Here is a 105,591-nt window from a genome sequence, read left to right on the forward strand (position 1 = left end):
CAATCTGAAATAAAAAATGGTAAAACGCCCTGATTTATAGTATTATAAGAATTGGTTTGATTGTTCATGGTAATATTTTACCATGAAAAAAGAGAAGTAATTGGCTGTTTCCAGCTATTACTTCTCTTTTTTTCATGGGCTTATTATTTCACAGCCCCTTTTTACTCGTTATTAACTGCTTTCTCAATTATATTAAGAATAGTTTTGGTGGCACCCTGCTGATTGGATGCGCTCATGTTCTGAATATATTTTTCTCTGTTTACATAGACATCAAAGATGCTCTCAACAAGTATATCCTCATCAAGCTCCTCGTTATCAATCACAAGAGAAAAGCCTTGCTGTTCAAAGGATTTAGCATTTATGATCTGGTCTCCTCTGCTGCTCTTTGCAGAAAGAGGAATGAGGACATTGGGTTTTCTAAGAGCTGCCAGCTCGCAGATGGCATTGGCACCTGCTCTTGATACCACAACGTCAGCCATTGCGAAGATATCCTTCATCTCATTTTTTACATATTCAAACTGCTTGTAGCCCTCTACGTTGAGCTTAAGATTATCCATCTTATCCTTGCCGCAAAGGTGTACCACATTGAAATGAGGAAGGAGTCTTGGAAGTGCAAATCTGATGGTTTCATTGATGCTCTGTGCACCAAGGCTTCCGCCTGTGACCATGATGACAGGCTTGTCATCCGTAAATCCGCAAAACTTCTTGCCTGCTTCTTTTGATCCTGTAAGAAGCTCTTTCCTTATAGGTGTGCCTGTAAGTACCGCTTTATCCGCAGGAAGGAGTTCTAATGTCTCAGGGAAATTGCAGCAAATGGTTTTCGCTGATGAGAAGCTGAGCCTGTTGGCAAGTCCCGGTGTCATATCAGATTCGTGAAGTATGCAGGGAATCTTAAGGGAAGCAGCTGCTCTGATAACAGGAACGGAAACAAAGCCGCCCTTTGAGAAAACTACATCTGGCTGCAGTCTCTTAAGAAGAGTTCTTGCTTCTACAAAGCCCTTCATTACACGGAAAGGATCTGAGAAGTTCTTGGGATCAAAATATCTTCTGAGCTTACCTGTAGATATGGAGTAATAAGGAATTCCAAAATCCTCTATAAGCTTTTTCTCAATTCCTGTATGGGATCCGATATAGCAGATCTCATAACCCAGCTCCTTAAGCTCCGGAATTAGAGCCATATTAGGAGTAACATGACCGGCAGTTCCGCCGCCTGTTAAAACAATTTTTTTGGACAAATCATCAACCTCCGATAGCTGCAAGTGCTTCTTCTAATGCATAAGAGAGCTGATCAGGACAAGATGTGCTCTTAAATCCGCATTTGATACCGCGAAGCTTTGCGATGGCATCGTGAGCATCCATACCCTCTACAAGTCTTGCAACGCCCTGGGTATTGCCGCTGCATCCGTTTACGAAAGAAACGGATTTTACAATAGAGCCATCAAGCTCCACATTTATAGCTGTGGCACAAGTGCCATGTGTTTTGTAAGTCATTGTGTGTTACCTCTGTTAAAATGATGTTTTTTCCATTAAGCTTTCTACTTTTTTCCAGTATTTATCAGGATCTATTCTGGCACCCTGTACATGGTCTGAGCCAAGTATCAGGCAGTACTGCTTGGGAGCAGCACATTTTTCATACAGATGAGCGCACATCTGAGGATCGATCACTGTATCCTCATCGCCGTGTATGAAAAGAGTGGGTGTCTTGGAACGTGCGACTGCATCAAGCACGTTTACTTTGTCGATATCATAACCGCAACGCAGCTTTACAAGAATCCTTATGATGAAAAGTGCAAGGCCTGTAGGCATCCAGCCGCCGATATTTTTCTTATAAACATCTGCAAATTCCTTGGGAAGAGTGGTGTAGCTGCTGTCAGAAACTGCCATTATAACCTGATTTGGCAGATGCTCTCCTGTGGTCATAAGAGTTGTGGCTGCTCCCATGCTTGATCCATGAAGAAGGATATGAGCATCGGGATCCTTTTTGATGATCCAGTAAATCCATTCGATAATATCAAGACGGTCAAAATAGCCATATCCGATGTAATTGCCATCGCTTTTTCCAAAACCTCTAAGATCAGGTAAAAGAACATTAATACCCATATCGTGGTAGTGTTTGCCAAAATAACTCATAAACTCGCCACTACTTCTTACACCATGTATGCAGATGGCATATTTATGAGACTCCTCTTCTGCTTTTATATAAGTTGCATGGAGATTAAGATCGTCGATTGAACGGGCGTAAACATCTTCTTTACCTTCTATCTTACTAAACCATTCTCTGGACACGCTGTCCATGGGATCTTTATCAATTTCTTCAGGAGTCTTCTGACTTGGAACTACTGAAAGGTCATATAAACGTGATGCAGCTATGACGCTTCCACCTAAAACTGCAGATGCCAGGCCGAATAATACGAAATTTCGCTTTTTACTCATGACTGTCTCCTATCTGTTTTAATGTATAGAAAATTTTAGCAAATACTAATTAATTATGCAATCAAAGGCTTATTATCGTGGCACAAATTAACGAAATATGGTATTGTAATTAATAATAATTATAATAATTATAATAATAATTAAAATATGCTTGCCGATTTTTCTAAAATTATGAGGGGCGCACAATGATAGAAAGAAAACTGGCAGAGAAATTCAGGAAGCTCTATACCGAGAATTCCCTGAAACTTAAAAACTACGAGGATCAGCTTTTTACGCTTCAGGATCCCTTTGATTGGATTCAGCTTCTCTCTGAGAGGTCTTACGTTATGCGTGAGGTTTATGCAGAGAACGAGGAGCTGATGGCTGAACTGTGGGAAAAATGCTCTGAAGAGATAACTCCCGAAGAAGCTGAGCTTTTATATGATCTTGCCATCGGATTTTTCCTTGATGGTCATCATGACTTTGTCGTCTTAACAGAATTCTGCGAACGAATTCTTCCGGTATTCATAGATATGGATGAACCGGAGTTTCTTGTCGCCATTTATCATGTTTTAGGAAGTGAATACGCGAAGTTTTATCGCTCTGTCGGTGATAAGACCGGTATGCAGACATCCCTTGATTATTTCCGTAAGTCAGTAGCTCATGCAAATCGCTACTCTCAGATATCTTCTCCGGAAGTAAGAGAGTTTATTTTTAATGATTACATGCTGCTTATAACCTATCTCTCCGGTTTCCATACAGAAAAATCCGAGAGTATAAGGCTTTATGATGAGGTATGGGCTCTTTGGAACAATGAAAATGTTCAGAGCATGGATGCGGACAATGAGACAATAAAGTCCTATTTGTCTATTGTTGATGATGCATTTATGGCAAAGAGCAAAAACATAGATATTTTATCTGAGGAAGACAGAGACAGATATCTTCAGCTCCTGTTCCAGACCTTTAAGAGAGCTGACGAAAGAAACGGAAGTGTCGAAGGATCTCCTGATTACAGGACCTGCCTTACATATAAATGGTTAAACGGAGATATTCCTTCCGAGGAAGCATTAAACGGACTTATTAAAAGTATTAATGAGCTGATTGACGTTCCTGATTTTGAGAAGGATGATCCCATTAACTTTGAGCTTGTTCTCAGACATTTTAAGTATGCCTGCACAGTGATAATGATTCTTGAAAAAATGAATCTTTCAGGTGATGAGCTCGAGGAGTGGACAGATAAGTTCCTTCCAAAATCAATGTCCATACTTGCAAATATTCCTTACAGGTTCTTTACGGGCGATATGCAGCCTATATGTGAGCAGTGGTATCATGCGGCAGAGCCTATCATTTCAAGTGAGCTTAACAAGGTTCAGTTCATTATGCAGATGATAGTAAGACGCCAGCCCTTCACATACATCCATTCCAAGATGGTGGCTAAGATAGCTACACTTATCGGACAGGAAATGCTTGAAAAGATTCCTGAGAAATTTGTGGGTGTAAGAGGCATTGAAACTGAGCAGGATGTTCAGAAGAACAAGGCTTATCTCCTATCATTTATTACCATAAGCGGACTTGTTCATGATATCGGAAAATGCTACATCCCCGATACCATCAACCGCCAGAACAGAAGCCTTAATACCAAGGAATATGCCACCATAAGAAAACATTCGGAGGTGGGCTATAAAGAAGCGCAGGGTAACGCGGCACTTAGACCCTACTCAGATATTATTTTAGGTCATCACAAGCATTATGACGGATTGCACGGATATCCTCTTGGTTTTGATAATACAGAATCACCCATACAGATCATAATAGATATCATTTCTATTGCTGATTCTGTGGAAGCCGGTACTGATACTCTTACAAGAAGTTATACCCAGGGTAAGGATTTTAAGAGACTCTTAAAAGAGCTTCAGAATGAGGCAGGAACCAGATATAATCCGGATATCGTCAAGGTTATAGAAAAAGCACCTGCACTGATAGAAGAGCTTGAAAATGTAACAGGTCAGGGCAGATACGATATTTACTACAAGGCTATGCAGGAAATCCTGGGCAGTGCAGCTGAGGAAATTCCGGTTATATAAATATGATATACTTAAGGAGCATACATGCGTTTTAGAACCAGGCTGATTATTACTTCGGCAACCATCGTTATTTTGCCCTTTATCCTGGTCGTAGCATCGTATATTTTCATACAGAAGACTTTCGTCAGTACGCCGCGAATAGCAACTTACACAATAGTTGCATTCCTGCTTATATTATTGGCGACCAGTATGATACTTACGACTTGGTTAAAAAAGGGATTTTTCGAACCGGTAAAAGAACTGAATGTAGCCATGCAGCATATTAAAGATGGAAATTTTGATTATATGCTGCCGACAGACATTGGTGACAAAGGCGAGATAGGTGAGCTTTACAGGAACTATGAAGACATGCGACTAAGGCTCAAGGAATCCGCCGATGAGAAGGTTATAAGAGAAGGTCAGAACAAGGAGCTTATAAGCAACATATCCCACGACCTAAAGACTCCCATAACTGCCATCAAGGGTTATTCCCAGGGACTTTTAGAGGGCGTAGCTGATACACCCGAGAGGCAGATGAAGTACATTCGCACCATATACAATAAGGCGAATGACATGAATAACCTCATCAATGAGCTGACACTTTATTCAAGTATCGACAACAACAGAATTCCATATAATTTTGCAAGAATTATTGTTGGAGACTATTTCGGAGATTGCATCGAAGAGATAGGAATGGAGCTTGACAGTAAGGACATAAAGCTCAATTATGCGAACCTGACCACACCGGATACACAGATAGTTGCAGATCCTGAGCAGCTAAAACGAGTGGTCAACAACATCGTAAGTAACAGTGTTAAATATCTTGGCCGTGAAGACGGATCGGGATGCATTGATATCAGAATACTAGATGAAGTAGACTCTGTCAGAGTTGAAATAGAGGATAACGGTAAAGGAATAGGTGCAGATGAGATACCGAATATCTTCGACAGATTCTACAGAACAGATGCCTCACGTAACTCAAAACAGGGAGGCAGCGGAATAGGTCTATCAATTGTTAAAAAGATTATAGAGGACCATGGGGGATATATATGGGCCACCAGTCATGAAGGCGAGGGAACCTGCATGCACTTCGTACTTAGAAAGTATCAGGAGCATCATGAAAAAGCCGAGACTGAGACCGTGGTTGAGCACGATGGATTTGAAACTATGTAAACTGCATCAAAAAAAATACTAACCAGGAGGACGCGGTATGAGCAGAATTTTGATTGTCGAAGACGAAGAAGCCATTGCTGATCTTGAAAAGGATTATTTGGAGTTATCTGATTTTGAAGTAAAGATCGAGAATTCAGGTGATGTGGGTCTGCAGACAGCACTTAGTGAGGAGTTTGATCTTGTAATCCTTGATCTCATGCTTCCCGGCATGGATGGATTCGAGGTGTGCAAACGCATCAGAGAAAAGAAGGACGTTCCTGTACTTATGGTATCAGCTAAAAAGGATGATATCGATAAGATCAGGGGACTTGGTCTTGGAGCAGATGATTATATCACCAAGCCCTTCAGCCCTTCAGAGCTGGTTGCAAGAGTAAAAGCTCACATGGCTCGCTATTCAAGACTTGTAGGAAGCGGACATGAGTCCAATGACGTTGTGGAGATCAGAGGTCTTCGCATCGACAAGACTGCAAGAAGAGTTTATGTGGACGGAGCTGAGAAGAGTTTCACCACCAAGGAATTTGATCTTCTCACATTCCTTGCAGAGAATCCCAACCACGTATTTACCAAGGAAGAGCTCTTCCGTAAGATCTGGAATATGGATTCCATCGGTGATATTGCTACAGTAACTGTGCATATCAAGAAGATCAGAGAGAAAATTGAATTTGATACCAGCAATCCTCAGTACATAGAGACTATCTGGGGCGTTGGCTATAGATTTAAGGTATGAGTCCTATAGAAATATTATATGAAGATGACGATATTCTTGTGTGCGTAAAGCCTGCAGGAGTAGCTGTTCAGAGCAGAAATGTCACTATTCCGGACATGGAGACTGCCCTTAGATCACAGATAATCAGAAGCGGTAAGTTTAAGAATAAGTCCACTACCCTTCATGTGATTCACAGACTGGATCAGCCTGTAGAGGGAATCCTTGTATTTGGAAGAACCAAGAAGGCAGCAGCTTCTCTAAGTACTCAGGTTCATGACGGCGGAGCTATGGATAAGCATTATCTTGCGGTTATATGCGGATCATTTCCTGAGGATCAGCGGCAGGGTGAACTCTGCGACTATATGTACAGGGATGCAGCGAGTAAGAGCGCTGTTATTGTGGATTCATCGGATGTCGATGCGGGGAAGATACCCGAGGATGCCAAAAAGAGTACCCTTACCTACAGGGTAGTATCTCAGAAGGACATCAGTGATATATCCGTAAATAATGTGGTGGATTTTGCAACGGATAAGGATTCTTCTGCTGAAGAAATCTCTCTTGTGGATATCCATCTCCATACAGGAAGATTCCATCAGATAAGAGCCCAGTTCTCTCATGCAGGCCATCCCCTTCTTGGAGACAGAAGATACTGCACAGCAGACAGCGACGAGCTCTCCGCAAGACTACGTGTAAAAAACGTAGCCCTTTGCGCATACAGATTATCCTTTGACCATCCGTCAACTGGTAAGAGGATGGAATTTACGATAGAACCTAAGGGCGAGATTTTTGGTGAATTTACAAACGAATAAAAATATTTAAGGCAGCGTGCTAGGAATTGCACGCTGCCTTATTCGTCATCTACTATATCATCTGCTATACAGCCGAGAGCTTTTGCGATACTTCGTACTATATGGTACTGGGCTCTTGAGATATCTCTTTTACGCTGCTCGTAGGCACATATAGTTTCTACAGAAATTCCTGCCTTTTTTGCGAGTTCTTCCTGTGAGAGTCCGGAAAGTTTTCTTATTCTGGCAAGCCTTGTATCCGGCTGCAGTTTATGTATTGTTAGCTGTTCATTTTTCATCTTGTAATTTTATCCTATAACTGATTACATGTTATGAAGATTAATCGCTTCGATAGTATTGTTAATGGCATTATGTATGAGTTTTTGTTCATCCTTCGACATGGAGGAGACTTTTCTTATGCTGTCTTTGACATCGTCTGACTCAGAAATTCCAAAAAGAATATAATCGCTGGATATATGAAGAATTTCGCAAAGGCGCATAAGCGTAGGAACGGAGATACCGCTGGCTCCTCTTTCTACATCAGAAATATACTGGGTCGAAAGATCCAGTTTTTCGGCCAAAACTTCCTGAGTCAAACCTATTCTCTCACGAGCAATATGTATTCTTTTTCCTATTTCAACGTTTTCTTTTTTCTTAACCACAACGCCACCTATTAGCTACTCTTATATAGATTTTATGTAAATGTAGTTTACAATTTAATCCGCTTTAACCCTTATTAATAAGGGTAATACACTTAGTATTAAAAATATTTTTAATTTTGTTCTATTTATGCTATGAGCGGAGGATAAATATAGAGGCAGAGGATATTTATAACATAGGTCAGGGTATATGTGAGACTGAAGTCTTACTAAAGCCCAATTGGTAGTGTCAAATGATTTATGGAAGGTCGGTCAATCATTAGCTGCTTTTTAGTTTTTTACAGTTGCTGTTTTGAATTACGTGGGTATCGTGAAAAACAATATTTATCCACGTAAGAAAATCAGGAAATGGTGAAGTGGATTACGGGGATGAATGGGAAAATGTGATTTATCCACGTAAGAATGGCGGAAAAAAGGCTCAGGATTACGGGGGTGCTTAGAGAAATGAGATTCATCCACGTAAGAATGGCGATAAAATGGCTAAAAATTACGGGGATGAAAAAAGAAAAACAATATTTTACCCGTAATAAAACAGGGAGATATAGGAAATATAAATATGTAATTTCAAATATAAACTTGAAATAAAAAAACAATTAAGACTTTTTAGGCCGCATAAATACTAGGACTGTAGTACCATCACAAATTTGACACACAAAGACAGATAAATTTAAAATTGATAGTATCAGACAGATATAGAAGCTGTCACAAAGTATAAGTATCCTGTCGCGAGGTGATAGTATGCGTTTAAAGTGGTACTACGGTACTGCACTAAGCGCAGGACATTTTTTTTATGAAGGGAGAATGATTATCTATGAGGAAACGATTAGGAAGAAAACTGTCGATGCTCCTGGCAACAGCACTGACAGTAGCAAACGTTGGCGCACTTACGCCAATGACAGCTTTAGCAAGAGAGTTAGAAGTTGGATGGTCTATAGAAGATCAGACTGCAGATGATCCTGCAACATATGTTGGTGAAGAGTATGATGTATTGTATTATCTTGGAGATGAAGCAGATGATGTTCATATGGCTCTTGTGGAAGTAGGAGGGACAACTGCAAATCCTACTTACGATATATTAAATGAAGTTACTGATACTTTAGTTTCTGAAGGTGATATACCGGCTACTGAAGTAGGAAAAGTAAAATATGCAGTATATAGTAAGGAAGAAGCATCACAATTTACTGAAGCAGATTTAACTGCTGCTAATCTTGTGTCAACAAAAGAAGTTACTATTTCTTCTGCTGTAACAGGATTTACAGCGGTACCTGGCCACTCTGTTTTGTATAAGAATGGTGCTACAACAAGCATAAAAGCAACAGTAACAGTCACTGCTCCATATTATAATTGGAATGCAGCAGTGTATGATGCTAATGATACCGAATATGAGACTCCTGTCACAGGATTCACAATAGGCCAGGCTACCCCTGTAGCAGCTGAATCCACAGAGACGAAAAAAGTATTTACTGTTTCGGTTGGTACAAATAGTGCTGTTATAGGTGATTATGTAGTCAGAGCTACAGTAGCAGATAAGGCTGTTAATATACCAATTACTGTAGTTGATGCAGTAAAAATTACAGATGGAGAGTACTCAGGACATACTGTACAGTCGGAAGATTTGTATCCTGGTGATATATTAGATCTTAATGCATATTTTGATAGAACCAAAGACAGTGATGCTGTTAAGTGGGCAACCAGCAATTCAGATATTGCAACGGTTGATGAGTCAGGTACGGTCACAGCAGTAGCAGCAGGTGATGCCAAAATCTATGTAGATCTTGGACTTGGAGATAATGTAGAAAGTCTTAATGATAATTATAAGTTTATCATCAATGTATTAGCACCAGATTTTGAAGTGATGATGGATGAAGAAGATCCTATACCAGTAGGAGAGACAGCTAAGATTAAAGCTATGTATGGTAGTACAGATATTTCAAAACTGGTTGAATGGTCTAGTAATAATAATGCAGTAGCTACTGTTGATGATAATGGAATTATCACCGCAGTATCAGCAGGAACAGCAGTTATTCAGGCTGAGTACGATAGCGAAAGACGCACAAAGACAGTAACAGTTGTGGAATCTGCAGCTACAACTCCAATCACATATGCAGTTCAACCGGGTACAGCAAGATTGCATACAGGTGAAACACTCCAGATGAAGCTCATGGCAGGTGGTGAAGAGTACTCAGGAAATGTTCAGTGGGAAGTAATCCAGGGTCTTAACTTTGACGATGACGATAATGATCCGGGAGATATTGCAACAGATGCTACTATTTCAAGATCTGGTCTTTTCAAAGCTGGAACAAAGACTACATTAGAATTACATCCTGTAACAGTAGAAGCAACATATGTTAATGAAAACGGTGATGTTACTACTGCAAGTGCTGTAGTAACAGTAGTAGATAACCGTGATTACTACTGGGAAGCAGAAGTTGATGAAGAGCATGCAGAAGATTTCACACGGGTTTCTGATGCAACATATAAAGCAAATCTTATACTCAAGGATCATATTACAGTAACTCCTATATATGATGGCAGAGAAATTACAAACGGAGCATGGAGTGTTGATAACGGAACATCCGTAAGAGTTAATAACGGTGTAATCACAGCTATCGCAGTAGGTGATTCTATTGTGCAATATGGTTATGACCTTGATCACAGCGGTGATATCGAAGCAGCTGAAATTCTTACGATAAACGTTACCGTTGCAGCAGAAGAGCTTGTTATTACATCAGAAGATGGCATAATCTTAGAGGAAGGCGCAAACCTTCAGCTTGGAGCTATGTTTGGTAGAGATGATGTTACAGCAAGCTCAAGAATTAAGTGGGATAGTGATAACAAGGCTGTTGCTACTGTTGATGCAAAGGGTAAAGTAACAGGTAAAAAACGCGGAGCAGCAGAAATCACTGCCACATATTATGCTGTAAATGGAGAAACTGTTCTTGATACAGATACAATTGAAATCGAAGTAATCACAATCGAAGAGGCTACAGAAGCAGCTCTTAAAGCTACAAAGGCAGCAAATGAAGCAGCAGAAGCAGCAAATGAAGCAGCACAGAAGGCTGATGAAGCAGCTAAGGCAGCAGATGAAAACGCTACAGCTGATACAATTGCAGCAGCAAAGGATGCAGCACAGAAGGCTGAAGAAGCAGCTAAGAAGGCTGAGGATGCAGCAAAAGTAGCAGAAGCAGCAGCAGAAACCTGCGTGACAAATACTGAGGCTGCAAAGGATGCAGAGGCAGCAGCAGAGGCAGCTGGTGAAGCAGCTAAGTCAGCAACTACAGCATCAAAGACAGCTACAGCTTCAGCAACAGCAGCTCAGAAGAAGATTGACGATGCAGCAGCTAAGAAGGCTGAGGAAGAAAAGAAGGCTGCTGAAGAAGCAGCTAAGAAGGATGGTTCTGCACCCGGAGCACCTGCACCTGTAGGTAATGCACTTAAGGATGCAGACGGCAATCCTACCGGATTTGAAGTAACAAACTCAGAGGCAGGAAATGCAGAAGTAGCTTATGTAGGTAATGCTGCAGATCTTGCAAAGAGCGGAACACTTACAATTCCTAAGACCACCAAGGATCAGAGCGGAAATACTTATAAAGTAACTTCTGTAAAGAAGCGTGCTTTGAAGGGAGCCAAGGCTAAGAAGGTAGTATTCTCTGAGAATATTAAGGACTTTGGCGAGTACATCGTTAAGGATAGCAGTATTAAGACTGTTGTTATAAATGTTAAGAAGAATGCCAAGATAAAGAGCTATAAGTTCAGAAAGGGCTGCTTCAGGACAGGAAAGAAGCTTACTGTTAAGGTTAAGTCTTCCAGCAAGGAAACAAAAGCGACCTTTACAAAGAAGCTTGATAACAAGAAGTTTGTCATTAAGAGTAAGACAACCTGGAAATAATTTACTCCATCATAAGTGAGTTATCTCGTGTGACATCACTTTCTAAATGGAAGGGCAGGCCGTTGGGCCTGCCCTTTCATGCAAATTGTATTAAGGAAGAAAATATGATAGATGTGCTGGATAAGATTACAAAACTGAAAGATCAGAAGGGGTGGACCAGTTATAAATTGGCAAAAAAAGCAGGCATCCCGCAGTCCACTATTTCTACATGGTACGCTAAAGGCAGAGCTCCCACCATAGTGGATCTAGAGAAAATCTGCGATGCACTAAATATATCCTTAGCTGAATTCTTTAAGGAAGAATCAAAGGGGACAAAATTTAGTAAAAGGCGAAAGAAGATGGGGATATCGCTGAAAAAACTATCTGAAGTAGCAGATATTGATTTTGAACTTTTGCAGGCCTATGAAAGTGGTAAAAAAGATATATCCAGCGAACAGTTCAGGGTAGTTAAGAAACTTGCAGATGTCCTATTGTGTACAACAGAAGATATTGTCGACTAGAAAAAAGCGCTACCTACCAACCTGGCATGTAGCGCTTTATTTTTGTAGTATTTAGCCTTTTTCATGGGACTCGAGAATACCTTTCTCTGATAAATAATTACTGATAATACCGGAAAAGTATTCAGCTCGCTCAATCTTTTAACATAATTCTGGTTAAAATACGATATTATTCCACTGTGCTTGCTACTATCAAATCTTTATTTTGAAAGATCTTTTACGCTACTGTCCATAATATAATTCCTTCTTTGTCGATGTTCTTATAAAAAGGAAGAGTAGTCTTCCATTCAAGATACTGCTCCATTTCAATGGGAACCACCGATAATGTTACTGCAAGATCCAACTCATAATCAACAACAATGTCTATCATTTTGTCATGTAGGTCGTCCGGGTTTTCATTCTTTAGGATAAGGGCAATGTCTACGTCTGATTCGGAAGTTTGTTCTCCTCTTGCATAAGAGCCATAAAGTACAATTCTATATAATGAATCGCCGTATAATTTATGTAACTTCCCGCACATTCGGGTCAGTGCTCGCATAAGTGTAGGATTGGTTTGGCAGATTTGGTTCTTCTTGCGCCAGTTCTTGAAGTTGCCTGACTTTAAGCGTCTGTCATCAGGGTACTCAGTTCCTTTGGGGATAACCCACTGATTACCTAACTTTTCGCCAGAAAGTTTACCATTGATAAGCATCCTGCGGATATTACCGGGATCCTTGCCAGTCAATCTGGAGTATTCAGTTACAGTCATATAGTTCAACATGGTGAATAACTCCTTTCAAAAAATACAATAACACAATAGCGTGTAAATGTCAAAAATGATGTTGCCAAAAAAACAGGATTAACCAGCTTTTGTTACTGATTAATCCTGTTTCTATTACAAAATACTTACGATTCTCGAACAGGATCACACCTCAACCGGTGCGTTTGCCTGATCGGGAATTTCAACCTCTTTAATGGAAGGATCAATGTCATGGAAAAAGGATCTTGTCTTAGTAAGACCAATCTTTGCGTCCTCAAACTCCCAAATGAACTGCGGCGGGATGTTTTCACGGCCATACATCTGGATTCTTCCTGCGTAGGCGTGAATGATGCTTACATATTTTTTATCAAGCTCGTAATTTCTTAAAATCTCTCTGCGAAGACGTGGACGATTAGCCACAAATTTCCTGATATCCATCTTAAGGTCAAGAGGAAGCTCCTGCTCTCTGTCGTGGACTGCCTGCAGATATTTATCATAGGTCTCATCATCAACCTTCTTGAAATGATCTTCATATTCAAAGCAGGCTGCTCCGTCAGGAAGATCAAGTCTTACTCTTCCGTCTCCGTAAACTTCTTCAATTTTTGCCACAACCTGTGGTACTAGCGGCTTTCCATTATAATCTAAAATGATGATCTTATCACCCGGTTTGTATTTACTCATAATAATCTCCTCAAATCAGTACCACCCTCACTTTGCATAAAAAACTATATTCCTAAAATCCGCTGATTTCAAGGCTTTTCCCTCTTTTTTAAGACCTTTTCATTTTTTTTAAGAAATAATAAATCTTTTAGGTTGTTTTTAGGTTGACTTTGTATTATTGCATCAGAACAAAGGAAATGACTCACAGAAAACGAGGGCAAAAATGAGCGGATTTAAAGATACTTTTCAGAGATATGAAACTAAATATCTGTTGGAGGATTTTCAGTACAGAGCATTAAGAGAGCGACTTGAGGGCATGGCTCAAGTCGATGATTACGGGAAAACCTCCATCTTAAACATATATTATGACACACCGGATTTTTCACTTATAAAAAGATCATTGGAAAAGCCTGTATACAAGGAAAAGCTAAGGCTCAGAACCTACGGGATTCCGGAAGATGACACAAGAGCTTTTATAGAGATCAAGAAAAAATATAAAGGCATCGTATATAAGAGAAGAATCGGAATGAAATACCAGGATGCGATCTCCTACTTAAATGAAGGAGAGGCTGCAAAAGAACAGTCCCAGATATCAAACGAAATTGATTATTTTAAGAATTACTACAAGGGACTGGGGCCTGCAATGGCAATATCCTACGATAGGATAGCAATGGCGGGAATCGAAGATAAGGAGCTTCGAATAACCTTTGATGAGAATATCAGATGGCGTGTTGATCATCTTGATCTTAAAAGGGGAAATGTTGGGAATGAGATTTTAAAGCCGGGACAAAGGCTTATGGAACTTAAGATAGCAGGCGCCATGAGCGTAGAGATGGCCCACATTCTTGATGAGATAGGAATCAGGCAGACATCTTTTTCAAAATACGGAAGAGGATATGTGGATTACATGTGTCCGGAAGGCCGGGTAGCAGTTAATTATGAAAACAAAAGTATCGGTAAGATTTTTCTTACAGCTTGATCAGGAAAAGGAGATTTGAAATGTCTACATTATTATTTGAAAGCATTATGGAAGCAGGTACAATTACAGGAGCCTCATTTTTTGCAGCAACCCTTTGCTCTTTGGCAATCGGTGTTTATATAGCATTTATGGCAAATATCAAGGGAAGCACATCTAAGAGCATGACCATAACTTTGGCACTTTTACCCGCAATCGTACAGCTGGTTATCATGCTGGTAAATGGTAATATCGGCGCAGGTATCGCAGTTGCGGGAGCCTTCAGCCTTGTAAGATTCAGATCACAGCCGGGCTCTGGACAGGATATCACAAACATCTTCCTTGCTATGGCAGTAGGCCTTGCAACAGGAATGGGATACATCGGACTTGCACTTGTATTTGCGGTTATTATCACAATAGCTAACCTTGTTCTTAAGATCTTTGATTTTGGCGGAATGGGAGCAGAGGTAAGAACAGTTAAGATTACAGTACCTGAGAGCCTTGATTTCGAGGGAATTTTCGATGATGTTTTTGCAAGATATACAACAAATGCAACACTTAACGAAGTAAAGACCACAGGAATGGGCAGCCTTTATAAGCTCTCCTACGATGTAACTATGAGAAGAGGCGCTTCAACAAAGGCAATGATCGATGAGATGAGACTTAGAAACGGCAACCTTGAGATTTCCTTCTCAAGACCGGTTGCAGCAGTAGCTGAAGGAATTTGATAAAAGAAAGGCAGGCGGGGTGCATATACAAATTATAGAGAGTATGTGCCCCTTTCTGATTTAGGTATAGATTATGAAAAAGAAAACTTTATTTGCAATTTTTGCAACAGGAATGGTTCTGGGTGTTGGCGCCGCTGCCTGCGGAGCTTCATCATCAGCAAAGCAGACAGAAAACGAAGAGACAGTATCTGCAGAAGTGACTGATAGTGCTTTGGACAGCGAAGAAGCAGATAATACTGATGACTTGGAGAACAGCACATCAGATACGGCAGATAATGTTGTTAATGCCAGTACAGACACTACTTCAATCGGAGCTGTTACATCGGTATCTGACCTGGACTTTTCAAGTATGTTCACTGACAGAGACTCTGACTACAGCTATGATGAGAGCTCATCAGCTAAAATTATTTTAAGCGGCAGCAGCGCAGAGTGTGAAGGCAGCGGCGTAAGCATTGATGGAACCACCATAACGATTACTGCTGAGGGTACATATATTGTCAGCGGAACTTTGGATGACGGCCAGATAATTGTGGATGCAGGAGATAACGATAAGGTTCAGATAGTCCTTGATGGCGCATCAATAACTAATGACGACAGCGCCTGCATTTTTGTAAGTAATGCGGATAAGGTATTTTTAACTCTTGCAGATGGCAGTGAAAATAACCTTTCTGATACAGGAGCTGAGTATGTTCAGGAAGACGATTCCGTAAACGTGGACGGTGTTGTTTTCAGCAGGGACGATATCACAGTTAACGGAAGCGGAACTCTTAATATAAATGCATCCTACGCAAACGGCATTGTAGGCAAAGATGATGTGAAGTTTACAGGCGGAACCATCAATATCACAGCTACAGGAAATGCCATAGAGGGCAAGGACTCTGTAAGAATTAAGGATGGCACCTTTAATCTCACAAGCGGATCAGAGAAGGACGGCATTCATACAAGCAATGAAGAGGAAGCCGGCAAAGGATATATCTATATAGAGGGCGGCGATTTTGAAATTGCAGCTAAAGATGACGGTATTCACGCTGCCACAGTTCTCTATATAGCAGGCGGAAATATCAATGTAACAGAGAGCTACGAAGGCTTAGAGGGAGACACCATTGATGTAACAGGTGGAACTATTTCAGTAGTAGCAAGCGATGACGGTCTTAATGCATCAACTAGTACCTCTCAGGATGAATTCGGATTCGGAAATATGGGCGGAGGTATGGAATATGATGAAAATGCTTATATCCACATCTATGGCGGAGAGCTTTATGTAAATGCAGCAGGAGATGGCATAGATTCAAACGGAGATCTGTATGTTGACGGCGGTTATGTAGTCGTAGACGGACCTGAAAATGACGGCAACGGTTCTCTAGATAAGGGCGGAAGCGCTTATATTTCGGGAGGCACAGTCATAGCAGTAGGATCAGGCGGAATGGCTGAGACCTTCAGTTCTGATTCGCAGCAGTACTCGATATTGTATGGCTTTGAAACTACTTTGTCTGCAGGAGATGTGGTCACTATTACTGACAGTACAGGCACAGAGCTTCTTAGCTATACTCTTAATAAAACAGCAGCATCAATAGTATTTAGCAGCTCAGATCTTACAGAGGGCGAATACACGGTTACAGCAGGTGATACAACAGATACCATTACAGTAAGCGACAAAGCTACAACCGCAGGTCAGACAGGCGGCATGATGGGCGGCCCCGGAGGTGGTCACGGTAATGGAGGAGAAAGACCACAGATGCAGGATGGCGAAAGACCTGAGATGCCTGATGGAGAAATGCCCCAGATGCAGGACGGCGAAGCACCTCAGGCTCCTGATGGTGGAAACAGTTCAGAATCCGGTTCAACAGAAGGTTAAATGTGGTTATAACAGTCCTTGTTTTTTATAAAAAACGGGGACTGTTTTTGTTTACAAAGCGGTCGAAATAGTGATAGAAATTAATTATGAAAAAGTTTCTCATCACCGTTTTGACGGCAACCATTTTACTTAATATTCTGGCTATATTTTGGCAGGGCTTTGCAGATGCCTACTCTGCTTATGTTTTCCCGATCTGGGTAGGAACACTTGGCAGGCTCACTTCTCTTGCGCCAATTTCCGTAGGCGAAATAATGATTTTAGTGGGAGTTTTCTGGGTTTTTATTTTTGTTTTAGGTTTATGTGCAATACTTATAAACAGGAACAAGACCTTTAGAAGTGTTTATTTGGGATATTGCAAGGCTACAGCAGGAGTTCTTATTATCATTTCCTGTATCATGACCTTGAACTGCTTTATAAACTATAGAACTACACCCATTGCAGAGGATTCCTTTGAAAAAAGGGAATTTACAGTATCTGAACTGGCAGAGCTGCGGGACTATATTGTAAATAAATGTAATGAGCTGGCACAGGAGATGGACAGGGACGAAGAAGGAAATGTGATCTATTTATCGGAAGATGGAACGGTCCTTACTGAGAGCGATATGAAAAAGGTGGCAGCAGATTCCATGAGAGGAATATCCGATAGCTTTCCTAAGCTTTCAGGATTCTATGTGACTCCAAAGCCTCTGTTTTTCTCAGGCTTTGTATCCCAGCAGTACATGCAGGGGTATTATTTTCCTTTTTCTATGGAAGCAAATTACAATACCATTATGTATATCACAAATAAGCCCTTTACCATGTGCCATGAGCTTTCTCACACAAGAAGCTATATTATGGAGGATGAAGCCAATTTCCTTGCTTATCTTGCCTGCACAAAGTCAGAGGATAAGTTTTTCAGATACAGCGGTTACATGGGCGTTCTTAATTATGTGAACAATGCCTTTTATAAAAATGTTTCCAAGGAAGAGTATAAGAGCCATGTGAAGCCTTCGGAGCTTGTAAGGCATGACAATATTTTCCTTGCAGAGGAGGACTGGAAAAAGGTTGAAAACGAAGCAGTCCTTTCAACGGAAACGGTAAAAAAGGCAGCAGACACCTTTGTGGATACAACCCTTAAGGCAAATGGAATAAATGACGGAAAGGCCAGCTACAACAGAGTTGTTGAACTGATGCTGCTTGACTATTACGAATAGAAATATGATTTTTGGAGGTTTCTGATGAAGTTACTTTTAGCTGAAGATGAGATAGAACTGTCAAACGCGCTGGTTGCCATTTTAAAGCATTCAAGCTATACGGTTGATGCGGTTTACGACGGACAGGATGCTCTTGATTACATACTTAGCAGTGAATATGACGGAATCATTTTGGATATCATGATGCCCGGAATGATGGGCACAGAGGTCCTTAAGAAAATAAGGGAAAAGGGCATATCCACTCCTGTTCTTTTCCTTACAGCAAAATCAGAGATAGAGGACAGAATAACCGGTCTTGATCTTGGGGCTGATGATTACCTCACAAAGCCCTTTGATATGGGAGAGCTCCTTGCAAGAATAAGAGCCATGACCAGAAGGAAAGCAGACTATGCTCCAAATAATCTGTCCTGCGGAAACCTTGAGCTTAACAGATCAACCTACGAACTTAAAACAGAGGGACATGATGCAATAAGGCTTGTTGGAAGGGAGTTCCAGATGCTTGAGATGCTTATGGAGAATCCCGGAAGAGTCATATCTGTTGATGCTTTTATGGACAGAATCTGGTCCGATGGCGAAGCAGATGTAAATGTAGTATGGGTATATATTTCAAACCTCAGGAAAAAGCTTACGCAGCTTGAAGCAACCTGTGAGATTAAGGCTTCAAGAGGCGTTGGATATTCAATGGTAGTAAAGGGTTAAGATATATGGTAAAAAAGCTCCGTCGCAAATTTGTACTAACGGCAATGCTGTCGCTGTTTTTGATATTGGTAGCAATTATCGGCGTAATAAATTTCCTAAATTACAGAGAGGTTCAGTCAGGCGCTGATGATGCCCTTAATATCCTTGCGGAAAATGAAGGCTTTTTCCCTGAGATGAAAATGGAATTTGGGAAAAAGGACAAGGACAATGGCGCACCGCCTATGAAGCCTGAAGATATGGATGGGCTCTTTTTTGGCGGAAAAGCAGCCTATAACAGAACTATAGAGATGCCATTCCAGACAAGATATTTCTGGGTAAAGCTTGATAGTGACGGCTTGGTTTTAAATACAGATGTAGGGCATATAGCCGCTGTATCAAAGTCAGAAGCCGAGGAAATAGCGACGCAGGTTTTTAACAGTGGTAACAAGGAACGAGGTTATTACGACTGGCATTACAGATATATTTTGAAGGAGAACGAGGACGGATCAACACTTATAATTTTCCTCGATTGCAGCAGTGGTTTTTACGGTGCAAACAGACTTCTTTTAATGACTCTTGGGATTGCAGGTGTCAGCCTTATAGGCATGTTTATTCTGGTTTATCTCTTTTCCGGAAAAGCGGTGGCTCCTGTTGTTGAGTCCCTTGAAAAACAAAAGCGCTTTATTACCGATGCCGGTCATGAGTTAAAAACTCCTCTTGCAGTTGTGTCCGCCAATGTGGATGTAATCGAGCTTGAATCAGGGAAAACCGAATGGACCCAAAGCATCCGCGGCCAGATTAAGAGAATGAATGGTCTTGTAAAAAATATGCTGACTCTTTCCAGAATGGAAGAAGAGAATATCCATGTGGTATTTTCAGATTTGGATATGAGCTATGCGGTAAAGGATGCAGCCCAGTCTTTTATGCCTGTTGCTGAATCGAGAAATCTTAAGTACAACATGGATATCGCAGAGAATATTCATATCTCGGGCGATAAAAATGCTATAAACCAGCTCTCATCCCTGCTTATCGACAATGCCATGAAGTATGCTTCAGAAAAGGGCGTTGTGAACATTTGCTTAGAGCTTGACAGTAAAGGCAAAAAAGCCATTTTTGAAGTGTCCAATACCTGTGACAGTATTCCTGAAGGTAATCTGGACAGACTCTTTGACAGATTTTACCGGGCTGATTCCTCAAGAAGCAGAAACACAGGCGGCTACGGCATAGGCCTTTCTGTTGCGAGGGCTATAGCCAATTCCCATGGCGGCTCCATAGAGGCCAAAAGGGACGGGGATCACATGATCAGATTCATTGTCGTTATTCCAGTGGCAAAGCAGCAGGCAAACTGATAGAATAGTTTTGAATTCCTGAATTTCCAAGGAGATTCAGGAATTTATAATTTGCAGATATATGAAAAGGAATAACATGAAAAAAAGATTATTTATTGTCATTACGATTTTAACGTTAGCTATGCTGTCAGCCTGCGGAATGTCCAAGGATAATCAGGCTCTTGCCGAGGCTAAGAGAGAAGAACTGCGAAGCGCAAGAAAGGCTGCTGAGGAGCTTTATTCACAGCTTACGGTTGATACCTTCAGTGATGCGCTTTATAACTTTGAGCAAAAGGAAGAGGAATACGAAGCCCTTGAATTTAAAAAGGTGAAGAACAAGGACACAGAAGGTGTTCTTATGGGAATGGATAGTCTTATCTACGACTATCAGTACCTTTGTGGGGAGATGGAAAAAGAGCTTAAGGTTGAGCAGGACTTAAGCGAGGATCTTGCAAAGTATCATGACGTGCTTTGCTATATCGAGAATAAGTCAGGGTCAGAGCTTAGCAGCATGATAGTTAAGGATTCTGCAGGCGGTGACTCAGGGAATCTTCTTTTTGACGGAATGACACTTCCCTCCGGAAGGATAATCGCCGGTATCACCATCACATTATATGAAGGAAACACATATACACTTGTGACTACAGATACTCTTGGCAACGAGAATACCTACGAGCTTTCTTTTGAAAAAGAAATGGCTGATATGGAAGAAAACGGTATTTCCATAATAATAAATGCCCCGGAGAACGGGGCACTTGTAAGTGATTATATTTACAGTGAATGATTTAAATACTGAAGCGAAGAAGGTCAAGGATGAGACCTGTAAAGGTTCCAATAAGATAAAGGATACCTGTTATCTGCAGGTTTCTTACCTTTCCTTCATTTACTCTGTACAGGATCAGCAGACCAACGCCTGCACCTACCAGAAGACCTGACATCATGGTTCCGAAGGTGATCATGCTGTTAAGGTACAAAGTGGTGATAATGATAGATGCTGCGCAGTTGGGAATAAGTCCTATTATTCCTGCAAGGATGTGGCTCACTACGGCATTTCCGTTAAGGAAGGCTGAAATAGTATCTTCGCCTATAAGCTCTATCAGTGTATTCAGTACAAAGGTGAAGATCAGCACATATATAAAGATGTGCAGTGTATGTATAAATGCGGATTTAAGGATATTGCCGTTCCCCTCGTGGGAGTGCTCGTGAGGAGTATGGGTTTCCTTTGCGATTTTAGCTTTACTGATTTTTGACTGATCAGCGGAGCCTTCATCATTACGGCCTCTGTGAGCTGAAATCTTGGGGCTGTCCTCTTCGCAGTGACAATGCTCTCTTTTACATAATTCTTCAATTCTTACAGGGTCGTTCTCGGCTCTTTTTTTATACCTTCTGTAGCTCCTTAAGATAAAGTCCACAAGGAAACCATAGAAAATACCAAGAGCAGCTTTGATGGCGATTATTTTTACCATTCTGTCAGCAGCTATTTCATTTGATGATATGAAAAGCGGAAGCATCTCATCTGAGGTTGACAGATAGATTGCAATCAGGGTTCCCAGGGTGATTACGCGGCCCGCATAAAGGTTTGATGCGGCAGCAGAGAACCCGCACTGTGGAAATGCTCCTATGATTCCGCCAAAGAGCGGTCCGAATTTTCCGGCCTTTTGAACTATCTGCTGAGTTTTATCTCCTGTCCTGTGCTCTAAGTACTCCATGATCAGGTAGGTAATAAATAAAAAAGGAAGCAGTTTAAAGCCGTCTATTAGCGTATCCAAAACTACATCTTTTATGAGTTCCATTTCTTCTCCATTCAAATTATCTTATTTTGCAAAATATTATCATATTCATTTAAGCACACTTAATGATATATATGCAAATTTGTGTTATAATCATTTGGATTATGCGCAGATAATGATATTTATAGAGTTATTAAGGAGTACATATAATATGTCAGAACAGTCTTTATTACAGGTTAGAAATCTTTCTGCATCAGTAGAAGATCTGCCTATTTTGCACGACATAAATCTTGAGATTAAGCCCGGAGAAACCCATGTTTTAATGGGACCTAACGGTGCGGGAAAATCTACACTTGGTTACACACTTATGGGTAACCCTCACTATAAAATTACTGAGGGCTCGATCATTTTTGATGGTCAGGACCTTACAAATGAGGCTGCCGATAAGAGAGCCAAGGCAGGAATGTTTTTATCATTCCAGAATCCTCTTGAGGTTCCCGGTATATCACTTGGAAGCTTCATAAGGAATGCTTATCATGAGCAGACAGGTAAGCCCGTTAAGCTTCTTCAGTACAAGAAGCAGCTTGCAGAGGCTATGGACCTTCTTACCATGGATTCAGAGTACGCTGACCGTGATCTGAACGTTGGTTTTTCAGGCGGTGAGAAGAAAAAGGCTGAGATCCTTCAGCTCCTCATGCTTAAGCCCAAGCTTGCAATCCTCGATGAGACAGATTCAGGTCTTGACGTTGATGCCGTAAGAACAGTATCAAAGGGCATCCAGGAATATCAGAAGCAGAAGGATGGAGCACTTCTTATCATCACTCACTCCACCAAGATATTAGAGTCACTTCACGTAGACTACACACACGTACTTGTTAAGGGTCGCATCATTACTACAGGAGATGGCAGACTTGTTGATGAGATCAATGAGAACGGTTTCGAGAAGTATGTAAGATGTGAAGGCTGCAGTGGCTGCGACACTATTTGATAATTAGTTAAGGATAAAAAGATGGCAGAAAATAATAAGACGGTCGTTGATATTGACCGCAGTGTCTATGACATAAAGGATGTGGAGAACGAGCAGGACTTCTACCGCATGGAGGATGGTTTTACCGAGGATATCGTAAGGAAAATCTCCGAGGAAAAGCATGATCCCGAGTGGATGAGACAGTTCAGACTTGATTCTCTTAAGATATATAACGAGCTTGAGATGCCTGACTGGGGCCCGGAGACAGACGGCCTTGATATGAATCTCATTTCTTCCTATGTTCGCTCAAAATCAGATATGAAGGGCAAGTGGGAGGATGTTCCGGAGGATATCAAGAATACTTTTGAGAGACTGGGTATCCCTGAAGCAGAGCGTGAATCCCTTGCAGGTGTAGGCGCTCAGTATGACTCAGAGCTTGTTTACCACAACGTTAAGGATGAAGTTGCAAATCAGGGCGTTATCTACACAGATATGGAAAGCGCTCTTACAGGCGAATATGCGGATATGGTTCATGAGTATTTTATGAAGCTTGTTCCGCCCACTGACCACAAGTATGCAGCTCTTCACGGAGCAGTATGGTCAGGTGGTTCATTTGTATATGTGCCCAAGGGAGTAAAGGTTGACATTCCTCTGCAGTCATATTTCAGACTTAATGCTGCAGGTGCAGGACAGTTCGAGCACACACTTATCATCGTTGATGAAGGCGCTGACCTTCACTTCATTGAGGGCTGCTCAGCTCCCAAGTACAACGTAGCTAACCTTCATGCAGGCTGCGTTGAGCTTTTTGTTAAAAAGAATGCGAGACTTCGCTATTCAACAATAGAGAACTGGTCAAAGAACATGTATAACCTGAATACTAAACGTGCACTTGTAGAAGAGGGTGCCAGAATGGAATGGGTTTCCGGTTCTTTTGGCTCACATACATCTTATCTGTATCCCATGACTATCCTTAAGGGTGACCACTCCACAATGGAGTACACAGGTATCACTTTTGCAGGAAAAGGTCAGAACCTTGATACAGGAGCCAAGGTAGTTCATCAGGGTAAATACACTTCTTCGGTTATTTCGACAAAGTCTATTTCAAAGTCAGGCGGAATCGGAACCTACAGAAGTTCAGTTATCATTAATAAAGAGGCAAAGCATGCCAAGACTTCTGTTTCCTGCGATTCACTTATGCTGGATTCCATATCCCGTGCGGATACAATCCCCGGAATGGATATCAGAACCGATGATGCTGATGTAGGACACGAAGCAAAGATCGGACGTATCAGTGACGAAGCGGTATTCTATCTGATGTCCAGAGGTCTTTCCGAGGAGGATGCAAGAGCCATGATCGTCAGCGGCTTTGCTAATCCTGTTTCCAAGGAGCTTCCTCTTGAATATGCGGTTGAGATGAATAACCTTATTAAGCTTGAGATGTCAGGAGGCTGATTGTAGCTTCTTGCAAACATTTAGGTTACAAAAGGACAAAAACATGGATTTAAAGATGAAAGTAAATCACTTGCCTGCCCTGACTTACAGATTTCTTAAGTCAAACAGCAGCGAGATTGATGTTAATGATTTATATATTGAGAATACAAAGACGCCTGAGCCGGATATGATTCCGATAGCAGTAACCGTTAAAAGTGATGCTGCAAAGAGCGATGTTCAGGATGCCTTTGCAGAGGTTAATGACAAGATCAAGGCAAAGCAGACTGAGCTCCCGGGACCTAACGGCGATACAGCACCTTTTAATGCAGGTCAGATCGTTCGTACAGGTATGGGCGTGGAAGTCGATAACCTTATGGACGAGATGAACGTACCTGTTATGATCATCACTGCAGATGAAGGTTATAAGGTTGAAGAGCCTGTTCACATTAAGTATTCACTTAAGGACGGCGAATGCGTACTTGGAAGTCAGGTTATCTGTGCAAAGAAGGGTTCAGAAATAACAGTTATCATGGAGTATGAATCCGAAGCAGATGCCAAGGGCTTTCTTGGAATAAGCACCAGACTTCTTGCAGAAGAAGGCGCAAAGATCAACCTTGTTAAGGTACAGATGCTCAGCGAAGGCTTTGTTCATTTTGATGATATAGGCGGCGTATGTGATGACAAGGCAGATATCGAGACCATCACAATGCAGCTTGGCGCAGGTAAGACCTGGGGTGGTACAAGAGTAACACTTCTTGGAAGAAAGAGCATTTTCAATAACCACACAGGTTACCTTTGCAGACATACACAGGAATATGACATGAACTATGTTGCAGATCAGTACGGACAAAAGACTGAGTCCAACATGGTATTTAGAGGAGTACTTCTTGATAATGCGGTTAAGACGTTCAGAGGAACTCTTGATTTTAAGACAGGAAGTGCCGGATCTGTCGGCGATGAGCAGGAGGATACACTGCTTCTTAGCCCTGATGTTGTAAACAGGACTATGCCGGTAATCCTTTGCGGAGAGGAAGATGTGGATGGTCGCCACGGTGCATCTATCGGTCAGCTTGGAGATGACACTCTTTTCTATATGGAGAGCAGAGGAATCGATGAGGATGCTGCCAAAAAGCTTATGATCCGTGCCCGCATGGAATCTATAGCCCGCATGATACCGGATGAAGCGCTGATTGTTCGCATCCAGCAATACATCAGAACGATACTGTAATTTATTTACTATAATTTTGCCTTCATGATTTAGGACGAGGGGTGTCTAAAGAGCGGAAGAAGGCTGGAAAGAGTGACTACATGACACCTGAGGATTTCAGAAAAGATTTCCCCATACTTGGAAAAGGGGACTACATTTATTTTGATAATGCTGCCACATCTCAGAGACCCACTGCGGTTGTGGATGCTATAAAGGATTTTTATGAAAATTCCAATGCAAATCCCTTAAGAGGTCTCTACGACTGGAGCGTTGACGCCACAGAGAGATATGAGCATGCAAGACAGGTGGTTGCTGACTTTATTGGAGCAGCATCTGCTGAGGAGATCATATTTACCAGAAATACCACAGAATCCATGAATCTTGTGGCTTACAGTTATGGCCTTTCTAATGTAAATGAAGGCGATGAAGTGGTTATCACTGTGATGGAACATCATAGCAATATTCTTCCCTGGCAGATGGTTTGCCGTGAGAAAAAGGCAAAGCTCATCTATCTTGAGCCCGATGAAGAGGGTGTGATCACAGAGGCTGAATATAAGAGCAAGATCACCGATAAAGCAAAAATCGTGTCCATCGGACATGTTTCAAATGTATTTGGAATAACCAATCCCGTTAAGGAAATTGCAGCATACGCTCATGAAAAGGGCGCAACCGTTGTTATGGACGGTGCTCAGGCAGCTCCCCATATTCCTGTGAATGTACAGGAGCTTGATGCTGATTTTTATGCATTATCAGGACATAAGCTCATGGCTCCCATGGGAATCGGCGTACTGTATGGCAAAAAGGCCATTCTTGAGAATATGAAGCCATTCCTTACAGGCGGCGAGATGATCGAATATGTTACAAGAGAGGATGCCACTTATGCAGAACTTCCTCATAAGTTCGAGGCAGGAACCGTTAATGCTGCAGGAGCTGTTGGCTTAGAAGCAGCAATTAAGTATCTTCAGAATGTTGGCTTTGATTTTATAAGCGAGCAGGAAGAAAAGCTCACCATCCGCATGATGGAAGGCATGAAAAAGCTTCCTTATATCAAGATCTACGGATCATCAGATCCCAAAAAGCACAGCGGAATCGTTACATTTACAATGGATGGAGTTCATCCTCATGATATTTCTTCAGTTTTAAATGACGATCATGTATGCGTAAGAGCAGGCCATCACTGTGCTCAGCCCCTTATGCAGTTCATAGGTGCAGGATCAACAGCAAGAGCCAGTGTATATTTCTATAATACAGAGGAAGAGGTAGACAGATTCTTAGAGCACCTTTCCAAGGTCCGCGCTGTTATGGGATATGAGGACTGAGCGTTGTTTTAAGAAAGATAATTAAAATACTGCCTTCTCCATAAAAAGGGGGCGTACGATGTCCGGGGGACGTCGGTTCTGCGCGGACCGAAGCGGAACGGAGAAGGTGGCACGAAGTGCCGAATAAGGGTTTTAGAAAGGCAATATAATGGATTTAAAGGGTTTATACAGAGAAATAGTTAACGAGCACAATTTAAGACCTGTGCACAAGGGAGAGATGGAGAATCCCGATCTGGTGCTGAGAGGCGTTAATCCCAGCTGCGGCGATGATATTACATTACAGCTTAAAGTGGTAGACGGCGTAATCGATGATGCCATGTTTAGCGGCTCAGGCTGCGCTATCTCACAGGCTTCAGTAGATATGATGGCAGATCAGATCATTGGCAGATCCAAAGAGGATGCCATTAAGCTTGCAGGAACCTTTATGGGAATGATTAAGGGCGAGATTAAAGACGAGGAGCAGCTTGAAGAGCTCGATGAGGCAGCAGCCCTTCAGGATATTTCACACATGCCTGCAAGAGTAAAGTGCGCGGTACTTGGATGGAAGACTATGCAGGAGATGCTGGAGCATCCTGAAAAAGCAGGAAATGTAAGCACAGAAGGCGAATGAAACCCGGAGCTGTGGCCATTAAGACCTGGGGAACAGATATCGGGAAATGTCAGATAATTATTTATATTATCAGATGTTGCGGAAACTATTGCCGCAACTCGCTAAATTATGTGATTAATAGCGAAGTAATGAGAAGATTAAGTCATTTTTTTACTTTTGCTGTTAATATAAAATTATTTTCGTGAGGGGAGAACACGAAAAAGGAGAAGAAGGGGAAATGAAAAGAGTTTTAGGTTTAGTAATGGCTGCTGTACTTACAGTGTCATCACTTGGAGGGTTCGGAGGCCTTAAGGTTAAGGCAGCCGAGACAAATGTTTCGAGAGAAACAGCACTTGAAATCGGCAATGATGATTTTAAAACAGGTTCACTTACAAAGGAAGAGTCAAAGGTTGGCCGCTGGTATAAGTTCACAAACTATTCTAATCAGTGTTCTTATGCTGAAGTAACAATGTCACACACAGATGGAGACGTCTGGCCTAATTTTGCATTCTATTATAAGAACGGTAAGGCTACAGGTCATTCAGGTTACTTTACAGGCGACGGTGAGACAGTAGTTATCGGCATGGAAGCTCATGAAACAATTTATCTTCACATCCACAGCGATGGTTGGAGAAGTGGTTTTTCAACATACGTAAAGATCACTCCTGAAGAGCCTAATGATCTTAAAACTGCAAAGAAGACTTACAAGTCAGGAAAGAACATTTACGGAACAATCGAGCACGATAAGGATGTAGACGTTTTCAAGATTAAGCCCAAGAAGACAGGCACAATGACCATCAAGATCACAAACAACGACCTTGGAAATGACTTATCACACCTCAAGTACACTGTATTCAACAAGTCCAAGAGAGCTAAGGCAAACGGCAGTATCGACTACGGTAAAACAAAGAAGATAAAGCTTAAGGTCAAGAAGAACCAGCCTATCTACATCAAGCTTGAGGGTTATTTCTTCTGTGCTCGCAGAGAAAACGGAACCTATGTAATAGGAACAAAGATTAAATAATTAGAATGTTTTATGGCTCCCGGAATCATAATGATTCCGGGAGTATTTATTTTTTGAGTGCATTTTTAATTTTACGCGTGTAATTTTTTATTCTGCTGCATATATATTTAAGTAACAAGAAAAATTATATGTACGCTTAAAAAAATATTTCTTATGAGCGTGGCAAGGAGGGGAATAATGCCAAAGCAGGAAGTAGTTGAGATCGAAAATAGAGATTATGAAATCAGACACTTAAACGGTGCGTATAATAAACTGTTTGGATTTCCAAAAGCGAATTATAATCTGGGTCAGCTTTCTGATCTGATGGAAGTGCGACTTGATAATCAGAATCAGAAAAACGCAGTCAGTGCATTTATGAATTCTATATCAAATTCTGAAGCAGGAAGTGTAACTCTGAAAGCAATAATATTGTTTGCTCAATTTATAAAAGGCGATGTTGATACAAGAACCCTTATGAGTGGCCTTTCCGGCTTGAGTCGAGAGAGCATCAAACAGAAGACAAGAAAAAGGATCCCACAAAGAAGCTGGTTAACTCAGATGACAAGAGAAAGCTTAAGCTCACAGCAGTCTTCACCGGAAAGACTGAATATGGTGCATATTTGAAGGAAAATAGTAAGAAGATTGTGTTATAAGGGTTATTAATACAACTACAAAGACGATTACTTATTACCAAAGATATAATTTAATGTAAAAAATGTAGATAGACAGCAGCTATTCATGAAGTGAAGATAGCTGCTGTTTTATTTATCGTATTTTAATAAATGAAAATTTGATATGATAGTATAATTGTAATGGGCACTAATCAGCAGATTAGAGAGGTAATCTAATGCGAAAACAGATATATGAAATAATTGAAGTTGCAGAAGATGATAATAAACTTAGTAAGATTTACGATGTATTCATGCTACTTACAATTATCATCAGTATTATCCCATTAGGTTTTAAGGGCACTAATAGCGCTTTTATAATTATTGATAAAGTTACAGTAACGATATTTATTATTGATTATGCCCTGCGATGGATAACCGCAGATTATAAGCTTGAAAACAAAACGCTACCATTTATAAGATATCCGTTCACAATATGGGCAATTATTGATCTTTTATCTATTCTACCTTCATTAACTGTATTAAAAAGTGGATTCAAACTATTCAGATTATTTAGGATGGTAAGAACCTTCAGAATATTTAAAGTGTTCAAAGCTTTTCGATACTCTAAAAATCTGATTATCATTATAGACGTATTAAAAGGCTCGAGGAATGCATTACTTGCAGTTTGTTCTCTTGCGGTAGGTTATGTTTTGGTTGCTGCACTTGTAATCTTCAATGTGGAACCTGATAGCTTTGATACATTATTTGATGCTATTTATTGGGCAACCGTTTCACTTACTACTGTTGGATATGGAGACATATATCCTGTTACTGTGACAGGACGCGTTGTAACTATGCTGTCTTCTGTATTTGGTATTGCTATAGTTGCTTTGCCTGCAGGAATTATTACTGCCGGATATATGAAAGCAGTAGATAAAGATAACTCGTGATTGTAGGTTTACATGGGTAAAAAGGTTTTTATTTGTGTTTATACATTGTTATGGTAATTAACTTTAAAACAAAAGGTCTATTTCAATAGTTGTTAGGAGTTATAATATGCCATTAATTGCATGTCCAGATTGTGGTAAAAAAATATCCAGTAGAGCAACGCAGTGTCCTTACTGCGGATGTCCAGCAGCGTATTTTGATGAATCATCGTCTAGTGAGAATGATGAGCGTCATGAAGAATGCTTAAAAAACATACAGGATACTTTAATAAAAGACAACAGTCAGGATGATAAGAACGATTTTGGTAAAAAGATTCAGACTCAAAGTATAAAGGAAAAAGAACCTAGTGTTGCTGAATCAACTGAGGGAAATAAGTTGGGGATGGGATGGTACTATATTCTTATAGCTTTTGGTTTCCCCTATTCAATCATTCAGTTGGTTTTAGCGATTATCACAAATAAGGAATGGCTTAATGCTGGAATTATTGCATCAGATGTTCTATTGATTTTATATATGTGTATTGCATGGTATGGTCTTGCGACATTCAAGAAAAATAGTCCATATTTGTTGTATGGCGCCCATGGAATCAATATCATCCTCAGCATAATTCTACTAATTATTATATATGTATATAAAGCAGACAATTTAGTTAATAATACAACTTATCTATCAGGGATAATGTCTTCCGCAGTTATTTTGCTTATAAGCATAGTATACTATGGAAATCGTCGGCACATGTTTATTAATACGACGCAATATATGCTTCCTTTTGCGATTTTTATTGGGGTATCAACGATTGTTTCATTTTTGGCTGGTATTTTTATCATTCCGTTTTTTGAAGGCGTTTCGCGACAAATAGAATATTATGAGTCTACTAATAAAAGTAGTGTCGAGGGTATAAAACCGGATAGTAGTGATGATCTAGGAAAAAATAGTAATGATAGTATTGTGATTGAATACGTTCCTATGACGTATTCTGGAAACACATATATCAGCAACGCTCTTGGAATAAAATATGAAACAACAGATGATATGCCGTTTGAGAGTGTTAAAGAACTTGATTATTTATCGCAAGATGTTTCTGGTGATGAATTCTATGAGAAACTTAAACAAGACATAGAGAGTAGTAAGACAAGAACAGAGATGCATTGTGAATCAATTAATAATCTAGATATGGTCTCGTCTAGTGTCACATATGTTGGATTTCTTGATTTAAACGGAGATGATTCCTTCGATGAATTCTATGAAACTATGAGAAATACGCTTATTGGAGATGAATCACTTTTTGGGGAAGTTTCTGAAGAAATAGAAGAGGTTAATCCTGATATTGATAAGTTAGAAAACTATGAACTAATAAGGGAATATGATGATGTTTTTTGTGGATATAAATCTAAACATATAGAGTTTACGGTGAAGCATATTGATCTAGAACAACCATTGTATTTAGATTTATGTGTATTTTTAGCGAATGATTACATGGGGCAAGTGCTATTCAGAGGATATGGGAGAAGCGTATACAGACAGTATATAACGAGATTTTCAAATTTAGATGATTCTATGACTAATATAGATGAGATTACTTCAAACGAATATAGCAGCTTTGAATATATTATCATCACTACGACAGGAAAATTTCATTCTGTTGATTGTCAAAACGCATTGGATGCAAATGAACAATATAAGGAGTATTCTAGCAAGAGCTATTTTGAATTGATTGATGAGGGTTATACTCCGCATGAGTGTATTTCAATTTTATTTGGAAATAGTAAAGGTATGATATTCCATAAACAAGGGTGTAAAAATGCTGCTGGGTTGGCTGATAAGTACAAAGTATATGGGCTGTCTAGACAACAATTTATAGATGCTGGATATGAACCATGTAAGTATTGTAATCCTTAATAAAAACAGAACTGTTAGGGGTGTTCTATGCTTTTTTTCGTATTTCTTGTGGGTTGCTTCATTTGCATAGCTATTATCGGAGATAATAAATCTGGTAATAAATTATTGCAATCTTATACATGGATTAAATATGTACCAACAGTTACATTAGTTTTAGGAGTGTTATTTCTAGGAGAAAGCATAATATTTTCTGTTCCACAAGGAGAAAACTTTACTAAATTAGTAAAAGTATCGGATTGCTATTCTGGCGAAGAATACTATTGGAATTTAAAAATTGATGTAACTAAAGATGCAATAGAAAGTAATGATTCATACATAGAATATGATGTCTATACTGTTAACGGATACATATCTCCCCAAACAGGGCAATTGGTAAAAGTTGAGTCTTATTCTTATGAATCTTTTGAAGATGATTGCGAGTTTTTTGAATATATTGAATCCGAAGATGGTGAAACTTATGAGCTGAAATATGAAACAGCAGTAAAGAAAACAGATGTAGATGTCACACTTGATAACAAACTAAAAGCAATAAGCCCTTTAAATATTATTATCTATTTATTGCTATTAGTAGGTGCTTTAGTCGCAGAAATAATTGTAATAAAAAAATATCTATTCTCTCAGGAGTCTTCATCATGAAGGCTCCTTTTTATATCGACAAGAATATCATTTATTCAGTATTATGATCTGAATATTTCATTTCATAGTGCGACTCATACTTATCATAATAATGCTCATTACAGCTGACATTGTAGCTTATTTTTTCGTCGATCTTAGATTCTCCAATCGGCAGCAGGTGTCGATATTACGCATATAATTAACTATATATCGAACCGCTGGTCGAACTGTATCTCGCAACAAAAATAGAAAAAAGCGCCTGATGTGGTCTCAGACGCTTTTGAATAGTATAAGGTATACCGCTGAATGTATACATAAGAATTAATAAGTACAAAAAAAGTACCGCCCCATGGGATATACCCACAAAACAGTACTCGGCGTGCGCCTCCAGGGGCTCGAACCCTGGACACCCTGATTAAGAGTCAGGTGCTCTACCAACTGAGCTAGAAGCGCATCTTTATTGGTTTTGTGTCGCTGTCTCAACGACAAGTGCTATCTTACTACGGTTTTTTTTATAATGCAAGCACTTTTTTTAAAATTTTTCAATTTTTTTTCTTTTTTTAGAATTATAAATACGAAAGCGCTAGAATTCAAGCGGGTTTCCGCTGATAAAAATTTTTCAAAAAAGTTTTCTTTTTTCATATAATACGGCATTTTTATGCCTGTGAGAATGGTTGACTTCCAATTTTTTCTATGATAAAAATATATCCGTTGTCGTTCAGACAACAAAATCCCCACTTTATTATTGGAAATTTTGAATTGGCTCGTATATGTGAGCTGCTAGTTTTTTTGCGCCTAGATGCGCGCGATGGAGGAATTTTTGTGTTAAGAAAAAATGATTTTTTGCTTCAGCTAAGATGTCGAAGCTATGATCTGGAAAAGTTGATAGAACAGAAAACAAAACTTTTGAAGAATGCCCCGGAAGGTAAACTTCGAATTATAAACAAAGGCAGTTTTTATCAATACTATTTTAGGCAGAGAGGAGAGAAGGAAGGTGGATATCTGAGAAAAGATAATATGGAAAAGATCTATGCGTATGCTCGAAATGACTATGACAGAGCAGTTATTGCAGCCGCGGTTAAAGAACAGAAGTTGATCGACACCTTTTTAGATAAGTATGAGGAGCCTTTCTTGAAGATTTATGATAAATATCCTGATGAAATCAAGAAGATTCTTAATCCAGCAGACATAACAGATGAGGAGTACGCAAGAAGATGGAAAACAAAACCCTACAAAGGAAAAGAGTTTGATGAAGCTGATCCTGTACATCTGACAGCAAACGGCCTTAGAGTCAGGTCCAAGTCAGAAGTAGTAATCATAGGAGTTCTTGAGAAGCTGGATATTCCATACAGATATGAGTGTCCGTTGAAACTTTCAAGCGGAGAGATTGTTCATCCGGATTTCACTTTGCTAAATAAAAAGACAAGAGAGGTTGTCTACTATGAGCACTTGGGAAAGATGGATGAGATTGGCTATGTTGCTTATAACTTAGGGCGCCTTAAGAAGATGGAGGATTCCGGTATCTATTTAGGAAAGAATTTAATAATTACATATGAGACAAAAGCTGATCCGCTAAATTCAGGAAAAGTGGAGAGGATGTTGATGTCTTTCATTGGGTGAGAATCTGTGGCTGCAGGCTTTAACGGAGGGAGTTATTGGGGAATAGCAGCAGAATAATATAGCTTGCGCAGAGGAAATCTGGAAAGAGGTCGAAATAGAGGCGTGAAACAGGGCGAGACCAGAGAAATGAAGCGATTCAAGCAGAGGAAATTGGGAAAGAGGCCGAAATAGAGGCGTAGAGCAAGGAGATACCAGAGAAATGAAGCAGCTCAAGCAGAGGAAATCGGGAAAAAGTCTGAAATAGAGGCGTGGAACAGGGCGAGACCAGAGAATTGAAGCAGCTCAAGCAGAGAAAATCTAGAAAATGGGCGAAATAGAGGCGTGAGACAAGGAGTGACTAGAGAGATTTGACTGTTCAAGCAGAGGAAATCGGGAAAAAGTCTGAAATAGAGGCGTGGAGCAAGAAGATGCCAGAGAAATGGAGCGATTCAAGCAGAGGAAATCGGGAAAAAGTCTGAAATAGAGGCGTGAAGCAGGGTGAGACCAGAGAATTGAAGCAGCTCAAGCAGAGAAAATCGGGAAAAAGGCTGAAATAGAGGCGTAGAGAGCAGAGAAGCCTCAAAACAAAAGAACCTCACGCAGAGAAAAACCAAAAGCCACCAAAATAGAGGCGTGAAGTCAAAAAAGAAACACCAGAGAGTGGCTTGGGCACTTCTGAGCCAGATAGCTACCATAGTGAACTCGAATAAAACCCAAAGCCCAGCCACAAACAAAAGCCTGCCCACAAACAAAAGCCTGCCCACAAATAAAGCCTGCCCACAAACAAAAGCCCGCCCACAAACAAAGCCTGCCCACCAGTAAAGCCCACTCGCTTACAACAAAATAGTCCCAAGATACCCCCACCCACCCATCACCCCTTCCATGCTTGACAACACAAGGGTTTAAGCCGTAACATTAAACAGACTATCGATAATAAGTGAAAGTATGTCCCGGGGCGAAGCCGGAAAACAGAGAATTAAGGCGCTTCGCAACTACAAAGGGACAATAATAAGCAAGGAGAAAATATCATGGCACAGGATGGAAAGAAGCTTGTATCCGAGATCACATCAATGGATGAGGATTTCACACAGTGGTACACAGACGTTGTCACAAAGGCAGGACTTATCAGCTACTCTAACATTAAGGGATTTATGGTTATTAAGCCCGCGGGATATGCTATATGGGAGCTTATTCAGAAGCACCTTGATGAGCGTTTTAAGAAGACAGGTGTAACAAACGCATATCTGCCAATGCTGATACCTGAGTCTCTTCTTCAGAAGGAGAAGGACCACGTTGAAGGCTTCGCACCTGAAGTTGCATGGGTAACACACGGCGGTACAGAGCCTCTTACAGAGAGATATTGTGTTCGTCCCACTTCAGAGACATTATTCTGTGATTACTATAAGGGAGAGATTCATTCTTATAAGGATCTTCCTCAGGTACTTAACCAGTGGTGTAGCGTTGTTCGTTGGGAGAAGGAGACAAGACCTTTTCTTAGATCAAGAGAATTCCTCTGGCAGGAAGGACACACAGCACACGCTACATTTGAAGAAGCAGAAGAGCGTACACAGCAGATGCTTAATGTATACGCTGATTTCCTTGCTGAGGATATGGCTATTCCCGTTATCAAGGGACAGAAGACTGAGAAGGAGAAGTTCGCAGGTGCAGAGGCTACTTATACAGTAGAGGCTCTTATGCACGATGGAAGAGCTCTTCAGTCTGCAACAAGCCACAACTTCGGTGATGGCTTTGCAAAAGCCTTTGATATTCAGTATGCAGGAAAAGATAATAAGCTTCACCATGTATTCCAGACATCATGGGGCGCAACCACAAGACTTATCGGAGCTATGATCATGGTTCACGGTGACAATTCAGGTCTTGTGCTTCCTCCCAGAATTGCTCCTACTCAGGTTATGATCATTCCTATCCAGCAGAAGAAGGAAGGTGTACTTGAGGCAGCAGGCAAGATGCTTGAGGCACTTAAGGACTTTAGAGCTAAGCTTGATGATTCCGACAGAAGTCCCGGATACAAGTTCTCTGATCAGGAGATGCGTGGTATTCCGCTTCGTATCGAGATCGGACCTAAGGACATCGAAGCCGGCAAGTGCGTAATCGTAAGAAGAGATACAAGAGAAAAGATCGAGTGTGCTATTGATGAAGTAGCAGCTAAGGTTGGCGAGCTTCTCCCTCAGATCCAGAACGATATGTATGAGAGAGCTAAGAACCACCTCGATACACATACATTTGCAGCAACCAATAAAGAAGAGTTTGAGGAAGCCTTCAAGGATACAAAGGGCTTCGTAAAAGCTATGTGGTGCGGCGACAGAGCATGTGAAGACAAGATTAAGGAAGACTATTCCGTAACCAGCAGATGTATTCCTTTCGAGCAGGAGAATCTGTCAGGCACATGTGTATGCTGCGGAAAACCTGCTACAAAGATGGTTTATTGGGGCAGAGCATATTAATACAAATAAAGCCCAAAGTATTATAAAAGTAGATAGAGGCTTCGCTATGGGAGCGAGGCATTAGATTGGAAAAAGCTAAGAGAGATTTGAATAAGGAAAATATAAAAATCAGCATACCGCCGGCGGCAAGAGAGATATTAGACAGACTCCACAGCGCAGGTTTTGAAGCCTACGTTGTGGGAGGCTGTGTAAGAGACAGCATTCTAGGGAGAGTACCCGGGGACTTTGATATTACTACCAGCGCTAAGCCCCAGGAAGTAAAGGACCTTTTTGACAGGACCATCGATACAGGTATTGAGCATGGTACCGTTACCGTCATGATCGGCAAAGAGGGCTTTGAAGTCACCACCTACAGAATAGATGGCGAGTATGAAGATAGCAGACATCCCAAGGAAGTCATTTTCACTGCAAGTCTCATTGAGGACCTTAAAAGGCGTGATTTCACCATAAATGCCATGGCATACAGTGATGAAGACGGCCTTATAGATGAATTTGACGGACTTTCGGATATTGAAAACAAAATAATCCGCTGCGTTGGAAATCCCAGGGAACGCTTTACAGAGGATGCTCTTCGAATGATGAGAGCAGTAAGATTTGCTGCGCAGCTTGGCTATGATATTGAAGATGAGACAAGGGAAGCCATAAAAGAGCTTTCACCCACCCTTTCAAAGATAAGCGCAGAGAGAGTTCAGGTGGAGCTTGTAAAGCTCATTACCTCCGATAACCCTGGCAGGATAAGAGATCTCTATGAAACAGGTATTACAGCGGTGATCATGCCAGAGTTTGACAGGTGCATGGACACTCCGCAGGACAATATCCACCACGCCTATACTGTGGGTGAGCATATCATCAAAACCGTGGAAGCTGTTCGAGCAGACAGATACTTAAGACTTACAATGCTTTTCCACGACATAGAAAAGCCCTCCTGCAGAACCACTGATGAAGAGGGCGTTGATCACTTCTATGGTCATGCTGAGAAAGGCGCTGCCACAGCGGTAGCTATTTTAAGACGCCTTAAGTTCGACAAGGATACCATGAACATGGTTGAAAAACTGATCAAGTATCATGATTACAGATATCCTGCCGAAAAAAAGAATGTAAGAAAAATGGCAAGCAAGGTGGGAAGAGATATATTCCCTCTTCTCTTAGAAGTCAGAGATGCAGATACTGCCGCTCAAAGCGACTATTTAAGGGATGCGAAAAACGAGTGGACAGACGAAGTCAGAAGGCTGTTTGCAGAAATATTAAAAGATGATGAGTGCCTTGCAATATCCGATCTTGCCGTAAACGGTAAGGATCTTATGGATGCAGGCATTAAGCCCGGAAAAGAGATGGGCCTCATATTAAAAGCGATGCTTGCGGATGTTTTGGAAGAGCCTTCTCATAACAACGCAGAGTATCTTATGAAAAAAGACAATCTTGATAAGATATTGAAAAGTATTTCTGAAAATACTTAAAGACACTTATCGGATAACACAGCGGAAAGGGGCGCATAATGTGGCGCCTGTTTTCTGAAAAGCGGGGGAAAACAGATGAAAAGGATAGTGCGTTTGTTATTATCTATAATAATAGCGGCATCGATTTTTTCTGTGCAATCTTACGCGGTATTTGCGCAGTCGCAGACGGGGGATAGCCAGGTAAGGATTTCACTTCTTGGCAAATATGATTCTGCGGATACGGCATCTATAAAGCAGATAAATACTGTTTCCAAGACAATTCAATTCAGAAATCATGACATTGGGAAAAATTACACCCTTAAATACGACAACACCTCGCAGATAACCAACATCCACGGCGAGCCTATTTCTGCGGCTCTTTTGGAAGTGGGACAGGTTGTTGATATAACCTTTCTTAAGGGATCAAAGCATCTTAATTCCCTGACTGTGTCCAAAAAGGCATGGCTTGAGGAAAATGTCACAGACTTTAGCCTTGTAAGCGATGATGAGACAGCCAAGATAAATGGTACGGTTTTCCATATCACCAGAAAGACCCTCATCATATCTGACGGACAGGCGGTTAATCCCGAGGATATCTTAGCAACAGACACTTTAAGAGTAAGCGGAATAGACAAAGAGCTTTACAGCATAGTTGTTACAAGAGGACATGGCTATGTGAGCCTGTCTTCAGATAAGGTAAATAACAGAACCCTTGTGGGCGCATGGATAGAGCTTGATAAAGAGGTCATTAGGAAAATCACACCAAATATGCTTATAAGTGCCCCTGAGGGTAGCTATAACGTAAGCATAGCGGGCAACGGCACCAAGTTTTCATCAGAGATTGTCGTTAACAGAAATGAAGAGACAGTTATTGATACCAGCGTCGTTGAAATAGAGAAAATTCAGGAAGGCAACGTGACCTTCGTAGTTACTCCCAAGCAGGCAAGAGTCTTTGTGGACGGAGATGAGGTGGTTACAGAAGTTCCTCACAGCTTCACCTATGGAAAACACAAGGTCCACGTAATGGCTGATGAATATAAGTCTCAAGATCACTACCTTAAGGTTGGTGAGCCTGATGCCACAATTTTTATCGACCTTGAAAAAGCGGAATCTGAAAAGGACGACAGTAAGAGCACTTCTGAGGAAAGCAGTACCGAGGATGACAGCTCTGACAGCTCATCTGATTTAAGCGAGGACGCAGGAAGTTATTCCGCGTCTGATTACAGCAGCTATAATAGCAACGATAAGAGTACAAGCAGTGCTTCATCGAAGTCTTCTTCCAAGAACAGCTCTTCCAAGAAGTCTTCGACCACTTCTTCAAGCTCATCATCTGCTTCAGCTTCAGTGGACTCAGAGGCAGCTTCCACAGTAATTTCCGTTGAAGAAGATGATGATTCATCTTCAAGTTCCACAAGCTCTGACTCATCAGCTGCTTCAACTACAAGTGACAGCTCATCCACAAGCTCATCAAAGGATGACTCCGGAAGTGGAGATACATCAACTGATGAAGAGGATAAAAATATCGTAAGCGGATACAAGGTAATGTTTGATGTGCCTGTTGGGGCAGAGGCATACCTTGACGGTAATTATCTTGGAATTATGCCTGTGACCTTTGCAAAAACAGCAGGCCAGCACATGGTAACACTTCAGAAGGATGGCTATGAGACCAAGAGCTATACCATTCAGATAGACAAAGAAAAGACCAATGTAACATATTCATTCCCGGATCTTGTGCCTGTTAAGAAGGATGATAGCGGAAGCTCATCTACAGATGACAGCTCAGGTGAAGGCGATACCAGTGATAGCGGCGATTCAGGCTCGGGCAAAACCGATGTTACACCTGAGGATGGCACCAATCCCGGAGGAGAGGGATCTGAGAATCCTCCGGAAGAGCAGGATCCATCACAGACTCCAACAGATCAGGACCCTACAGGAACTGAGGATCCCGGGGAAGGTGGAGTTAAAGATGATGATAAACAGCCCACTGAAGAGACACCGGAGGGCGGACTGTCTCCGGAACCTGCTACCACCACAAAAACAGAAGAAGGAAATGACTGACAATGAGATTAGATAAATATTTAAAGGTTACAAGACTCATCAAGCGCAGAACAGTAGCAAATGAAGCCTGTGATGCGGGAAGAGTAATGATAAACGACAGAGTTGCCAAGGCATCTGCAGACGTAAAAGCAGGAGATATCATCAGCATAAGCTTTGGTAATAAGGATGTTAAGGTAGAAGTCCTCGACGTGAGAGAGACAATTCACAAGGAGGATGTAACAACGCTTTATAAATATATCTAAAAAAGCGTTCAAATGACTTCGTTTAATTGCAAAGTGCCATGCTATGCGATAAAATAAAGTCAGGGGAGTATTTTATGGCAACAAGAGCAAGATATAAAGGAAACAGTATACATAACAGGTTAGGACTTGGGCTTGCCGGAATAGCAGTTATACTTTTGACTGTAGTTGTACTTATCAGAAGTATTACGCTATACCAGAAGCTTAGTCAGTACGAGTCCAGAATTGCAAGCCTCCAGACCCAGATAGAGAGCGAAGAAGCTCGAAGCGAAGAGATAGCTGAGTTTGAAAAATATACCACCACGAGGAAGTATATTGAAGAGGTTGCAAAAGAAAAGTTAGGACTTGTATATCCCGGCGAGATCATTTTTAAGGATGAGAACGCAGGAAAATAATGATAATAATGGGGCTTCGGAAGTTATTCCGAAGCCTTTCTGACTTAATAGAATAAAAATGGACAAAACATTACTTAAGGTAAAAAAATTCATAACTGATGAAGGGCTTATAAAAGGCGACGAGATCGTTCTTGCCGGGGTATCCGGCGGGGCTGATTCCGTATGCCTTTTTAATATGCTTTTAGAACTGTCAAAGGACCTTGGCTTTAAGCTTGCGGTTATTCACATTAACCACATGATAAGGCAGGAAGCGGGAGAAGATGCTGCCTTTGTGGAAAAGCTATGCGAGGATAACAAGGTTTCTTTTTTCAGAAAAGATATAGATATTCCGGCGCTTTCAAAGGCTTCGGATGCCTCGGAGGAAGAGCTTGCAAGGAATGAGAGATACAAAGCCTTTGAAGCGGCAGCAGAGATGCTCTCTGAGAAATTCGGCAAAAAGGTAGTCATAGCAACTGCCCATAATGCCAATGATCAGGCTGAGACAATGCTCCACAATCTTTTCAGGGGAAGCGGAATTAAGGGTCTGTCCGGTATTAAGGTACTTAGCTTTAGAGGTGATTTTGAACTGATTAGACCTCTTCTTGTTCTTGAAAGAAACGAGATTGAGGAGTATCTCACAGAAAAAGGCTTAAAATGGTGCACCGATAAGACCAATGAGACGGACGATTATACAAGGAACAGAATCCGTCATAATATCCTGCCTGTTGCAAAGGAGCAGATTAATAACGGAGCCATCAGGCACGCTGCAAAGGCAGCAGAATATATCTCAGAGGTCGATGATTATATTGACGAGCAGGCGGATGCGGTATTTTTTGATATTGCAGCCATGAGCCAGGGCGGAATAAGCATAAACTGCGAAAGATGCGCCATGGAGCACAAGGTCATAAGAAGCAGAATTCTTATGAAGGCCATAAAATTCATTGTTCCGCACATCAAGGATATTCAGGGCGTTCACATTTTTGAGCTTGATGAAATGCTGCAAAGAACTGAAGGCAGTGAGAGCTTAAGCCTTCCCTATGGCATAAACGCCACAAGAGAGTACGGCGTCCTGATACTGACCCTTGGCGACATCCCTTCAAATGAGCCTGAAGATACCAAAACAGAAAGCTTTTTAATAGGCAAAGATTTTCTGGAAGCAGGAGAAAACCTTACTTTTGATATTCCCGGACTTGGGAGAGTTAATTTTACGCTCTTTTTATATAAAAGTGATATGAAAATCCCTTCGCTGGAATATACGAAATGGTTTGATTATGATAAAATAAGTAATAGTATGCAATTCCGACGTAGAGAGACAGGAGATGTTATCGAAATCGGTGATGGCACTAAAACACTGAAGAAATTTATGATAGACGAGAAGATACCTGCTAAAAGCAGAGATGAGCTGTTTATTCTTTTCGAAGATAAGGATGTAATCTGGATCCCCGGATACAGAATAAGCAGTAAATTCAAAGTGGATAGCGATACAGCAAGAATTTTGGAAGTGAAATTGATATCTGATTGATTTAGGAGGAATTTATGGCAGAATCAGTAAGAGTACTTCTTTCAGAAGAGGAAGTTGACAAGAGAATTCAGGAGATAGGAGACCAGATCAGCAAGGATTACGCAGGCAAAACAGTACACCTTGTATGTGTTCTTAAGGGCGGCACATTTTTCATGTGTGAGCTTGCAAAGAGAATCACAGTTCCGGTAACCATGGACTTCATGTCTGCATCAAGCTATGGCTCATCCACAAAATCAAGCGGCGTAGTTAAGATCGTTAAGGACCTTGATGAACCACTTAAGGATAAGGACGTTCTTATTGTCGAGGATATCGTAGACTCAGGCAGAACCCTCAGCTATCTTATCAAGATGCTTGGCGACAGAGGCCCTGCAAGTATCAAGCTTTGCACACTTCTTGATAAGCCCGAGAGACGTGTAATGGATGTCAAGGTAGATTACACAGGCTTTGAGATTCCTGATGAATTCGTAGTAGGTTATGGTCTTGATTACGACCAGAGATACCGCAACCTGCCATACATCGGAGTCGTTGAATTTGACTAATAAATCCGAAGGGGAGTAACGACGTTGAAGAACAGAGGCTTTAACTTTTACTTTGGGCTGATAGTTGTTTTGTTATTGGCACTTGCTTTTTTGGAGTACGGAAGGGGCAGGATTCAGTCATCAGACACAGCCTACACAAGGGGACAGTTGGTAAAGGATCTTGAAAACAGCAAGGTCTACAGTGCTGTCATCATACCAAATGAAGAGACACCAACAGGTGTAATTGAGATCATTCTTACGGATCATTCAGAGAAAATCCTTTATGCTCCGGATGTTTCTGTAATTGAAGAGATTCTCATAAGCCACGGTATTGATCCGGTTGTACGGGATGTTCCCGGTGAGAATATTCTCATAAGCAGCATAATACCTATACTAGTTGGATTGTTTGTTATTACCTTCATAATCGTTATGATGAACAATTCCCAGGGTCAGTCATCGGGCAATAACCGGATGATGAACTTTGGAAAAAGCAGAGCCAGATTATCCACAGGCGAAGACAATAAGATAAAGCTTACTGATGTAGCAGGTCTTGTTGAGGAAAAAGAACAGCTGGCAGAGATCATTGAGTTCCTTAAGGATGCTGCCAAGTTTACAAGAGTCGGTGCGAGAATTCCAAAGGGTGTACTTTTAGAAGGTGCCCCCGGAACAGGTAAGACTCTTCTTGCAAGAGCTGTAGCAGGAGAAGCGGGAGTTCCCTTCTTTAGCATTTCAGGTTCCGACTTCGTTGAGATGTTCGTCGGTGTCGGTGCTTCCAGAGTAAGAGACCTTTTTGCAGACGCAAAAAAGAATTCACCCTGCATTATTTTCATTGATGAGATAGATGCGGTTGCACGCCGCAGAGGAACAGGTATGGGTGGTGGCCACGACGAGCGTGAGCAGACACTTAACCAGCTCCTTGTTGAGATGGATGGTTTTGGAGTAAACGAGGGTATCATAGTAATGGCGGCTACAAACCGTGTAGATATCCTTGATCCCGCAATCCTCCGTCCAGGACGTTTCGACAGAAAGATCACAGTTGCAAGACCTGATGTAAGAGGAAGAGAAGAGATCCTCAAGGTTCATGCGAGAAATAAGCCTCTTGGCGATGATGTTGATCTTAAGAGCATCGCTCAGACAACAGCAGGCTTTACAGGTGCCGATCTTGAGAACCTCCTGAACGAATCTGCAATCAATGCAGCCATGGATAATCGCAGCTATATCAAGCAGCCCGATATCCAGAAGGCTTTCGTACAGGTTGGAATCGGAACAGAGAAGCACAGCCATATTATTTCAGATAAAGAGAAGAAGATTACAGCTTACCACGAAGCAGGACATGCGATTCTTTTCCATGTTCTTCCTGATGTGGGACCTGTATATACAGTATCCGTAATTCCTACAGGAATGGGTGCTGCAGGTTATACAATGCCGCTTCCTGAAAAGGATGAGATGTTCCATACCAAGGGCAAGATGCTCCAGGAGATCATGGTTTCCCTTGGCGGACGAATCGCAGAAGAGATCATTTTCGGCGATATCACAACAGGCGCATCCAGCGACATCCAGAAGGCTACAAGCGAAGCCAGGAAGATGGTTACCGTATACGGTATGTCAAAAGCCATCGGTATCATCAACTACAATGAGCAGGAAGAGGACGTATTTATCGGATATGATATCCAGCATAATAAGCGTAACTCAGAGCTCATGGCCGGCGAGATCGACAAACAGGTCAAGATTATTATTGATCTTTGCTATGCTAAGGCAAAGGATATCATCAGTTCCTACGAAGATGTTCTTCATAGCAGTGCGAAGCTACTTATGGAAAAAGAAAAAATAGGGCGTGAGGAATTCGAGGCATTATTTGAAGCTCACGCGGCTGTCTCTTTTAGTGAGGATGTGGCAGCACTTGCTGACCAGATATAAGGTTTGTGCAAAATAGACAAAAATGAATTGAGGCATTTAGTAATTTTGTGAAATTGGAGCATTTACCCCTTTGAGGGATGGTGCTATTATAATCACGTAACCCCCAATACATTTAAAGTTTTTTGCTATACCCATAAGAAAGAAATACCTTCTCTAAAACGGACAGCATCCCTAGCTGTCCGTTTTTACGTTATACAGATTTAAAGGATAGGGGAAAGTAGATGATTAGACAAGGCAGACTGTTTCACGACATGACGCTTGATTATTTACGACCGACGGAACCGAAATCCGGGAGCAAGGTCTATCTGTACTTTCGTTGTGGCAAAAAAGAAGCAGATAAGATCTTTATCATCTGGGAAAGTAGTGAAGAGACCAGAGAGATCGTAATGAGAAAACATGAGACTGAGGATCAGTTTGATTACTATCAGACATCTGTAAGGATTCCGAAGTCCGGGGGCTTAATCTATTATTATTTCAGAATAGAATCAGGTGATGAGAGAGTTTATTATGACAGAACGGGTGCGACCTACGACGTGCCTTATGCCAACAGATTCAGACTGATACCTGATTTTTCAACTCCTGAATGGGCCAAGGGTGCAGTGATGTACCAGATTTTTGTGGACAGATTCAGGAATGGTGATCCCTCAAATGATGTTCTTACAAATGAATATTTTTATGTAAACGGAAAAAGTGTGCATGAAGATAACTGGCGAAAGGATCCTGACCCCAATGGCGCGGATATAAGAACCTTCCATGGCGGAGATCTTCAGGGCATTATTGATAAACTCGGCTATCTAAAGGGGCTTGGAGTAGAAGTAATCTACTTAAACCCGATATTTGTATCGCCTTCCAATCATAAATATGACACCCAGGATTATGATCATATCGATCCCCACTATGGGAAGATTGTTTTTGATATAGGCGAGCTTTTAACTGACAGTAATGATAATAAAAACGCCACCCGTTACATCAACCGTGTGACAAATTTAAGGAATTTGGAAGCCTCTGATGCGCTTTTTGCAAAGCTTGTGGAGGAAGCTCATAAGCTTGGAATAAGGGTTATTCTGGATGGCGTATTTAACCACTGCGGTTCATTTAATAAGTGGATGGATAAAGAAGGCATCTATGAAGGCCGCGAGGGGTATGAAGAAGGTGCCTATACCTCAAAAGCAAGTCCCTACAGGGATTACTTTAGATTCAACAGTGACAACTGGCCAAATAACTCGGACTATGAGGGCTGGTGGGGATATAATACTCTTCCAAAGTTAAATTATGAAGGCAGCAAGAACCTGGAGGATTATATCCTGCAAATAGCTAAAAAGTGGGTTTCTGCGCCATATTATGCTGATGGCTGGAGACTTGATGTGGCAGCGGATGTGGGACACTCTGAAGAATATAACCACAGCTTTTGGAAAAAATTCAGAGAGGCCGTTAAAGAAGCTAATCCAAACGCTCTTATACTCGCTGAGCATTATGGCAATGCAATGCCATGGCTCATGGGCGGCGAATGGGACACGGTAATGAATTACGACGGATTCATGGATCCTGTGACCTATTTCTTTACGGGAATGGATAAGCACAGTGATGAGTACCATGAAGAGCTTATAGGTAATGTAGGAGCCTTTTGGCAGAACATGCAAAAGGCAGGAATTGAGGCTTTTTCCGAGAATTCATACTTTACCGCCATGAATGAGCTTTCCAATCACGATCATTCCAGATTTTTGTCAAGAACCAACGGCGTTGTGGGAAGAAGTTCCACTATGGGCTGCAGGGCTGCCGACAATGGAGTAAATAAGGCAGTTATGAGACAGGCGGTTATGCTCCAGATGACATGGCCGGGAGCGCCTACTATCTATTATGGGGATGAAGCCGGTGTATGCGGCTTTACGGATCCCGATAACAGAAGGACATACCCTTGGGGACTTGAGGACGTAGAGCTCATAGATTTTCATAAAAAGATGATAAATATCCGAAGGAGCAGCACTGAGCTAAGGACCGGTTCACTTGTAAAGCTTGATGCCGGGGATAATGTTCTTGCCTTTGGCAGATTCAACCGCACCTGCGCCACCATGGTGGTTATCAACAGAAGCGAATACGAGACAGTGTGCGAGATAGATGTGGAGCCCCTTGGAATCCCAAGTGAAGCAAAGCTCCTTAAGGTTATGGAAAGTACTTCCAGGGGATTTAGAAGCGATCCGCTTAATTATAATGTTAAGAACGGCAAGCTTGTGAGGGTTTATGGCCCTCTTTCAGCAGTAGTACTGCAATATAACAGAATAACTGCGGTTAATGAAGAGGCCTTCTGGTCTACCAACTTCTTCCGCATGTAAGGGTTGTGTGTATGAAGAAAAAAATTGGACTGTTTATAAAAACAGCGATATTTCTGTGCCTTCTTGGTATATGCCTCTTTGGATGCAGCCTGATTGTCCAGAGAAAATCAAGCTATATCAAAAATGAGATGTATATGCAGGAGGCAGAGAAAAACAATATTGATGTTTTCATATTGGGGTCATCCCATGTGATAAACGGAATAAATCCCATACAGCTGTATGAGGATACCGGAATTACGGCATATAATCTTGGCGGATACGGAAGCGTGCTTTTATCAAGCTACTGGCAGTACCGACTGGCCCTTGCCTACAATACGCCAAAGCTTGTGATCGTAGATGCCTATATGCTTGAGAATGATATCAGGTACATTGATGATCCAAATGCCAATGTGAACAGCGAGGAACTTCATCTTAATATAGACAGATTTCCTCTTAGCAGGACTAAGCTGGCAGCCATGGATGACATGTTTGAGCATCAGGAAAAAAAGTACCCCTTCCTCTTTGATTTCATGGTCTATCACGACAGATGGAAAGAACTTGAAGCTGATGACTTTAAGAGAGTAACGGGAACAGCTGAGATTAATCATCTTATGGGAGCTGATCTCAACTATGAGGTGCTTTCATCAGGACTTGCCTATACTGATTTTGGCGCCGGTACACTGGAGAATGAGACAGTTGGTACAATTTATCTTAGGAGAATCATAGAAGACTGCCAAAGCAGAGGCATAGATGTGGTTGTGGTTACGGTTCCTTTCCTTGCAATGTATGAAAACCAGGCAGCAGCCCATACAGCAGCAAATATCGCTGCAGAATACGGCGTTGCAAACATAAATATGCTGGAGATTCCCGGTATTGTGGACTATGATGTGGACTTCATGGATGCGGGACACATGAATATCATGGGTGCCACCAAGGTTACGGATTATCTTGGCAAATGGTTAAGCGAAAACAAAGACCTTCCGGATCACAGAAATGAAGGCGGTTACGAGAACTGGCAGAAGTTTTCTGAGGAATTTGAGGCGGGTATCCTGAATAACAGCGAGGGAAATGAGGACCTTTATTCTCAGCTTGTTTATCTCAATCTGACTACACAGGATAAGACCTTTGCAATAAGTATTAAGGGCGGTTCCAAGATATATGCGGATACAGCCCTGCTTAAGCTTTTAAAAGGAATTGGTGCGACGGAGCAGCTGGATATGGCTGCTGAAGGAAAACAGCCATACTTTATGATCTATGATCATGGAAATGTCAGCGAGGTTTGCGGCATCGGCGAAATGGCTGATTTTGATACTTCCCAGGGGCACATGCAGTATGAGCCTGCAAGCGATCTCTACAGAGTATTGATTATAGGGGATGATACAGAGAATAATGTCCTTTATTCAGATGTTCATCCATATGTAGATATGCAGCTACTATTTTTTGATGATGGCGACATATCATCGCACCAGTACTACACTCTTAACTACCTGGAATATGAGTATGCACAGGAATAATACTTTACAATCCGGAGGATTACAATGCAGTTCGTTTCACTTAAGTTTTTATGTTTTCTGTTTGCTGTAATAGCAGTAAACTTCATACTTCCAAAGAAAATAAGATACATCTGGCTTTTGGCAGCAAGCTTTACCTTCTATTTCATGGCAAGCGATAAGCTTCTTATTCTTCTTGTAGCTGTTACGCTAATTACCTATTTGTCGGGAAGACTTATAGAGAAGTACAAAGGGGAAAAGAAAGCCAAAACGGTACTTGTCTGTTCCATCGTTTTACTTGTGGGCATTCTTGGATATTTTAAGTACACAGGCTTTTTGCTTGATACCGTAAAGAGTATTCAGGAACTTCTAAAACTTCCTGAGTCAGAGCTTGTGTTTGATATTCTTCTTCCTGTTGGAATATCCTTCTATCTCTTCCAGGCTATCGGATATCTTGCGGACGTTTACATGGGCAGGATAGAAGCAGAGAAAAACTACTTTATGCTTGCTCTTTTCATATCATTCTTCCCGCAGATTACATCGGGACCTATTGAGAGAGCAGGAAATATGCTTCCCCAGTATAAAGCGCCTGCATCCTTTTCCTATGATGCCATGAGAGATGGACTTCTTCTCATGATGTGGGGATATTTCCAGAAGATGATCCTTGCTGACAGACTCTCAGTCCTTGTTAATACTGTTTATGCTTCACCCAAGTCCTTTGGCGGCACCACAGTTTTTCTTGCAACGGTGTTCTATACCTTTGAGATCTACTGCGACTTTGCGGGTTATTCCAATATCGCGGTAGGATCTGCAAGGATTATGGGAATTAAGCTTATTAACAACTTTGAGCATCCTTACCTTACAGGCAGTATCGCAGAGTTTTGGAGAAAATGGCACATATCCCTTTCTACATGGCTTAAGGACTATATCTATATTCCTCTTGGCGGAAACAGAAAGGGCTTTACCAGGAAGCTCATTAACATAATGATAGTATTTGCAGTCAGCGGACTGTGGCACGGCGCGGCATGGACCTTTGTTGTATGGGGACTTCTTCATGGCTTTTATCAGGTAATCGGAATCCTTCTTAAGCCCGTAAGAGATAAGGTGGTGGAGATTCTTCACGTAGACAGAGAAGGCTTTTCCCACAGACTCTTTAAGATTGTTGTGACTTTCCTTCTTGTAAACCTTGGATGGGTGTTCTTTAGAGCTGACAGCTTTGCAAAAGCAATGCTGGTAATAAAGAAATCCTTTAGTCCTACTCCCTGGGTTCTTGTGGATGGCACCCTCTTTAACCTTGGCCTGTCAGAGCCCGATGTACGACTCTTGTTTATGGGACTTATACTTCTCATAGTAGTTGATATCTGCAATGCAAAGAACATTGTGGTTCGCGATGTTTTGACAAAGCAGAGCCTGCCCTTAAGATGGCTTGTCTATATCTGCGCTGTGGTTTTCATTGTTACATGCGGAATTTGGGGGCCCGGATATGATGCAGCGTCATTTATTTATTCAAGCTTTTAAAAATGGCCTGTAATTTATTAGTCAAATTCATGAAATGTGGCTGAAATATCAAAAAAGATTGTAATATTTTTATTAATTGAGCTATAATATTTCTAGTTATTTTGTTAACAAATTATACGAAAGGTGGTACAAATTATGCCATTAGTTACAACGACTGATATGTTTAAAAAAGCATACGATGGTGGATATGCTGTTGGTGCATTTAATATCAACAACATGGAGTTTATCCAGGCTATCACAGAGGCTTGTGACGAGCTTAAGAGCCCCGTTATCCTTCAGTGCTCAGCAGGAGCTATCAAGTATGCAAAGTTCCCTTACCTTGTAAACATGGTTAAGGCTGCTGCAGAGTCTACATCTATTCCGATCGCTCTTCACCTTGATCATGGTGCAAACTTTGATATCTGTAAGGAGTGTATCGACAACGGATTCACATCTGTTATGATCGATGCTTCTTCTCTTCCTTACGAAGAGAACATTGAGCTCTCTAAGAAGGTTGCTGAATATGCACACGAGAAGGGCTGCACAGTAGAGGCTGAGCTTGGTACTCTTTCAGGTGTTGAGGATGATGTAAACGTTGCTGATGATGCAGCACAGTACACAAATCCTGATCAGGTTGAGGATTTCATGAAGCGTACAGGCGTTGATTCACTGGCTATCGCTATCGGAACAAGCCACGGTGCTTTCAAGTTTAAGCCCGGCCAGGATCCTAAGCTTCGTCTTGATATTCTTGAGGAAGTTGTTAAGAGACTTCCCGGATTCCCGATCGTTCTTCACGGTTCTTCAGCAGTTCCTCAGAAGTACGTTGGAATCATCAATGCTAACGGCGGCGCTATGAAGGATGCTATCGGTATTCCGGATGAGCAGCTTCGTGCAGCAGCTAAGAGTGCAGTCTGCAAGATCAACATCGACTCCGATCTTCGTCTTGGTATGACAGCAGGTATCCGTCAGCACTTCGCTGAGCATCCTGAGCACTTCGATCCTCGTCAGTATCTTGGCGATGGCCGTGCTTATGTTAAGGAAATCGTTCACGACAAGATCATCAACGTTCTTGGTTCTGACGGCAAGGCTTGATAAGTACATAAAACGATATTCAGGCTGCCACGGAGAAATCCGTGGCAGTTTTTTCGTTTGTTACCAATAGTTTACGATTTCTTTATTTTATTTTTTACGGTATCTCGTGTAAAATTATTATATATGCGTAGAAGGAAGGTTTGTTTTAATGAATAATCAGCTTACTAGAAAAGACATTGAGGACATGGAGGCTGAAATAGAGCATAGAAAGGTCGTTGTCAGAAAAGAGCTTCTTGAAGACGTTAAGGAAGCAAGGGCTCAGGGAGACTTAAGCGAGAATTTCGAGTACTATGCAGCTAAAAAGGCCAAGAACCAGAATGAATCAAGAATCAGATTCCTCGAGAGAATGATAAAGACAGCAGAGATCATAGATGATGAGAGTGCTGAGGATGAGATAGGCCTTAATAAGACAGTAACAGTCAGAATAGAAGAGGATGGCACGGAAGAAGTCTACAAGATCGTTACAACCGTCCGCGGTGATGCATTAAACGGACTTATCAGTGTTGAATCCCCCCTTGGCAAACAGCTCATGGGACATAAGGTCGGAGATAAGATAAATATCGAGGTCAACAAGGATTACAGCTATGACCTTACCATTCTTAAGATTGAAAATACAGAACTTACCGAGGATGACAAGATAAGAGATTTCTAATCGGTAATTCAAATAACGGTTCGGAGGAATGAACTATGGATGAAGATTTACACGTATTTCAACCGGTAGAACTAGATGATATTATGGAAGGCCCTTTTAAATTCAATGATGATAACTGGGCTCTTTTGACTGCGCAAAAGGACGATACGGTTAACACGATGACCATATCATGGGGCGGTGTCACCTATATTTGGGGCAGGACCTGTGCTGTTTTGTATGTCAGAGAGAGCAGCTATACAAGGGAGCTGATTGACAGCAGCAAAAGGCTTTCCCTGTCATTTTTGGATCGGGGCGAATTTGCAGGAGTAAGGGATTACCTTGGTTCTGCTACAGGACGCACTGAGGATAAGATTGCTGGCTCAGGCTTACATGTAAATTATTTCGAGGACATTCCTTTTATTGATGAAGCAGGAAGTGTCATTATCTGCAGAGTTTTGTACAGGCAGAAGATGGTTGAGGACTGCTTCATGAATGGCCGCGTTCTTGCGGACCATTACAGAAATGAAGATTATCACTATACTTATATTGCAGAAATCAAGCGAGTTATGATCAGATGAGCATTGTCAACAAAGCATCTTTTGAAGATATAGGAAAATTTATTTTTTTAAATGAAGAGCCGCAGAAGGCGGATTTAATACTAATTCCGGGAGCTCCCATAAAAGAGCTTGCATATCACGGAGCAGATTTATATAACAGAGGCTTTGCACCTCTCATTCTTTCAACAGGAAAATATTATTTTAAATATAAAGACCTCTTTGAGGAGTTCGAGGTTTTCACAGGGAGCGGAGAGAATGCTCTGGGTCAGGAGACAGAAGCAGAGTTTATTCAGAAGCTTATGATGGAAAACGGCGTTCCGAAGGACAGCATTATTTTGGAGAAAGAATCCATGAGCACCTTTGAAAACGCCAAGAACGCAAAAAAATGCATTGAAGAGGACTTAAAGGATAAGAACATAAAGCACATTATTCTTTGTTGCCAGGCTTTTCATGCCAGAAGAGCGCTTATGACCTTTCAATCGGAACTCAGGGACATAAAGATAACGGTTTGTCCTGTTGTTACAAGGAACATAAGCATAGACACCTGGATGGATACAGAGAAGGGGTACAATCTGGTACTTGGAGAGCTCAGTAAGTGCGGCGAGTACTTTAAAGGCAGCAGGATGTATGAGCTGAAGTGATTTAATATGGCGCTATTTATATGAGGGATATTTATATGCGCATACAACCTAAAAGACGATGGATAGTCGTTACCCTTTTTATCATTCTTTTTATTCTGCTGGCGTTCGTTGTAGATGGAATACAAAGAAGATTCATCTATAATGACAGAATGGTTCAGCTGACCACTTATTATGATCAGCTGGATTCAGTTATTACGCACAGATTTGCCAGATATCAGAAAATTCTAAGCAGCTGGATGTACCACTTGCAGAACAAGAACGAGACAGGTATAGACAGCTTTCATGATTATGTTTCCTCTGAAAAATTAATATGGGAAGTCGAAGAGGTCTATCTTTTTGATGAAGCGGGAAATTACATTAATGATTTAGGAGACAGCGGAGATGCGAAGCTAAGCGAGGATGTTATTGAAAAGCTGACATGCAGAGGACTTCTTCAGGCTGTAAAGTATACCCCCGAAAGAGGAAAGAGACAGGATCTTTTCATTCTGGCAACAGAGCCCGGAGAGTACAACGGGTTTAATTACTGTGCCATAGGTATGGGATATAATCCTGAGCAGATGAAGGAAAGACTTACGATTATTTCAGGAGATCTGTCTGATTCTGAGAACTATCTGACGGACTGGCAGGGAAATCTCATAATGACATCAGTTCCTTCCCACATGGAGCACCCGAATATTCTGGATTATGTCACAGAGAATGCAGTGATAATAGGCAAATCAGCGGAAAAGCTAAGGAAGGAAATATACGATAGAAACACCGGCGTAGTAGAGGTTAAGATCTCAGGTGAAATTTTTTATCTTACATACCTGCCCTGTGATGCTGTAGATTCTATGCTAATTTGCCTTACTCCTGTCAGCAAAGCAGATTCTACCATCAATAGAATGAGGATTCTAAACAACATATTCCTTCTTTTGGCATTTGCTTTTGTTCTTGTGCAGGTGGTGGGAATTCTCAGATATACCAAGATGCAGGATGTTCTTGCCCTTGCCAAGTCCACAAACGATACTAAAAATAAGTTCCTTGCCAATATGTCCCATGACTTCAGAACTCCCATGCACGCAATGGCCGGTTACCTTGAACTTATGAAGGAAAATGCAAATGACCCTGAGAAGGTCATTGAATACGGACAAAAAGCAGAGCTTGCCCACAAGAACATGTTAAATATGATCAACAGCGTTCTTGATCTTAGCAAGATGGAAGAGGGCGGCGATGAAGTACAAAACACTAAGTTTTCTCTGGAAGCTGTCCTTGAAAATGTAAAGAATGATACTGCGGCTCTGATTAGCAGCAAGTCTCAGATTTTCAGAATAGACAGAAGTAACACAAGAGAAGAGTATTTCATCGGAGATGAGGAGAAATTATTACTCATATTAAAGAATCTTATCAGGAATTCCAGTACATATACCGGAGATAATGGCGAGATCGGTCTTGATGTATATGAGGATAAGAGCATAGGCAATAACCAGGTAGAGCTTCGCTTTGAGGTTTCCGACAACGGTATCGGAATGAGTAAGGAATTCTTAGAGCATATCTTCGAGCCCTTTACAAGAGAGCACAGACAAAATGACAGCAGGGAGCTTGGTGCAGGACTTGGTCTAGCGGTAGTAAAGAACCTTGTTGATATCATGGGCGGAACAATAGAAGCAGATAGCATAATAAACGAAGGCACAGTCTTTACATTAAGACTTACCTTTGAGCTGCCTGAAAAAACAGAAGCAGAAGAAATGAAACAGATATCCCGAATAGTTGAAGAGGGCGAAGTTATATACAGCTCGGAAGATTTCGGGAATATTTTCACCGGAATGAGGTTCCTTGCGGCAGAGGATAATGAACTTAATGCAGAGATAATCTGCGAGCTTATAAAGCTAAAGGGCGCTGAGTGTGATGTTGTGTCAGACGGTGAAAAAGCTTTGGAGGCCTTTAAGAATTCAAAGCCAGGTTACTACGACATGATACTTATGGACATCCAGATGCCCAATATGGATGGTTATGAAGCTGCTAGCGCCATCAGAAATCTGATAATTGAGGGCAGGGAGGATGCTGCCACAATTCCGATCCTTGCAATGAGCGCCAATGCATTTAGAGACGATATAGAGAAAACCAGCGCATCCGGCATGGATGCTCATATTCCGAAGCCTATAGACATTAAGCTTTTTGAGAACACTGTTAAAGCACTTAAACTGAGGGGGCATACAGTTGGCTGATAATGGTAATAATAAAGGCAAAGAACCGGAATTTTCCATGGACTGGTTTTTTGACTATGTAACACAAAAGAATAGAAGTATCGCCGCTATTTTTGATGCCGAGACCTTTGAGGTGGATATAATCTCTGATAATACCGAGGAGATAATAGGTATTCCCAAGGAGGAGCTTCTTAAGGATATTTATCCCCTCTTTGAAAATGCCCAGGATGCCAGAACTGAGTTTACCCCTAATAAAGAGGCTTTTCTTAAGCTTGGCGTCGGCGAAGTGATGACCCTTGATGTAATTGATGCGGTAAACAGGATTACCGGTGAGCACATTTACTTTGAGGCATCCCTTGAGAGGCAGATCATTGGCGGAAAAGACAGATTCCTTCTGGTTTGGGTTGATAAAACGGCAGAAGTTATCCGCAATAAGCAGATGGAAAACATGATCGATGTGGCAAATGCCGCAAATGAGGCAAAGACTACCTTCCTTGCCAACATGTCCCATGATTTCAGGACGCCCATGAACGCCATCACCAATTTTAATCTTCTTATTGCCAAAAACTCTGACAATCCTCAGAGAGTAAGGGATTATACACATAAGATAGGACTTGCCTGTCAGAACCTTTTAAGACTCCTTAACGATGTCCTTGATATGAGTAAAATCGAGAGCGGCGCCACAAAGATAAGTCAGCAGGAATTTGCCCTTGGACTCCTTCTTGAAGAGGTAAATTCTGTAATAGCTTTTCAGGCAAAGGGCAAGGAGCAGGACTATCAGGTTCATGCAGGAGGCATGAGGCAGGATCTTTTCATCGGAGATAAGCAAAAGATAAATGAAGTTCTTGTAAATATCCTTGGAAATGCCGTTAAATACACACCTGTTGGCGGCAAGATTGATTTCTCTATCAGTGAGGAAAAGGTCACCACCGGCGACTATTGGGATGTGAAGTTTGAAGTAAAAGATAATGGCATCGGAATGAGTAAGGATTTCCAAAAGAATATTTTTGATGCCTTTACAAGAGAAGAGAAAAAGGAAGTCAGCGGCATACAGGGAACAGGTCTTGGAATGGCCATAACAAAGAGCCTTGTTCAGATGATGGGCGGAACCATTTCCGTTGAATCAGAGGAAGGCGCAGGATCAACCTTTGTAATAACCCTAAGACTTCCAAGCGTGAACCAGGATCAGGGCGATTTCTGGGAGAACCACGGAATCAGACGAATTCTTGTAATAGATGATGATATTCAGGAATGTGAAAAAATAAATACCGCCCTTGAAGACACCACAGTAGAGGTATTTTTCTCCACAAGCGGCTATAAGGCGCTGCACCTGATAGAAGTAAGCGATCAGGATGAAAGCGGCTTTGATGTGATACTTCTTGGAATGCAGATTAGGAGCATCAGCTGCTTTGAACTTGCTAAGAGGATAAGAGAGAAGGACCTGCGTCCGCAGCCCGTTCTTTTACTTTTGACAGAGGACTGGGAGGATGTGGCCCAGGAAGCAAGAGAATCGGGAATCTATGATTTCATTACCAAGCCCTTCTTCATGTCCACCTTCCAGCAGCTCATAGAGGATATTACCAGCAGACCGGGCTCAAATAATGAGAAGAAAAAGAGTAAGCCCTTGGAGGGCATAGAGATACTTGCAGCAGAGGACAACGAGATAAACGCAGACATTCTTGTGGAGCTTATGGAGATGGAGGGTGCATCCATAGTAAGAGTTCCTGACGGATCAAAGGCGGTTCAGGTCTTTGAAAAGTCTGAAAAGAACTTCTACGACGTGATTTTGATGGACGTACAGATGCCTGTCATGAATGGCTATGAGGCAGCAGGTAAAATAAGGGAACTTGACAGGGATGATGCCTCTACAATCCCGATTATAGCCATGACTGCGAATACTTATGCCGAAGATGTACAGAAATCACTGGATGCGGGCATGAATGCACATGTTTCAAAGCCCATAGACATTGAGGTTTTGAAGAATACCATCCTGGAAATTCTAGAAAAGATGCGGTCGACATAAGGATTTTTACATGTTAATATAATGTAGTTATTATCATATGATTATAAAATGGAGCAAACAATTAAAATGAAGAAAGCGTTAGTAATTGGAGCAGGTCCTGCAGGTCTTACTGCGGCCTATGAGTTACTTTCAAGATCAGATGAGATAGAGGTAGTTGTCTTCGAGGAGACAGAGAAATTCGGCGGTATCTCACGTACTGTAGAATATAAAGGAAACCGTATGGACATGGGCGGACACCGCTTTTTCTCCAAGGTTCCCGAAGTAAATGAGTGGTGGGACAACATGCTTCCCAAGCAGGGAAAGGCATCCTATGATGACATCGTGCTTAAGAGAAGCTCTACACTTACACCCGGTGGTCCCGATCCTGAGACAGAAGACAGGGTAATGCTCAGAAGAAATCGTATTTCCAGAATTTTCTTCAACAGCAAGTTTTTTGATTATCCCATCACACTTAAGGTAGAGACCTTCACCAACATGGGTCTTGCTACTACCATAGTTGCAGGATTTTCATATATCAAGGCGATGATCTTTAAGCGTAAAGAGAACTCCCTTGAGGATTTCTATGTAAATCGTTTCGGTAAAAAGCTTTATTCCATGTTCTTTGAGCACTATACAGAGAACCTTTGGGGAAGACATCCTTCACAGATCGATCCCAGCTGGGGCGCTCAGCGCGTTAAGGGTGTATCCATTATGGCGGTTCTTGCCAATGCCTTTAAGAAAAAGAGTGGCAAGAAGGGCGGCAAGGTAGAGACTTCGCTTATCGAGGAGTTCAGCTATCCTAAGCTCGGTCCCGGACAGCTCTGGGATGTAACCGCAGAAGAGATCAAGAAAAAGGGCGGTACCATCATTACAGGTGCCAAGGTCGTTAAGATCAATAAAGACGGCGATCATATCACAGGAGTTACCTATGAGAAGGATGGCCAGATGGTAACTGTAGAGGGCGATTATATTATCAGCTCAATGCCTATCAAGGATCTTGTAGCCGGCATGAATGATGTGCCTGCAGATCCCGCAAGAATTGCAGCAGGTCTTCCTTACAGAGATTACATGACACTGGGTGTTCTTATTCCTCACCTTAATCTTGTGAATAAGACCAATGTTAAGACCATCGGCAATATCGTTCCCGATAACTGGGTTTATGTACATGACAGGAACGTAACCATGGGACGTTTCCAGATTTACAATAACTGGTCACCCTACCTTGTTAATGACATTAACCACACAGTATGGATGGGACTTGAGTACTTCTGCAATGAGGGCGACTCAATGTGGAGTATGACAGACGATGAATTTGCCAAGATGGCAATCGAAGAGATGGTTAAGATCAATCTCATCGGTGATGCTGATGAAGTAATCGATTATCACGTAGAGCGTGTTAAGAAGGCATATCCTGCTTACTTTGATACCTATGATGAGATGGACAAGCTGGTTGATTACCTCAACACCATCGACAATCTGTACTGCGTAGGTAGAAACGGACAGCATAGATACAACAATATCGACCACTCAATGTGCACATCCTTTGAGACAGTTAAAAATATTCTCGGAGGAGTACGTGACAGAAGCAATATCTGGAGTGTAAATACCGAGAAGGAATATCATGAGTCTTCTGAGACCAAGAATCCTGAGGACGAAGAAATCGAGATAGATTAAACAAAAATAGGCGCCAAATTCTTTTGGCGCCTTTTATACAACATTGCGCAGGTTAGCGCATATTTCTAAAATAGAAAATAAAAACAAAATAGGAGGGTAAGATAGTGATTAATTACAAGAAGATTACTGATGATACTTACTGGATCGGCGGAAGCGACAGGAGACTTTCAAGATTTGAGAACATTTTTCCTCTTGAGGACGGTGTTTCCTATAACAGCTATGTCATTTTGGATGAGAAGACTGCGCTTTTTGATACCGCGGATATTTCCATTTCAGATCAGTTCCTGGAGAATTTAAAGGGAATTCTTGCAGACAGGAAGCTGGATTATCTTGTCATAAATCACATGGAACCGGATCACTGCTCTCAGATAGCAACGGTTGTTTACATGTATCCTGATGTAACTCTGGTAGGAAATGCCAAGACCTTTACTTTCCTTTCACAGTTTTTCCCTGAACTTGGTTCAATTAATAAGATCACAGTGGCTGAGGGCGACAGCTTAGAGCTTGGAAAGCATACCCTTAGCTTTGTAATGGCGCCTATGGTTCACTGGCCGGAAGCTATGTTCACATACGATGCTTCAACAGGCGTTCTTTTCTCTGCAGATGCATTCGGAACCTTTGGAGCAATCGATGCAGGCATTTTTGCAGACGAATATGACTTTGAGAAGAGATTCCTTGATGAAGCAAGAAGATACTATGCTAATATTGTAGGAAAATACGGCATGCAGGTGCAGGCTGTTCTTAAAAAGGCAGCAGGTATCGACATCAAGTTTATCTGCCCTCTTCACGGACCTGTCTGGAGAGAGAACATCGCATGGTTTATTGATAAGTACCAGAAGTGGAGCACCTATGCTCCTGAGGATGACGAGATAGTGGTTATCTACGGAAGTCTTTACGGACATACAGAGAGTGCTGCTCAGAAGACTGCATCAATGCTCAGGGAAAAGAGCGGCAAACAGGTAAGAATCTATGATGTTTCTCAGACCCACGCTTCAGTCCTTATTTCTGAAGTATGGCGCTGTGGCAAGATTGTGCTGTTCTGTCCTACTTACAACAACGGTATCTATACACCTATGGAGAATTTCCTGTCTGACTGTGCAGCTCTTACTGTACAGAACAGAACCTTCGCACTTGCTCAGAACGGAACCTGGGCTCCTGCATCAGGAAAACTCATGAGAGAAAAATTAGAGGCTCTTAAGAACATCACTATCGTAGAGCCTGTGCTCACAATCAAGAGCGCACTGTCCGAGACGGACGAGCCTGAACTTAAGGCCTTTGTGGATGCTATAGCAGAGGCTTAAGAATATAAAACTTAATAACGGGAGAGTATTATGAAAGAGTTTTTGAAGAGAAAGAACATTGTCATTTCGGGGAAAAGATATGGCATTGATGCATTGTCAGCTATGGCACAGGGACTTTTTGCATCACTGCTTATCGGAACGATTCTTAACACCATCGGAACACAGGCAGGAATCGCATGGCTTTCTGAGGTAGGAAAATTTGCATCATCCATGAGCGGTGCAGCAATGGCTGTAGCTATCGGATATGCACTTCAGGCTCCGCCTCTTGTTCTTTTTTCACTTGTAACTGTTGGTTATGCAGCAAATGCACTGGGAAGTACAACACTTTCAGGCGGCGCCGGTGCCGGCGGACCGCTGGCAGTTCTTCTTATTGCCATTCTTGCAGCAGAGTGCGGTAAAGCTGTTGCGGGAGAGACAAAAGTAGACATTCTTGTAACACCTATTACTACCATACTTGTGGGCGTAGGACTGGCATATCTTATCGCCCCTGCTATCGGAACAGCAGCTTCATCAGTTGGAAATGTAGTAATGTGGGCAACTGAGCAGCAGCCATTCCTTATGGGAATAATAGTTTCAGTGGTCGTAGGTATAGCACTTACACTTCCTATTTCATCTGCTGCTATCTGCGCAGCCCTTGGTCTTACAGGACTTGCAGGCGGCGCAGCTGTTGCAGGATGCTGTGCTCAGATGGTGGGCTTTGCATTTATGTCCTTTAAGGAAAATAAGTGGGGCGGCCTCATCTCACAGGGTATCGGAACATCTATGCTTCAGATGGGTAATATTGTTAAAAATCCCAAGATCTGGATTGCACCTATTCTTACAAGTGCCATCACAGGACCTATCGCAACCTGCGTTTTCCATCTTCAGATGAACGACCCTGCAAGTGCGGTGGCATCAGGTATGGGTACCTGCGGACTTGTTGGACAGATCGGTGTTTATGCAGGATGGGTAAATGATGTAGCTACCGGAGCAAAGGCTTCTATTACAGCTTTTGACTGGATCGGACTTGTGCTTATCTGCTTCATTCTTCCCGCAGTGCTCACTTGTGCATTTGGAGCAGCTTTCAGAAAGATGGGCTGGATCAAGGAAGGCGATCTGAAATTATCATAAATGAAACAAAGGGAGGTTTCTTATGCGTAATGTAACACTTGGTAAGACCGGAATAGTTGTCCCCCAGAACGGATTTGGCGCGCTTCCAATTCAGAGAGATGATATGGAGATGAGTGTAGAGATTCTTCGCAAGGCCTATGAAGGCGGAATGCGATATTTTGATACTGCAAGAGCCTACAGTGACAGTGAAGAGAAGCTTGGAAATGCCTTTGAAGGAATGAGAGATAAGATCTACATTGCTACAAAGACGACAGCCAAGACACCGGAGCAGTTCTGGAAGGATTTAGAGACTTCTCTTACTAATTTAAAAACAGATTATATTGATGTTTATCAGTTCCACATGGTTACTCAGTGCTACAGACCGGGCGATGGTACGGGCATGTATGAGTGCATGGTGGAAGCCAAAAAGCAGGGAAAGATAAAACATATCGGCGTTACATCCCACAGAATAGCAGTGGCGATGGAGTGCGTTGAATCAGGTCTCTATGAGACCATGCAGTTCCCCTTCAGCTATCTGGCTGATGAGAAGGACATCGCCCTTGTTAAAAAGTGTCAGGAGTTGGAGGTTGGTTTCATTGCAATGAAGGGTCTTGCAGGCGGTCTTATCACCAATTCCAAGGCTGCTATGGGATTTATGCTGGATTATCCAAATGTGGTTCCCATCTGGGGAATTCAGAGAATGAACGAACTGGATGAGTGGCTTTCATTCTTTGAAAAAGAGCCTGTAATGACAGACGAAATAAGAGCTTTCATTGAAAATGAGCGAAAGGAATTATCAGGAGATTTCTGCAGAGGCTGCGGATACTGTCTCCCCTGCGCAGCGGGAATTGAGATAAATAACTGCGCAAGAATGTCTCTTATGATCAGAAGAGCACCTAGTGCAGGATGGCTTTCTCCTGAGTGGCAGGCCAAGATGGAAAAGATCGAGGACTGCATAAACTGCGGTGCATGTATGAGCAGATGTCCCTATGGACTTAAGACGCCTGAGCTTTTGAAGAAAAACCTTGCTGATTACAGAAGGGTTATTGCAGGAGAGATTACGGTTTAAGCATTACACTAAGAGAAAGGAGACGGATATGAAGGAGTTTGCCGGTTTCTCACATGGAATTAACCTGGGTGGATGGCTGTCACAGTGCGACCACACCAAGGAAAGATACGATAATTTTATTGTGGAAAGTGACATCGAGAAGATTAAGAGCTGGGGGCTTGATCATATCAGAGTTCCCGTTGATTACGATCTTGTGGAGGAAAAAGACGGAACCTATAAAGAAGACGGATTTGCTTACATTCAGAAGGCCATAGACTGGGCTGGAAAGTACGGTCTTAATATGGTACTTGATCTCCATAAGACCTTTGGCTACAGCTTTGATGGCGGAGAGCAGGAGTTTGGATTTTTCGAAAGTGAAGAATATCAGGAGCGCTTCTATAAGCTTTGGGAGCAGTTTGCAAAACGTTTTGGAAAATATGAGGACAGACTTGCTTTTGAGCTTTTGAACGAAGTAACCAAGAAGGAATACAAGGATATCTGGAACAGGGTTTCCACAGAGTGCATAAAGCGTGTAAGAGTTTTTGCACCTACCATCAAGATTCTTGTTGGCGGATATTATAACAACAGTATCGTTGCTCTTAAGGATATCTGTGATCCCTATGATGAGAATGTGGTTTATAACTTCCATTGCTATGAGCCTCTTGTTTTCACACATCAGGGCGCTGCATGGATCGACACTATGGATACCTCATTCCGCATGCCATTTGATTCCACATACAAACAGTACGAGGATAATGCCTTTGCACAGCTTGGAAACAGGCCTGAGGAACTTAAGGTTGCTGATCCGGATAAAAAGCTTGGCATAGAGTATTTTGAGCAGTATATGGAAGAGGCTGTTAGAGTAGCTAATGAGAGAAATGTTGCTCTTTACTGCGGGGAGTATGGTGTTATCAACCTTGCTACTCCGAAGGATACCCTTAAATGGTATCAGGCAATAGGCAGCTGCTTTAACAAATACAACATCGGCAGAGCTGCATGGAGCTACAAGGAGATGGATTTCGGACTTGTGGATGCCCATATGGACAGCGTAAGAGATGAGATTCTTAAGCTGATGTAAAAACATAGAATAAAGGTTCATAAGAATAGCCGGTTTTTGCCGGCTATTTTTGTGTGAAATTTACTGTAAATATGATGTATAAATCAGTGAAATCGTATATTTGTGTATTTTTATGGATGTATCATAAAGAAGTAGTAAAAAACTTTTGACTATAATTTGATCTTATTACATAAGGAGGTTATTTCAATGAGTATTTGGAAAGCTACCAAAGTAGCAGAGATGTCAGCCAGAGAAAAGGCTCACATGGAGAAGGTTCGTAAGTTTGCTGCTGAAGGTATGGTTCTTTTAGAAAATGACGGAACTCTTCCGCTTGCTGCTGATACTAAGAAGATCGCACTTTTTGGTAACGGTGCAAGACACATGATCAAGGGTGGTAAAGGATCAGGTGACGTTAACAGCAGAAGCGTAGTTGGAGTTGAGCAGGGAATTCTTGAAGCAGGCTGCGAAGTTGTTTCAGGCAGCTGGCTTGATGAATATGACAAGATCTGCACAGATGCTAAGGGAGCATATGATGCAAGAGTTAAGGATTTAATCGAGAACTCAGGCAATCCCATGGCAGGCTTCATGGAGATCTTCAACAATCCTTATCATGATCCCGATGTACAGGAAATCACAGATGCAGACATGGCAGATGCTGACGCAGCTGTATATGTAATCGCAAGAGATTCCGGTGAAGGTCGTGACAGAAAGCCTGTAGCAGGCGATTATGAGCTTACAGATAATGAGAAAAAGAACATCGAGAAGCTGGCAGCACGCTATGATAAATTCGTAGTTGCACTTAATGTCGGCGGTGTTGTAGATACAAAGGCACTTAGAAGCACAAAGGGCGTTGGCGCTGTTCTTCTTATGAGCCAGGCAGGAAATGTTATCGGTACTGTTTTTGCTGATGCACTTTTTGGAAAATCCATTCCTACAGGTCATCTTGCAATGACATGGGCTGAGAATTACTCAGATTATCCGGCTTTCGACACATTCAGCTCACAGAACGGCAATGTAGATGATGAGTACTACAACGAGGGTATCTTCGTTGGATACAGATATTTTGACAGCTTTGGTAAAAAGCCTGCATATCCCTTCGGATACGGACTTTCCTACACAAGCTTTGACATCTCTGTGAAGGATGTAAGCCTTGCAGGTGAAGAGCTCACAGCTAAGGTAGAAGTTAAGAATACAGGAGATAAGTTTGCAGGAAAGCAGCTTGTTCAGCTCTATGTATCAGCTCCCGACGGAAATGTTGAAAAGCCTGTAAAGGAGCTTAAGGGCTTTGCTAAGACAAAAGAGCTTAAGCCCGGTGAAAGCGATGAGCTTACAATCAAGGTTAAGGTTTCTGATTTTGCTTCTTATGATGAATCAAAGGCATCTTATGTACTTGAGCCCGGTAAGTATTTCATCAGAATCGGTGAAAATGCATGCAGCACACACATCGCTGCAGCTGTAGAAGTAGCAGGTGAGATCGTTACTCAGAAGCTCGCTAACAAGATGAAGGTTGATACAGACCTTAACGAGATCTCAGCCAAGGGTGCTACTCCTCTTACATACGACGGCGAAGAGTCTGAGAAGGCAGCAGCTAAGGTTCTTACACTTGATGCAGGTGCAATCAAGACTGTTGTTGCTGAGTACGAGGGTGCTCCCACAGAATACAACTGCGATAAGGCAGAAAAGATCACTCTCGAGGACGTTAAGTCAGGTAAGGCTACAATGGAGGATCTCCTTGGACAGCTTACAAGAGAAGAGATGGCAGATCTCTGCGTAGGTACAGCAAGAGGCGGCTTTGGAGGAACAAGCGTAATCGGTACTGCATCAGCAGTAGTTCCCGGAGCAGCAGGTGATACAAGCTCCAAGATGGCAACAGACAGAGGTGTTCATAACCTTGTTCTTGCTGACGGACCTGCAGGTCTTCGTCTTACACCTTACTTTGCTGTTGATGAAGAGAATCAGTATATTCCTGAGCAGAGTGCTATGGCATTTGATTTCGCAGGAACATTTGAACAGCCTACAACAGATATACATGGCGAAGTTACAAAGTATTATCAGTACTGCACAGCTATTCCGATTGCAACCATGCTTGCACAGACCTGGAACATGGATGTTATCGAAGAAGCCGGCGACATTGTTGGTACAGAGATGGAAGAGCTTGGTGTTAACCTCTGGCTTGCACCCGGTATGAACATCCAGAAGAATCCTCTTTGCGGAAGAAACTTCGAATACTATTCAGAGGATCCGCTTCTTGCAGGTATGTGCGCAGCAGCTGATACAAAGGGTGTTCAGAAGCATAAGGGATGCGGAACAACCATCAAACACTTTGCATGTAACAACCAGGAAGATAACAGAATGCACACCAACGCTCATGTAAGTGAGAGAGCACTTCGTGAGATTTATCTTAAGGGCTTTGAGGTAGCTGTAAGACAGTCACAGCCTCTGTCAATCATGACAAGCTACAACCTCATAAACGGCATCCACGCAGCAAATAACTACGATCTGCTTACAGCTATATGCAGAAACGAATGGGGATTCGAAGGTGTAGTTATGACTGACTGGGGAACAACAGGCGGCATTGAGATGGAGCAGAGAACATTTAAGTATGGTTGCTCAAATGCTGCTGACTGCGTAAGAAGCGGTAACGATCTTACAATGCCCGGTTCTGATGAAGATGTTAAGAACATCCTTGATAATGGTGTTACAAGAGCTGAGCTGCAGGCTTGCACACGTCGTATCCTTGACTGTGTACTTAAGTGCAGATACTAATTAGGGGTAAGCTTTGGGGAAAGCATAATAGAAGGTTTTAGAGAAGGTTTAAGAAGGAGCTGTCGCACGGGGGGTGTGGCAGCTTTTTCAATCTATAGGATGACAGGGATGAAAAGCACTCCGTGAATACGAGCAGGTAATAGTTATTTTAACGAAATTACATAGAAGTTTTAGAAAGTGGGCGATTTCTCTATGTATAATAGTATTATAACTTTGCGATACTACGCAAAAACAGATGCGCATATATACAGGAGGATAAGGTCATTATGAAAAGGAAACTAATAAGCCTATTAACTGTTGCCGCTCTTATGATAGCTATGCTTACAGGATGTTCGTCCAAAAATGAAGTTGGAGCTGAGCAGCTTGCCGACAAGAAGGTCGGAGTTTGTATCTACCAGTTCAATGACAATTTCATGACACTTTTTAGAAATGAGCTTCAAAACTACCTTGTTTCTAAGGGATTTTCAGAAGAAAATATCACAATTGTAGACGGAGCAAACAATCAGGATACCCAGACAGCTCAGATTCAGGAGTTCATCGATAATAAGGTGGATGTCCTTATTGTGAACCTGGTTAATTCATCCTCTGCAGGAACCATCACGGACCTTGTGGCAGGGGCAGGAATTCCTCTTGTTTATATTAACCGTGAACCGGGCCCCGCAGAAGAGCAGAGATGGGCAGATAAAAACATGAATGTCTGCTATGTAGGCTGCGATGCACGCCAGTCAGGAACATATCAGGGAGAGATTATTTCAGACATTGGTAAAAACAAGGTTGATCTTAATAAGGACGGCAAGGTTCAGTACATAATGATCGAGGGCGACCCTGAAAACATCGATGCCCAGTATCGTACAAAATATTCAATCAAGGCTCTTCAGGATGCGGGAATTAATGTACAGTGTCTTGATGACCAGATTGGAAACTGGGATATGGATGCAGCAAAGCAGCTGGTGGCAGAGTCTCTTGCTGCACATCCTCAGACAGAGGTCGTTTTCTGTAATAATGACGCCATGGCTCTTGGTGCTCTTGAGTCCATTAAGGCAGCAGGCAGAACCGTTGGCACAGACATCTATCTTGTAGGCTGCGATGCTCTTGCAGAGGCAGTTGATGACGTTATCGCAGGAACAATGACAGGTACTGTTTTCAATGATCATATTACACAGTCCCACAGCGCAGGCGATGCTGCAATTAACTATGTTGCAGGAATCGGAAATGACCACTATATCGGCTGTAACTACGTTAAGGTTACAAAAGATAATGCGAAGAAAATCCTTGATTCAGTTAAATAACTGAAGCTACATACAATAAGAAATGCTTTGATGAAAGCCCGGTATATTTGTACCGGGCTTTTGTCTGCCCAGATAAGGTAAAGAATAATTATAATTATTCTCTCCATTTGAATACTACAAGAGCGCTGATATTATAAAAAATGTAAAAGCGCTTTGAACAGACAACATGAATTACATTAAAGAGAGGGTATGAAAATGAACAGAGATATTTTTATAAGAAACCTGACTAAGGAAAAAATAGAGATGAGTCCCAAGGGAAGAAGTGCAAATGAGCTAACGCCTGAGGAATTTGAAAAATGCTACGAGAGCTTTTTTGATATGATCTTTGAGATTGCAGATACAGATGTATCAGAAATTGAGGGCTACGGAGAATTTGATGAGAACAACAAGGCACCCTTTGAAAGTCTTGAAGCTTTTATAAAGGATGATATGCTGGGTGATCCAACAGAAGGCTATTGGAAGAACTGGAAGGAGATGTTTGGAACAACATTCCTTAAGGAAGATTACTACAATGAGATAGCTGCCAAGGCTCTACACTACGCGCCTTTTTGCGAAGATAAGAGATTTCTCGCAAACAACAACACGTTCTTTTGCAACATGATAGTGGGTGAAGATGGAAAGACCTACTGTACTGACTGGGGAAGAGCAGGTATCATGGATTATATGATGGATTTTGCAATCCTTGATCTCAACAAGCCATATCTGCTTGTTCCGGAAAAGCTCTTTGAATATGCAAAAAAGAGAAATATTGAAATTCCTGATTTTAAGGAGCGCTTCCTGTGCATGGCTTATTACAAGGGAATTGTTACTCTTAGATGGCACGCATCAATTGACGATTTAGAGTCCTGCGAGTCCATCGTAAAGTCCATAAACGCTCTTGAAGAGCGCATGAACAGGCTTTGATCAGATTTATTTGGCGGGAGGAATTTACTTAAAATGAAATACGAAAATGCCGGGGACATTCTTCCTGCTAAGCTTTTGGAGGAAGTGCAAAAATATGCTGCGGGAAAGCTTATCTACATCCCAAAGAATGAGAAGTCAAAGGGATGGGGCGAAGCATCAGGCTACAGAGATAAACTGAATAAGCGAAATGCAGCTATCTGCAGCCGCTATTCCTCCGGTTGTTCAATCATGGAGATAGCAGAGGAGTTTTTCCTGTCTCCTGAAACCATAAAGAAGCTGGTTTATGGAAAGAAGGTGAATCTGCCAATGTTTTCCAAAACAATTACATCTGCAAAGCAGTATGCAAATGCAGGTATGGGTGAAGAGTGGGTAAGGATATACTTAAACTCTCTTGGGCAGGAAATGCCTGACAGTGCAGACTTTTTCATGACAGAGCTTGTAAGGATTCCGCTGAGATTGATTGAAAATGATTCCAGTGAGAACTGTGATGATGCTGGTAATGCAGCCTTTGATGTGCCATTGATAGTTCTGTTTGATAATAAGAAATTCGTTACACCTTATCAGCCCGGGTACTTACAGAGCTTAAAGAATGAAAAGCACAACGCCCAATATGCTTTTGTCTTTGCAAGTACTGATGAATATGGATATTTCTGGAATAACTTTGGTAAGAATTTCCAGAGATAGAAAAAAGATTTATAAACGTCATAAAACTTGTTTGTCATCTAATACAAACAAGTTTTATGGCTTTTTTATTTAGCGGTTTTTATCTCATTTTTCTTACATCACAGTCGTTGTCATCACTTGAAGAAAAACTCGATCCTGAGCAGTTCATCAGATGCCACAAGTCCTACATCATAAAAACTGATGCCATCAGAAAACTTGAGGTGTACGGAAGGTGGACCTATACAGTTAAGCTCAAAGATACGGAAGAGACAGCACTTATGACTTCTGAGAAGTATGAAGAGATAAAGAAGAGGTTTTTATAAGAGTCGAGTCCTGTAATCATGGTCAGAGAGTTCCTTACCAGTGCGGATGCGTTTTGAGGGGGTTGTGAATCTTAGAGAATAAGAATTGTTTACCGGCAGTCTGAGGTCTGCCGGTTTATTTTGCGCCAAAAAGAAACCTGAAGTTTCGAAAGAAGAAACCCACTGCTTATGGCATTGGTGGGACTTGTACTGTACAATGATAGTGCATCTATAAAGTCCAGATAGTGCCAACTGATCAATCATCAACTGCTTTTTTGCGGGTGTGCTTTGGCTTTCTTACGGGGATATAATGGTAAAACACTATTTATCACTGTAGGATTAGCAGGTGATAGTCGTCAGATTACGTGGATGAAGCAGAGAAACGTTATTTGGCCCCGTAAGAAAGGCGGGAAATAGTGGCTGGATTACGGGGACGGAGCAGGGAAACGCCATTAGGCCCCGTAAGAAAGGCGGGAAATAGTGGCTGGATTACGGGGACGGAGCAGGGAAACGCCATTGGGCCCCGTAAGAAAGGCGGGAAATAGTGGCTGGATTACGGGGACGGAGTAAGAAAACGCCATTTGGCCCCGTAAGATAGACAGCGAAAGTCTATGTGAGGATATTATTATGGACTTGGAGAAGAGTTAAAGAAGGCCAGAAAAGATAAACACATTTCTCAGGAAGAACTTGCGGAGATAAAGTATGAAACTTGTTGAACTTAATGCATCGGATGTTGAGCGTATCTATACCGAACGCCTCATCTTTGATTTTCCAAGAGACGAACAAAAGCCTCTGGATGTAATATTGAAGGCTATGGATAAAGGGATATACGAATGCCTTGGACTCTGGTATGAGGACGAGGTAATCGGCTATGCTTTTCTTGTAAAAAAGGATAAGGATTATCTCATAGATTATCTTGCTATATCGCCCAAAAAGAGAAATCAAGGTATTGGCGGTAAAGCGCTTCAATTACTATCAGAATACTTTGCAGATGTTGACACCGTGATATTAGAGATAGAAGATCCGGACAGAACGGATGATGCAGCAGAAAAAGAGCTTCAGCTAAGGCGGCGAGCTTTTTATCTAAGAAACAACTGCAAAGATACCGGTGTTAGAGCATTTTGTTTTCAGGTGCCGTTCCAGATATTGGTCCTTGGACAGAACAAAACCGAGGACTTGGAAAAGCTGAAGGAGCTGTATCAATCATTTTACAGAATGGTATTACCTAAAGAAATTTTTGATGAAAATATGGGGGATTTTTATTAAAAATAAAGAATGCAAAATAGTGCAAATTTAAACTAAAATTCGATTGAGCGAGAAGAGAGAAATCATGAATGTTGTTGTAAAGCCGTTGGAATCAGATGATGAGAAAAAAGGCAAAGCCTTTGTCCATTGGAAGTCATGGCACGAAGCCTATGAAAAGCTTGTGAGCGCGGCATATCTTGATAAGCTTACGCTTGAAAAGTGTGAGGAGTGGGCTTTTCAGTGGCCAGAAAATACTTATGTTGCAATAGATGATGGGAAGGTCGCCGGATTTGTGTGCTGCTTTGGGCATGGAGATGATGAGCCTGATGTGGGCGAAGTCAATGCAATCTATGTCCTTTCAGAATATTATGGCAAGGGCGTAGCGCAGCAGCTGATGGACACCGCTTTGGATAAACTAAAAGATTATTCAAGGAAAGAATTGTGGGTATTAAAGGACAATCCTCGGGCGATAGCTTTTTATAAAAAATACGGATTTCATGAAGATGGCACTGAGAAATACTTAAAGAGCCTCGAAGATACTGAGATCCGGATGATCAAAGAATAAAACTACAGGAGAATTACTAGAGAATGTTACTTACAAAAAATATTGAGACACCAAGACTTATAATACAGTCCTGGAGAAAAACTGACACTGATTTTACGCTGGCACTTTGGGGAGATGCAGAGAATGGAAAGTATATGTCTGATCCTTCCTCAGAGAATCAGGATGAAGGCTACCGCAAGGCCGTAGCTGAGATGGAGGATAGTCCTGATGGATATTATCTGATAGCTATTTTGAAAGAGGATGGCAGCCGTGTCGGTACCTGCTGTGCTTTTCCCGAAAATGAGAATTATGACATCGGTTACTGCATATCTAAAGACCACTGGAAAGAAGGGCTTGGAACCGAAATGATAGGTGCGCTGATAGAATGGATCAGGGCAGCAAGTGGCAAGTCTGTTACCGGTGAAGTGGCAGATTTAAATCTTGCCTCTGTCGCACTTCTTCGTAAACTTGGTTTTTCAGAAGATAAGAAAACACGATACAAAAAGTATGGAGAAGAGACATACTTTGATGCTCATTACTATAAGCTGGATTTAGAGTGAGCTTGCGGTTAAGAAATATCCGTGCATAAACTCACTTAATAAGTGAAACGAGTGGTATAGCGTGCTCCAATATGTAATATATAGTCAGGTAAAGGAGGCTATGAAAATGAATAAGTTTATTGCATATTGCGGTTTAGATTGTGAAGCCTGTGAGGCTCGTATTGCTACTGTTAACAATGATGATGATCTGCGAGCAAAAGTCGCAAAGGAGTGGACAGAACTGAATCAGGTTGAGATTACTCCTGAGATGATTAATTGCGTGGGCTGTCGCATTGATGGTGTGAAGACTCCGTTCTGTGATTCGCTTTGCCAGATCAGACAATGCGGTATGAAGAATGGATTCGAAACCTGCAGGGATTGTCAGAACGTGAAGAGCTGCGATAAAGTTGCAGCAATCATCGGAAATAACGAAGAAGCTCGTAGCAATTTGAATGCTTAGCGACTATAATTAATTAAATATTTAAAGGGAGGCATGACTATGAAAGTACTGATCATTAACGGAAGTCCCAGAGTGGGTGGCAACACATCTATTGCAATTAACGAGATGGTGAAGGTATTTGATTCTGAGGGCGTTGAAACAGAAGTTGTACAGGTCGGCAACAAAGATATCAGAGGCTGCATAGCATGTTCTTCATGTAAGACGAGCGGAAAATGTGTCTTTGATGACATTGTTAATGAGCTTGCACCTAAGTTTGAGGCTGCAGACGGTCTTGTTGTGGCATCTCCTGTATATTATGCCGCTGCAAATGGCACGCTTGTATCCTGTCTCGACAGATTGTTTTACAGTACCGGCTTTGACAGAACCATGAAAGTCGGCGCAAGCATAGCTGTTGCCCGCAGGGGTGGATGTTCCGCTACATTTGACCAGCTGAATAAGTATTTTATGAACTGCGGAATGGCTGTTGCAACAAGCCAATACTGGAATAGTGTTCATGGAAGAGATAAGGGCGAAGCAGAGCAGGATCTTGAAGGTCTTCAGACCATGCGTACTCTTGCAAGGAATATGACTTTCCTTATGAAGAGCATTGCTCTTGGAAAAGAGAAGTATGGACTTCCTGAGACAGAAGAACGCCAGTGGACACATTTTATTGGATAAGTGAGCGATTAGGTTATGATCTGATACTTTGTCATGTTTTCCTTCACCGCCTTTAGTACGTTATGTTCAAAGAGAAATCTTTTATACGTTTACGCCGGTTTCTTCGTCAGATACAGCACATATGTATCCCTAAACTCGACTTTATCTCCACCCGAAAGCGCCGCACTCCGAAGTTCTTCGAAAAACTTCGTTTTATATGGCTCCGGGATTAAAATGTGATCGCTGTGCGTCCCACAATACATCACATATTCATCCGCAGAAAAAACGCGTTTTCCATAGAAATCATGGCGAGTCAGATCTACATAGCCATAGTCGGTCGCATGAAGATAGTCAAATGGCTCCTTCATGTTCTTGTATTCCGTCACTGGCTTATAATATAAGTCGTAAACCTTCTGGATATTGCTGTACAGCTCCTCATTTGGTGTCTTATAATCACCGATCAGAAACATCATCGCCAACGTTCCACCTGGCTTTAACAGTTCAAACGTCTTGGAAAAAGCGACTTTCTCCGGAATCCACTGGATCGTCGCAGCAGAATATATCACATCAAACCGCTGTCCCCCGAAATCGTGCGTAATAAAGTCATCGTTTACGATATGGAAATTCGGTCTTGTGCCGTATTTTTCTTTCATCTTCTCATAGAGATGCTCTCCGAGCTCGATAGCATTATAATCGCAGCCTGTACCAAGAATGGGATCCGTCGCCTGGCCGGTTCCCGGGCCGATTTCCAACACCTTCGTTTGAGCTACGATGCCGGCTTCCTTGATGAAATATTCAAAAAGTTCTGGGCTATAACGAGGTCTGAACTTATCAAACTGCTCCGGAATTGTGTCAAACACCTTACGATATTCCATTGGCTTCTTCCTCATCGCGCTATATTTTTCATCCTGTCCCAAAATTGTATATCCTTAACCATTTATCTCGCAAGATATTGCTATGTTTGTATATTAAGTATAGATTGTTGAGACCATGAATGATTTCTCAACCTTCTCCCCATTCTTTTTTCAAGATAGCATACTGATAGGTGTTCTCATAATGCGGCGTTCCATCAGGGTTGTTTACAAAGCAGATAAACTCCTTGAAAAGACCTTCCTGCCTCATACCAAGCTTCTCACAAAGATGCTGGCTTGCTTTGTTGTAGTCCTCAGTATATGTATAAATACGCCGTGCACCTTTATCCTTGAAAAGATAATCAAAAAAAGCGTAAGCTGCTTCATACGCATAACCTGTGCCATGATAAGCTTTATTCAGCATCCAGCATGGGCTGAACGTATCCATCTCTGTACTTGCACCATGCTCATCAGCAGGCTCAGGATAAGCATCTATCTCACCTATAACTTTCCCTGATTCCTTAAGAACTATGGCAAAATAGTACTCTGTCTCAGAAGATCTTTTTATAACCTCTTGTCTAGCTTCTTCAATGGTATTCAGTCTCATATCGGCAAAGCAGTTAACTGCCGGTTCTTTCAGATATTCAAATACATCCTCTGCATCGCTCTCCTGAAAAGGGCGAAGAATCAATCGTTCTGTTTCTATTTTCATTTTATTATCCTTCATAAAATGGACATCTGTCCTTAATACACTGCTGATTCTGTGCTGAGAACTCACAAGTTTGCTCTTCGTATTCGAGATGAACACCATAGTGCTGATTAACATACAATATCCCATGTTTAAAAGCTATCATGGCATCTCTTTTACAGCACCTGGGTCCATTAATCCTTCCAAGTTCTACTATCGCGCTTGAAGTAAATGCCATATTCCGTCCAGAATATGATGTTCAGGCCCGTGGATGCTGATGTAATCCTTTTTTGCAATTTTTTTAAACATGTTTCGTTAAGAAATTTTCATTCCAATCTTAAGGTTTCTGAGCATACCCTTGCCATATATTCAGGAGATTCTTTCATACCGTTTTTTATCCATGTCAGCGACACTTCCCATAAGCCGGCAGCAATACCTCTGGCAATGTATTCATGTTGGGAAGCGTATTCGCTGTCTGAGGCAATACACAAGGCATTATAGAACATATCCGTAAAAGAAATATTTGAATTACGGATAAGTACACACATGTCTTTATCGGAGTGCAGTCTTGAAAACACCTTTAAAAACCACTCATATGTGTTACTTTTCTGCAACACTCCTGTTAGAGAAGCGCTGAGCTCGTCAGTTATGTTTTTTGTAATGTCCTGAATGATAGCCTCTTTTGAAGGATAATTTCTGTAGACAGAAGCTCTTGAAGCTCCTGATTTTTTTATTATCATGGTCATATTTATATCTTTGTACGGATGCTCTTTCATCAATCCGATCAGCGCTTCACAGATGCATTCTTTAGTAATTCTGTTGGACTCCTTATTTGACATTCTTCGTATATTCCTTTTTTCAAGCTCTGTGGACATTTTAGCCTCCATTTGTATTGTCACGACATTTTGTAAAATTGTGTATCAAATACGCACAACATATTGTTCGACATTTGTATAGATGATATAAATGTATTATCAGACAGATGTTTTGTCAATATACATAAAAATACTGGGAGACGATATGAACACATTTACAAATATTTCACATGCAGCGCAAAGACAAGCTTTTAGTGTCCTGATAGACAAATTCCTTGGCCATCTTGATAAGACTGATGACCGCACCAGAACATACTTAAAGCTCGTAGATGAAGCAGAACGCTTTTGGGGAAAGAAGGCTGCTGATCCTGAAAAACTGGAAGCTGTTAGACGTGCATTTAAGGATCCGGATAACCGCTGGGTAAACTTTATAAACAGAGTAGTGGATGAAACTGATCCGCATGTAGCCAAAATGACCATGCTCAATCTGGGGTACGAGGCTTTCTTCAGGGGAACAAGGACTATACGGAAGAACAGGGAAAAATACGGCTGTAACATACCGTGGCTTATACTTTTTGATCCTACTTCTGCCTGCAACATGCACTGTGAGGGATGCTGGTCAGGCACTTATGGACCAAAGAACAATTTGTCTTTTGCCGATATGGATAAGATAGTAACTCAGGGAAAAGAGCTGGGCGTGTATCTCTATATGATGACAGGTGGAGAGCCCCTTGTCAGGAAGGCAGATATACTTAAGCTTGCAGAAAAGCATAATGATGTGCAGTTCGGAATATATAGTAATTCAACTCTTGTGGATGATGATTTTTGTAAAGAGGTTGTACGGCTGGGAAATATTACATTCATGCTTTCCATAGAGGGGACACCTGAAACTAATGATGCAAGAAGAGGAATCGGTCATTATGATGCAGTGATGAATGCAATGTCTCTTTTCAAAAAATACGGAATTCTCTTTGGTACATCTATTTGCTATACAAGAAATAATATTGAAGCCGTGACAAATCCTGAATTTATAAAGTATATTGCAGAAAAAGGCGCGAGATTTGGCTTTTTCTTCCACTATATGCCGGTTGGAAATAATGCGGTACCGGAGCTGATGCCTACCGTAGAGCAGAGAAAGCTGATGATAGAACGTATCAGATGGATTCGCTCAAACGAATGTGATACAGGCTTCTTTCCGATGGATTTTCAGAATGACGGAGAAGCTGTAGGTGGATGTATTGCAGGTGGAAGGAATTATTTCCATATTAACTCAAGCGGAGATGCAGAACCTTGCGTTTTCATCCATTTTTCAAACACTAATATTCATGACAATTCTATTTTGGAAATGCTAAAGAGTCCGCTTTTCATGGAATATCATAAGGGACAGCCCTTTAATAAAAATCACTTAAGACCGTGTCCGATGCTCGAAAACCCAAAACTTCTAAGGGAGATGGTTGAAAGATCAAAAGCACATGGCACAAATGAAGAATCGGAGGAGAGTGTAGAGCATTTATGTGCAAAGTGTGATGACTATGCTCTCAAGTGGGCCCCTATTGCCGATGAGATTTGGAAATCGCAGCCACATCAAAAAAAGAAGTATGAAAATTATGCACCGGCTAATAGGATAGAAAATGATAATCTTATGAGATTTGAAGAGAAGAAAACAGGGCTTGCCAAAGATTTCAAAAAACATGCATGATTATAGAATTGCGAATGCTTTCTGATATAATAGAAACAGCTTAACCAAGCCATTTCTGGAGGTGTTTATGAAGGATTTCCGCATTGAATTTACTAATGAAAGAATCATCCCATCCGGTGGTCTCGCTGTAGTAGGAGCTATCCTTGGAAAAAGCGATTTTGTCAAAAGGTTTAATCGAATGGATGTTACACCTAACCGCTCGCAGCATCAGATCAAGAATGGAGATATTCTTCTTACATATACTGGCATGCAGTGTATGGGAAAGCCACAGTTTGAGGCTGTCCATGCTCATTCCAGCTGCAACTAGAATGAACAACTTTTGATTATCATATGACAAATCCCATTCGAAATGCAACATTACGGAACAAACAGTCAGATATGTGCATCCACTGTCAAGCAAACAACATCAAGCACCACCTTGATAATTCATGTCACCATTGCGGTGCATCCGCATAAATACTGCATTTGTGCTGGCTTGGTTTATATATTTCTGCAACAACTTGTTGCAGTTTTTGAGACTACCATACTTGTTTTATCCTCTTTGATTTCATAGCGATTATTTCTTTTTCCTGTATCGTCTGTTGCTGGTAGAACCGGTCGTTTCTATCTCATCAGCCATCTCTGATAGGATTGCTCTGGTTCTTGATTGGCTAAGTCCAATAGCTTCAGCAATCTCAGCTGATGAAGCATCATTAACTGTCTCCAAGAATTCCTTTATCTTATCCCGGGTTTCGCTTGTTTTGTTTCTAGTTTGACTATTCACTTGATTATCCGCTTGTTCGCTTGTTCGCTTGTTCGCTTGTTCGACTGTCCGCTTGTTCGCTTGTTCGACTGCTTCCGCTGTATTCAATCTATAAACGGTAACCTTAATTCCATCACCGAATTCTTCAAAAACTGGCTCTTGCAGACCATACTGCTTACATGACTTGATAATTCTGGGAATGCCGGTTCCCCATGCTTCAACTATGTGCATGTATTGGAACATATCAGCGATTGCCTGGTTTCTGCATTTGGATCTTCCGGTTTTCATGGTTGCAATATCCATTCCGCCATAGAGCATTCCTGGTGATACAACCTCGATTCTGTCATCGAAAATGGAAATCTGAATCTTGGATTCGACTAAATAGCTTCGATGAATAACAGCATTGGCTACCATTTCTCTTATTGACTTTATTGGAAGCTCATATACGTCTTTACTGTAGAGGCCATCAACTTTAGCGCCGATGTTAATATGCTTTAGGATAAACTGGAATGCATCAGACAACTGCTCATAAATAGGACCTTCAAACTCTTTTTTGTCTATAAAAAGATCTCTATCATTTCCTTTAAACAGGGCACACTGTATCTTGGCAAAACGAGAGTGATTATCTGTCATCAAAGAAAATGCGTGTGTGGGTGCTAAATCCCGTCCACTCCGACAGAGAAATCCCATGTCCTCGAGCTTGCCAATGGTCATGTCTTTGACAGCTAATTTTTCATCCTCTGTTTCACAATTTGAAAGCGCAATCTCTTTTACCACGCGGCATAACTCGAGAGCCTTATTCTCATCATAATCAACGCCAATTTCCTGCATTGAGTCATATGACAAGCTAGCCCCTTCAATCTCAAGTTCTTTTAACGTAACAGGATCTGCCGGTCTGCTGGTTCCGTTAACCCTTACATATGAAGTATCTTCTTTTGTTTTGTTAGCCAGATAGTATGGCCTATGTTTCCCCGGAAAGACCTCAACAACAAGAACTGTCTTACCTTCCACTGTTTGGGGATAAATGTCAGTCTCAATAAGCGGTGTACACGAATCTGAAATCATCGATGAAATTGAATCAGAGAGCTTAAACGGGCTCTGGTCCCCAATACCTACAACCTCTTTTGACTCATCGACAATTCCGATTATGCTCTTTCCGCCACTTGTATTAGCAAAAGCGATAATATCCTTTAAAAACTTCTCATGTTTTGAAGGGATTTCTTGCTTGAATTCTATTTTTTTATCTTCTCCAAAGTACTCTTTAGATACCATAGATAAATCTCCTCTGTTCCAGTCATATCATCCAGCATGAATTCTCCAACAAGTTGTTGGAGAAATACAACTCTATAGATTTCTGAAGCAAGTTGCTTCAGTTTTTACTTTTCTCCATTGCTTCCCATTCTGCCTTCATCAGTTCCAGCATCCGCTTCCTCTGCTCGTCTTCCGGAATATCAGAATGATCAACCTTAGTAATAGGGATATCGCGCATAGTCTCGATAAAGTATTGCTTCTCACGCTCATAGCTTTCCTGTGATCGCTCAAATCTGCGCAATTCACTTGTAAGCTTATAAGCCTTTTCTATAGCTGCGCATAAATCCTGATTCAAAGTCGCCTTCGGATCATGGAAAACTTCGTTGTGATAGACTTTTAATTCGATCCAATTTCGGTTCTCATCATCAGTAGCATCTTTCTCCTCTATGTCTACACGATCATGGACTGTGGTCTTTATTGAGAATTCTTCTGTTTCATACAGCTCCAGGAAACATGACAAAACATCGCCTACGCTGCCCAGATGGAAAGTCTCGTCCCGTCCGCATAGCCAATCCATTGAAATACCGCACTTATCAGCAATATTTATGATTGCATCAACAGTAGGCTTAATCTTTCCGCTTTCGTAGGATGACAATGTAGGCTGGGGAATGCCTAATTCAACGGCAAAATCCTTTTGCGATTTATTTCCCTGCAAAGAACGTAACGTTTTGAGACGTTCACCAAATAGATTATCTTTATCAGCCATGGTCGTGCTCCTTTCTTAATACAAGATATATTTTATCATATTTCACGAAAGAAACATATTATTTATATAAATATAGCATATACTAATACTAACACATTAAGATATAAAGTGGGAGGACAAACGCAAACACATAGTATTTGAAAATGAAAACGGAGATAAGGTCCGTGACAGCAAGATTGAAAAGACCTTTTCAGGTCTTCGCGTGAACAAGGAGGACGATGCAAAGATCGTTATTGGATGCGAATTCAAAACCAGTGAAATTGTATCAATCACAAAACTAAACCTCCGCAAGATAAAATGCTTTGCGGAGGTTTGGTAAATATAGGGTAATCAAGTGAAAAACAGGTCTTTATCAGTGTATGATAAGGCCTGTTTTTGTTTTGTGTTATTTTTTCATTATGAATTAGGGGTGATGGAATCATCTAAGTGGAGGAGGAATATATGTCTCTTAATGAAACAGATAAGTTTGAAAGTGATTACGCCATAATTGAATACATCGAAAAAGATAATGTGGTTTTTCATGTATGGAAAAAAGAGGCTCATTTTGATGACTATCGAAAGCCGGTTATGGCATCTCTTGAAATGCTCAGGACGCACAAAGGAAGCGTTTTCATTGTCGATGCAAGAAATGGATTCGAAGATGTGAAGGAAGACGTTGAGTGGGGATTCACATATTTTCTTCCGGAGCTTAAGAGAACCGGATGCGAGATTTGGGGATTTATTCTACCTGAGATTTCTGATATTGAAGGTGAAATAGACCTTTGGACCAACGAGATTGAGAAGAACTTTAGGGTTATAAGAGCGGAGAAATATGAGGATGTTTTAAAACAAATCTAAAGCCACTGTTGATATTCAGGTGGCAATAAATAAGAGGCTTAGAAAAATCGCATTTGTAGGCGTGGGCAATAACGGAATTCTATTAGGTAGTTGAAGTGACAGGGTTTGAACCTGCGGTCTCCGCTTCGCTCCGGTCGTTGCTAAACGCTCGTCCCCCGGACGAGCAGCAACTCTGCGTCCCGAACTCTCATTTTTGTTTATCCTATAGTAGTCTTTGAAGCCTTACTAATCCCAATAAACCCGCATGGTTCTGCATTTTGAGCAAAATGCTTCAATTCGCCAAATATTATCTGCATCATAATTCATGCTGATTTTTGGGAACGTTTTTGGGAACAAAACAATCTTGGGCAAGTATAAGATTACCCTCCAAATAGTATAGACTTACACCAAATATTCTGGACTATTTGTCATTCCTATCGACCTATTTCTTGCGAAAAAATCATATTTCTTTTCTACAAATAGGGCAACGATTTCCATTAAGCTTTGTTCTTTCCTTTATAACAGCTTCCCATTCATGCCCTTTACAACATTTCCAGAAAATACGCTTATGACTACCCCAAGTAACCATATCAGGCTTTAATTCACCATTCTTCATGGAATCCCATTCATCTAATATATATTCTTTATCATTTTGTTTACACCATGTTTCTAAGTCATTTACGCCTTTAATTGCCTTTTTGTTAGTACCAGAACAAAATGGGCAACCATGGTTATATGTTCTACTTTTTATAACAGCTTCCCACTCATGCCCTTGTGAACATTTCCACCATGCCTTTATGTGACTGCCATAAGTAACAGATTGAGGCGTTATATCCTTATTCTTTTCATAATTCCATTCATCGCAAAGACTAGAATTATTCATAGAGCACCATTCTGCTAATGACACCTTATTTCGCTTAACATGGTTTCCTGTATTACATATGGGACATCCAGTACCATTTACACGATTATATACAGTAGCATCCCAACAATGTCCCTTTTTGCATTTCCAATGCATTTTTTCTTTGTACGTTTTAGGTATATCTGACGGTTTTACATTGTTCTTCTCATAGTCCCACTCGTCTAATAGTTTTGGATTATTATTTTTACACCATGATTCAAAATCATTGTCACCGACTATTACTCTTTGTCCAGCGCAATATGGGCATCCCAGTTTATGTACGCCGCGTGTATTTATCGAAGCCAACCAAGAATGCCCCAGCTTACATCTCCACCATACTTTTTTCCTATTTCTAGCAGAAAAAGCATCTGGTGTTATACCTTCGTTTTTCTCAACATCCCATTCCTCTATTAATTCTGGGAATACACTAGCTACACTGTTTTCTTTAAGGACATTCATATAATATGCCCTAATAGACAACTCATCTGCATTCATATCAATATTCGGAATACTAGTATGTCCTGTGATTGAATTTATTAGCCTGAATAATTCTGAAATCGCCCACTCAAATTCTGTTGTGACATACTTTCCATTCATTGCAATAAATTCAATAATATATTGCCCATCTTCTTCCCGTACTAAAGTAATGTCTCGTGTTTCCCTTAGTCTAACTAGTATTACTCCTTCCGAGATAAGCACTTTTGTCTTTTCTTTGTCTTGTTTTTCTTGTCTCTTGCCAGCATGCCACAAAGAGCCATCATATTCTATCGCAATTTTATACTGAGGAATAAAAACATCAACTTCTTTTCCCTTTATGCGATATCGCTGCAAAATTTCATACTCTTGCCTTAAATAGAATGCTACCGCTTGCTCTGGAAATGAAGTCTGAGTTCTCGCACAAATTGGGCAATTAGTTTTTGAGCCTTCTGATCTATTATGAATTTGTGTTTTCCATTCATGATTCTTGCTACATTTCCACCATACATATTTTCCACTTCCAAAAGTGACCTCAGAGGGTAAAAAATCATTTCTTTCATAATTCCATTCCGTCAAAAGATTCTCTCGTTCATTTCTTTTACACCATGATTCAAAATCATTAAAACCTATAAGAATTCTTTTTGGTGGGTTGCTACAGTATGGGCATCCAGCGCTTATATCCATACTATTTCTTCCTTGCCTCACTGTTATTCTACTTGAAATAGCCGAATCCCACTCATGCCCACATTTACCTCTCCACCAATATTTCTTACCAGCTCCACCTTGAAGTATATCTCTTGGCTTTAATCCATTATTCTTTTCATAGTTCCATTCATCTAGCAAATCCTTTCTACCATTTGTTTTGCACCATGTTTCAAAATCGTTATATCCAACCAATAATTTCCTTCCGGAACAAAATGGACAGCCTCTGCTATTAACTGTTCTATTGCCTACAGTTGCCTCATACTTGTGTCCTTTCTCGCAAATCCATCCAAATTTGATGTTTGAAGTAGGCATAACTTTATTAGGAGTAGAAATGTCTTCACCAAATTTGTTTTTCTTATCACTATTGGCTACATAATCCCACTCTTTTAGCAAGTCTTCTCTATCATTGTTTTTGCACCATGTTTCTAGATCATTTTCTCCGACAATTATTTTTGCCATAACTCAAACGCCTTCTCCAAATTGATGTGAAATAGTCTTCTAATTAATTATATAAAAAATGATCCATAAAGCCACTAATAGCTATCAACCATAACAATAACAAATAAACACAAATGGATTTGATCAGAAACGTAAGAACCAATAAAAGAATAGTTTAATTGAAAATGGAAGTACATGTAACTTGTAATAATACTAGTATTCCCTGTCCTCCATCTACATTTTATCACGATTCACCAAAATTACACGTCTTGAAGTAAAAGTAAAAAAAGAACAAATATAAGCTTGATAGATAATTTAGATATTCAAAGCAGAACTGGCAGAGGTGCAATATATAATGCAGGATGAATGAGATGATATAAGTTCTGACGTGTTGAATAGGAATCATAGGGAGTGATTATTCATGAGTCATTCATGGGAAGAAAACTATGCCGCTTTAAATGAATATTTCGATTTTTATGGCAATACACGCATTGAGCAAGGAAAAAAATACAAAGGGTACGCATTAGGCGCATTTGTAGGAAGCTGCCGTATGGATTACAAAAAAGATATGCTTTTGAAAATAGGATTTGCTTTTGATCTTTATGGTGATGACTGGGATAAAGCATATTCAATTGCAGAAGAATACTATGCAGAATATGGAGATTTACTAATAAAACAACGTGATGTATATAAGGAATTTAGATTGGGGCAGTGGATTAGTAATCAGAGGTCGGCATATAGTAGAAATACTAGAAAGATTACCCAAGACACATAAATATATTTTTTTGAAATGAAGTTATAGGAGGTTTTGTTATAGCTAAAAGACCAAATGCAGCAAATATAACCAGAAGGCCTTGCTCAGCTAGGCGGAGGATCAAAAAGAGAAGGTGGCGGTGGAATGATGAGCGGACTACAAAATGTATTCACAAAAGGCGTTTTATACGGCAATAAACTTGGCCTTGAAGGTACCGACGTGACTGAGGCATTAGATGAATTTACTAAACACTATATAGAAAAAAAATAACCATTCTAAAATGTGCGTATATCCATAGATATACGCACTCTCAGTTTTGTTTATATTTTTTTGATATCCTTGTCAATAAAGTGTTGTTTCATTTGTAATTGAGGAAACATAACCATCTTCAAAATAGATATATCTGTTTTTAGGATAAATCCATTGTTCAAATGTCCCCCATGTATATTCATGCGTTACTATTTTTTTTGGTTCTCCCCAAGATGATGCAAGGATTTGTTCGTGTGTCATTCCTAAACGAGGTTCTTCTTTTCGTTCTGCTAATTCTTTTTCTTTTGCTGAGCGTTCTGCTGCTTCACGATACCATTCGTGGTACTGATTCTTTATTTGGCCATACTCTTTACTATTATTTAATTCATGATCGCCATGAAAAAATGGTTCTGCCCCACTCGAAATATAGAATTTATTTCCGTCTTTCGTAGAAATATTTGCGATAACAGAATTCTCGCTATTCTTCAATTTATAAATAACCGTCGGATAATACCATTCTTTGGACGCATATTCATCTATTTCTACCGAGTAGTCTATTTCATATTTATATTGTCCTTCCACAATTCCTTTTTCTGTATTATAATCATCACTTAAATAAACATATTCATCATCAACAAAAATCTCAAGAGGATCATCTACCCTCGACAGTTCTTCATTAGATGATGGTGTGATTCCAAAGTAATACCAAGTATAATTCCTTAATTGATTGATATAATCACATACTTTTTTATCTGATTCGTATGTATTTTCACTGCTTACTGCTGAAACGTCAAAATACTCTTTGGCTACATCGTACTTTTTTTCTTCAAAAAACTTGTGTCCTTCTTCAGCGCAAATATTTTTACAATCATTAATATAGCCCCATATTTCCTCCTTTCTATCTACTAGAAAGGCGTTTTTTTGAAGCCAATATAAGTTCCAATATGCGTCTATGTATTCTTCATTATTATAAAGATTTATAGCATTATTGACCTCTGCATTAAGTCTCTCTATTTCATCTTCTTTGGCTTGGGCAGATTCCTCCTCACTTATTTCGACATTATCCACCATTTCAGAACTATCAGATGAATCGACTGGGGGGGCTTCCAATTCTTCACTTTCTGGTTTTTCCTCACTTATATCAGTTTGACTATTAACTTCACTACTATCTAATGAACTGTAAGAATTAGAACTATTATCATGACATCCTATTATAGTGATACTAATGAATAAAAAGACCAGACTAGAAATTAGTGGTTTCATTTAACCCACCCCTTTCACATTATTTGCACTGAATTAGTTGTATTCTCAAATTTTAGATAACAAATATTTTTGATGTATCAATAATTATACCATTCATAGTTTATGCGAAATGTTAAATTACGATAAATACATTGATTGCATAATAATATAGGTTTTTTCATGGGTACCTTATTTTTGAAACCTTATTTTATTTTAAAAGTGAAAAAGCGAGTTTAGTTATAAAAATCCCAACAATGGGAAATGGTGTCAAAAAGAAGTCGCTACTAATCTTGAAGAAAAAGGCAATAAACGTAAAGCTGAAGCTATGATAGATGAGGCTATACAAAAATACTCTTACTTAAAGTTACGTTCACCATTAGTAGCACCTGAAGTAAAAGATGATGTTCTTATAACTGATTACTTATCTTATTGGCTAGAAATAAAGAAATCCGAATTACGCACTACTGCTTTTGAGGCTTATTCCTACAAAATCAAAACCATAAACCGCTATTTTATGCAATCTAATTATAGGGTTATAGATATTACCCCACAAGTGATTGATTGTTTTGTAAGATATATGCTTAAATACGGCAAGGTTGACAAAAGAACTGGAAAGAAAAGCGGATTAGCAGTTCGTACTGTTAGAGATTTCAGAAACATCCTCTCCGCAGCTATGACACAGGCATGTATAGATGGTCTAATTACACGTAATCCAGTTACTGGAATTCATGTCCATGGTAAGAAGAATAAAGACTATGAAGAAGAGATGCTCTTTCTTACTGAAGAAGAGATTAATGACCTTTTGCAGTTTATATCAGAGAACGAGCGCTGGCTGCTGCCTATAGCATTCTTTGGAGTCTATTATGGATTAAGGCGTTCCGAAATCTTGGGACTCAAATGGAGTGCTATAGACTTCGAGAAAAAGACGGTCAGAATTGTTCACACAGTTGTTGAAGGAAAATCCCTTTCTAAGTCTGATACCACAAAAACCATTTCAGGAATGCGAACATTAAATCTATTTCCCACAGCAGAAAAATGCCTTTCTGAAATGCGTGATAAACAAGCAAAGGACAAGGAATTCTTTGGGAACTGTTATAAAAACAAAGAGAATTACATCTTTGTCAATGATGAAGGAATGCTCTATCGTCCAGATTATGTGACCAAACAGTTTAGCAAGATTACAAAAGAGTTTGGTCGTCCTGAAATCACATTACACAAATTAAGGCATTCCTGTGCTTCTTTGCTTATCAACAAAGGATGGGATGTAAAGAAATTACAGTATTGGTTAGGTCATTCCGATACACAGACTACGCTTAATGTTTATAGCCACTTCAATAAGAAAAGGCTTAATGAAAGTATCAATGATCTGACGGAGATTTCAAAGAATGCGGATAAACTTTTTGGGAACGTTTTTGGGAACGAAGATGTTTGCTAAAATCCTAGAAATAAAAAGAAACTCAAAACCCGCATAAAATAAGGAGTTCTGAGTTTCAAACCTAGTCGAAGTGACAGGATTTGAACCTGCGGTCTCCGCTCCGCTCCGGTCGTTGCTAAACGCTCGTCCCCCGGACGAGCAGCAACTCTGCGTCCCTCACGGGCGTACAGGACGCTACAAGTAGCAGGTTCAAGTTCAGTGATTTCAAAGAAAAATAGCTTGGTACAAACTGTACCAAGCTATTTTTAGTCGAAGTGACAGGATTTGAACCTGCGACCTCTGCGTCCCGAACGCAGCGCTCTACCAAACTGAGCCACACTTCGCTATATGTAAAGCGGAAGTCATAAGACTTTCGCAGCACACATGATAATACAATAAAATGATGTGAGATGTCAATAGGGACGGAGGATTTTTGGGAGATAATGGGTGTAAGAAACGGCGGCTGTATGCTATATTAATTTTGTATGCAGTTAATTTTTGAGAAGGTGGCAGTGTGGAAACTGTGAGTAAATCTGTGGATGTAACGGTAATTGGTGCAGCGGTGATGGACGTTCTGGCAGGGGCAGTAGGGCCGGAGGTTTTCGAGATTGGTTCTGTACCGATGGATTATATACAGACGACCTTTGGGGGCGATGCGCTTAATGAAGCGGTGGTTTTGGCAAGGCTTGGGAAGAAGTCGGAGCTTATAACCAGGCTTGGATGTGATGATGCAGGGAAGCGAACGGCTCAGTTTTTAGCTGAAAACGGAGTAGTCACAGAGCATATTAAGATTTCGGATGAATATCCCTCATCTGTAAACATTGTCCTTGTGGATAAGGCAGGAGAGAGGTATTTTCTGACTGATCCAAAGAGCTGTCTAAGGAAGCTTTCCGAGGAGGATATTACACCGTGCATTGATCAGATGGCAGATATTGTCAGCTTTGCCAGCATTTTCGTATCGCCTCTTCTTGGGATAAATGAGCTTAATAGAGTTTTTTGTCGGATAAAAGAGCAGACTTCAAGTAAAAAGCGAGTACTGTTAACGGATGTCACAAAGCCCAAAAAAGGCGAGACATTAAAAGATATAGCCTGTCTGCTTCCGCATATAGATTACTTCCTTGCAAACGAGGATGAGATTTCTATGCTTACGGGGGATAAGGACGCAGCAGAGAATGCCCGAAGATTTATAGATGAAGGTGCAAGCTGCGTGGTAATAAAGCGCGGAAAAAGAGGTTGCCTTATAAGGACAGCCAATGATATGCTTGAAATTCCTGTTTTTCCCGGATGTAAAGTGGTTGATTCAACGGGAGCGGGAGACAGCTTTGCGGCTGGATTTTTATATGGTCTCTCAGAAGGCTTTTCTCTGGAGCACTGCGGGAAATTTGCCTGTGCCACAGCGTCATGCATAGTTGAGAAGGTAGGCGGATCTGCAGGAATTGAATCGGCAGATGAGCCGATACGCAGATATAGAAGCATGTAACGACATTAGATTAGGCGCAGCTGTCACAAGCTGAAGAAATAGAGTAAATGTTAGTTTCAAAGAAAGAGTAGTAATTATGAGTTCAATAAAGATTTCAGATGCATCAGTAATTCTTAGAAAAGGCGAGGGCCGCACTATTAAGGCAGGCGGCGCCTGGGTTTTTGATAATGAGATAAACAGGGTTGAAGGGACCTTTGAAAACGGAGATATCGTCGAAGTCCATGACCATGACGGATATTTCATGGGATATGGTTTTATAAATACCAATTCCAAGATAAGAGTTCGAATGATGTCCAGAAGAAAAGAGAATCCTGTGACTGAGGATCTGATTGAGACTAGGATCCGCAATGCATGGGAGTACCGCAAGGCTGTTATGAATCCTGAGCTGTACGGATATAAAGATGTGGCAGCAGATAGCGCTTCAGATGCTGAGAAATTGCAGAAGCTTTCATGCCGTCTTGTTTTTGGAGAGGCTGATTTTTTGCCCGGAGTTACCATCGATAAGTTTTCAGACGTGCTTGTAATCGAGTCTCTGGCTCTTGGAACAGATAAAATGAAGGATATTATCCTTGATAAATGCAGGAAGGTTCTGTCAGAGGATGGAGTAAATATCCGCGGAATCTATGAGAGAAGTGATGCGAAGGTTCGCGAGCAGGAAGGCCTTGAGAGAACAAAGGGCTTTATTGGTGAACCTTTTGATACCAAGGTTCTTATCGAGGAGAACGGCGTTAAGTATTATGTAGATGTGGAAAATGGCCAGAAGACAGGATTTTTCCTGGATCAGAAAAACAACAGAAGAGCCATTGCGTCTCTTTGCAAAGGTAAAAAGGTTCTGGACTGCTTTACTCATACAGGTTCCTTTGGCCTTAACTGTGCGGCAGCAGGTGCAAGCTCTGTTCTTGCGGTTGATGCATCAGATGTGGGATGTGCGCAGGCTGAGGAGAATGCCAGATTAAACGGTCTTGAGGATATCATCAGATTTCAGTGTGCCGACGTATTTGATCTTTTGCCTGAGCTTGAAGGAAAGGGCGAGAAGTATGATGTTGTCATTCTTGATCCGCCCGCATTTACCAAGTCCAGAGCTTCAATAAAGAAGGCAGTTACAGGCTATCGCGAGATAAATATCCGTGGTATGAAGCTTGTGAAAAACGGAGGCTTCCTTGCAACCTGCTCATGCTCTCACTTCATGGACGAAGAGCTATTTGCAAAGACCATCAGAGAAGCTGCAAGAAGTGCCCACAAGCTGCTCAGGCAGGTGGAATTCAGGCAGCAGGCTGCAGATCACCCAATCCTTTGGTCAAACGATGCTTCCTACTATTTGAAGTTTTATGTTTTCCAGGTTTCAGACGAGATGTGATGCATTGTATAATAAAATAAAAAAGCGAGATACATTATGATACAGGATATTGCACCGAGAGTTTTTCATAATGAATATAAAAAAGAGCTTCCTGGCCCTAACGATATAATTTTTTCGTTTAGGGACAGGAAGCTCTTATGCGTTCTTTTTGAGAGCGGGGAAGTAAGATGCCCCAAATACAGTGAGATCAGCGTGAATGCGGGGAAACTGATTTATCTTTTTGCCATAGATGATACGAGGTTTTTCCTATATCCGGAGGAATGCGAAGAGAGTCCTGAGGATGGCACAGAAAAAATAAAATTCAAATACGAAACTATCAGAGTTTTACGTGGCGCGGATCCCGGGTACCTGTGCTTTGCAGGAATGACAGCGTATCACCTTTATGTCTGGTACAGGGATAACAGGTTTTGCGGCAGATGCGGCCATGAGACTGAGATTTTCGATAAGGAGAGGGCTGTAAAATGTCCTTCCTGCGGGAATGTGATCTATCCCAAGATCTGTCCTGCGGTTATTGTGGGTCTTACAAATGGAGATAAGATCATGATGACCAGATATGCGGGAAGGGAATATAAAGGGAATGCGCTGATTGCAGGCTTTTGTGAGATTGGTGAGACTGCAGAGGATACAGTAAGGCGTGAGGTCATGGAGGAAGTTGGCCTTAAGGTAAATAATATCAGATACTTTGCAAGCCAGCCCTGGGGATTTGATTCAAATCTTTTGCTTGGATTTTTCTGCGAACTTGACGGAGATGAGGATGTTCGCATGGATGAGGATGAACTGGCGAGAGCCGAGTGGGTGCCGAGAGAAGAGATTGGTCAGGAGGCCAGCGATCTGAGTCTCACAGCAACCATGATGATGCATTATAAAAATCATCCTGAGGAATTCTGATACTGTAACTACATACATTGACACTTAGAAAAATACAGGAGGTTAGCATGGAAGAGCAGATGAAAAAAATCGGACGACAGATGGGAATTATTATGGGAATCCTTATGAGTTTTAGCTTGTCATTGGTAGAGACACTGGCATCAGGCAAATTTACGATACCGTCCTTCCTGATAGCCTTTGTACTTAGTGCGGTCATCAGTGTGATTATTGGTTTTGTAGTACCGGTTGGAAAAATAACTGCGGATGTGTGCAGGAAATTCAGACTTGAAAGAGGGAAAATCGGAACACGCGTAGTCGAGAGCCTTATATCTGACCTTATCTATACTCCTATAATCACTCTTGTCATGACAGCATTTTTCTATAAGATGGTCATGATCCAGAGTGGCGGAATGGCGCAGCTTTCCTTTATCCCAATGTTTATTAAGGGAGTCATTATAGGCGTAGTTGTCGCTTTTTTCCTTATCTTCATTTTCCAGCCCATGATACTTGGATATTTAATGAAAAAGAACGCCAAGGAAATTTAAGGAAACTACGCCCGCAGGTTCAATGATTAGAATCCAAGATTGTCATCCACAAGGATTACATGGATTCTTCCTTCGTGTCTTGAATATCTGGTCATAAGGAACTGACAGCAGATGGTGTCGGGAGATTTGCAGTCCATGCACTTTCCTGTTTTAGCGCAGGGAGTAGCAAGGCCGAATCTCTGAGCGTTTATGGGAGCAGCTACATTTCGTGCTCTTTTCATGGCGCTGTCAACATCGGGGCAAACCTTGTTCATGCCTACGATGAAAATGACCTTTTTAGGACCCTGAGCGATGGCTGATACTCTGTTGGCGTTGCCGTCAATGTTGATAAGAATGCCGTCATCGGTCATGGCGTTGGCACTTGATAAAAATACATCTGCGTCGTATGCCGCAAGCATGGCAGCACGCTTATCTTCAGCCTTATCTCTGTCGATGAAGTTATAATCAGGAGTCTGAAGGGCATCAACGAGACCGATCTCGTGAGCACTCATGGCGCCGCCCATGGTTATACTGCTTCCCTTGGGGATGAGCTTAAGAGCCAGCTCCAGCGCTTCTTCTTTTGTTTTGGCATAGTAGCCTGACATGTTTCTTGATTTAAGACCCTCGATAATTTTTGTGGACAGAAGGTCATTTCTCTTTACGATGTTTTCATTCATAGCCATATTCCTCCTACTGTTTACGTGATGCAATAAAATTAGTTTCCGTTATCTATAAATATATCATCACAGCTGTAGTGATTACCATAAGAAAATACGGTGCGTGTAAAGAAGGTCTCTAGTGGCCTTCTTTTTTATTGCAAAGTTTATTTTACATTTTTTGCAAAGTATGCTTGACACATTTTGCAAAGTTTACTATACTGAATTTGCAAAGTTAACTTAGCAAAAACAAAGCGAAAAAATAGAAAGACATCAGAGGGGATCAATGAAAAACAATATTAAGGAACTGCGAAAGGCCAACAAGCTCTCGCAATCAGAGCTGGCTGACATCGTCGGAACCACCAGACAGACCATCACTTCCATAGAGGTTGGGAAGTACACAGCGTCACTGGTTCTGGCCTACAAGATTGCACATCATTTTAACCTGACAATTGAAGAAGTATTCGATTTTGAGAATTTGGAGGATGAGGATTGATTATGGATAAGCGTGTAGAGAAAATGAGAGAGACAATAACAAATAGAAATAAGGCACTTTTAGGAATGATCTGCCTTACAAATGCATTTGGTTTAATTATGAGAAGAGACTCCGTTGTTGCACTGGCTAAAACTCAGGCACAGGGAGATTTCGTACAGGGATTTGTTACAGGAGTTGTGATCGCTATGGATCTTCTTCTTGTGGCACTTCTTGTTAAGAACTATGCAGCACTTAAGGATGAGAAGAAGCTTGCGCGTCTTTACAATGAGATGAATGATGAGCGCGAGATTAAGATAGAAGCTCTTGCAGGCAAGGCTGCTCTTAAATTTGGTACTGTTTTAGCTGCTTTATTATCTATAGTAGTCGCTGTTTTTGTCAGCACAGAAGCAGCACTTTCAATAATTGGCGCTCTGTCAATAATGGCAGTTATTAAGGTTATCAGCAGAGTTTACTACACAAGAACATACACAGGCGAATAATCAGGGAGCATAAGGGCGTTTTATGAAAGAGACCATGACAACCGGGGAAATGGCCAGGATAGCGGGAGTTTCACAAAAGGCACTTCGAATTTATGATGAAAAAGGCCTGCTACGACCAGTTGGATATTCTGAGGGGAATTACAAACTCTATGACAAGAACTCGCTTATGGTGCTGGAAAAGATCATTGCGCTTAAGCATGTGGGCTTTAGTCTTGATGAGATAAAGAGCAATCTTGAAAATGATGGACAGGAATCTATTGAAGAGACTTTAAAAAATCAGCTTCAGCTCATGGAAAAAAGAATATATGAGATGCAAAAAGCCGCTGACTGTATAAAAATAGCATTGGCAAGGCTGGACGAGGATCCTGATTGGGATAATGTTGCAGATACTATCAGGAAGATGGAGATGGCACAGGGACAGGATGAGCGAAGGTGGTATGCATCAAGTCATGCCGCTGACGGCATAGAGTGGTATGTCAAAATATTTGACTCCCTTAAGTTTAGTGAGGGCGATAAGGTTCTGGATCTTGGCTGCAGTTACGGTCTTTTGTGGCGGGAGAACTGGGACAGAATTCCAGAGAACTTCCTTGTGGATGGCGTGGATATTCACGAGAGCTGGGCTGATGACTTTGCTGAGTTTTTGACAGAGCAGAAGGGGACGCTTCCTGCAGGAACTGTGATAAACATGATATTTAGTGATCTTGAGCGAGGGGATACCTGGGATGAGATCGGGAAAAATAGCTACAACAGAATCGTAGTTCATTACCTTCTTACCTATTTTGAGCATCCTGAGGTCATTATTAAGAAGGCGTCAGAAGTTCTGGCACCGGGGGGACTACTTTCATTTACTTATTTCGGTACAGGCATAGAACACGATAATTGGGAAAGATTTTTTGATGAAAACGGTTTTGATAAGACCTGTGTTACCAAAAGAAAAAAGGATCTTATCGGCAGAGAAGAGGATTTTTTGAAGCTGATATCAGACGACTTTTCAAAGGTAGAACGGGTACATCTTCCCTGTCCTCTTTCCTATGATGACTCTGAGCTTTTGTTTGAAAGAATCCTGAAAAAATATCAGGAGGGCAATAAATATCTTCTTTCTGTTAAGGATAAATTGATGGAATGCTTCGACAGAATGATCGAAAAAGACGGCAACATAGTTGTCGATATTGATTCTACTTTTGTTCACTGTTATAAATAAATCCTTTGACAAGGAAATACTCTCACGTTATCATTACTACAATAAATTTTTAAGGAGCACTTATGAAACAGCGTTACATGGTTAACTACATGGAGATGATGTACAGACATATTTGCTTATAGCACAGGTCACTTACACAGCTATAAGCCGATAGGTCTTATCTGTCTGTGTAGGTTTATCATAAGGACGACTATTATGAAAGCACACCGGACGGATACTATTCCAACTGATGTGCTTTTTTATTTCGTATGAAAAGAGGAGGTTTTTGAAAATGTGTATCAATGGAAAAGAACTGGACGAAATCTATCAGAGGCAGTATGCAGGTGGTTTTGAGGAGGGACGCCTTACTTATAGCAAGGCAAATGAAACTGAGTTCATATTAACGATGCATTACATTCATAAATTCATCAAGGAAGGCGCAAGGGTCATTGATATCGGTGCTGGCTGCGGTGCATACACTAAAGATATTTCTGAGGAAGGCTATTTTGTGGATACCATAGACCTTCACGAGGATAATGTTTCGAGAATGAGAGAGCTTTTTAAAGACTCTGAAAATGTAAATGTCTATCAGGGAAATGCCCTTGATCTGCATGAGTTTACGGATGATAGCTATGACCTTGTGCTGCTCATGGGCCCGGTTTATCACCTCCATAAATTTGAGGACAGAGTTGCAGCAATAAAGGAAGCTGCCAGAGTTGCCAAGAAAGGCGCTCCGATTTTTGTTGCCTTTGTACTTCAGGATGCTCCGCTTATTGAGTATATTTTCCAGAGTGAAAATCCTGCGGAGGAGATAAATGAAATCGGTTATATAAGGGAAACTGCTCAGGTTACGGAGAACACCGGATCATCAATTTTTCTTCACACCATAGCTACGATAGATGATTTAACAGACAAGGTATGCGCGAGTCTGTCTGTTACAAAAGGACCACGCTTTGCCCAGGACGGCTTATCTCAGGTTATTCGCGAGGCAGTCAACAATATGTCTGAAGCCTCATATAATGAGTGGATTCAGTATCTTATTGCAACTGCAGAGAGACCTGATCTTATGGGTTATTCCAACCATGTTGTTCAGACCTTTATTAATAACTGATAACTTAATGCCTGTCTAATAAAAAACTAAGCGTGCAATAAAAGATATATTGACTTTGCCCTTGGGGCAGGCTTTATCCTTTCACTAAGGTATAGAAAATAAATGTGAAAGGATACGCTGGTATGAATATTGGGGAATACGTTGAGAGTTACAAAAACGAAGGTGGATACATTAAGACTCTTCGTAAGCATGTAGGACATGCGCCGCTTATCACAATTGGCGTAGGCACCATTATCGAAAATGATAAGGGCGAGATCCTGCTTCAGAAGCGAAAGGACAATGGTATGTGGGGAATTGTCGGCGGCGGAATGGAGCTTGGTGAGAACTTTGAGGAAGTAGCAAGACGGGAAGCCAGAGAAGAAGCCGGGATTGAGCTTGGGGAGCTTAGGCTGCGGGCTATCTGCAATGGACCCGACAGATTTATCACCTATCCAAATGGGGATATCTGCTATACTTCCGCCGTTGTCTTTTGGACAAATGAGTTTTTTGGCGAAATCAAAAATGATCCCGAAGAAGTCTTTGAGCACAGATTTTTCGGAAAAGATGAATTACCTGAAGAAATAAATGGTTTTGATAGGATTTTCATCGATATATGGCAGGAGCCTTCAGATGGCATTGCGATATATGATGGTAAAAAGCTTTCATGGCAGACGGGAGGAAGTATTGCACAGCTGAGCAGATGCTTGAGTTTATAGATATTTGCACAGACAGAATAGTCGATAGAATTAATACTTATAAAGGACTGGAATTGCAGGATATAGCTTAAAGTTTTTCTAGACCTTTTAGCCTGATTTCATCAAGCTCCTCAGCTGTTAAGCAACCCGATTGATACAGCCTGAGATATTCTTTTGAAACGTCTGAATCAAAAATGAGTACATCATCAGAGTTAATGGTAACATCAACTCCGCTGCGATAGAGCTTTGCTATCGGCAAGTACAAAATGATTATGCAGATCTGCCTTGGGAAAGCTTCGAATCTGATCTATGTTTTCGCTTTTTAGCGCTTCTATAAATGTCATAAGTGCGGAAATCTCCTTGATTTTCGTAATTTCTCTTGATGAATAGCATGTACCCTCGAAAAGGTTGACAGATATAAATACAGGTAATATATTCAAGTTAGAGCATAAAATGTGCTTATCCATAATATTACAAAAAGAGGAGCTTTATGTTAAGCGTGGTGAATTAATTTCATTGCAATACGGCTACATGATATTGCAATGGGCACAGGATTCAATGAATCAATATTTGTGGGTTAGTGGTTTGTATCACTGGCTTATTAGATTACGCTTAATAATATTATGGTAAAGAAGCCGCATTTTATGAGGTTGTTTTTTGATATGTGTAAATTTAGGACCATGATATCTTTGCGTAAGATATCATGGTTTTTCTTTTGTCAAAAACAATACTAGTGCAGAATTTTGAGGATGAAATCCTTTTATGACGAAAGGGAGAATAAGAATGTTAGAAAACTTAATTATAAGAGCAGAAGAACCTGCTGATTACAAAAATACAGAACTGATGACCATGCGCAGCTTTTTCAATAAATACAGGCCGGCAGCAGACGAGCATTTTCTTATAAGGATAATAAGAGAATCGGAAGATTACATTCCGGAAATAAGCAGGATTGCTGAATGGAACGGACGCATTGTAGGAGCTGTGTATTACACAAAGGCATGGATAGTGGATGGGGATGTGACTCATGACATAGTCACCTTCGGACCGCTGGCGGTTGAGCCCACCCTGGAGGGAAACGACATAGGCGGAGCACTTATGCGTGAAACCATAAAGCTTGCTAAAGAAGCAGGTTATGCGGGAATCGCTTTAATGGGAGAGCCCAATTACTATCCACGGTTTGGATTTGAACGGGGCTCAAAGTATGGAATCACTGATGAGCAGGGTAACAGTTTTGATGAATTAATGGTTCTTCCGCTGAATGCTGATTTTTCACAGATCAAGGGAAAGCTCATTGAGAGCAGGGACTTTGAAAAGCTTGAGGACAAGGAAAGACTTGCAAAGATCAATGAAGAGTTTCCCAAATATCGCGTAGTTAAAGTACAGGAAGATTTTATGCAGATATTTGAGCAGCATCTTGGAGTGGTTGAGAAGATAGAGGATGACACATATATGGTTCGCTACTGGGAGCTTGTAATCCCCACAAAGCTTGCAGATGGCCTGGATAAAAAGCCGGAAGTAGGAAGCGATGTGCAGTTTAGCTGGAATCATAAGGGCGAATCCAAGATCACAAAGGTGTTCAAAAATCTTCTTGAAGATTGAGAGGGAAAAATGAACACAGAAAAACAAATTGAATTCGATAAAATAAAAAAGATATGGTCAGAGCTTGCATGCACTGATTATGCAAAGGAACAGATAAATGAGGCAGAGATTATTCTAAATGAACGTGAGCTTAGAAAAGCTATTAAGGATACCACAGAAAGCCGTGAGATGATTGAAAAGCTGGGTAATCCGCCCCTTCAGAATGTCACAGAGATAAGAGATATTTTGACGATAGCTGATAAAGGAAAATGCCTTACACCCTATCAGCTTGAGAGAGTTGAAACGGCGCTGGTGGCTGTAGAGAGAATGATGGACTATCTTAGCCGCGGAAGGCAGTATGACAATTCACTTGCCTTCTATGATGAAAACTTAAATCCGCTTTCTGAGCTTAAGGAAGAAATAGTAACGCAGATTAGAAATGAAGAGGTGGATGACAGAGCATCAAAGGAGCTTTACGAACTCAGAAACCGCATTGTTTCTATGGAAGAATCAATGAAGCAAAAGGCTGATCAGATAATCAGGAAAAACGCAGCCTACATGGCAGATTCATTCCATACCGTTAGGAATGGAAGAGTATGCGTTCCGGTAAAGAAGGAATATAAAGCCAAGATCCCGGGTAGCGTTATAGGAAAATCTTCAACGGGAAGTACGCTTTTTGTTGAACCCGAGGGCCTTTCAAAGTGCTACGAAGAGCTGGAGCTTATTCGCATCGATGAAGAAAATGAGGTATACAGAATCCTCTATACTCTCACAGCCATGGTGTCAGATTATGCGGCCATCATGGAAGAAAATGTTCAGATGATTGAAAAGCTGGATTATGTTTTTTCAAAGGGAAAGCTCAGTATTGATCTTGATTGCATAGAACCGGAAATTAATCTGGACAGGCGAATTAATCTTGTAAAAGCAAGACACCCTCTGATGGATAAGGAAGTAAACGTGCCTCTTGATTTTACACTTGGAGAAGGCGACATAAGAGGAATAGTAATCACGGGCCCTAACACCGGCGGAAAAACAGTATCCATCAAAACGGTCATGCTAAGCTGCTACATGGCTCAGTGCGGATTACACGTAGCTTGCAGGGAAGCTGATATCTGCATGAACAGTAATTACCTCTCAGATATCGGAGATGGACAGAACCTGTCTGAGAACCTGTCGACCTTTTCAGCCCATATAAAGAATGTCCTTGATATCCTTGGAAAAGTGAACCATGAAAGTCTTGTTATCATGGACGAGCTGGGATCAGGCACTGACCCTGCAGAGGGCATGGGAATTGCAGTAGCCATTCTTGAAGAACTTAGAAAAAGTAATGCGAATTTCCTTGTAACAACCCACTATCCTGAGATCAAGGATTATGCTGCCAAAACAGATCATATCGTAAATGCAAGGATGGCTTTTGATAAGGAAACTCTGCGTCCCACCTATGAGATGGTAATTGGAGAAGCCGGAGACAGCTGTGCATTTTATATCGCTGAAAGACTTGGAATGCCAGCGGAAATGCTTTCTGTTGCAGCAAAGGCAGCCTACGGTGACGCTGCAGTTAACGATTATGTTTTCTCAGATAAAAAGGAAACCAGAAAGAAAAGCACCGGAAGCAAAATCGTCAAGGCAAAGCAGATACATTCAACAGCAGAGCTTGAGCAGAAATTCAGCATCGGTGACAGCGTAATGGTCTATCCCGATAAAAAGATAGGAATTGTATGTGAACCCATAGATAAAAAAGGAATCCTCAGAGTACAGCTGCCAAACAAGAAAATCTACATAAACCACAAGAGAGTAAAGCTCCATGTAAAAGCAGACAAGCTATACCCCGAGAACTACGACTTCTCAATCGTCTTTGACACAGTGCAAAACCGAAAGGCAAGACACGAAATGAGCCGTAAGTTCACGGATAAAGTCATAGTATATGACCCAAACGACTAATAGTAATGGAGGGGGTAGATCCGCTTCGCTTAAATAAAAAGAACCGGTTTAAGTTAACCGGTTTCTTTTATATTTAAGCGTTAGACAGGGCTCGAAACTATAACTTCCTTTTTACAAAAGTGTTCCTAATATATGTATTACGCTCCTTTTTACACAACATATATAAGAAAAACTCTTAAGCCAAATTTATATACCTATTTCTCATGTAACTTCTCCGCAAGGTATATAAATTGAATATAATAATTTAATTTATATACTTTTTTATATTTATTTCCTGTAGCATTCACTCACATGTACTTATTAAGCACAGAAAAAGTATATAATAGACCATAATATTTCTATCTTATATACCTGTCTCACTTAGTGGTTTAAAAAAAGGTATATAAATTCTATGTATTTTTACATCTTATATACCTGTCTCACAAAGCACGTATAAAAACATGAATCATACGTGTCCTTTGTATAGGTAGTAGTTCAAAGTTCGAGATTTATTTTTACAACAACACAAATGTAAAATGGGAAAGAAATGAAGGTAAATAAAACCATTCGCTATGCAAGCGATAGACGGATCGGTGCACATCCGGGGACCTCGGCTTTGCGACGATCGGAGCGAAGCGGAGATGCGAACACGCGGAGCGGGTTCGAGTTATATGCGCGAAAAAAGGAAGATCTTTCGATCTTCCTTCTTAGAGCGATAGACGGGTTGCTGCTCGTCCGGGGGACGAGCGTTTAGCAACGACCGGAGCGAAGCGGAGACACGAACCCCTTGTCCAAAACACTGCAAACCATATAAAAGAAAGGAGTTTCGAGCATTCTCTATTTTTAATATTAACCAAATCTTAACCAACCTATCATACTTGCAGGATGTTCTATAGTATTAGGAGGTCCTGTCTCACTATCTGCTACTGGTATCGTTACATAATATAAACCGCACCACTCGAACTATGTCTATGTGTTGGGTAATCATCATACTCTAATCTTATTGAATTTCGTACTTCTGAATTAATCTGCCAATCTCTATGTGTTAGGCTTTCGCCTTGCTGTAAAGGTATATAATAAAATTTCATAGTTTCAATCTCGCTATTTCTTAAATATTACACTTTTATTATTGCTATATCTTCATTTTTCAAACTATTATTGATATTTTGGCGTGTTGTTCCTTTAATTAGATTACAAGGTTTACAACCATACAACAATTCTTCGTAACGACATCTACCGCACTTTGTATCCTTGTTATTTCTTACCTTTTAAAGGGTCAATTAACAAGGATTTCCAAGAGTACTACAGACGCACTTGCTACGCTGACGTTTACCCCATAGTCTCTCGTTAGGGCTAATAATCCTAGATATACTCAGATTACTGTTCAAAGATAGCCCGGTAGACAGCTATTTATTGTGTTTATCTACTCACACAAAACTAATACTTAATCTTTTTATATATTAACTCTTCGGATTTATGGTGCCAACATAAAAAGAGAACACCCATCTCTGAGTGTCCTCTTGGTTAAATTATTCGCCTGTGATGCCACCACCATCAATGCCACCCCAATCTATTGAGCCTAAATCACCCAAATCTTGTGCGCCACCCCAAGCACCGCCCCAATCACCTGAGCCTTGACTTCCTGTATTGTCAGAATTGCTAGGGTTACTTCCTGAACCGTCACCCTTATTTGCATTTCCGTTGTCTGAGTTCTTCTTTGCCTCTTCCTGTTTCTTCTTCTGTTCCTCGGCCTTCTTCTTTGCCTCTTCGTCTTTCTTCTTCTCTTCAGACAACTCTCCGCATCGTTCACAGATACCATCGACGTAAGAGTGCCCTAATGGTTCTATGGGTTCAGTGTATGTATCATCACAGTTATTGCAAGTAAATGTATCAATGCCTTCTTCGGTACATGTAGGTTCCTTTGTTACCTCTTCCTTGTAATCATGACCTTTGGCTTTTATAACTTCCTCGTAAGTATCACCGCAATTTGCACAAGTAAATATTGTTTTACCATCATCGATGCAAGTAGCATCTATGGTTTCTGTTTGATAATCATGTCCGATCGCATCAAACATTTCCGTTTTTTCGGAACCACACCAACATTTGTATTTTTCAATACCTTGCTCTGTGCATGTGGGTTCTTGAAATTCTATCTGCTTGAAGATATGTGGATGAAACTTGTAATAACCAACACCGCATATAACTATCGCTATTGTAATTCCAAGTAATATCTTAACAGCTTTATTCTTCATGAATCCCTCCTGTTCCTCATCCACAATTATACGTTCCTTCGCCAGAGGTGCCAAGCGAACTTTTTCTAGTATCTAGGGCGGAAGGCTAAAAATGTTAAATGATTTTGCATATTCTGCCTGAAAACACCCTCTACTACACTACAATTTTTACCTTGCTCTAAATAATCTAATCGGCAACCGCCATCTCCACCGCATATAGGCATATACTTACATTTCATACACTTATCATCTAAGACACTACACCTAAATGCTTTGTCTATATCAGAGTTTTCATCTATACCTTCTTGTATAGTGCCTATTTCTTTACCTTTTTCACCAGATTGTCTATCACATCGGTATAAGTTACCATCTACGCCTATTACTACGTTATGTTTTCTTAGCATAGTACACCCAAAAGGTGCAGCACTTGGTAGCTTAAATAAGGTACTAGCGTCTGCAACATCAAGAAAATCTGTAAAACCCTCTCTAAACTGTAACCACTCTTTATCAGTAAAGTTACAATCAGATTCACCACCATACACACTTACCCTCATTATACTTACTTTATCTTTGCCCTCTTTTACAGAGTCTAAACTATATAAGTATCTTATAAGTTCTTTTGCTTCATCTTGGTTCTTCTTTGTGACGTTTACCCTTATGATTATTGGTATCTCGCTATCTTCTATGTTCTTTAACACTCTTTTATAAGCGTCTTTGGGTGCTTTTCTCGTAGCGTTATAAAAATCCTCGAAACCATCAAAAGCTATCTGTGCCTTTACTACACCAAACTCTTTAAGTTCTTTGCTTATATCTGCTGTTAAAAAGAAACCATTGGTATCTATGGCAGCTCTATAAGTTAAGCCCTTTTCTTTGGTGTATTCTAAGAGAAAACGACTTAGTTTTCTGATAGCATTCATACCCATTAATGGCTCTCCACCAAAGAATGTTACGCCTAGCGACTTTAACTTATCATTGGAATCTATTTCTCTCTTTATATAAGAGATAGTATCAGCTACCGTTTCTTCGGCCATATTTATACCGTGAGCATGATTTCCTTGAAAACAATACTCACAATGATAATTACACTTGCTTGATACCGTAATGAGCAAACTCATATGAGTAGCTTGTTCTTCAAATGCGTTAATCTGTTGACCTTTTATTATTTCTGCTTGATTTATTTCTGCTGGTATCAAAAATCCCTTTAATTCTTCAGGGGGACTATCTAAATCTACATCTTTCGGTATAACCGCAAATTTTCCCATGAGTACGTTGTAATACTCATTCTCTTTAGCTTTTTTGTAGCCCTCTGCATTTAAGTCTATATTATAAAAACTGTGCTTCCACTTTGACATATCATAATACTCCTTGAGATCACTATCCTTAGTCTAACTCTTCGATTTTGTGGTGCCAATATAAAAAGAGAACACCCATCTCTGAGTGTTCTCTTGATTAAATTATTCGCCACCAATACCGCATGTTACAGGAGTGGAAGCGTCATAGCCACCGCCACCACTTCCGAATCCCCAAGCAGCTTGTCCTTGAGAAACGTCATTTGAAGGTGTACCTTGATTACCTGAGTTATCAGAATTGCTAGGGTTACTTCCTGAACCGCCACCCTTATTTGCATTTCCGTTGTCTGAGTTCTTCTTTGCCTCTTCCTGTTTCTTCTTTTGTTCCTCGGCCTTCTTCTTTGCCTCTTCGTCTTTCTTCTTCTCTTCAGACAACTCTCCGCATCGTTCACAGATACCATCGACGTAAGAGTGCCCTAATGGTTCTATGGGTTCAGTGTATGTATCATCACAGTTATTGCAAGTAAATGTATCAATGCCTTCTTCGGTACATGTAGGTTCCTTTGTTACCTCTTCCTTGTAATCATGACCTTTGGCATTTATAACTTCCTCGTAAGTATCACCGCAATTTGCACAAGTATATATTGTTTTCCCATCATCGATGCAAGTAGCATCTATGGTTTCTGTTTGATAATCATGTCCGATCGCATCAAACATTTCCGTTTTTTCGGAACCACACCAACATTTGTATTTTTCAATACCTTGCTCTGTGCATGTATGTTCTTTGGTTTCTAATAACTTGTAATTATGTGGGTGGAATTTATAAATGCCAACTCCACATAAAACTACCGCTATTGCAATTCCTAGCAGTATCTTAACTATTCTGTTCTTCATGAAATCCTCCTGATTTTCCTCTTCAATTATACTTTTCACCGTAAGAGGTGCCAAGTGAATTTTTTCTAGTATCTAGGGCGGAAGGCTAAAAAGAAGGTACTTCAGATTTGTAAAAATAATTTTAGTTAAAAAAGAGAATTATTAGATAGAAATTAATTCATTTTAGATTTTTCTATCTATATATAGAAGCATTTTAATTAATCGCCTACCTGCATTGGTAGAGAGAAGAAACGTATTTTTATGAAGATATTGATTAACGAAAATAAGGTCAAGGTAGCTGACCTTAATGTCAATCCCGTTGGGTTGATACCACTGAAGGTGTTACTAAGAGGTGTTCGTCTTAATTATAAGACAGATGAAGAGGGTAAACGTGTATCTAATGAGGTTGTATCTGTTAGATACGATGTTATTGACCCATCAACGCTAGGTGCGTTTGCAGTTCGCGTTGACACACCTCAAATCATTGACTACTTGCATGATTACCAAGCCAAGAAACCATGGTATATCCCAGCTTATGCCTTAGAACTTCAAATCTATATGGGATGCAGAAGAGGTGAATTACCGCCTATTAAATGGACTTCTGTTAATGAAGATGGTATTAACATTGAAGCAGAGCAACTAACTGTCAAAAAACGGAGACAGAAAAAGAGCATTTTGTAATCGTCCCCCACACCAAAAACTACAAGGATAGAGTATTTCCGCGTACTAAGGCTATAGATGATTTATTGAACAGACTAAAAAAGGTACATGATGTTTATTATTCTAATAGCGAGAATGGTGTGATTACTAATAATACTGTCTATGATTTTTACAGACGAATGTTTAAAAAATTAGGCATAAAGCAAGAAAAAGGTATTATTAAGGGAACACATTCATTCAGAAGAAATGCTATTACAGACGTAGTTAACTCAACCAATGGTAATCTCATTTTAGCTGCTGAGTTATTCGGGAATAGTCCGGAAGTAATAAGAAAAAATTACTTCACTGGAATCGATACAAAACAAGCAATTGATGCACTAGAACAGAGGAAATGGTTTTAACCACTTAACCAAATCTCTTAACCAGAAAAATGATACTTTTTCTGGAAATAAAAAAACAGAAATCCTTGATTTTCAAGGGTTTCTGTATCTTTAAAAGAAGAGCGATAGACGGGGCTCGAACCCGCGGTCTCCACCTTGGCAAGGTGGCGCTTTACCAACTAAGCTACTATCGCATATATGTAAAGTCGCTTTCGCGACAGCAAAATAAATAATACAGTATGAACTTTTATCTGTCAATACTTTTTTTCAATTTTTTCTCAAAACGAAAAAACAATAAAAAATACTCAATAACTCAATCTTTTTGGTTGTAATTCTTTCGTTCTATACTATAGTATTCCTAAGAATAAATCTGCATTTATCACTCACAAGGAGACCAAACACAATGAGCAGAGAAAATAATCTTAATTATCCAATCATGCACTTCGCACCGACCTACGGATGGTTAAATGACCCCAACGGCCTGGTTTACCATGACGGAATTTATGAGCTTTTTTATCAGACTAATCCTAATGGAGTTGAATGGGACGATATGACCTGGGGACATGCCAGAAGTACAGACCTGGTCCGGAGATCCGAAAAACAGAGTTATACAGATTCCATGGATTAGGACAAAATGCGTTGCAAATCAGACAACAGGAGCAATGGGTGTTCCAAGAGAACTGACACTTAAGGAAGTTGATGGTTCTTTTATCTTAAAGCATTCTGTTCCTGAGTAAATCAGCTCTGCTATTAGGTCGGTAAACTGAGCTTTGACAAAGGTGCCGGGATACTTAAACTTGGAATAATTATGTAATTGTTACTCATAAATGCTCTAAAACTCAAAAACATTACTGACAGTAGGAGGTAACCATGACACATTTCAAGAATTTCAAATTGACGGTTTATTGTGTAGCTCAGGTACTGGAGAGGATGGATTTAGACACCCTTAAGAAGCAGTATGATTTCATTGAAAAATATGTAGGAATTGACAAGGTTTATCTTGAGCCATTCCGTGAGGGACACTGGGTGGAGAAAGATAAAATGCGCGAATTTATCGATTTCTTTAAGGGGAAAAACGTGGAAGTAGCAGGAGGTTTCACTGCGGTCGTGCCGGATCTTGATGAAGAGGATGCCAAGAGACAGCGTCTTTTTGGAACCTTTTGTTATACGAATCCCAAGATGCGAGATCATATCAGAAAGGTATCAGAATACTGCGCCGAGCAATTTGATGAAGTAATTCTTGATGATTTTTATGATGTATCAGCGAGAAAACTCCTTCCGACATAGTCGGTGGGGGATGAATCGCTGACCCTCAGCGCTTTGCTTTGCTGTATCGCCCTGTT

Annotated in this window: 97 protein-coding genes and 3 tRNA genes; 76 read left to right on the forward strand and 24 right to left on the reverse strand. The window is 40.9% G+C overall.

Features of this window, described 5'->3' with window-relative positions:
• Positions 1-161: 161 nt before the first annotated feature.
• From G603_RS0110895 to G603_RS20055, 3 genes are read right to left on the reverse strand one after another with little or no spacing between them, the layout of a single operon-like run.
• The gene (locus G603_RS0110895; protein ID WP_026524528.1) at positions 162-1,235 is read right to left on the reverse strand and encodes an undecaprenyldiphospho-muramoylpentapeptide beta-N-acetylglucosaminyltransferase; all 1,074 of its coding nucleotides are present in this window, start codon (positions 1,233-1,235) and stop codon (positions 162-164) included.
• A gap of 4 nt (positions 1,236-1,239) precedes the next feature.
• Positions 1,240-1,491: a TIGR03905 family TSCPD domain-containing protein gene (locus tag G603_RS0110900; RefSeq protein ID WP_026495469.1), complete on the reverse strand. Its 252-nt coding sequence runs from the start codon at positions 1,489-1,491 to the stop codon at positions 1,240-1,242.
• 15 nt (positions 1,492-1,506) lie between these two features.
• Positions 1,507-2,433, reverse strand: coding sequence for an alpha/beta hydrolase (locus G603_RS20055; RefSeq protein WP_051207742.1), 927 nt, complete (start codon positions 2,431-2,433; stop codon positions 1,507-1,509).
• Positions 2,434-2,618: 185 nt separating this feature from the next.
• Here G603_RS20055 and G603_RS0110910 point away from each other — a divergent pair, with 185 nt between their 5' ends.
• From G603_RS0110910 to G603_RS0110925, 4 genes are read left to right on the forward strand one after another with little or no spacing between them, the layout of a single operon-like run.
• Complete coding sequence (locus G603_RS0110910; protein WP_026670250.1) at positions 2,619-4,496, forward strand: HD-GYP domain-containing protein; 1,878 nt, start codon at positions 2,619-2,621, stop codon at positions 4,494-4,496.
• A 24-nt stretch (positions 4,497-4,520) separates the two neighbouring features.
• Entirely contained in the window at positions 4,521-5,648 is a 1,128-nt protein-coding gene (locus G603_RS20060) for a sensor histidine kinase (RefSeq protein ID WP_051197891.1), read from the forward strand.
• 37 nt (positions 5,649-5,685) lie between these two features.
• Positions 5,686-6,375 carry a response regulator transcription factor gene (locus tag G603_RS0110920; RefSeq protein ID WP_026495471.1) on the forward strand — a complete coding sequence of 230 codons (690 nt, stop codon included), beginning with the start codon at positions 5,686-5,688 and terminating at the stop codon, positions 6,373-6,375.
• Positions 6,372-7,163, forward strand: coding sequence for an RluA family pseudouridine synthase (locus G603_RS0110925; protein ID WP_026670251.1), 792 nt, complete (start codon positions 6,372-6,374; stop codon positions 7,161-7,163). Before G603_RS0110920 ends, G603_RS0110925 begins: the two co-directional genes overlap by 4 nt.
• 38 nt (positions 7,164-7,201) lie before the next feature.
• On the opposite strand, the gene G603_RS0110930 is transcribed toward G603_RS0110925, so the two are convergent.
• On the reverse strand, positions 7,202-7,438 hold the full coding sequence (locus G603_RS0110930) for a helix-turn-helix domain-containing protein (protein ID WP_026670252.1): 237 nt from the start codon (positions 7,436-7,438) through the stop codon (positions 7,202-7,204).
• 24 nt (positions 7,439-7,462) lie between these two features.
• Positions 7,463-7,801 (reverse strand): helix-turn-helix domain-containing protein, encoded by a 339-nt coding sequence (locus tag G603_RS20065; RefSeq protein WP_051207744.1) that lies wholly within the window; start codon positions 7,799-7,801, stop codon positions 7,463-7,465.
• 808 nt (positions 7,802-8,609) lie between these two features.
• On the opposite strand from G603_RS20065, the gene G603_RS21540 reads away from it, so the two are divergent.
• Together G603_RS21540 and G603_RS21545 are read left to right on the forward strand one after the other, a co-directional pair.
• Complete coding sequence (locus tag G603_RS21540; RefSeq protein ID WP_081669903.1) at positions 8,610-11,687, forward strand: Ig-like domain-containing protein; 3,078 nt, start codon at positions 8,610-8,612, stop codon at positions 11,685-11,687.
• A 104-nt stretch (positions 11,688-11,791) separates the two neighbouring features.
• On the forward strand, positions 11,792-12,187 hold the full coding sequence (locus G603_RS21545) for a helix-turn-helix domain-containing protein (protein ID WP_051207749.1): 396 nt from the start codon (positions 11,792-11,794) through the stop codon (positions 12,185-12,187).
• Between the two features lie 214 nt (positions 12,188-12,401).
• Here the strand turns inward: G603_RS21545 and G603_RS21550 are convergent, their stop codons facing one another.
• Together G603_RS21550 and G603_RS0110970 are read right to left on the reverse strand one after the other, a co-directional pair.
• The gene (locus tag G603_RS21550; RefSeq protein ID WP_051207751.1) at positions 12,402-12,944 is read right to left on the reverse strand and encodes a nucleotidyltransferase domain-containing protein; all 543 of its coding nucleotides are present in this window, start codon (positions 12,942-12,944) and stop codon (positions 12,402-12,404) included.
• Between the two features lie 144 nt (positions 12,945-13,088).
• Positions 13,089-13,604 carry a hypothetical protein gene (locus tag G603_RS0110970; protein ID WP_026524533.1) on the reverse strand — a complete coding sequence of 172 codons (516 nt, stop codon included), beginning with the start codon at positions 13,602-13,604 and terminating at the stop codon, positions 13,089-13,091.
• 202 nt (positions 13,605-13,806) lie between these two features.
• Here G603_RS0110970 and G603_RS0110975 point away from each other — a divergent pair, with 202 nt between their 5' ends.
• The 7 genes from G603_RS0110975 (at position 13,807) to G603_RS0111005 (ending at position 21,104) form a co-directional block, all read left to right on the forward strand.
• Positions 13,807-14,562 (forward strand): polyphosphate polymerase domain-containing protein, encoded by a 756-nt coding sequence (locus G603_RS0110975; protein WP_026670254.1) that lies wholly within the window; start codon positions 13,807-13,809, stop codon positions 14,560-14,562.
• A 20-nt stretch (positions 14,563-14,582) separates the two neighbouring features.
• A complete protein-coding gene (locus G603_RS0110980) occupies positions 14,583-15,266 on the forward strand; it encodes a DUF4956 domain-containing protein (RefSeq protein WP_026670255.1) in 684 nt (227 codons plus the stop codon).
• Between the two features lie 73 nt (positions 15,267-15,339).
• Entirely contained in the window at positions 15,340-17,121 is a 1,782-nt protein-coding gene (locus G603_RS20085) for a carbohydrate-binding domain-containing protein (RefSeq protein WP_051207753.1), read from the forward strand.
• 86 nt (positions 17,122-17,207) lie between these two features.
• Complete coding sequence (locus G603_RS20090; RefSeq protein ID WP_051207755.1) at positions 17,208-18,314, forward strand: DUF3810 domain-containing protein; 1,107 nt, start codon at positions 17,208-17,210, stop codon at positions 18,312-18,314.
• Between the two features lie 24 nt (positions 18,315-18,338).
• Complete coding sequence (locus G603_RS0110995) at positions 18,339-19,013, forward strand: response regulator transcription factor (RefSeq protein ID WP_026524536.1); 675 nt, start codon at positions 18,339-18,341, stop codon at positions 19,011-19,013.
• A gap of 5 nt (positions 19,014-19,018) precedes the next feature.
• Positions 19,019-20,341 carry a sensor histidine kinase gene (locus G603_RS0111000; RefSeq protein WP_026670256.1) on the forward strand — a complete coding sequence of 441 codons (1,323 nt, stop codon included), beginning with the start codon at positions 19,019-19,021 and terminating at the stop codon, positions 20,339-20,341.
• A gap of 76 nt (positions 20,342-20,417) precedes the next feature.
• Positions 20,418-21,104, forward strand: a complete 687-nt coding sequence (locus G603_RS0111005) for a hypothetical protein (RefSeq protein WP_155830995.1) — start codon at positions 20,418-20,420, stop codon at positions 21,102-21,104.
• A 1-nt stretch (position 21,105) separates the two neighbouring features.
• On the opposite strand, the gene G603_RS0111010 is transcribed toward G603_RS0111005, so the two are convergent.
• Positions 21,106-22,113, reverse strand: coding sequence for a putative manganese transporter (locus G603_RS0111010; RefSeq protein WP_026670257.1), 1,008 nt, complete (start codon positions 22,111-22,113; stop codon positions 21,106-21,108).
• A 148-nt stretch (positions 22,114-22,261) separates the two neighbouring features.
• On the opposite strand from G603_RS0111010, the gene sufC reads away from it, so the two are divergent.
• The 10 genes from sufC (at position 22,262) to G603_RS0111060 (ending at position 32,660) form a co-directional block, all read left to right on the forward strand.
• A complete protein-coding gene (gene sufC, locus G603_RS0111015) occupies positions 22,262-23,038 on the forward strand; it encodes a Fe-S cluster assembly ATPase SufC (protein ID WP_026670258.1) in 777 nt (258 codons plus the stop codon).
• A gap of 21 nt (positions 23,039-23,059) precedes the next feature.
• The gene (gene sufB, locus G603_RS0111020) at positions 23,060-24,469 is read left to right on the forward strand and encodes a Fe-S cluster assembly protein SufB (protein WP_026670259.1); all 1,410 of its coding nucleotides are present in this window, start codon (positions 23,060-23,062) and stop codon (positions 24,467-24,469) included.
• 43 nt (positions 24,470-24,512) lie between these two features.
• Complete coding sequence (locus G603_RS20095; RefSeq protein WP_051207759.1) at positions 24,513-25,676, forward strand: SufB/SufD family protein; 1,164 nt, start codon at positions 24,513-24,515, stop codon at positions 25,674-25,676.
• Between the two features lie 80 nt (positions 25,677-25,756).
• Positions 25,757-26,974: a SufS family cysteine desulfurase gene (locus G603_RS0111030; RefSeq protein ID WP_026670260.1), complete on the forward strand. Its 1,218-nt coding sequence runs from the start codon at positions 25,757-25,759 to the stop codon at positions 26,972-26,974.
• Positions 26,975-27,122: 148 nt separating this feature from the next.
• Positions 27,123-27,584 carry a Fe-S cluster assembly sulfur transfer protein SufU gene (gene sufU / locus G603_RS0111035; protein ID WP_026524543.1) on the forward strand — a complete coding sequence of 154 codons (462 nt, stop codon included), beginning with the start codon at positions 27,123-27,125 and terminating at the stop codon, positions 27,582-27,584.
• Positions 27,585-27,801: 217 nt separating this feature from the next.
• Positions 27,802-28,587: a hypothetical protein gene (locus G603_RS0111040; RefSeq protein WP_026670261.1), complete on the forward strand. Its 786-nt coding sequence runs from the start codon at positions 27,802-27,804 to the stop codon at positions 28,585-28,587.
• A gap of 177 nt (positions 28,588-28,764) precedes the next feature.
• Positions 28,765-29,190 (forward strand): hypothetical protein, encoded by a 426-nt coding sequence (locus G603_RS0111045; RefSeq protein ID WP_026670262.1) that lies wholly within the window; start codon positions 28,765-28,767, stop codon positions 29,188-29,190.
• Between the two features lie 223 nt (positions 29,191-29,413).
• On the forward strand, positions 29,414-30,127 hold the full coding sequence (locus tag G603_RS0111050; protein ID WP_026670263.1) for an ion transporter: 714 nt from the start codon (positions 29,414-29,416) through the stop codon (positions 30,125-30,127).
• Positions 30,128-30,233: 106 nt separating this feature from the next.
• Positions 30,234-32,024: a zinc ribbon domain-containing protein gene (locus G603_RS0111055; RefSeq protein ID WP_026670264.1), complete on the forward strand. Its 1,791-nt coding sequence runs from the start codon at positions 30,234-30,236 to the stop codon at positions 32,022-32,024.
• 27 nt (positions 32,025-32,051) lie between these two features.
• The gene (locus tag G603_RS0111060) at positions 32,052-32,660 is read left to right on the forward strand and encodes a hypothetical protein (RefSeq protein ID WP_026670265.1); all 609 of its coding nucleotides are present in this window, start codon (positions 32,052-32,054) and stop codon (positions 32,658-32,660) included.
• 359 nt (positions 32,661-33,019) lie between these two features.
• Here G603_RS0111060 and G603_RS0111065 read toward each other — a convergent pair.
• Positions 33,020-33,092 (reverse strand) — tRNA-Lys (locus G603_RS0111065).
• 369 nt (positions 33,093-33,461) lie between these two features.
• Here G603_RS0111065 and G603_RS0111075 point away from each other — a divergent pair.
• The 33 genes from G603_RS0111075 (at position 33,462) to G603_RS0111235 (ending at position 72,706) form a co-directional block, all read left to right on the forward strand.
• The gene (locus G603_RS0111075) at positions 33,462-34,259 is read left to right on the forward strand and encodes a hypothetical protein (RefSeq protein ID WP_051207760.1); all 798 of its coding nucleotides are present in this window, start codon (positions 33,462-33,464) and stop codon (positions 34,257-34,259) included.
• 1,007 nt (positions 34,260-35,266) lie between these two features.
• Positions 35,267-36,703 carry a proline--tRNA ligase gene (proS, locus tag G603_RS0111080; protein WP_026670268.1) on the forward strand — a complete coding sequence of 479 codons (1,437 nt, stop codon included), beginning with the start codon at positions 35,267-35,269 and terminating at the stop codon, positions 36,701-36,703.
• A 101-nt stretch (positions 36,704-36,804) separates the two neighbouring features.
• Positions 36,805-38,160 (forward strand): CCA tRNA nucleotidyltransferase, encoded by a 1,356-nt coding sequence (locus tag G603_RS20100; RefSeq protein WP_035792949.1) that lies wholly within the window; start codon positions 36,805-36,807, stop codon positions 38,158-38,160.
• Between the two features lie 75 nt (positions 38,161-38,235).
• Entirely contained in the window at positions 38,236-40,197 is a 1,962-nt protein-coding gene (locus G603_RS0111090) for a PEGA domain-containing protein (protein WP_026670269.1), read from the forward strand.
• A gap of 2 nt (positions 40,198-40,199) precedes the next feature.
• Positions 40,200-40,439 (forward strand): RNA-binding S4 domain-containing protein, encoded by a 240-nt coding sequence (locus G603_RS0111095; protein WP_026524549.1) that lies wholly within the window; start codon positions 40,200-40,202, stop codon positions 40,437-40,439.
• 74 nt (positions 40,440-40,513) lie between these two features.
• Entirely contained in the window at positions 40,514-40,831 is a 318-nt protein-coding gene (locus G603_RS0111100; RefSeq protein ID WP_026524550.1) for an FtsB family cell division protein, read from the forward strand.
• Positions 40,832-40,889: 58 nt separating this feature from the next.
• Positions 40,890-42,332 (forward strand): tRNA lysidine(34) synthetase TilS, encoded by a 1,443-nt coding sequence (gene tilS, locus G603_RS0111105; protein ID WP_026670270.1) that lies wholly within the window; start codon positions 40,890-40,892, stop codon positions 42,330-42,332.
• 14 nt (positions 42,333-42,346) lie between these two features.
• Complete coding sequence (gene hpt, locus G603_RS0111110) at positions 42,347-42,871, forward strand: hypoxanthine phosphoribosyltransferase (protein WP_026495499.1); 525 nt, start codon at positions 42,347-42,349, stop codon at positions 42,869-42,871.
• 24 nt (positions 42,872-42,895) lie between these two features.
• Positions 42,896-44,767: an ATP-dependent zinc metalloprotease FtsH gene (gene ftsH, locus G603_RS20105; protein WP_155832665.1), complete on the forward strand. Its 1,872-nt coding sequence runs from the start codon at positions 42,896-42,898 to the stop codon at positions 44,765-44,767.
• A gap of 221 nt (positions 44,768-44,988) precedes the next feature.
• A complete protein-coding gene (locus tag G603_RS20110; protein ID WP_081669904.1) occupies positions 44,989-47,097 on the forward strand; it encodes a glycoside hydrolase family 13 protein in 2,109 nt (702 codons plus the stop codon).
• Between the two features lie 11 nt (positions 47,098-47,108).
• Positions 47,109-48,590, forward strand: a complete 1,482-nt coding sequence (locus G603_RS0111125; RefSeq protein ID WP_026670271.1) for a hypothetical protein — start codon at positions 47,109-47,111, stop codon at positions 48,588-48,590.
• 24 nt (positions 48,591-48,614) lie between these two features.
• Entirely contained in the window at positions 48,615-50,084 is a 1,470-nt protein-coding gene (locus G603_RS0111130) for an MBOAT family O-acyltransferase (RefSeq protein WP_026670272.1), read from the forward strand.
• Positions 50,085-50,219: 135 nt separating this feature from the next.
• Entirely contained in the window at positions 50,220-51,155 is a 936-nt protein-coding gene (gene fba / locus G603_RS0111135; protein WP_026524554.1) for a class II fructose-1,6-bisphosphate aldolase, read from the forward strand.
• Between the two features lie 148 nt (positions 51,156-51,303).
• Complete coding sequence (gene greA, locus G603_RS0111140) at positions 51,304-51,807, forward strand: transcription elongation factor GreA (protein WP_026495503.1); 504 nt, start codon at positions 51,304-51,306, stop codon at positions 51,805-51,807.
• Positions 51,808-51,842: 35 nt separating this feature from the next.
• Entirely contained in the window at positions 51,843-52,364 is a 522-nt protein-coding gene (locus G603_RS0111145; RefSeq protein ID WP_051207762.1) for a flavin reductase, read from the forward strand.
• Positions 52,361-52,984 carry a YdcF family protein gene (locus G603_RS0111150; RefSeq protein ID WP_026524557.1) on the forward strand — a complete coding sequence of 208 codons (624 nt, stop codon included), beginning with the start codon at positions 52,361-52,363 and terminating at the stop codon, positions 52,982-52,984. Before G603_RS0111145 ends, G603_RS0111150 begins: the two co-directional genes overlap by 4 nt.
• A gap of 35 nt (positions 52,985-53,019) precedes the next feature.
• Positions 53,020-55,188 carry an ATP-binding protein gene (locus G603_RS0111155; RefSeq protein ID WP_026670273.1) on the forward strand — a complete coding sequence of 723 codons (2,169 nt, stop codon included), beginning with the start codon at positions 53,020-53,022 and terminating at the stop codon, positions 55,186-55,188.
• A complete protein-coding gene (locus G603_RS20115) occupies positions 55,181-57,190 on the forward strand; it encodes a response regulator (protein WP_051207763.1) in 2,010 nt (669 codons plus the stop codon). The genes G603_RS0111155 and G603_RS20115 overlap by 8 nt, the downstream gene beginning before the upstream one ends.
• A 66-nt stretch (positions 57,191-57,256) precedes the next feature.
• Positions 57,257-58,843 (forward strand): NAD(P)/FAD-dependent oxidoreductase, encoded by a 1,587-nt coding sequence (locus G603_RS0111165; protein ID WP_026670274.1) that lies wholly within the window; start codon positions 57,257-57,259, stop codon positions 58,841-58,843.
• Positions 58,844-58,947: 104 nt separating this feature from the next.
• A complete protein-coding gene (locus tag G603_RS0111170; RefSeq protein WP_026670275.1) occupies positions 58,948-60,144 on the forward strand; it encodes an FprA family A-type flavoprotein in 1,197 nt (398 codons plus the stop codon).
• A gap of 30 nt (positions 60,145-60,174) precedes the next feature.
• On the forward strand, positions 60,175-61,254 hold the full coding sequence (locus G603_RS0111175) for a PTS transporter subunit IIC (RefSeq protein WP_026670276.1): 1,080 nt from the start codon (positions 60,175-60,177) through the stop codon (positions 61,252-61,254).
• A 22-nt stretch (positions 61,255-61,276) separates the two neighbouring features.
• Positions 61,277-62,302, forward strand: coding sequence for an aldo/keto reductase (locus G603_RS0111180; protein ID WP_026670277.1), 1,026 nt, complete (start codon positions 61,277-61,279; stop codon positions 62,300-62,302).
• Between the two features lie 28 nt (positions 62,303-62,330).
• Positions 62,331-63,359, forward strand: a complete 1,029-nt coding sequence (locus tag G603_RS0111185; protein WP_026670278.1) for a glycoside hydrolase family 5 protein — start codon at positions 62,331-62,333, stop codon at positions 63,357-63,359.
• 186 nt (positions 63,360-63,545) lie between these two features.
• Positions 63,546-66,104 (forward strand): beta-glucosidase, encoded by a 2,559-nt coding sequence (locus tag G603_RS0111190; protein WP_026670279.1) that lies wholly within the window; start codon positions 63,546-63,548, stop codon positions 66,102-66,104.
• A 266-nt stretch (positions 66,105-66,370) separates the two neighbouring features.
• The gene (locus G603_RS0111195; protein WP_026670280.1) at positions 66,371-67,393 is read left to right on the forward strand and encodes a galactose ABC transporter substrate-binding protein; all 1,023 of its coding nucleotides are present in this window, start codon (positions 66,371-66,373) and stop codon (positions 67,391-67,393) included.
• Positions 67,394-67,588: 195 nt separating this feature from the next.
• The gene (locus tag G603_RS0111200) at positions 67,589-68,296 is read left to right on the forward strand and encodes a hypothetical protein (protein ID WP_026670281.1); all 708 of its coding nucleotides are present in this window, start codon (positions 67,589-67,591) and stop codon (positions 68,294-68,296) included.
• Positions 68,297-68,329: 33 nt separating this feature from the next.
• Positions 68,330-68,980 (forward strand): CD3324 family protein, encoded by a 651-nt coding sequence (locus G603_RS22850; RefSeq protein WP_242834875.1) that lies wholly within the window; start codon positions 68,330-68,332, stop codon positions 68,978-68,980.
• A gap of 56 nt (positions 68,981-69,036) precedes the next feature.
• Positions 69,037-69,282 carry a LytTR family DNA-binding domain-containing protein gene (locus G603_RS0111210; RefSeq protein WP_026670282.1) on the forward strand — a complete coding sequence of 82 codons (246 nt, stop codon included), beginning with the start codon at positions 69,037-69,039 and terminating at the stop codon, positions 69,280-69,282.
• 681 nt (positions 69,283-69,963) lie between these two features.
• Positions 69,964-70,527 (forward strand): GNAT family N-acetyltransferase, encoded by a 564-nt coding sequence (locus G603_RS20125; RefSeq protein ID WP_051207764.1) that lies wholly within the window; start codon positions 69,964-69,966, stop codon positions 70,525-70,527.
• 64 nt (positions 70,528-70,591) lie between these two features.
• Complete coding sequence (locus tag G603_RS0111220; protein WP_026670283.1) at positions 70,592-71,071, forward strand: GNAT family N-acetyltransferase; 480 nt, start codon at positions 70,592-70,594, stop codon at positions 71,069-71,071.
• A 23-nt stretch (positions 71,072-71,094) separates the two neighbouring features.
• On the forward strand, positions 71,095-71,610 hold the full coding sequence (locus tag G603_RS20130; protein WP_051207765.1) for a GNAT family N-acetyltransferase: 516 nt from the start codon (positions 71,095-71,097) through the stop codon (positions 71,608-71,610).
• Between the two features lie 106 nt (positions 71,611-71,716).
• A complete protein-coding gene (locus tag G603_RS0111230) occupies positions 71,717-72,049 on the forward strand; it encodes a DUF3795 domain-containing protein (protein WP_026670284.1) in 333 nt (110 codons plus the stop codon).
• 39 nt (positions 72,050-72,088) lie between these two features.
• Positions 72,089-72,706 carry a flavodoxin family protein gene (locus tag G603_RS0111235; RefSeq protein ID WP_026495523.1) on the forward strand — a complete coding sequence of 206 codons (618 nt, stop codon included), beginning with the start codon at positions 72,089-72,091 and terminating at the stop codon, positions 72,704-72,706.
• Positions 72,707-72,795: 89 nt separating this feature from the next.
• On the opposite strand, the gene G603_RS0111240 is transcribed toward G603_RS0111235, so the two are convergent.
• The 4 genes from G603_RS0111240 to G603_RS0111250 all read right to left on the reverse strand — a co-directional run bounded on the left by G603_RS0111240 (position 72,796) and on the right by G603_RS0111250 (position 75,099).
• Positions 72,796-73,575: a class I SAM-dependent methyltransferase gene (locus G603_RS0111240; RefSeq protein ID WP_330367640.1), complete on the reverse strand. Its 780-nt coding sequence runs from the start codon at positions 73,573-73,575 to the stop codon at positions 72,796-72,798.
• A 112-nt stretch (positions 73,576-73,687) separates the two neighbouring features.
• Entirely contained in the window at positions 73,688-74,248 is a 561-nt protein-coding gene (locus G603_RS0111245) for a GNAT family N-acetyltransferase (RefSeq protein ID WP_026670286.1), read from the reverse strand.
• 4 nt (positions 74,249-74,252) lie between these two features.
• Positions 74,253-74,462, reverse strand: a complete 210-nt coding sequence (locus G603_RS22025; RefSeq protein ID WP_242834876.1) for a DUF5714 domain-containing protein — start codon at positions 74,460-74,462, stop codon at positions 74,253-74,255.
• 88 nt (positions 74,463-74,550) lie between these two features.
• Positions 74,551-75,099: a TetR/AcrR family transcriptional regulator gene (locus G603_RS0111250; protein WP_026670287.1), complete on the reverse strand. Its 549-nt coding sequence runs from the start codon at positions 75,097-75,099 to the stop codon at positions 74,551-74,553.
• A gap of 145 nt (positions 75,100-75,244) precedes the next feature.
• Here G603_RS0111250 and G603_RS0111255 point away from each other — a divergent pair, with 145 nt between their 5' ends.
• Entirely contained in the window at positions 75,245-76,738 is a 1,494-nt protein-coding gene (locus G603_RS0111255) for a radical SAM protein (protein WP_026670288.1), read from the forward strand.
• A 67-nt stretch (positions 76,739-76,805) separates the two neighbouring features.
• The gene (locus G603_RS20135; RefSeq protein ID WP_242834877.1) at positions 76,806-77,045 is read left to right on the forward strand and encodes a hypothetical protein; all 240 of its coding nucleotides are present in this window, start codon (positions 76,806-76,808) and stop codon (positions 77,043-77,045) included.
• Between the two features lie 249 nt (positions 77,046-77,294).
• Here the strand turns inward: G603_RS20135 and G603_RS0111265 are convergent, their stop codons facing one another.
• The gene (locus G603_RS0111265) at positions 77,295-78,752 is read right to left on the reverse strand and encodes an ATP-binding protein (protein ID WP_026670289.1); all 1,458 of its coding nucleotides are present in this window, start codon (positions 78,750-78,752) and stop codon (positions 77,295-77,297) included.
• A gap of 97 nt (positions 78,753-78,849) precedes the next feature.
• Positions 78,850-79,497 carry a helix-turn-helix domain-containing protein gene (locus G603_RS20140; protein ID WP_051197902.1) on the reverse strand — a complete coding sequence of 216 codons (648 nt, stop codon included), beginning with the start codon at positions 79,495-79,497 and terminating at the stop codon, positions 78,850-78,852.
• Between the two features lie 441 nt (positions 79,498-79,938).
• Between G603_RS20140 and G603_RS0111275 the strand changes: the two genes are divergently transcribed.
• Complete coding sequence (locus G603_RS0111275) at positions 79,939-80,334, forward strand: hypothetical protein (protein WP_026670290.1); 396 nt, start codon at positions 79,939-79,941, stop codon at positions 80,332-80,334.
• Positions 80,335-80,773: 439 nt separating this feature from the next.
• Here G603_RS0111275 and G603_RS21555 read toward each other — a convergent pair whose 3' ends face one another.
• Positions 80,774-82,855, reverse strand: a complete 2,082-nt coding sequence (locus G603_RS21555; protein ID WP_051207767.1) for a zinc-ribbon domain-containing protein — start codon at positions 82,853-82,855, stop codon at positions 80,774-80,776.
• A 400-nt stretch (positions 82,856-83,255) separates the two neighbouring features.
• Between G603_RS21555 and G603_RS0111285 the strand changes: the two genes are divergently transcribed.
• The gene (locus G603_RS0111285) at positions 83,256-83,609 is read left to right on the forward strand and encodes a helicase associated domain-containing protein (RefSeq protein WP_026670291.1); all 354 of its coding nucleotides are present in this window, start codon (positions 83,256-83,258) and stop codon (positions 83,607-83,609) included.
• A gap of 321 nt (positions 83,610-83,930) precedes the next feature.
• On the opposite strand, the gene G603_RS21560 is transcribed toward G603_RS0111285, so the two are convergent.
• Positions 83,931-85,100, reverse strand: coding sequence for a hypothetical protein (locus G603_RS21560; protein WP_051207780.1), 1,170 nt, complete (start codon positions 85,098-85,100; stop codon positions 83,931-83,933).
• Between the two features lie 304 nt (positions 85,101-85,404).
• Here G603_RS21560 and G603_RS0111300 point away from each other — a divergent pair, with 304 nt between their 5' ends.
• The gene (locus tag G603_RS0111300; protein WP_026670292.1) at positions 85,405-86,514 is read left to right on the forward strand and encodes a tyrosine-type recombinase/integrase; all 1,110 of its coding nucleotides are present in this window, start codon (positions 85,405-85,407) and stop codon (positions 86,512-86,514) included.
• 249 nt (positions 86,515-86,763) lie between these two features.
• Here the strand turns inward: G603_RS0111300 and G603_RS0111305 are convergent.
• Positions 86,764-86,837, reverse strand: a tRNA-Pro gene (locus G603_RS0111305).
• Positions 86,838-87,007: 170 nt separating this feature from the next.
• On the opposite strand from G603_RS0111305, the gene G603_RS0111310 reads away from it, so the two are divergent.
• From G603_RS0111310 to G603_RS0111325, 4 genes are all read left to right on the forward strand, one after another.
• Positions 87,008-87,973 (forward strand): carbohydrate kinase family protein, encoded by a 966-nt coding sequence (locus G603_RS0111310; protein ID WP_026670293.1) that lies wholly within the window; start codon positions 87,008-87,010, stop codon positions 87,971-87,973.
• A gap of 76 nt (positions 87,974-88,049) precedes the next feature.
• Positions 88,050-89,330 (forward strand): class I SAM-dependent rRNA methyltransferase, encoded by a 1,281-nt coding sequence (locus G603_RS0111315; RefSeq protein ID WP_035792913.1) that lies wholly within the window; start codon positions 88,050-88,052, stop codon positions 89,328-89,330.
• Between the two features lie 36 nt (positions 89,331-89,366).
• Positions 89,367-90,218, forward strand: coding sequence for an NAD(+) diphosphatase (gene nudC / locus G603_RS0111320; RefSeq protein WP_026670295.1), 852 nt, complete (start codon positions 89,367-89,369; stop codon positions 90,216-90,218).
• 47 nt (positions 90,219-90,265) lie between these two features.
• Positions 90,266-90,742 (forward strand): hypothetical protein, encoded by a 477-nt coding sequence (locus G603_RS0111325; protein ID WP_035792916.1) that lies wholly within the window; start codon positions 90,266-90,268, stop codon positions 90,740-90,742.
• 26 nt (positions 90,743-90,768) lie between these two features.
• Here the strand turns inward: G603_RS0111325 and G603_RS0111330 are convergent, their stop codons facing one another.
• A complete protein-coding gene (locus tag G603_RS0111330; protein ID WP_026670297.1) occupies positions 90,769-91,398 on the reverse strand; it encodes a lactate utilization protein in 630 nt (209 codons plus the stop codon).
• Between the two features lie 265 nt (positions 91,399-91,663).
• Between G603_RS0111330 and G603_RS0111335 the strand changes: the two genes are divergently transcribed.
• The 5 genes from G603_RS0111335 (at position 91,664) to G603_RS20155 (ending at position 95,338) form a co-directional block, all read left to right on the forward strand.
• Positions 91,664-91,873, forward strand: a complete 210-nt coding sequence (locus tag G603_RS0111335) for a helix-turn-helix transcriptional regulator (RefSeq protein WP_026497007.1) — start codon at positions 91,664-91,666, stop codon at positions 91,871-91,873.
• Between the two features lie 2 nt (positions 91,874-91,875).
• On the forward strand, positions 91,876-92,352 hold the full coding sequence (locus tag G603_RS0111340; protein ID WP_035792919.1) for a hypothetical protein: 477 nt from the start codon (positions 91,876-91,878) through the stop codon (positions 92,350-92,352).
• Between the two features lie 22 nt (positions 92,353-92,374).
• Positions 92,375-93,553, forward strand: coding sequence for a MerR family transcriptional regulator (locus tag G603_RS0111345; RefSeq protein WP_026670299.1), 1,179 nt, complete (start codon positions 92,375-92,377; stop codon positions 93,551-93,553).
• 271 nt (positions 93,554-93,824) lie between these two features.
• The gene (locus G603_RS0111350; protein WP_026670300.1) at positions 93,825-94,643 is read left to right on the forward strand and encodes a class I SAM-dependent methyltransferase; all 819 of its coding nucleotides are present in this window, start codon (positions 93,825-93,827) and stop codon (positions 94,641-94,643) included.
• A 122-nt stretch (positions 94,644-94,765) separates the two neighbouring features.
• Positions 94,766-95,338 carry an NUDIX hydrolase gene (locus G603_RS20155; RefSeq protein WP_081669908.1) on the forward strand — a complete coding sequence of 191 codons (573 nt, stop codon included), beginning with the start codon at positions 94,766-94,768 and terminating at the stop codon, positions 95,336-95,338.
• A gap of 67 nt (positions 95,339-95,405) precedes the next feature.
• On the opposite strand, the gene G603_RS22385 is transcribed toward G603_RS20155, so the two are convergent.
• Complete coding sequence (locus G603_RS22385) at positions 95,406-95,582, reverse strand: hypothetical protein (protein ID WP_330367642.1); 177 nt, start codon at positions 95,580-95,582, stop codon at positions 95,406-95,408.
• A 518-nt stretch (positions 95,583-96,100) separates the two neighbouring features.
• On the opposite strand from G603_RS22385, the gene G603_RS20160 reads away from it, so the two are divergent.
• A complete protein-coding gene (locus tag G603_RS20160; protein WP_051207782.1) occupies positions 96,101-96,916 on the forward strand; it encodes a GNAT family N-acetyltransferase in 816 nt (271 codons plus the stop codon).
• A 9-nt stretch (positions 96,917-96,925) separates the two neighbouring features.
• Positions 96,926-98,836 (forward strand): endonuclease MutS2, encoded by a 1,911-nt coding sequence (locus G603_RS0111370; protein WP_026670301.1) that lies wholly within the window; start codon positions 96,926-96,928, stop codon positions 98,834-98,836.
• Between the two features lie 1,508 nt (positions 98,837-100,344).
• On the opposite strand, the gene G603_RS0111375 is transcribed toward G603_RS0111370, so the two are convergent.
• The 3 genes from G603_RS0111375 to G603_RS0111385 all read right to left on the reverse strand — a co-directional run bounded on the left by G603_RS0111375 (position 100,345) and on the right by G603_RS0111385 (position 103,229).
• Positions 100,345-101,067, reverse strand: coding sequence for a hypothetical protein (locus G603_RS0111375; protein ID WP_026670302.1), 723 nt, complete (start codon positions 101,065-101,067; stop codon positions 100,345-100,347).
• A gap of 65 nt (positions 101,068-101,132) precedes the next feature.
• Positions 101,133-102,398 carry a radical SAM/SPASM domain-containing protein gene (locus tag G603_RS0111380; protein ID WP_026670303.1) on the reverse strand — a complete coding sequence of 422 codons (1,266 nt, stop codon included), beginning with the start codon at positions 102,396-102,398 and terminating at the stop codon, positions 101,133-101,135.
• Between the two features lie 102 nt (positions 102,399-102,500).
• Positions 102,501-103,229, reverse strand: a complete 729-nt coding sequence (locus G603_RS0111385) for a hypothetical protein (protein ID WP_026670304.1) — start codon at positions 103,227-103,229, stop codon at positions 102,501-102,503.
• 240 nt (positions 103,230-103,469) lie between these two features.
• On the opposite strand from G603_RS0111385, the gene G603_RS0111390 reads away from it, so the two are divergent.
• Together G603_RS0111390 and G603_RS20165 are read left to right on the forward strand one after the other, a co-directional pair.
• Positions 103,470-103,889: a hypothetical protein gene (locus G603_RS0111390; RefSeq protein ID WP_026670305.1), complete on the forward strand. Its 420-nt coding sequence runs from the start codon at positions 103,470-103,472 to the stop codon at positions 103,887-103,889.
• A gap of 119 nt (positions 103,890-104,008) precedes the next feature.
• Complete coding sequence (locus G603_RS20165; protein ID WP_155832666.1) at positions 104,009-104,269, forward strand: hypothetical protein; 261 nt, start codon at positions 104,009-104,011, stop codon at positions 104,267-104,269.
• Positions 104,270-104,369: 100 nt separating this feature from the next.
• Here G603_RS20165 and G603_RS0111400 read toward each other — a convergent pair.
• A tRNA-Gly gene (locus tag G603_RS0111400) sits at positions 104,370-104,442 on the reverse strand.
• 209 nt (positions 104,443-104,651) lie between these two features.
• Between G603_RS0111400 and G603_RS22855 the strand changes: the two genes are divergently transcribed.
• The gene (locus G603_RS22855; protein WP_026496358.1) at positions 104,652-104,876 is read left to right on the forward strand and encodes a hypothetical protein; all 225 of its coding nucleotides are present in this window, start codon (positions 104,652-104,654) and stop codon (positions 104,874-104,876) included.
• 242 nt (positions 104,877-105,118) lie between these two features.
• Positions 105,119-105,535: a hypothetical protein gene (locus tag G603_RS0111410; protein ID WP_026670306.1), complete on the forward strand. Its 417-nt coding sequence runs from the start codon at positions 105,119-105,121 to the stop codon at positions 105,533-105,535.
• Positions 105,536-105,591: the final 56 nt, after the last annotated feature.

Origin of the sequence: Butyrivibrio sp. AE3006 (genome assembly GCF_000424165.1) — a bacterium.
Taxonomy (GTDB): Bacteria; Bacillota; Clostridia; order Lachnospirales; family Lachnospiraceae; genus Butyrivibrio.

Bases quoted from the DNA above. Each gene is read 5' to 3' on its own strand.
- G603_RS22025 (WP_242834876.1), bottom strand. From the start codon at position 74,462: ATGGCATTTACTTCAAGCGCGATAGTAGAACTTGGAAGGATTAATGGA.
- G603_RS0111285 (WP_026670291.1), top strand. From the start codon at position 83,256: ATGAGTCATTCATGGGAAGAAAACTATGCCGCTTTAAATGAATATTTC.
- G603_RS0111375 (WP_026670302.1), bottom strand. From the start codon at position 101,067: ATGAAGAATAAAGCTGTTAAGATATTACTTGGAATTACAATAGCGATA.
- G603_RS0111090 (WP_026670269.1), top strand. From the start codon at position 38,236: ATGAAAAGGATAGTGCGTTTGTTATTATCTATAATAATAGCGGCATCG.
- G603_RS0111345 (WP_026670299.1), top strand. From the start codon at position 92,375: ATGAAAGAGACCATGACAACCGGGGAAATGGCCAGGATAGCGGGAGTT.
- G603_RS0111165 (WP_026670274.1), top strand. From the start codon at position 57,257: ATGAAGAAAGCGTTAGTAATTGGAGCAGGTCCTGCAGGTCTTACTGCG.
- G603_RS0111240 (WP_330367640.1), bottom strand. From the start codon at position 73,575: ATGAGGAAGAAGCCAATGGAATATCGTAAGGTGTTTGACACAATTCCG.
- G603_RS20160 (WP_051207782.1), top strand. From the start codon at position 96,101: ATGTTAGAAAACTTAATTATAAGAGCAGAAGAACCTGCTGATTACAAA.
- G603_RS0111335 (WP_026497007.1), top strand. From the start codon at position 91,664: ATGAAAAACAATATTAAGGAACTGCGAAAGGCCAACAAGCTCTCGCAA.
- G603_RS0111250 (WP_026670287.1), bottom strand. From the start codon at position 75,099: ATGTCCACAGAGCTTGAAAAAAGGAATATACGAAGAATGTCAAATAAG.
- G603_RS20125 (WP_051207764.1), top strand. From the start codon at position 69,964: ATGAAACTTGTTGAACTTAATGCATCGGATGTTGAGCGTATCTATACC.
- G603_RS0111410 (WP_026670306.1), top strand. From the start codon at position 105,119: ATGACACATTTCAAGAATTTCAAATTGACGGTTTATTGTGTAGCTCAG.
- G603_RS0110910 (WP_026670250.1), top strand. From the start codon at position 2,619: ATGATAGAAAGAAAACTGGCAGAGAAATTCAGGAAGCTCTATACCGAG.
- G603_RS0111175 (WP_026670276.1), top strand. From the start codon at position 60,175: ATGAAAGAGTTTTTGAAGAGAAAGAACATTGTCATTTCGGGGAAAAGA.
- G603_RS0111210 (WP_026670282.1), top strand. From the start codon at position 69,037: ATGGCTTTTTTATTTAGCGGTTTTTATCTCATTTTTCTTACATCACAG.
- G603_RS21560 (WP_051207780.1), bottom strand. From the start codon at position 85,100: ATGAAACCACTAATTTCTAGTCTGGTCTTTTTATTCATTAGTATCACT.
- G603_RS0110975 (WP_026670254.1), top strand. From the start codon at position 13,807: ATGAGCGGATTTAAAGATACTTTTCAGAGATATGAAACTAAATATCTG.
- G603_RS0110980 (WP_026670255.1), top strand. From the start codon at position 14,583: ATGTCTACATTATTATTTGAAAGCATTATGGAAGCAGGTACAATTACA.
- G603_RS0111275 (WP_026670290.1), top strand. From the start codon at position 79,939: ATGTCTCTTAATGAAACAGATAAGTTTGAAAGTGATTACGCCATAATT.
- G603_RS0111190 (WP_026670279.1), top strand. From the start codon at position 63,546: ATGAGTATTTGGAAAGCTACCAAAGTAGCAGAGATGTCAGCCAGAGAA.
- G603_RS20055 (WP_051207742.1), bottom strand. From the start codon at position 2,433: ATGAGTAAAAAGCGAAATTTCGTATTATTCGGCCTGGCATCTGCAGTT.
- G603_RS0111245 (WP_026670286.1), bottom strand. From the start codon at position 74,248: ATGAAAATAGAAACAGAACGATTGATTCTTCGCCCTTTTCAGGAGAGC.
- G603_RS0111255 (WP_026670288.1), top strand. From the start codon at position 75,245: ATGAACACATTTACAAATATTTCACATGCAGCGCAAAGACAAGCTTTT.
- G603_RS0111000 (WP_026670256.1), top strand. From the start codon at position 19,019: ATGGTAAAAAAGCTCCGTCGCAAATTTGTACTAACGGCAATGCTGTCG.
- G603_RS0111390 (WP_026670305.1), top strand. From the start codon at position 103,470: ATGAAGATATTGATTAACGAAAATAAGGTCAAGGTAGCTGACCTTAAT.
- G603_RS21540 (WP_081669903.1), top strand. From the start codon at position 8,610: ATGAGGAAACGATTAGGAAGAAAACTGTCGATGCTCCTGGCAACAGCA.
- G603_RS20110 (WP_081669904.1), top strand. From the start codon at position 44,989: ATGATTAGACAAGGCAGACTGTTTCACGACATGACGCTTGATTATTTA.
- tilS (WP_026670270.1), top strand. From the start codon at position 40,890: ATGGACAAAACATTACTTAAGGTAAAAAAATTCATAACTGATGAAGGG.
- G603_RS0111050 (WP_026670263.1), top strand. From the start codon at position 29,414: ATGCGAAAACAGATATATGAAATAATTGAAGTTGCAGAAGATGATAAT.
- G603_RS21550 (WP_051207751.1), bottom strand. From the start codon at position 12,944: ATGTTGAACTATATGACTGTAACTGAATACTCCAGATTGACTGGCAAG.
- G603_RS0110995 (WP_026524536.1), top strand. From the start codon at position 18,339: ATGAAGTTACTTTTAGCTGAAGATGAGATAGAACTGTCAAACGCGCTG.
- G603_RS0111005 (WP_155830995.1), top strand. From the start codon at position 20,418: ATGAAAAAAAGATTATTTATTGTCATTACGATTTTAACGTTAGCTATG.
- G603_RS0111380 (WP_026670303.1), bottom strand. From the start codon at position 102,398: ATGTCAAAGTGGAAGCACAGTTTTTATAATATAGACTTAAATGCAGAG.
- G603_RS22855 (WP_026496358.1), top strand. From the start codon at position 104,652: ATGAGCAGAGAAAATAATCTTAATTATCCAATCATGCACTTCGCACCG.
- nudC (WP_026670295.1), top strand. From the start codon at position 89,367: ATGATACAGGATATTGCACCGAGAGTTTTTCATAATGAATATAAAAAA.
- hpt (WP_026495499.1), top strand. From the start codon at position 42,347: ATGGCAGAATCAGTAAGAGTACTTCTTTCAGAAGAGGAAGTTGACAAG.
- G603_RS20085 (WP_051207753.1), top strand. From the start codon at position 15,340: ATGAAAAAGAAAACTTTATTTGCAATTTTTGCAACAGGAATGGTTCTG.
- G603_RS0111385 (WP_026670304.1), bottom strand. From the start codon at position 103,229: ATGAAGAACAGAATAGTTAAGATACTGCTAGGAATTGCAATAGCGGTA.
- G603_RS0111350 (WP_026670300.1), top strand. From the start codon at position 93,825: ATGTGTATCAATGGAAAAGAACTGGACGAAATCTATCAGAGGCAGTAT.
- G603_RS22850 (WP_242834875.1), top strand. From the start codon at position 68,330: ATGAAATACGAAAATGCCGGGGACATTCTTCCTGCTAAGCTTTTGGAG.
- G603_RS0111130 (WP_026670272.1), top strand. From the start codon at position 48,615: ATGCAGTTCGTTTCACTTAAGTTTTTATGTTTTCTGTTTGCTGTAATA.
- G603_RS0111045 (WP_026670262.1), top strand. From the start codon at position 28,765: ATGCCAAAGCAGGAAGTAGTTGAGATCGAAAATAGAGATTATGAAATC.
- G603_RS0111145 (WP_051207762.1), top strand. From the start codon at position 51,843: ATGGATGAAGATTTACACGTATTTCAACCGGTAGAACTAGATGATATT.
- G603_RS20155 (WP_081669908.1), top strand. From the start codon at position 94,766: ATGAATATTGGGGAATACGTTGAGAGTTACAAAAACGAAGGTGGATAC.
- G603_RS0111095 (WP_026524549.1), top strand. From the start codon at position 40,200: ATGAGATTAGATAAATATTTAAAGGTTACAAGACTCATCAAGCGCAGA.
- G603_RS21555 (WP_051207767.1), bottom strand. From the start codon at position 82,855: ATGGCAAAAATAATTGTCGGAGAAAATGATCTAGAAACATGGTGCAAA.
- G603_RS0111060 (WP_026670265.1), top strand. From the start codon at position 32,052: ATGCTTTTTTTCGTATTTCTTGTGGGTTGCTTCATTTGCATAGCTATT.
- sufB (WP_026670259.1), top strand. From the start codon at position 23,060: ATGGCAGAAAATAATAAGACGGTCGTTGATATTGACCGCAGTGTCTAT.
- G603_RS20095 (WP_051207759.1), top strand. From the start codon at position 24,513: ATGGATTTAAAGATGAAAGTAAATCACTTGCCTGCCCTGACTTACAGA.
- G603_RS0111265 (WP_026670289.1), bottom strand. From the start codon at position 78,752: ATGGTATCTAAAGAGTACTTTGGAGAAGATAAAAAAATAGAATTCAAG.
- G603_RS0111150 (WP_026524557.1), top strand. From the start codon at position 52,361: ATGAGCATTGTCAACAAAGCATCTTTTGAAGATATAGGAAAATTTATT.
- G603_RS0111230 (WP_026670284.1), top strand. From the start codon at position 71,717: ATGAATAAGTTTATTGCATATTGCGGTTTAGATTGTGAAGCCTGTGAG.
- G603_RS0111030 (WP_026670260.1), top strand. From the start codon at position 25,757: ATGACACCTGAGGATTTCAGAAAAGATTTCCCCATACTTGGAAAAGGG.
- G603_RS20135 (WP_242834877.1), top strand. From the start codon at position 76,806: ATGAAGGATTTCCGCATTGAATTTACTAATGAAAGAATCATCCCATCC.
- G603_RS20090 (WP_051207755.1), top strand. From the start codon at position 17,208: ATGAAAAAGTTTCTCATCACCGTTTTGACGGCAACCATTTTACTTAAT.
- greA (WP_026495503.1), top strand. From the start codon at position 51,304: ATGAATAATCAGCTTACTAGAAAAGACATTGAGGACATGGAGGCTGAA.
- G603_RS0111040 (WP_026670261.1), top strand. From the start codon at position 27,802: ATGAAAAGAGTTTTAGGTTTAGTAATGGCTGCTGTACTTACAGTGTCA.
- G603_RS21545 (WP_051207749.1), top strand. From the start codon at position 11,792: ATGATAGATGTGCTGGATAAGATTACAAAACTGAAAGATCAGAAGGGG.
- G603_RS0111200 (WP_026670281.1), top strand. From the start codon at position 67,589: ATGAACAGAGATATTTTTATAAGAAACCTGACTAAGGAAAAAATAGAG.
- G603_RS0111055 (WP_026670264.1), top strand. From the start codon at position 30,234: ATGCCATTAATTGCATGTCCAGATTGTGGTAAAAAAATATCCAGTAGA.
- G603_RS0111220 (WP_026670283.1), top strand. From the start codon at position 70,592: ATGAATGTTGTTGTAAAGCCGTTGGAATCAGATGATGAGAAAAAAGGC.
- G603_RS20130 (WP_051207765.1), top strand. From the start codon at position 71,095: ATGTTACTTACAAAAAATATTGAGACACCAAGACTTATAATACAGTCC.
- G603_RS0111315 (WP_035792913.1), top strand. From the start codon at position 88,050: ATGAGTTCAATAAAGATTTCAGATGCATCAGTAATTCTTAGAAAAGGC.
- G603_RS0111100 (WP_026524550.1), top strand. From the start codon at position 40,514: ATGGCAACAAGAGCAAGATATAAAGGAAACAGTATACATAACAGGTTA.
- G603_RS0111340 (WP_035792919.1), top strand. From the start codon at position 91,876: ATGGATAAGCGTGTAGAGAAAATGAGAGAGACAATAACAAATAGAAAT.
- G603_RS0111325 (WP_035792916.1), top strand. From the start codon at position 90,266: ATGGAAGAGCAGATGAAAAAAATCGGACGACAGATGGGAATTATTATG.
- G603_RS0111370 (WP_026670301.1), top strand. From the start codon at position 96,926: ATGAACACAGAAAAACAAATTGAATTCGATAAAATAAAAAAGATATGG.
- sufU (WP_026524543.1), top strand. From the start codon at position 27,123: ATGGATTTAAAGGGTTTATACAGAGAAATAGTTAACGAGCACAATTTA.
- sufC (WP_026670258.1), top strand. From the start codon at position 22,262: ATGTCAGAACAGTCTTTATTACAGGTTAGAAATCTTTCTGCATCAGTA.
- G603_RS0111155 (WP_026670273.1), top strand. From the start codon at position 53,020: ATGCGCATACAACCTAAAAGACGATGGATAGTCGTTACCCTTTTTATC.
- G603_RS0111125 (WP_026670271.1), top strand. From the start codon at position 47,109: ATGAAGAAAAAAATTGGACTGTTTATAAAAACAGCGATATTTCTGTGC.
- G603_RS0111185 (WP_026670278.1), top strand. From the start codon at position 62,331: ATGAAGGAGTTTGCCGGTTTCTCACATGGAATTAACCTGGGTGGATGG.
- G603_RS0111300 (WP_026670292.1), top strand. From the start codon at position 85,405: ATGATAGATGAGGCTATACAAAAATACTCTTACTTAAAGTTACGTTCA.
- G603_RS0111180 (WP_026670277.1), top strand. From the start codon at position 61,277: ATGCGTAATGTAACACTTGGTAAGACCGGAATAGTTGTCCCCCAGAAC.
- G603_RS0111330 (WP_026670297.1), bottom strand. From the start codon at position 91,398: ATGAATGAAAACATCGTAAAGAGAAATGACCTTCTGTCCACAAAAATT.
- G603_RS0110970 (WP_026524533.1), bottom strand. From the start codon at position 13,604: ATGAGTAAATACAAACCGGGTGATAAGATCATCATTTTAGATTATAAT.
- G603_RS0110930 (WP_026670252.1), bottom strand. From the start codon at position 7,438: ATGAAAAATGAACAGCTAACAATACATAAACTGCAGCCGGATACAAGG.
- G603_RS0111010 (WP_026670257.1), bottom strand. From the start codon at position 22,113: ATGGAACTCATAAAAGATGTAGTTTTGGATACGCTAATAGACGGCTTT.
- G603_RS0110900 (WP_026495469.1), bottom strand. From the start codon at position 1,491: ATGACTTACAAAACACATGGCACTTGTGCCACAGCTATAAATGTGGAG.
- G603_RS0111235 (WP_026495523.1), top strand. From the start codon at position 72,089: ATGAAAGTACTGATCATTAACGGAAGTCCCAGAGTGGGTGGCAACACA.
- proS (WP_026670268.1), top strand. From the start codon at position 35,267: ATGGCACAGGATGGAAAGAAGCTTGTATCCGAGATCACATCAATGGAT.
- G603_RS0110920 (WP_026495471.1), top strand. From the start codon at position 5,686: ATGAGCAGAATTTTGATTGTCGAAGACGAAGAAGCCATTGCTGATCTT.
- fba (WP_026524554.1), top strand. From the start codon at position 50,220: ATGCCATTAGTTACAACGACTGATATGTTTAAAAAAGCATACGATGGT.
- G603_RS0110925 (WP_026670251.1), top strand. From the start codon at position 6,372: ATGAGTCCTATAGAAATATTATATGAAGATGACGATATTCTTGTGTGC.
- G603_RS20060 (WP_051197891.1), top strand. From the start codon at position 4,521: ATGCGTTTTAGAACCAGGCTGATTATTACTTCGGCAACCATCGTTATT.
- G603_RS20140 (WP_051197902.1), bottom strand. From the start codon at position 79,497: ATGGCTGATAAAGATAATCTATTTGGTGAACGTCTCAAAACGTTACGT.
- G603_RS0111195 (WP_026670280.1), top strand. From the start codon at position 66,371: ATGAAAAGGAAACTAATAAGCCTATTAACTGTTGCCGCTCTTATGATA.